At 34.5% G+C, this 115,343-nt stretch carries 105 protein-coding genes and 1 other RNA gene (2 of these 106 only partly in view); 83 read left to right on the top strand and 23 right to left on the bottom strand.

From position 1 onward, the window contains the following. Positions 1–384: the 5' portion of a M17 family metallopeptidase gene (locus K0U91_RS13535; RefSeq protein WP_220179126.1), read on the bottom strand. The gene continues 1,032 nt to the left of window position 1, outside the view; the window shows 384 of its 1,416 coding nt (coding positions 1–384); it begins with the start codon at positions 382–384; its stop codon lies beyond the left edge, outside the window. Between the two features lie 4 nt (positions 385–388). Beyond that, entirely contained in the window at positions 389–1,510 is a 1,122-nt protein-coding gene (locus K0U91_RS13540) for an alpha/beta hydrolase (RefSeq protein ID WP_219969220.1), read from the bottom strand. Positions 1,511–1,725: 215 nt separating this feature from the next. Between K0U91_RS13540 and glgB the strand changes: the two genes are divergently transcribed. The 8 genes from glgB to apaG all read left to right on the top strand — a co-directional run bounded on the left by glgB (position 1,726) and on the right by apaG (position 12,652). Continuing rightward, the gene (gene glgB / locus K0U91_RS13545) at positions 1,726–3,672 is read left to right on the top strand and encodes a 1,4-alpha-glucan branching protein GlgB (protein ID WP_220179535.1); all 1,947 of its coding nucleotides are present in this window, start codon (positions 1,726–1,728) and stop codon (positions 3,670–3,672) included. A gap of 1 nt (position 3,673) precedes the next feature. Continuing rightward, positions 3,674–5,080: a glycogen synthase gene (locus K0U91_RS13550; protein WP_220179127.1), complete on the top strand. Its 1,407-nt coding sequence runs from the start codon at positions 3,674–3,676 to the stop codon at positions 5,078–5,080. An 8-nt stretch (positions 5,081–5,088) separates the two neighbouring features. Continuing rightward, positions 5,089–5,523, top strand: a complete 435-nt coding sequence (locus K0U91_RS13555) for a hypothetical protein (RefSeq protein WP_220179128.1) — start codon at positions 5,089–5,091, stop codon at positions 5,521–5,523. Between the two features lie 51 nt (positions 5,524–5,574). Then, positions 5,575–6,843 (top strand): glucose-1-phosphate adenylyltransferase, encoded by a 1,269-nt coding sequence (locus K0U91_RS13560; protein ID WP_219969217.1) that lies wholly within the window; start codon positions 5,575–5,577, stop codon positions 6,841–6,843. 72 nt (positions 6,844–6,915) lie between these two features. Next, entirely contained in the window at positions 6,916–7,956 is a 1,041-nt protein-coding gene (locus K0U91_RS13565) for an SRPBCC domain-containing protein (RefSeq protein ID WP_220179129.1), read from the top strand. Positions 7,957–8,079: 123 nt separating this feature from the next. Continuing rightward, complete coding sequence (locus K0U91_RS13570; protein WP_220179130.1) at positions 8,080–10,899, top strand: 2-oxoglutarate dehydrogenase E1 component; 2,820 nt, start codon at positions 8,080–8,082, stop codon at positions 10,897–10,899. A 39-nt stretch (positions 10,900–10,938) separates the two neighbouring features. Beyond that, positions 10,939–12,186 carry a 2-oxoglutarate dehydrogenase complex dihydrolipoyllysine-residue succinyltransferase gene (odhB, locus tag K0U91_RS13575; RefSeq protein ID WP_219969214.1) on the top strand — a complete coding sequence of 416 codons (1,248 nt, stop codon included), beginning with the start codon at positions 10,939–10,941 and terminating at the stop codon, positions 12,184–12,186. 79 nt (positions 12,187–12,265) lie between these two features. Then, complete coding sequence (apaG, locus tag K0U91_RS13580) at positions 12,266–12,652, top strand: Co2+/Mg2+ efflux protein ApaG (RefSeq protein ID WP_219969213.1); 387 nt, start codon at positions 12,266–12,268, stop codon at positions 12,650–12,652. Between the two features lie 30 nt (positions 12,653–12,682). On the opposite strand, the gene K0U91_RS13585 is transcribed toward apaG, so the two are convergent. From K0U91_RS13585 to K0U91_RS13595, 3 genes are read right to left on the bottom strand one after another with little or no spacing between them, the layout of a single operon-like run. Further along, a complete protein-coding gene (locus K0U91_RS13585; protein WP_219969212.1) occupies positions 12,683–13,237 on the bottom strand; it encodes a 3'-5' exonuclease in 555 nt (184 codons plus the stop codon). Between the two features lie 25 nt (positions 13,238–13,262). Then, the gene (locus K0U91_RS13590) at positions 13,263–14,246 is read right to left on the bottom strand and encodes a glycosyltransferase family 2 protein (protein ID WP_220179131.1); all 984 of its coding nucleotides are present in this window, start codon (positions 14,244–14,246) and stop codon (positions 13,263–13,265) included. A gap of 6 nt (positions 14,247–14,252) precedes the next feature. Further along, positions 14,253–15,137 (bottom strand): lysophospholipid acyltransferase family protein, encoded by an 885-nt coding sequence (locus K0U91_RS13595; protein WP_220179132.1) that lies wholly within the window; start codon positions 15,135–15,137, stop codon positions 14,253–14,255. Positions 15,138–15,322: 185 nt separating this feature from the next. Between K0U91_RS13595 and K0U91_RS13600 the strand changes: the two genes are divergently transcribed. Continuing rightward, a complete protein-coding gene (locus K0U91_RS13600) occupies positions 15,323–15,907 on the top strand; it encodes a thioredoxin family protein (protein WP_220179133.1) in 585 nt (194 codons plus the stop codon). Between the two features lie 32 nt (positions 15,908–15,939). Here the strand turns inward: K0U91_RS13600 and K0U91_RS13605 are convergent, their stop codons facing one another. The 7 genes from K0U91_RS13605 to K0U91_RS13635 form a co-directional block, all read right to left on the bottom strand. Continuing rightward, positions 15,940–17,301 (bottom strand): aldehyde dehydrogenase, encoded by a 1,362-nt coding sequence (locus tag K0U91_RS13605; RefSeq protein WP_220179134.1) that lies wholly within the window; start codon positions 17,299–17,301, stop codon positions 15,940–15,942. 111 nt (positions 17,302–17,412) lie between these two features. Next, entirely contained in the window at positions 17,413–17,931 is a 519-nt protein-coding gene (rplI, locus tag K0U91_RS13610; protein WP_219969207.1) for a 50S ribosomal protein L9, read from the bottom strand. A 180-nt stretch (positions 17,932–18,111) separates the two neighbouring features. Further along, positions 18,112–18,414 (bottom strand): 30S ribosomal protein S18, encoded by a 303-nt coding sequence (rpsR, locus tag K0U91_RS13615; protein ID WP_034757623.1) that lies wholly within the window; start codon positions 18,412–18,414, stop codon positions 18,112–18,114. Positions 18,415–18,446: 32 nt separating this feature from the next. Next, positions 18,447–18,788, bottom strand: a complete 342-nt coding sequence (gene rpsF, locus K0U91_RS13620) for a 30S ribosomal protein S6 (RefSeq protein WP_219969206.1) — start codon at positions 18,786–18,788, stop codon at positions 18,447–18,449. A 128-nt stretch (positions 18,789–18,916) separates the two neighbouring features. Continuing rightward, positions 18,917–20,281: a chloride channel protein gene (locus K0U91_RS13625; protein ID WP_220179135.1), complete on the bottom strand. Its 1,365-nt coding sequence runs from the start codon at positions 20,279–20,281 to the stop codon at positions 18,917–18,919. Positions 20,282–20,463: 182 nt separating this feature from the next. Beyond that, positions 20,464–21,783, bottom strand: coding sequence for a dihydrolipoamide acetyltransferase family protein (locus K0U91_RS13630; protein WP_220179136.1), 1,320 nt, complete (start codon positions 21,781–21,783; stop codon positions 20,464–20,466). 63 nt (positions 21,784–21,846) lie between these two features. Beyond that, on the bottom strand, positions 21,847–22,674 hold the full coding sequence (locus K0U91_RS13635; RefSeq protein ID WP_219969203.1) for an SAM hydrolase/SAM-dependent halogenase family protein: 828 nt from the start codon (positions 22,672–22,674) through the stop codon (positions 21,847–21,849). 124 nt (positions 22,675–22,798) lie between these two features. Here K0U91_RS13635 and K0U91_RS13640 point away from each other — a divergent pair, with 124 nt between their 5' ends. The 6 genes from K0U91_RS13640 (at position 22,799) to K0U91_RS13665 (ending at position 27,872) form a co-directional block, all read left to right on the top strand. Continuing rightward, complete coding sequence (locus K0U91_RS13640) at positions 22,799–23,755, top strand: PhoH family protein (protein WP_219969202.1); 957 nt, start codon at positions 22,799–22,801, stop codon at positions 23,753–23,755. Positions 23,756–23,852: 97 nt separating this feature from the next. Continuing rightward, positions 23,853–24,521, top strand: a complete 669-nt coding sequence (locus tag K0U91_RS13645; RefSeq protein WP_219969201.1) for a porin family protein — start codon at positions 23,853–23,855, stop codon at positions 24,519–24,521. A gap of 131 nt (positions 24,522–24,652) precedes the next feature. Continuing rightward, positions 24,653–25,174 (top strand): hypothetical protein, encoded by a 522-nt coding sequence (locus K0U91_RS13650; protein WP_220179137.1) that lies wholly within the window; start codon positions 24,653–24,655, stop codon positions 25,172–25,174. 208 nt (positions 25,175–25,382) lie between these two features. Further along, positions 25,383–25,997, top strand: a complete 615-nt coding sequence (locus K0U91_RS13655; protein ID WP_220179138.1) for an outer membrane beta-barrel protein — start codon at positions 25,383–25,385, stop codon at positions 25,995–25,997. Between the two features lie 131 nt (positions 25,998–26,128). Continuing rightward, positions 26,129–27,199, top strand: a complete 1,071-nt coding sequence (locus K0U91_RS13660; RefSeq protein WP_220179139.1) for a sensor histidine kinase — start codon at positions 26,129–26,131, stop codon at positions 27,197–27,199. Continuing rightward, positions 27,192–27,872 carry a response regulator gene (locus K0U91_RS13665; RefSeq protein WP_220179140.1) on the top strand — a complete coding sequence of 227 codons (681 nt, stop codon included), beginning with the start codon at positions 27,192–27,194 and terminating at the stop codon, positions 27,870–27,872. Before K0U91_RS13660 ends, K0U91_RS13665 begins: the two co-directional genes overlap by 8 nt. 19 nt (positions 27,873–27,891) lie before the next feature. Here the strand turns inward: K0U91_RS13665 and K0U91_RS13670 are convergent, their stop codons facing one another. Continuing rightward, entirely contained in the window at positions 27,892–30,000 is a 2,109-nt protein-coding gene (locus K0U91_RS13670) for a tetratricopeptide repeat protein (protein WP_220179141.1), read from the bottom strand. 285 nt (positions 30,001–30,285) lie between these two features. Here K0U91_RS13670 and K0U91_RS13675 point away from each other — a divergent pair, with 285 nt between their 5' ends. Together K0U91_RS13675 and K0U91_RS13680 are read left to right on the top strand one after the other, a co-directional pair. Continuing rightward, positions 30,286–32,229, top strand: a complete 1,944-nt coding sequence (locus K0U91_RS13675) for a KUP/HAK/KT family potassium transporter (RefSeq protein WP_309491495.1) — start codon at positions 30,286–30,288, stop codon at positions 32,227–32,229. 95 nt (positions 32,230–32,324) lie between these two features. After that, positions 32,325–33,662 (top strand): outer membrane beta-barrel protein, encoded by a 1,338-nt coding sequence (locus K0U91_RS13680; protein WP_220179142.1) that lies wholly within the window; start codon positions 32,325–32,327, stop codon positions 33,660–33,662. Between the two features lie 121 nt (positions 33,663–33,783). Here the strand turns inward: K0U91_RS13680 and ffh are convergent, their stop codons facing one another. Then, on the bottom strand, positions 33,784–35,145 hold the full coding sequence (ffh, locus tag K0U91_RS13685; protein WP_219969193.1) for a signal recognition particle protein: 1,362 nt from the start codon (positions 35,143–35,145) through the stop codon (positions 33,784–33,786). A gap of 459 nt (positions 35,146–35,604) precedes the next feature. On the opposite strand from ffh, the gene atpB reads away from it, so the two are divergent. The 32 genes from atpB to K0U91_RS13845 all read left to right on the top strand — a co-directional run bounded on the left by atpB (position 35,605) and on the right by K0U91_RS13845 (position 65,101). Beyond that, positions 35,605–36,756 carry a F0F1 ATP synthase subunit A gene (atpB, locus tag K0U91_RS13690; RefSeq protein ID WP_220179143.1) on the top strand — a complete coding sequence of 384 codons (1,152 nt, stop codon included), beginning with the start codon at positions 35,605–35,607 and terminating at the stop codon, positions 36,754–36,756. A gap of 37 nt (positions 36,757–36,793) precedes the next feature. After that, on the top strand, positions 36,794–37,012 hold the full coding sequence (locus K0U91_RS13695) for an ATP synthase F0 subunit C (protein ID WP_056014715.1): 219 nt from the start codon (positions 36,794–36,796) through the stop codon (positions 37,010–37,012). Positions 37,013–37,116: 104 nt separating this feature from the next. Beyond that, positions 37,117–37,611: a F0F1 ATP synthase subunit B gene (locus tag K0U91_RS13700; protein WP_219969191.1), complete on the top strand. Its 495-nt coding sequence runs from the start codon at positions 37,117–37,119 to the stop codon at positions 37,609–37,611. Positions 37,612–37,613: 2 nt separating this feature from the next. After that, a complete protein-coding gene (atpH, locus tag K0U91_RS13705) occupies positions 37,614–38,153 on the top strand; it encodes an ATP synthase F1 subunit delta (protein WP_220179144.1) in 540 nt (179 codons plus the stop codon). Positions 38,154–38,163: 10 nt separating this feature from the next. Then, the gene (locus tag K0U91_RS13710) at positions 38,164–38,703 is read left to right on the top strand and encodes a hypothetical protein (RefSeq protein ID WP_219969189.1); all 540 of its coding nucleotides are present in this window, start codon (positions 38,164–38,166) and stop codon (positions 38,701–38,703) included. A 31-nt stretch (positions 38,704–38,734) separates the two neighbouring features. After that, positions 38,735–40,312, top strand: coding sequence for a F0F1 ATP synthase subunit alpha (atpA, locus tag K0U91_RS13715; RefSeq protein ID WP_219969188.1), 1,578 nt, complete (start codon positions 38,735–38,737; stop codon positions 40,310–40,312). Between the two features lie 84 nt (positions 40,313–40,396). Beyond that, positions 40,397–41,266 (top strand): ATP synthase F1 subunit gamma, encoded by an 870-nt coding sequence (gene atpG, locus K0U91_RS13720; RefSeq protein WP_220179145.1) that lies wholly within the window; start codon positions 40,397–40,399, stop codon positions 41,264–41,266. A gap of 97 nt (positions 41,267–41,363) precedes the next feature. Continuing rightward, the gene (locus K0U91_RS13725; RefSeq protein WP_220179146.1) at positions 41,364–42,722 is read left to right on the top strand and encodes a hemolysin family protein; all 1,359 of its coding nucleotides are present in this window, start codon (positions 41,364–41,366) and stop codon (positions 42,720–42,722) included. An 11-nt stretch (positions 42,723–42,733) separates the two neighbouring features. After that, complete coding sequence (locus K0U91_RS13730; protein ID WP_220179147.1) at positions 42,734–43,039, top strand: ATP-dependent Clp protease adaptor ClpS; 306 nt, start codon at positions 42,734–42,736, stop codon at positions 43,037–43,039. A gap of 110 nt (positions 43,040–43,149) precedes the next feature. Beyond that, positions 43,150–43,764, top strand: coding sequence for a uridine kinase (gene udk, locus K0U91_RS13735; RefSeq protein ID WP_050380023.1), 615 nt, complete (start codon positions 43,150–43,152; stop codon positions 43,762–43,764). Between the two features lie 4 nt (positions 43,765–43,768). Then, entirely contained in the window at positions 43,769–44,125 is a 357-nt protein-coding gene (locus tag K0U91_RS13740; RefSeq protein ID WP_219969184.1) for an FtsB family cell division protein, read from the top strand. An 89-nt stretch (positions 44,126–44,214) separates the two neighbouring features. Beyond that, positions 44,215–45,375 (top strand): methylmalonyl-CoA mutase family protein, encoded by a 1,161-nt coding sequence (locus K0U91_RS13745; protein ID WP_220179148.1) that lies wholly within the window; start codon positions 44,215–44,217, stop codon positions 45,373–45,375. A gap of 130 nt (positions 45,376–45,505) precedes the next feature. Further along, positions 45,506–45,946, top strand: a complete 441-nt coding sequence (locus tag K0U91_RS13750; RefSeq protein WP_219969182.1) for a DinB family protein — start codon at positions 45,506–45,508, stop codon at positions 45,944–45,946. A 5-nt stretch (positions 45,947–45,951) separates the two neighbouring features. Next, positions 45,952–47,100 carry a class I SAM-dependent methyltransferase gene (locus K0U91_RS13755; protein ID WP_220179149.1) on the top strand — a complete coding sequence of 383 codons (1,149 nt, stop codon included), beginning with the start codon at positions 45,952–45,954 and terminating at the stop codon, positions 47,098–47,100. Positions 47,101–47,225: 125 nt separating this feature from the next. Continuing rightward, positions 47,226–47,510, top strand: coding sequence for a hypothetical protein (locus K0U91_RS13760; protein WP_219969180.1), 285 nt, complete (start codon positions 47,226–47,228; stop codon positions 47,508–47,510). A 152-nt stretch (positions 47,511–47,662) separates the two neighbouring features. Then, on the top strand, positions 47,663–49,042 hold the full coding sequence (locus tag K0U91_RS13765; RefSeq protein WP_220179150.1) for a dipeptidase: 1,380 nt from the start codon (positions 47,663–47,665) through the stop codon (positions 49,040–49,042). Positions 49,043–49,156: 114 nt separating this feature from the next. Then, positions 49,157–50,707 carry a T9SS-dependent choice-of-anchor J family protein gene (locus K0U91_RS13770; RefSeq protein WP_220179151.1) on the top strand — a complete coding sequence of 517 codons (1,551 nt, stop codon included), beginning with the start codon at positions 49,157–49,159 and terminating at the stop codon, positions 50,705–50,707. Between the two features lie 77 nt (positions 50,708–50,784). Beyond that, the gene (locus tag K0U91_RS13775) at positions 50,785–51,492 is read left to right on the top strand and encodes an SDR family oxidoreductase (RefSeq protein WP_220179152.1); all 708 of its coding nucleotides are present in this window, start codon (positions 50,785–50,787) and stop codon (positions 51,490–51,492) included. 142 nt (positions 51,493–51,634) lie between these two features. Further along, a complete protein-coding gene (locus K0U91_RS13780; protein WP_129536897.1) occupies positions 51,635–52,381 on the top strand; it encodes an electron transfer flavoprotein subunit beta/FixA family protein in 747 nt (248 codons plus the stop codon). 41 nt (positions 52,382–52,422) lie between these two features. Then, positions 52,423–53,370, top strand: a complete 948-nt coding sequence (locus K0U91_RS13785) for an electron transfer flavoprotein subunit alpha/FixB family protein (protein ID WP_220179153.1) — start codon at positions 52,423–52,425, stop codon at positions 53,368–53,370. Positions 53,371–53,546: 176 nt separating this feature from the next. Then, positions 53,547–54,146, top strand: coding sequence for a bifunctional nuclease family protein (locus K0U91_RS13790; RefSeq protein WP_219969175.1), 600 nt, complete (start codon positions 53,547–53,549; stop codon positions 54,144–54,146). Positions 54,147–54,164: 18 nt separating this feature from the next. Continuing rightward, positions 54,165–55,424 carry a nucleoside permease gene (locus tag K0U91_RS13795; RefSeq protein WP_220179154.1) on the top strand — a complete coding sequence of 420 codons (1,260 nt, stop codon included), beginning with the start codon at positions 54,165–54,167 and terminating at the stop codon, positions 55,422–55,424. A 114-nt stretch (positions 55,425–55,538) separates the two neighbouring features. Next, on the top strand, positions 55,539–56,090 hold the full coding sequence (locus tag K0U91_RS13800; RefSeq protein ID WP_219969173.1) for an RNA polymerase sigma factor: 552 nt from the start codon (positions 55,539–55,541) through the stop codon (positions 56,088–56,090). Beyond that, entirely contained in the window at positions 56,056–56,748 is a 693-nt protein-coding gene (locus K0U91_RS13805) for a hypothetical protein (RefSeq protein WP_220179155.1), read from the top strand. Before K0U91_RS13800 ends, K0U91_RS13805 begins: the two co-directional genes overlap by 35 nt. A gap of 77 nt (positions 56,749–56,825) precedes the next feature. Then, the gene (locus tag K0U91_RS13810; protein ID WP_220179156.1) at positions 56,826–57,932 is read left to right on the top strand and encodes a hypothetical protein; all 1,107 of its coding nucleotides are present in this window, start codon (positions 56,826–56,828) and stop codon (positions 57,930–57,932) included. Between the two features lie 159 nt (positions 57,933–58,091). Then, positions 58,092–58,475 (top strand): hypothetical protein, encoded by a 384-nt coding sequence (locus tag K0U91_RS13815; protein ID WP_220179157.1) that lies wholly within the window; start codon positions 58,092–58,094, stop codon positions 58,473–58,475. A 47-nt stretch (positions 58,476–58,522) separates the two neighbouring features. Next, on the top strand, positions 58,523–58,876 hold the full coding sequence (locus K0U91_RS13820; RefSeq protein WP_220179158.1) for a hypothetical protein: 354 nt from the start codon (positions 58,523–58,525) through the stop codon (positions 58,874–58,876). Between the two features lie 18 nt (positions 58,877–58,894). Continuing rightward, on the top strand, positions 58,895–60,073 hold the full coding sequence (locus K0U91_RS13825; RefSeq protein ID WP_220179159.1) for an acetyl-CoA C-acyltransferase: 1,179 nt from the start codon (positions 58,895–58,897) through the stop codon (positions 60,071–60,073). A gap of 373 nt (positions 60,074–60,446) precedes the next feature. Then, positions 60,447–61,940: an MFS transporter gene (locus K0U91_RS13830; RefSeq protein ID WP_220179160.1), complete on the top strand. Its 1,494-nt coding sequence runs from the start codon at positions 60,447–60,449 to the stop codon at positions 61,938–61,940. Between the two features lie 64 nt (positions 61,941–62,004). After that, entirely contained in the window at positions 62,005–62,931 is a 927-nt protein-coding gene (locus tag K0U91_RS13835; protein WP_220179161.1) for a mevalonate kinase family protein, read from the top strand. A 10-nt stretch (positions 62,932–62,941) separates the two neighbouring features. Further along, positions 62,942–63,871, top strand: coding sequence for a UbiA family prenyltransferase (locus K0U91_RS13840; RefSeq protein ID WP_220179162.1), 930 nt, complete (start codon positions 62,942–62,944; stop codon positions 63,869–63,871). 63 nt (positions 63,872–63,934) lie between these two features. Then, positions 63,935–65,101, top strand: a complete 1,167-nt coding sequence (locus K0U91_RS13845) for a proline dehydrogenase family protein (protein ID WP_220179163.1) — start codon at positions 63,935–63,937, stop codon at positions 65,099–65,101. Positions 65,102–65,153: 52 nt separating this feature from the next. Here the strand turns inward: K0U91_RS13845 and K0U91_RS13850 are convergent, their stop codons facing one another. Beyond that, complete coding sequence (locus K0U91_RS13850) at positions 65,154–65,690, bottom strand: helix-turn-helix transcriptional regulator (RefSeq protein ID WP_220179164.1); 537 nt, start codon at positions 65,688–65,690, stop codon at positions 65,154–65,156. An 801-nt stretch (positions 65,691–66,491) separates the two neighbouring features. Between K0U91_RS13850 and K0U91_RS13855 the strand changes: the two genes are divergently transcribed. Continuing rightward, positions 66,492–67,601, top strand: a complete 1,110-nt coding sequence (locus K0U91_RS13855) for a M14 family zinc carboxypeptidase (protein ID WP_220179165.1) — start codon at positions 66,492–66,494, stop codon at positions 67,599–67,601. A 47-nt stretch (positions 67,602–67,648) separates the two neighbouring features. Here K0U91_RS13855 and K0U91_RS13860 read toward each other — a convergent pair whose 3' ends face one another. Continuing rightward, on the bottom strand, positions 67,649–68,155 hold the full coding sequence (locus K0U91_RS13860) for a DUF4920 domain-containing protein (protein WP_220179166.1): 507 nt from the start codon (positions 68,153–68,155) through the stop codon (positions 67,649–67,651). A 142-nt stretch (positions 68,156–68,297) separates the two neighbouring features. Here K0U91_RS13860 and K0U91_RS13865 point away from each other — a divergent pair, with 142 nt between their 5' ends. The 7 genes from K0U91_RS13865 to K0U91_RS13895 all read left to right on the top strand — a co-directional run bounded on the left by K0U91_RS13865 (position 68,298) and on the right by K0U91_RS13895 (position 77,119). Beyond that, positions 68,298–69,713: an APC family permease gene (locus tag K0U91_RS13865; RefSeq protein WP_220179167.1), complete on the top strand. Its 1,416-nt coding sequence runs from the start codon at positions 68,298–68,300 to the stop codon at positions 69,711–69,713. A 454-nt stretch (positions 69,714–70,167) separates the two neighbouring features. Continuing rightward, entirely contained in the window at positions 70,168–70,608 is a 441-nt protein-coding gene (locus K0U91_RS13870) for a GPW/gp25 family protein (protein WP_220179168.1), read from the top strand. Between the two features lie 18 nt (positions 70,609–70,626). After that, positions 70,627–72,510, top strand: coding sequence for a type VI secretion system baseplate subunit TssF (locus K0U91_RS13875; protein ID WP_220179169.1), 1,884 nt, complete (start codon positions 70,627–70,629; stop codon positions 72,508–72,510). Between the two features lie 201 nt (positions 72,511–72,711). After that, the gene (gene uvrA, locus K0U91_RS13880; protein WP_220179170.1) at positions 72,712–75,540 is read left to right on the top strand and encodes an excinuclease ABC subunit UvrA; all 2,829 of its coding nucleotides are present in this window, start codon (positions 72,712–72,714) and stop codon (positions 75,538–75,540) included. Between the two features lie 244 nt (positions 75,541–75,784). Further along, entirely contained in the window at positions 75,785–76,183 is a 399-nt protein-coding gene (locus K0U91_RS13885) for a hypothetical protein (RefSeq protein WP_220179171.1), read from the top strand. A gap of 106 nt (positions 76,184–76,289) precedes the next feature. Then, positions 76,290–76,784 carry a GNAT family N-acetyltransferase gene (locus K0U91_RS13890; RefSeq protein WP_220179172.1) on the top strand — a complete coding sequence of 165 codons (495 nt, stop codon included), beginning with the start codon at positions 76,290–76,292 and terminating at the stop codon, positions 76,782–76,784. A gap of 104 nt (positions 76,785–76,888) precedes the next feature. Further along, positions 76,889–77,119 (top strand): hypothetical protein, encoded by a 231-nt coding sequence (locus tag K0U91_RS13895; RefSeq protein WP_220179173.1) that lies wholly within the window; start codon positions 76,889–76,891, stop codon positions 77,117–77,119. 50 nt (positions 77,120–77,169) lie between these two features. On the opposite strand, the gene K0U91_RS13900 is transcribed toward K0U91_RS13895, so the two are convergent. Next, complete coding sequence (locus K0U91_RS13900; protein WP_219969153.1) at positions 77,170–77,484, bottom strand: DUF4286 family protein; 315 nt, start codon at positions 77,482–77,484, stop codon at positions 77,170–77,172. Between the two features lie 148 nt (positions 77,485–77,632). On the opposite strand from K0U91_RS13900, the gene gyrA reads away from it, so the two are divergent. The 8 genes from gyrA (at position 77,633) to K0U91_RS13940 (ending at position 86,889) form a co-directional block, all read left to right on the top strand. Continuing rightward, complete coding sequence (gyrA, locus tag K0U91_RS13905) at positions 77,633–80,227, top strand: DNA gyrase subunit A (protein WP_220179174.1); 2,595 nt, start codon at positions 77,633–77,635, stop codon at positions 80,225–80,227. 26 nt (positions 80,228–80,253) lie between these two features. After that, positions 80,254–81,309: a tetratricopeptide repeat protein gene (locus K0U91_RS13910; protein WP_220179175.1), complete on the top strand. Its 1,056-nt coding sequence runs from the start codon at positions 80,254–80,256 to the stop codon at positions 81,307–81,309. Between the two features lie 173 nt (positions 81,310–81,482). Beyond that, positions 81,483–82,319 (top strand): 1,4-dihydroxy-2-naphthoyl-CoA synthase, encoded by an 837-nt coding sequence (locus tag K0U91_RS13915; RefSeq protein WP_220179176.1) that lies wholly within the window; start codon positions 81,483–81,485, stop codon positions 82,317–82,319. Between the two features lie 138 nt (positions 82,320–82,457). Beyond that, positions 82,458–83,003: a PH domain-containing protein gene (locus K0U91_RS13920; protein WP_220179177.1), complete on the top strand. Its 546-nt coding sequence runs from the start codon at positions 82,458–82,460 to the stop codon at positions 83,001–83,003. Next, on the top strand, positions 82,987–84,489 hold the full coding sequence (locus K0U91_RS13925; RefSeq protein ID WP_220179178.1) for a PH domain-containing protein: 1,503 nt from the start codon (positions 82,987–82,989) through the stop codon (positions 84,487–84,489). Before K0U91_RS13920 ends, K0U91_RS13925 begins: the two co-directional genes overlap by 17 nt. A gap of 11 nt (positions 84,490–84,500) precedes the next feature. Beyond that, a complete protein-coding gene (gene menA, locus K0U91_RS13930; protein WP_220179179.1) occupies positions 84,501–85,430 on the top strand; it encodes a 1,4-dihydroxy-2-naphthoate octaprenyltransferase in 930 nt (309 codons plus the stop codon). 14 nt (positions 85,431–85,444) lie between these two features. After that, the gene (locus K0U91_RS13935; protein ID WP_220179180.1) at positions 85,445–85,894 is read left to right on the top strand and encodes an SRPBCC family protein; all 450 of its coding nucleotides are present in this window, start codon (positions 85,445–85,447) and stop codon (positions 85,892–85,894) included. A gap of 308 nt (positions 85,895–86,202) precedes the next feature. Further along, a complete protein-coding gene (locus K0U91_RS13940; protein ID WP_220179181.1) occupies positions 86,203–86,889 on the top strand; it encodes a metal-dependent hydrolase in 687 nt (228 codons plus the stop codon). Positions 86,890–86,951: 62 nt separating this feature from the next. On the opposite strand, the gene ffs is transcribed toward K0U91_RS13940, so the two are convergent. Continuing rightward, positions 86,952–87,049, bottom strand: an RNA gene (gene ffs / locus K0U91_RS13945) — signal recognition particle sRNA small type. A gap of 132 nt (positions 87,050–87,181) precedes the next feature. On the opposite strand from ffs, the gene K0U91_RS13950 reads away from it, so the two are divergent. The 9 genes from K0U91_RS13950 to K0U91_RS13990 all read left to right on the top strand — a co-directional run bounded on the left by K0U91_RS13950 (position 87,182) and on the right by K0U91_RS13990 (position 95,544). Further along, a complete protein-coding gene (locus K0U91_RS13950) occupies positions 87,182–87,760 on the top strand; it encodes a DUF4199 domain-containing protein (RefSeq protein WP_219969144.1) in 579 nt (192 codons plus the stop codon). Positions 87,761–87,778: 18 nt separating this feature from the next. Further along, positions 87,779–88,729 (top strand): glycosyltransferase family 2 protein, encoded by a 951-nt coding sequence (locus K0U91_RS13955; protein ID WP_219969143.1) that lies wholly within the window; start codon positions 87,779–87,781, stop codon positions 88,727–88,729. Position 88,730: 1 nt separating this feature from the next. Continuing rightward, positions 88,731–89,432, top strand: a complete 702-nt coding sequence (locus K0U91_RS13960) for a GIN domain-containing protein (RefSeq protein WP_220179182.1) — start codon at positions 88,731–88,733, stop codon at positions 89,430–89,432. Positions 89,433–89,504: 72 nt separating this feature from the next. Continuing rightward, on the top strand, positions 89,505–91,220 hold the full coding sequence (locus tag K0U91_RS13965) for a phospho-sugar mutase (protein ID WP_220179183.1): 1,716 nt from the start codon (positions 89,505–89,507) through the stop codon (positions 91,218–91,220). 243 nt (positions 91,221–91,463) lie between these two features. Next, positions 91,464–92,717: a pyridoxal phosphate-dependent aminotransferase gene (locus K0U91_RS13970; protein WP_220179184.1), complete on the top strand. Its 1,254-nt coding sequence runs from the start codon at positions 91,464–91,466 to the stop codon at positions 92,715–92,717. Between the two features lie 80 nt (positions 92,718–92,797). Then, on the top strand, positions 92,798–93,388 hold the full coding sequence (locus tag K0U91_RS13975) for a hypothetical protein (RefSeq protein WP_219969139.1): 591 nt from the start codon (positions 92,798–92,800) through the stop codon (positions 93,386–93,388). Positions 93,389–93,419: 31 nt separating this feature from the next. After that, positions 93,420–94,142 (top strand): 3-deoxy-manno-octulosonate cytidylyltransferase, encoded by a 723-nt coding sequence (gene kdsB, locus K0U91_RS13980; protein WP_219969138.1) that lies wholly within the window; start codon positions 93,420–93,422, stop codon positions 94,140–94,142. 115 nt (positions 94,143–94,257) lie between these two features. Then, on the top strand, positions 94,258–94,920 hold the full coding sequence (locus K0U91_RS13985; RefSeq protein WP_219969137.1) for an outer membrane lipoprotein-sorting protein: 663 nt from the start codon (positions 94,258–94,260) through the stop codon (positions 94,918–94,920). 45 nt (positions 94,921–94,965) lie between these two features. Further along, positions 94,966–95,544 (top strand): glutathione peroxidase, encoded by a 579-nt coding sequence (locus tag K0U91_RS13990; protein WP_220179185.1) that lies wholly within the window; start codon positions 94,966–94,968, stop codon positions 95,542–95,544. A gap of 103 nt (positions 95,545–95,647) precedes the next feature. Here the strand turns inward: K0U91_RS13990 and K0U91_RS13995 are convergent, their stop codons facing one another. Next, positions 95,648–96,304, bottom strand: coding sequence for an NAD(P)H-binding protein (locus K0U91_RS13995; protein ID WP_219969135.1), 657 nt, complete (start codon positions 96,302–96,304; stop codon positions 95,648–95,650). Positions 96,305–96,423: 119 nt separating this feature from the next. Here K0U91_RS13995 and K0U91_RS14000 point away from each other — a divergent pair, with 119 nt between their 5' ends. The 4 genes from K0U91_RS14000 to K0U91_RS14015 all read left to right on the top strand — a co-directional run bounded on the left by K0U91_RS14000 (position 96,424) and on the right by K0U91_RS14015 (position 101,816). Then, the gene (locus K0U91_RS14000) at positions 96,424–96,777 is read left to right on the top strand and encodes an MmcQ/YjbR family DNA-binding protein (protein ID WP_219969134.1); all 354 of its coding nucleotides are present in this window, start codon (positions 96,424–96,426) and stop codon (positions 96,775–96,777) included. A 16-nt stretch (positions 96,778–96,793) separates the two neighbouring features. Beyond that, positions 96,794–100,543 carry a DUF3857 domain-containing protein gene (locus tag K0U91_RS14005; protein ID WP_220179186.1) on the top strand — a complete coding sequence of 1,250 codons (3,750 nt, stop codon included), beginning with the start codon at positions 96,794–96,796 and terminating at the stop codon, positions 100,541–100,543. Between the two features lie 146 nt (positions 100,544–100,689). Continuing rightward, entirely contained in the window at positions 100,690–100,893 is a 204-nt protein-coding gene (locus K0U91_RS14010) for a bacteriocin-like protein (RefSeq protein WP_219969132.1), read from the top strand. A gap of 62 nt (positions 100,894–100,955) precedes the next feature. Next, on the top strand, positions 100,956–101,816 hold the full coding sequence (locus tag K0U91_RS14015; RefSeq protein ID WP_220179187.1) for a GLPGLI family protein: 861 nt from the start codon (positions 100,956–100,958) through the stop codon (positions 101,814–101,816). A 36-nt stretch (positions 101,817–101,852) separates the two neighbouring features. Here the strand turns inward: K0U91_RS14015 and K0U91_RS14020 are convergent, their stop codons facing one another. Further along, the gene (locus K0U91_RS14020) at positions 101,853–102,773 is read right to left on the bottom strand and encodes a bifunctional riboflavin kinase/FAD synthetase (RefSeq protein WP_220179188.1); all 921 of its coding nucleotides are present in this window, start codon (positions 102,771–102,773) and stop codon (positions 101,853–101,855) included. Between the two features lie 204 nt (positions 102,774–102,977). Here K0U91_RS14020 and atpD point away from each other — a divergent pair, with 204 nt between their 5' ends. From atpD to K0U91_RS14035, 3 genes are all read left to right on the top strand, one after another. Further along, positions 102,978–104,486, top strand: a complete 1,509-nt coding sequence (atpD, locus tag K0U91_RS14025; RefSeq protein WP_219969129.1) for a F0F1 ATP synthase subunit beta — start codon at positions 102,978–102,980, stop codon at positions 104,484–104,486. A 57-nt stretch (positions 104,487–104,543) separates the two neighbouring features. Further along, positions 104,544–104,825: a FoF1 ATP synthase subunit delta/epsilon gene (locus K0U91_RS14030; RefSeq protein ID WP_219969128.1), complete on the top strand. Its 282-nt coding sequence runs from the start codon at positions 104,544–104,546 to the stop codon at positions 104,823–104,825. Between the two features lie 78 nt (positions 104,826–104,903). Continuing rightward, entirely contained in the window at positions 104,904–105,734 is an 831-nt protein-coding gene (locus K0U91_RS14035) for a hypothetical protein (RefSeq protein ID WP_219969127.1), read from the top strand. A gap of 58 nt (positions 105,735–105,792) precedes the next feature. Here K0U91_RS14035 and K0U91_RS14040 read toward each other — a convergent pair whose 3' ends face one another. The 3 genes from K0U91_RS14040 to K0U91_RS14050 form a co-directional block, all read right to left on the bottom strand. Continuing rightward, a complete protein-coding gene (locus K0U91_RS14040; protein WP_220179189.1) occupies positions 105,793–107,988 on the bottom strand; it encodes a B12-binding domain-containing radical SAM protein in 2,196 nt (731 codons plus the stop codon). 213 nt (positions 107,989–108,201) lie between these two features. Beyond that, the gene (locus K0U91_RS14045) at positions 108,202–109,464 is read right to left on the bottom strand and encodes an aminotransferase class I/II-fold pyridoxal phosphate-dependent enzyme (protein WP_220179190.1); all 1,263 of its coding nucleotides are present in this window, start codon (positions 109,462–109,464) and stop codon (positions 108,202–108,204) included. A gap of 114 nt (positions 109,465–109,578) precedes the next feature. Next, complete coding sequence (locus K0U91_RS14050; protein ID WP_219969124.1) at positions 109,579–110,616, bottom strand: PLP-dependent cysteine synthase family protein; 1,038 nt, start codon at positions 110,614–110,616, stop codon at positions 109,579–109,581. Positions 110,617–110,839: 223 nt separating this feature from the next. Between K0U91_RS14050 and K0U91_RS14055 the strand changes: the two genes are divergently transcribed. Further along, on the top strand, positions 110,840–114,325 hold the full coding sequence (locus K0U91_RS14055; protein ID WP_220179191.1) for a glycosyltransferase family 117 protein: 3,486 nt from the start codon (positions 110,840–110,842) through the stop codon (positions 114,323–114,325). 103 nt (positions 114,326–114,428) lie between these two features. Beyond that, a protein-coding gene (locus tag K0U91_RS14060; protein WP_220179192.1) for an LTA synthase family protein crosses the window boundary here: on the top strand, positions 114,429–115,343 show its 5' portion. The gene runs 576 nt beyond the window's last position; only the first 915 of its 1,491 coding nucleotides appear in the window; its start codon is at positions 114,429–114,431; its stop codon lies beyond the right edge, outside the window.

Raw genomic sequence — 115,343 nt, forward strand, 5'->3', positions numbered from 1 at the left:
TTTATCGCTCCAGAAAATGTGGCTCTTCTCAAACGGATAATAATATGTTCCCAACACAAGCCCTTTTACAAATTCTTCAAACTGTTTTTCATTAATAAAATCTGCTAAAAGCAGAGTGGGAACAGCGAGAAAATTCTTCTTGTGAGCCTGAGAAAATTTTACTGCAACCTGCTGAAATTCAAAATTCTGAAGATCAGATTTTCCAAGACCGATAAAATAAGTGATGGTTTCTTCTTTTGCTTCAACAAAAATCTCATTTTTCTTCCCTGAAAATAGAAGAGATATATTTTTATTGTAGTTTTTGTAGTTTTTGGTCCAGGATTCTTCTGTGAACAATTCAAAAACCTGTGTGTAATTTTTATTTCTTTTATTTAATAGTTTCATAATATTAGTTTTCTATTGTATCCTGATGCGGTGTAACTTCCACCGGATTTTCTGTGTTATTGTAAAATAACCATTCAATGGCTCTCGGGAATTCCTGTGACCAGTAAAATTCGTTGTGAGAACCTTCGGGATTGATATTGGTTTTAAATTCAAAATCAAAAAGATTTTTCTTTTCCCATTTTTTTAAATAGTTTTCAAAAACTTGTATCCTTTTAACCATTTTGGAGCCTTCCTGTTCGCCACCATACAGATATATCTTAGTTTTAAAAGGAACTCTGAAGCTCATCATCGGAAAATTGTTATTTGGTTCAACCCAAAGTGATGGAGAAAAAATTAAAAGTTTTGAGTATACTTCAGGATACAAAAATCCACTGTAAATACTAATCAAAGCACCTAAAGAGCTTCCCCCAATTCCGGTATGATCACGGTCTTTTTTCGTTCGGTAATGCTCATCTACAAAAGGTTTTAAAGTATCTGTAATGAAGCGGATGTACTTTTTTCCTTCAGAGCCATTGGCAACATTATCATTGTCAAAAATATATTCTTTTATCCTTTCTTCGCTTCCGTGTTCCACAGCGATGATAATAACATCGCCACGACCATATTCAGCCAGAATAGACAGTTTTTTATCTATTTCCCAGTTTCCATACGGGCTTCCTTCATTGAACAGATTTTGTGCATCCTGGAGGTAAAGAACAGGGTATTTTTTGTCTGAAACGTAATAATCGTAAGGTAGAAGTGCCCAAACTTTGCGGTGTCTGTCAAGCTGAGGAATGTAAAATTCTTCGGAAATTATCTCAACAATTGGAAAAAACTCTTCTTTGAAAGGTCCCCAGTTAAACCTCCATTTTTCGACGGTGTGAGAGACGTCTCCTGAAGATTTGAGAACTTTTTTATTAGGCGTTATGCTTCCATATTGATCGAGCTCTACATTTTCCCATCCGCCTTTTGTAAACTTAAATTCGATAATATCAGAGAGAAAATCATCAAAAATCTCGATGTAATAATTGTGAGGATCTATTTGTGTCAATTGGTAGCGTGAATCTTTTGGATTCCAGGTATTGAAATTCCCGGTTATGAATATCGGTCTTTCATCTGCTTCACCTGTGTAAAGTGTAAACTTCATGTGCTTTAAAAAGTAGAAATTAAATTAAACCGCTAAAAGTATAAAAAATCTTTTTATATAAGTTACTTAAAATTAATAAAAAACACACTTTTTCAAAGTAAAAATGTATATATTTGATAGTCGTCGCAATTTATAAACAAACTACTTAACATAATGTGTTCTTTGGTTTTTGGTAATGAAGATGAATGATATTGTCTGGTTAAAAAAACACTATGATGAACTCGGTAAAAACCTATACACTTTTCACGGATCATGATGTTTATCTTTTTAAGGAAGGTAAGCATTATAAACTTTATGAAAAATTTGGAGCACATTCTGTTGAAAAAGACGGCATCAAAGGTGTTTATTTTTCTGTCTGGGCTCCTAATGCAAAAAAAGTTTCCGTCATTGGAAATTTTAATAACTGGAATCATAAAGATCATATTCTTTTCCCTAGATGGGATGGTTCCGGTATATGGGAAGGCTTTATAGCAGGACTAACCTGGGGAACTTTATATAAATATGCCATAGAGAATTTAGGTAAGATTTTAGAAAAAAGTGATCCGTATGCATTGAGCTGGGAACAAAATCTTCAGGCGGCATCATTGGTGTCAACAACTTGGTATGAGTGGTCAGACAAAGAATGGCTGGAAAAAAGGTGGAAAAATAACTCCCTGAACTCTCCAATTTCTGTGTACGAATTACACCTTGGTTCATGGTTTAGAAAAGCAGATGTACCGGATAAATTTTTAAATTACAGAGATATTGGAGAAAAGCTGGTTCCTTATATCAAATATATGGGATTCACTCATGTGGAATTCATGCCTTTGATGGAGTTCCCGTATGATCCCAGCTGGGGATACCAGATTACCGGGTTTTTTGCAGCAACATCGCGTTTCGGTTCGCCTCAGGATTTGATGTTTTTGATTAATGAGTTGCATAAAAACGAGATCGGCGTTATTTTAGACTGGGTTCCTTCGCATTTTCCGGGTGATGCCAATGGTTTGCACCGTTTCGACGGAAGTTATCTCTACGAACCTGAAGATCAGAGAAGGGGCTTTCATCCCGAATGGAAATCCTATATTTTCAATTACGGAAGAAATGAGGTTAAATCTTTTCTGATTTCAAATGCGATGTTTTGGCTCGATCGTTACCATGCAGACGGACTACGTGTAGATGCCGTGACTTCGATGCTGCATTTAGATTATTCAAGAAACGAAGGCGAATGGGAACCGAATATTTACGGTGAAAATGTCAATCTCGAAGCTAAATTATTTTTGCAGGAATTCAATACCGCAGTATATAAAGAGTTTGGTGAAAGCATTATTACGATTGCAGAAGAAAGTTCAGATTTTCCTTTGCTCACCAAACCTGTGCATGATGGCGGAGTAGGTTTCGGAATGAAGTGGATGATGGGCTGGATGCATGATACCTTAGATTACTTTAAAGAAGAATACGAAAATAGAAAATATAAGCATCATAAATTAACGTTTGCATCAATGTATATGTATAATGAAAATTACATGATGCCTTTATCCCATGATGAAGTCGTACACGGAAAAGCAAGTCTTATCTATAAAATGAAAGGTGATGAATGGCAGAAATTTGCCAATCTCAGAGCTTTATTTGTGTATATGTTTACGCATCCGGGAGCAAAACTACTCTTCATGGGAGATGAGTTTGGACAGACCAGTGAGTGGAATTTTAAACAGAGTTTGGATTGGCATTTATTGGATTTTCCTATTCATAAAGGACTTCAGAATTTAGTTAAAGATTTAAATCATTTATATACAACTGAAACAGCTTTTTACGAAAATCAATTTAATCCAAATGGTTTTGAATGGGTAGAAGCTGATGATACAGATAATTCCGTTTTAATTTATTTAAGAAAAGGAAATAAGAAAGATGATGTATTGATGGTTATTTTAAATCTGACTCCTCAAGCCTTTGATTACAAAGTTGGCGTGAATGCCGCAACGCATTGGGAAGTAATTTTTAATTCAGACGATAAAAAATATGATGGAAGCGGAGTAGAACCAACCGTTTTTAAAGAAGAAAAGGACGAGTGGATGAACCGTCCACAATCGATTTCACTAAAACTTCCGCCACTTGCCGGGCTTGTTTTGAAAATGAAAAAAGAAAAAAAATATAAAATTCAAAGAATAAAACAACACAAAAAATAAAATGACAATTTATCACCTTAGTACAGAATGTTATCCCGTGGCCAAAGTCGGAGGTTTGGCAGATGTTGTGGGAGCACTTCCAAAATATCAGAACAAAATAAAGGATGTTGATGCCAAAGTAGTGATGCCTTGGTATAACAAATCTTTTGTGTACGATCACGATTTTGAAGTGGTTTTTGATGGCTTTATTCATCAAGGGCAAAATATGCTTCAGGTTCAGGTAATGAGAGAAAAGACTAACACTTTGGGTTTTGAATTGTTTTTAGTTAAAATTCCGGGATTGTTAGACCGTGAAAATCCTTACGGATATCAGGACGAAAGTTTTCAGTTTTTGGCATTTCAGCACGGAGTTTTACACTGGCTGACTGCGATGCAGATTCGTCCAGATGTTTTGCATTGTCATGATTATCACACAGGATTGGTTCCTTTTATGGTAGAACATTGTCCGGAGTTCAGCTTTTTAAAAGATGTTAAAACAATTGGTACAATCCATAACGGCGAATATCAGGGGATGATGCGTTGGGATATGATTCATTTTATGCCTTCATTCGATCATTATAAATGGGGAATTCTCGATTGGAACGGGTTTATCAATCCGCTGGCAAGCATGATTAAATGTTCTCACGCTTTTACAACAGTTTCCGAAGGTTATCTGGAAGAGCTTTTTGTGAGTTTTAAAGGTCTGGAAAGTCTCGTGCGGGATGAATTTGGTAAAGCTTACGGAATCATCAACGGCATAGATACCGATGTTTGGAATCCTGAGACTGATCCTATGCTAGATTTTAATTTTAATAAAAAAAATGTTCTTAAAATCAAAAAGAAAAATAAGCAGAAGCTTTGCAAAGAATATGGTTTGAATCCCGATTTGCCGCTTTTTGCATTCATTGGAAGATTTGCGACAGAAAAAGGTGCAGATCTACTTCCGGAAGTTGTCTGGCGAAGCATTAAACAAACTTACGGGTCTTTAAATATCATTATTTTAGGTTCCGGAAATACATATATAGAAGATAAATTAAAAGAATTAAATTATGTATATGCTAATTTTGCTACAGATATCGGTTATAAAGAACATTTATCTCATAAAATATACGCTTCGGCAGATTTTTTGTTGATGCCTTCCCGTGTTGAGCCGTGTGGTCTCAATCAGATGTACGCAATGAGATACGGAACGGTTCCTGTGGTAAGTTATACAGGCGGATTAAGAGATACCGTAAAAGATATTTCTACTGGGGGTTCGGGTTTAAATTTCACCTATCCCGGAGTTGATGATATTATTCATGCGATGGTTCGCGGACTGGCAATTTATAATCAGAGAAAAGCAATGGATGATCTGGTGCTTTCAAATATGAATTTTGATTTTGCATGGGAAAAGTCTGCAGAAAAATATTTAGCTTTATATAAAAACTAATTTTACTATTGAAAAATATTACATCTTTTTTATCAATTGCACTATTGATGATCTCAGCATATGGTTTTGCTCAAAATAGTTATCAATCAATGAACAACACCTTGTTACTGCAACGTCAACAAACGTCCGCAGCCCTACAATCACAAAGATTTGGCATGTCATTGATGTCAAATCACAGCAAATTTATTGCTCCAAAGCAGAAAGAACTTGATCTCTTCAACAAACTTCTGAGCAAAAATGAGAAAAGAATCTCAGAACTTGAAGCTGAAATTGCAGAAAAGACAAGCTCTTTAGACAATAGTAAAAACAGAGAAAAAATTGAAAATCAGATCAAAAGAAAAGAATTTTGGCTAAAAATTGCAAGAAAAGAAAAAATAAAATTTGAGAAAGCAATAAGTGCGCTCGAAGCTGAAATTGCAGTTACAAACACTGATCAAAAATAAATTAAAAAGTCAAAAAATATACTAATAAGAAAATAAACCACAAATAAATTTATGAATCCAAATGTTATTTCAATAGTTTTAGGAGGAGGAAGAGGGACAAGGCTGTTTCCATTAACGTATTCCAGATCAAAGCCTGCTGTGCCAATCGCCGGAAAATACAGATTAGTCGATATTCCTATTTCAAACTGTCTAAATTCAGGTTTAAACAAGATCCTTGTTTTAACACAGTTTAATTCAGCATCATTGAATGCGCACATCAAAAACTCGTACCATTTTGATATTTTCAGTAGAGGTTTTGTCGATATTTTGGCTGCAGAACAAAATGTAGAAAACGAAAGTTGGTTTCAGGGAACTGCAGATGCGGTGAGACAATCAATGAAGCACTTAGAAAAATATGATTACGAATATATCTTGATTCTTTCCGGTGATCAGCTGTATCAGATGGATTTTAATGCCATGCTTGATTTCCATATCGAAAATGGAGGAGATGTCACCATTGCTACAATTCCTGTCAATGCAAAAGATGCCACTGGTTTCGGAATTTTAAAATCTGATGACGAAGGAAATATTACTTCTTTCATCGAAAAACCAGACTACGAACTTTTAGATGGTTTAAAATCTGAAGTTTCTGATAAAAACAAAGCAGAAGGAAAAGAATATCTTGCTTCGATGGGAATTTATATTTTTACCAAAACAATTCTGAAGAAAATGTTTGAAGACGGTGCCGGAGACGACTTCGGAAAAGATATTATTCCTAGTTCTATAGGCAAATACAGTACTTTAAGCTATCAATACGAAGGCTACTGGACGGATATCGGGACCATTGAGTCTTTCTACGAAGCCAATCTGGATCTTTGTCAGGATTTCCCGCAATTTAACCTATTCTCATCTTCACCAATTTATACAAGAGCGAGAATGCTTCCTCCGTCAAAAATAAATGGCTCTTATGTAAGTAAGGCAGTTTTTGGTGACGGATGTATCATTATGGCAGATAAGATTGAAAATTCTGTTATTGGTAACCGAACACGAGTTGATAAAGGCAGTACGATTGTGAATTCTTATGTAATGGGAGCAGATTTTTATCAAAATACAAAAGAGATAGTAATAAACGACAGACAGGGTAAACCCAACATGGGAATCGGAAAATACTGTTATATTGAAAAAGCAATTCTCGATAAAAACTGTTATATCGGTGATAATGTGAGAATTATCGGTGGAAAACATCTGGATGACGGTGATTATGGCACATATTCTGTACAAGACGGTATTGTTTGTGTGAAAAAAGGCGCTATTCTGCAGCCCGGAACCCATATCGGATAACATTTTGAAAAGCATTATAAACTCAAGTGATCATATATTGGTCACTTTTTTTATTTGTATTACTTTTGTGTGATGCGTTTTTTCAGAATTATAGCCTTATTTATTGTTTTGCTGATTGGAGCTTATGCTGCTGCCATGTATTTTTTCGTTGACGAAAGCAAAAGTTTTAAAGTAGAAAAAGAAATTGATTATCCTTTAGATAAAGTGTTTAATCAGTTTAATAATCTTCAGAATTTCACAAGATGGAATAATTTTTTCATCCATTCAAAATCAATCACGATCGATTACTATACTCCTTACGAAGGACAGGGCAGTGCCATCAGCTACCATGATCCTAAAAGTGAAGATGGTGGAGAGATGTTCATCCGATATGCCAATCCAAATAAAACACTGAGATATCAGCTTTTTGAAGATGAGGATGAAAACCCGACCTTAATAGACGTAAAATTTACAAAGATTTCTGCAGCAAAAACAAAAATCACATGGTTTGTACATACACCCAAACTATCTGTTTTAACGAGAGCCCAGAATTTCTGGACCGAAGATAAATTCACTGAGAATATTGAGAAAAGTATGGTGAATCTCAAAAATGTTTTAGGGAATAAGGTTTCAAAAGACAATCAGCTGGCATCCATAAAATATGACAGTCTGATGGTTGAAAAAGAAGAGGCGAGAATGATTCTGGGGATCAGTGTAAGTGCCTCCAACAAAAAAGATGCTTTGTACAGAAATATTGTGATGAATTATAACAAAGTCTACAATTTTGTCACGATGGATCTGGGGAAAAAAGACGATGAATTTGGTTATCCGGTGCTGATTACGGATGCTGATAATTTTAAAGACAATGAAGTTTCTTATTATTTCGGTATTCCACTATCCAAAAAAATTGGAGTTAATGATAATAATTTTAATTTCAGATCGGTAAGTCCTACTCAAAATTATGTGATTTATTATAAAGGAACCTATGCCGGACGAGTAAAGGCCATTCAGGAACTGATTCAAAAAGCAAAGACCGATGAGATGCGGTATGGCGACATTTATCAGACATTTATAGAGCAGCCAGTAGAAGATCAGGATGTCAATATGAAGCTTTCGCTATCTGTTTATAAATAAATATGATACAAATCAGTTCGCGATATTTTTTTTAATAGTTTGGGACTGCCTAAAGTCGGTTTTTTTTATTAAATTTGAAGATTAATATTACTAACAAAATTTAATAATAGATAAACTGTAATAATGGACAGATTTTCATTCCTAAACGCAGCTCATTCTCAGTTAATTGAGGATTTATACCAACAATACTTAAAATTTCCGGATTCTCTAGAACCATCATGGAAAGCCTTTTTTCAAGGCTTTGATTTTGCGTTGGAGAACTACAGCGATGACGACAGCACTCAGATCATACAAAATTCTGTGAATTCTGCACCTGCTGCAGTACAGCAGATTTCTCAGGCAGCAGCTAATGGTGAAGTTCCTGAACACATCAAAAAAGAATTTAAGGTAGTAAATCTTATCGAAGCTTACAGAACGAGAGGTCACTTGTTTACAAAAACCAATCCTGTTCGCGAAAGAAGGCACTATACGCCGACTTTAGATATAGAAAATTTTGGTCTTGATCAGTCAGACTTAAATACGAAATTCAACTGTGCTACAGAAACAGGAATGAAAGGTCCTGCAACTCTGCAAGAATTGATTACTCACCTCGAAAATATCTACTGTGACTCAATCGGGGTAGAATATACTTATATCAACAATGTTCAGGAAAAAGATTACATTAAGCAGTGGCTTCAGGTAAACGAAAATCATCCGAGCCTTAGTGCCAATGAAAAAACTGAGATTTTATTAAAATTAAATCAGGCTGTAGCGTTTGAAAATTATCTTCATACTAAATTTGTTGGGCAAAAAAGATTTTCATTAGAAGGAGGTGAGACTTTGATTCCCGCTTTGGATCAGCTAATTTCCAGATCTTCTCAATTGGGAGTTGATGAGGTTGTTTTAGGGATGGCTCACAGAGGAAGATTAAATGTTTTATCTAATATTTTCGGGAAATCTTATAAGCAGATTTTCTCAGAATTTGAAGGAAAAGAATTTGAAGAGGATGTATTTTCAGGTGATGTTAAATATCACTTAGGTTCATCTAAAAAAGTAAAAACGGCATCAGGAGAAGAAGTTTCTATCAACTTAACTCCGAACCCGTCTCATTTAGAAACTGTTTCTGCTTTGGTCGAAGGTATTTGCCGTGCAAAAGTAGATGACCGTTACAAAGGTGATTTTTCTAAGATATTACCGATCGTTATCCACGGTGATGGAGCACTTGCCGGACAGGGAATTGCCTATGAAGTTGCTCAGATGATGACTTTAGAGGGTTATAAAACAGGAGGTACCGTTCATATCGTTGTGAATAACCAGGTTTCGTTTACGACAAACTATGCCGATGCTAGATCATCTACCTATTGTACAGATATTGCAAAAGTGACAGAATCTCCAGTGATGCACGTAAATGCTGATGATGCAGAAGCTGTCGTTCATGCCATGCATTTTGCTGCTGATTTCAGGGCTAAATTTGGTAAAGATGTATACATCGATTTATTGGGGTACAGAAAATATGGTCATAATGAAGGTGATGAGCCAAGATTTACACAGCCAAATTTATATAAATTAATCTCTAAACATCCAAATCCTAGAGAAATTTACAAAGATAAATTGATCAAAGACAGCGTTATTTCTGACGAGGTTCTTAAAACCATGGAAACTGATTTCAAAACTCTTTTAGATAAAGACTTTGACGCTTCCAAAGAAATTGAGAAAAACGTAATGGATTTATTCATGTCAGAAGACTGGACTAATTTCCCGATTGCAAAAAGAGGAGCAGTTCAGAATGCTGTTGATACGAAATATGATTTAGCTAAATTGAAAGAATTGGCAATCAAAATGTCAACACTTCCCGCAGAAAAAAAATTCATCAATAAAATCACAAGACTTTTTGACAACCGTCTGAAAGCAATTGATGTCAATTCATTAGATTGGGCATTAGGAGAGTGGCTCGCTTATGCTACTTTGCTTACCGAAGGTCACAACATCAGAATTTCTGGTGAAGATGTAGAAAGAGGAACGTTCTCACACAGACATGCGGTAATTAAAACTGAAGATACAGAAGAAGAATTTATCCCGTTAAGACACATTTCTGAAAACAGATTTGATATATATAACTCTCACCTTTCAGAGTATGGAGTTTTAGGTTTCGATTACGGATATGCGATGGCATCACCGAATACATTAACGATCTGGGAAGCTCAGTTCGGAGATTTTGTGAATGGAGCGCAAATTATTGTAGATCAATATTTGGCTGCCGCTGAAGAAAAATGGAAAATCCAAGATGGTTTGGTAATGTTATTACCTCACGGATCTGAAGGACAAGGAGCAGAACATTCTTCAGCAAGATTAGAAAGATTTTTGACCCTTTGTGCTAATGAAAATATGGTTGTGGCGAATATCACTTCACCTGCTAACTACTTCCACTTGTTGAGAAGACAGCTGAAGTGGTCTTTTAGAAAACCATTAATTGTGATGAGCCCGAAATCTTTATTGAGACATCCAAAAGTTGTTTCTCCCCTTGAAGATTTTTCAGAAAAAGGATTTCAGCCTATATTAGATGATCCTACTGCAGATCCTACAAAGGTTGAGAAATTAGTCTTCTGTTCGGGTAAATTGTACTTCGAATTATTGGCTAAAAAAGAAGAATTAAATTGTGAAAATGTTGCACTGGTAAGATTTGAACAGTTATATCCTCTTCAGACTGACGCTATCGAAGCTGTATTTGCTAAATATGAAAATAGAACATCAATCGTCTGGGCTCAGGAAGAACCGGAAAACATGGGAGCTTGGTCCTATATTTTAAGAAACTTCAGAGATACAGGAATTCAGGTAATCTCTCCGGTTGCGAGTGGTGCACCGGCTCCTGGAAGTCACAAAATGTTTGAGAAAAACCAAAATTCGGTCATCAACAGAGTTTTTGACAGAGATGATGCTCCGGCTAAAAGACCTGTTACCGCTTAATTTAAATAATATTCAATTAAAAAATAAAAAATACTCAATATGTCAATTTTAGAAATGAAAGTTCCTTCACCGGGCGAATCAATTACAGAAGTTGAAATTGCAACTTGGCTTGTAAAAGATGGTGATTACGTAGAAAAAGATCAACCTATCGCTGAAGTAGATTCAGACAAAGCAACTCTTGAATTGCCTGCAGAACAAAGTGGTGTCATCACTTTAAAAGCTGAAGAAGGTGATGTGGTACAAGTAGGTCAGGTAGTTTGTTTAATTGATGTGGATGCTGCTAAACCAGAAGGTAGCGCTCCTGCTGCTGAAGCTCCAAAACAGGAAGAAGCACCTAAAGCTGCTGAACCTGCAAAACAGGAAGCTCCAAAACCTGCTCCTGCTGCTCCTCAATCTTATGCTACAGGTTCTCCATCTCCGGCTGCAAAGAAAATTCTTGACGAAAAAGGAATTGATGCTGATCAGGTTTCAGGATCAGGAAGAGACGGAAGAATTTCTAAATCTGACGCTGAGTTAGCTGCTGTTCCGGCAATGGGTGGAAGCTCATTAACGGCTACGGGTGCAAGATCTACAACGACGACAAAACTTTCAGTTCTTAGAAGAAAAATTGCTCAAAGATTGGTTTCTGTGAAGAACGAAACCGCGATGCTGACGACTTTCAACGAAGTTGATATGTCTGAAATTTTCAGATTGAGAAAGCAATATAAAGAAGAATTTGCTCAGAAACACGGAGTAGGACTTGGTTTCATGTCTTTCTTTACAAAAGCGGTTACAAGAGCTCTTAAACTATATCCGGATGTGAATGCATCAATCGACGGAGATTTTAAAATCAATTACGATTTTTGTGATATTTCAATAGCGGTTTCTGGTCCTAAAGGATTGATGGTCCCTGTATTGAGAAATGCTGAAAATATGTCTTTTGCAAACGTCGAAGGTAATATCAAAGATCTTGCAGTTAAAGTAAGAGACGGTAAAATTACTGTTGATGAGATGACCGGTGGTACATTCACGATTACAAACGGTGGTACTTTTGGATCAATGTTGTCTACACCAATAATCAACCCGCCACAATCTGCGATCTTAGGAATGCACAACATCATTCAGAGACCGGTTGCGGTTGAAGGGCAAGTTGTTATTCGTCCGATGATGTATGTTGCAATGTCTTACGACCACAGAATTATCGACGGAAAAGAATCTGTAGGATTTCTGGTTGCGGTAAAAGAAGGTATCGACAATCCTGTAGAAATTCTATTGGGTGGTGATGAAAAGAGAGGTCTTGGGTTATAAATAATTTTTTTATAATATAACATACAATCTCGCCTTCAAAAAAGGCGAGATTTTTGTATCAGATAATAAAACGAGCAAAATGTTTTCTAAAATTACTTCGAATATAAAGGTGTCTGTAACGCCTGAGTATGATAGCAAGAACAGTTATCCTTCCGAAAATCGATTTGTTTTTAAATATAATATCCTCATAGAAAATGAAGGTGATTTCCCGATAAAAATTTTAAAGAGAAAATGGCTTATCTTTGATGTAGGATTCGGATTCACTGAAGTGGTAGGCGATGGTGTGATTGGTCTTACACCAGATGTACAGCCCAATGATCAGTTTGCCTATTTTTCAAACGTAATGCTGCGATCAGGAGTGGGAAATATGAGCGGAAAGTATTTGGTGAGAAATGAAGAAACTAAAGAGGATTTTGAGGTTGATATTCCAAAATTTAATCTAGTTTCTGCAGTATTGGTCAACTGATTATCTTTCATATTATTGGAAAACTATTTTTTATAATTTCTTTAGTTTAGCTTTAAAGCTTTCGTGAATTTCCTCATTTCTTGTAATAAATAATCTCTCGAAGCCCAACAAGGCAATTCTTGCACAGGCTTCGGCATCATCACCGGCTCTATGATGGTTAAATTTAATCTGATGGTGCTCTGCCAGATGCTTCAAACCATATCTAGGAAGATAATTCCAGGATTTTTTTGCAACCTGAATGCTGCATAAATAATTTAGGTTAGGTTTAAACATTCCATAATAATCGAGACAGCTTCTTAAAACGCCGGCATCAAAGCTTGCGTTATGGGCAATCATTAATGTTCCGTACATCATTTGCTCTACTTCATACCATATATCATCGAAAGTAGGAGAATCTTTTACATCACCAGGTAAAATCCCATGAACATCAATATTCCTCTGACTAAAATATGGAAAACTCGGAGGTTTGATCAGCCAGGTTTTGGTAGATACAATCTCTGAATTTTCGACCACGCAAATTCCTAGTTCGCAGGCAGAATGTCTTTCGTGAGTGGCCGTTTCAAAGTCTATTGCGCAGAAATCCATGAGATTTTTATAGTTGTTAAATAATTTATTTTTTTTTATTTCCCAAGAAATGTTTAAATATTAACCATTCAGTTTGATAATATTTTCTAATCTGATTTTTTTGTCGAAGTCTCAAAGTTCCAGAAATATGTGAATAAAATCCAAGGTGTCCCCGCAAAACAGCCCAGAGATGAGAAATACCATTTTTATAAGCAAAATAAAAAGCTGCTGCGCCATCGAAAATCATTCTTAAAAATAATACCCATATCAAATTCGGAAATGGTAAATTTTTCAGCATCATTGAAAGATTATTTCTGATGTTCAAAAACGTTTTTTGTGGACTTTGTTTGTTTAAAGTTCCACCCCCTACATGATAAACTTTTGATTTTCCTGTGTAATATATTTTTTTACCGGAATTTTTTAATCTCCAGCACAAATCGATTTCTTCCTGATGCGCAAAAAATCTTGCATCAAAGCCATTCTGTTCCCAAAAATTTTTAGATCTTACAAAAAAACAACATCCGGAAGCCCAGAAAATTTCAGTTTCATCGTCATACTGGCCTTTATCTTCTTCTACACTATCAAAGACACGGCCTCTGCAGTAAGGATAGCCTAAATTATCAATTAAACCACCACCGGCTCCTGCAAATTCAAAATAATTCTTACGACTATAAGACAAAATCTTAGGCTGAATGGCTGCAATTTGAGTGTCTTTCTTAAATAGGTTTAAAACAGGTTCAATCCAGTTTTCTGTTACTTCTGCATCAGAATTCAGAAGACAGTAATAGTCTGCATCAATTTTCTTTAAACCTTCATTATAACCACCTGCAAAACCATAGTTTTTGTCATTTAAAACGATATGCACTGAGGGAAATTCAGATTGTAAAAAATGTACCGAATCATCATCAGAAAAATTATCAATGACGTAGATTTCAGCATTCTGAGAATGATGAATGACACCGGGAAGAAATTTTTCTAACCAGCTTTTACCGTTCCAGTTAAGAATAACTATGGCTAAATTTTCTGACATTGATCGTTAAAGTTTTTCGGAATCAAAAGTTTTGATAGAATCCTGATATTTCCATTTTCTATGAGACCACAGATAATTATCCGGTCTTTTTTTGATCGTGTTTTCTAATAATTGATGAAATTTTTTTACTACCTCATTCGTCACAAATTTATCACCATCAGGCTCCATTCTGTAATAATTAATCTGATAATGGCCGCGTTTTACTTTTTTCATATCAGAATAAATAAATGCCAAATCCATTCTTGTCGCTAGTTTATCATATCCGATAAAAGCAGGTGTTCTTTGATTGAGAAATTCTAATCCATAGTTCACATGAGAGGAGTGTGGAGTTTGATCAGCAACAAAAAGATAAATAGAACCTCCATTATTTTTATTCCTTAAAATATGCATAATCACTTCGTTGGCTTCTAACGCAGTATTTCCGAATTTACTTCTCACTTTTTTCATCTGGTCTTCCCAGAAGGTACTGTTTACCTTTCTATAAACAGGATGACAACTACTTTGCGGAACAATTGTAGCCAATGTATTCATCCACTCCCAATTGAATACATGACCGGCAAGCAATATGATGTTTTTCCCTTCCTCTTTTGCCTCTCGGAACACATGCTGATTAATATGCTGCATCCTTACTTTCGTTTCGGTTTCAGACATGGTGAAAGATTTTATTGTTTCCACAAGATAATCAGAAAAATTCTGGTAAAACTTTTTTCTGATGGCTGCAATCTCTTTTGGTGTTTTTTCAGGGAAAGAATTTTTAAGATTCTGAGTGATTATTTTTTTCCGATACCCTACAATATTATAGTTTAAGAAGAAGATGATGTCCGAAAAAACATACAATATTTTTAGCGGCATTTTTGAAATAAGGTAAAGTATTTTTATCAGAAAATTCATAAAGTCTACAAATTTAGTAATAATAAAATTATAGTTTTATTGTTGCTACAAATAAGTATAATTTTTTTAATTTTATAGTATGAAATCGACATGATTGAGAAGCAAAAATATTAATCAAATTATGCGATTGAATAACCCATCCTGACTAATTTAGGATAAACATTAAAAACAATTACAATCTACATATGAAAAAGATCACAAAAAGCATGGCTATACTTGCCCTTCTTACATCTGGAAGTTTAGCTTTTGCTCAAAATATCAAAAACATTCCGGAAGTAAAAAATTCTGATGATAAAGCCCTGATTGTAAAAGCAGATCATCAAGAACTTGAAGCCAAGAAAAAGGCTGCTGAAGAAAAAACTAAGCTTCCTAAGCCTTACGATCCAAAAGCCGATGCTGAAAAAGATATTGAGAAGATGATAGCACAGGCAAAGAAAGAAGGGAAGAATGTCATCATACAGGCAGGAGGAAACTGGTGTATCTGGTGTCTTCGTTTTAATCAGTATGTACAGACTACACCCGAACTTAAAAAATTAGTAGATGATAATTATGTATATTATCATCTGAATTATTCTCCGGATAATAAAAACGAAAAGGTTTTTACCGAATATGGGAATCCCGGAGATAAATTTGGTTATCCAGTTTTCATTGTTTTAGATCAAAATGGAAAAATGATTCATGTACAGCAAAGCGATGTTCTGGAAGAAGGTAAAAGTTACAGCCTTGAAAAAGTAAAGGAGTTCTTCAAAACATGGACTACAAAATCCTAAAATAAAACCCGGAAATTTCCCGGGTTTTTATTTTAAAGAAGTTTTTTGATCCACTTTATTTTATTTTCCGAATAGGGAGGATATTTCAAATCTGGTTCGCCCCAAGTTGCACGGTCTAAAATTGCTTTTTGATGCGAAAAAGTTTCAAAACCAAATTTACCGTGGTAACTTCCCATTCCTGAATTTCCGACTCCGCCAAACGGAAGATTGTCATTCCCTAAATGCATCACTACATCGTTGATACAGCCGCCTCCGAAAGACAATCTTTGTGTAAATAAATCTTTTTCTTCATCATTATTCGTGAAAATATAAGCCGATAAAGGTTTTTCCAGCTCTAAAACTGAATTCAGTGCCTGATGAAAATTGGTAAAAGAAATTACCGGAAGAATAGGCCCGAAAATTTCTTCCTGCATCACAGGATCTTCCCAACTAACGTTGCTTAAAATAGTTGGCTCGATATAAAAATTTTCCTCGTTATAATTTCCTCCAAAATATACTTTTTTAGGATTAATTAACTGAACAAGACGTTCAAAATTTTTCTTGTTGATGATTCTTGTATACTGCTGAGAATCTGGTTCATATTTAAATTCGTTAATATATTTTCTCAGCAGCTCTAAAAACTGCTCCTTCACAGATTCTTCCACTAAAATATAATCTGGAGCAACGCAGGTTTGTCCGGCATTCAGAAACTTTCCCCATACAATTCTTTTAGCGGCAACTTCTATATTGGCATCTTTTGTAACGATTACTGGCGATTTTCCACCTAATTCTAATGTAACAGGAGTCAGATGCTCTGCAGCTGCCTTATAAACTATCTTTCCAACATTTGTGCTTCCTGTGAAAAATATTTTGTCAAATTTTAATTTTAAAATTTCGGTCGTTTCATCTATTCCTCCTTCAAAAACATAAATATATTCCGGCGGGAAATTTTCATTGATGATTTTTGCCATTATTTTCATGGTATTTTCAGCAATTTCACTGGGCTTGAGAATACAACAGTTTCCGGCAGCAATAGATGCGATTAAAGGTGATAAAGAAAGCTGATAAGGGTAATTCCATGCACCGATAACTAAAGTGCAGCCAAGTGGCTCAGAATGAATTTTACTTGTGGCAATCTGATTCGATAAATTGGTGGTGACTTTCTTTGGTTTTGAAAGTGAATTTAAATTTTTTAAATAATAATCAATATCTTTCAATATAAATGAAATTTCTGTTACATACGTTTCAAACTTAGATTTACCAAAATCTTTATTAATCGCTTCATAGAGCAAATCTTCATTCTGGACAATTAAATCTCTCAGTTTTTCAAGATAAATTTTTCTGAATTTTACATTTTTCGTTTTGTGGGTATTGAAGAAATCTCTTTGTGATGAAAGTATGTTTTGATAATTCATTTTCTATAATTTAAAGACAAAGGAAGACGGTAAAAAATATGCCAAAGTAACTGCACAAAAAAACCACTTCTTGCGAAGTGGTTCATATATTTGAGAAAATCTCTAGAAATCTTAAGCTTCTTCAGCTGGAGTTTCTTCAACTTTTACAGGCTTAGGAGCAGCTGGTTTAGGAGCTTCTACCGGAGCATCAGATACTACATCAAACTCGAAGTTGTACTCTACATTTCTGTGAAGTCTAACCACTGCAGTTACCTTACCGGTTCTTTTAATAGTATTCCCTGGAATTTTGATGTATTTTTTTTCAACTTGTACACCAGCTTTAGCCAATGCTGCAGAAAGATCTGCATTGTTAATCGATCCGAATAATCTGTCACCAGAACCTACTTTTGTAGGGATTGTGATAGAAGTTTTCTTCAATTGATCAACTACTGCGTTTGCAGCGGCGATTAATTTTGCTTCTTCTTCTTTTCTAGCTTCCAACGTAGCTTCTAAAGTCGCTTTGTTTTTTGGTGTAGCTAAAAGAGCAATTCCTTGAGGTAACAAGAAGTTTCTTGCATAACCTGGTTTTACATTTACTGTATCGAATTCAAGACCTAAATTTTCTACGTCTTTTTTAAGGATAATTTCCATTGTTGTTGTCCGTTTTTTAGTTTTAGAGAAAAGAATAAAGAAAAAAGAAGAAAGACTGTTGTCTTAAAAATTATTTCTTTTCTTCAATCTAAAAATCGTTAGAATTAATTATTGATTCAGCAACTTAAAAAAAGAGAAAAAGACCAAGATCTTTTCTCTTTTCTCTTGTTTCTTTTTGTCTTATTTTAATAAGTCAGCTACGTAAGGCATCATTGCAAGGTGTCTTGCTCTTTTGATCGCCGAAGAAACTTTTCTTTGATATTTTAAAGAAGTACCGGTGTATCTTCTTGGTAAAATTTTACCTTGTTCGTTAACGAATTGTAATAAGAAATCAGCGTCTTTGTAATCAACGTGCTTGATTCCGAATTTTTTGAATCTACAGTACTTTTTATCAGTTTTTGTATTGATATCAAGTGGAGTAAGAAATTTTACTTCAGATTCACCTCCAGCAGAGGCTTGTTTAGCCATATCATCTATTGCCATGTCTTTGTCTTTTTTAAATTTTGGGTTAGTAATTAAGCTCTTGAAGCTTTAAGTTTAGTTCTTCTAGTTACAGCATAGTCAATAGCATGCTTGTCTAGTTTTGTAGTCAGGTAACGAATTACTCTTTCGTCACGTTTGAATGCCAATTCTAAGTCAGCAACTACAGTTCCTTCACCTTTAAACTCGATCAAAGTATAGAATCCGTTCTTTTTTAATTGAATCGGATAAGCTAATTTCTTCAATCCCCAATTTTCTCTAGTGACAATCTCACAGTTTTTTTCTTTGATAAGATCTTCAAATTTTTTCACTGCTTCCTCCACCTGAGCATCAGATAGAACGGGAGTTAAAATGAAAACAGTTTCGTAATTGTTCATAATGTAAATGAATTTGTTAATTATTTCGAGGTGCAAAAATATGAATTTTATTTATAATACACAATAAACCAGTAGTGATATGAAGAAATTAATTTGATAATTTGTGGAAATCCAGTTTAAAATTGAATCTAAGCTGTTTCATCTTCTTTACTTCTGATTTCCGCAAGAAAATTCATTTTCAAAACATCATAAAGAGAATGCCTGCTGACTAAAATGGATAATATAGAAGAAACCATTCCGGCCAACATCAAATGGAAGATCAATGAATGGCGGTCGGTCATTTCTAAAACAATAATGGCTGACGTAAATGGTGCTCTCGTAATTCCGGTAAGAAAGGCAACCATTCCTGCAAGAATGACAACATTGGTTTCATTTGGAGTTAAATGAATAGCCCCCGAAATGACAGAACCGATACTTGCACCCGCCGTTAATGCCGGAGCGAAAATTCCGCCTGCACCTCCGGAAGTGAATGATAGGGCAGGACCCAACATTCTCAGAACAGGAACATACCAATCTTCATGCTTATCCTGAGTGAAAAGTACACGCTCCATGATTTCTTTTCCTGAACCTAAAATTTCACGACTTATAAAGAAAGAAATGCATGCAATAATTAAAGCGCAACCCATTAGAAATAAAACATTTGATTTGTCGGTTTTCAGTGTTCTTTTTTTCCAGTCATTCATTTTCAACATAATTACAGAAAGCTGGCTTGCTAAGATTCCTGCAACTCCTCCTACCAAGATAATAGGAAACATCACCATCAGTGAAACGTCATTGGTTTTTGGATACCCTAAATAAAGATATGAGCCTGCCAATGTCTGCGCCGTTAAACCTGCAATAATAACTGCAGTGAAAAGTGCAGTTTTAAAATAATTGATATGCGTTTTTGAAAGTTCTTCTACGGCAAATACAATTCCGCCGAGTGGAGTGTTAAAAGCTGCTGCCAATCCTGCTGCGGCTCCGGTCATGATCATGTTTTTCTTCGAAATTTTAGGCCACCATTCCGGAAGATATTCATTAACTTTTCTGAAAATAGAACCTGCTATCTGAATGGTAGGACCTTCTCGTCCGACTGCGCCACCACCGATTACTAAAACAACGGAAGAAATGATTTTAAAAACGATAATCTTTAAGCTTAAAAGGCTTCGTATTTTTTTATGCTCTTTAGGATTTGCCAGTTCTACTGCTGCCATCACCTGCGGAATACCGCTGCCTTTCGCATACGGTGCAAATTCTTTTACCAGCCACCAGGAAAGTACAAAACCAACCGGAGCAATCAGGAAAATCATCCAGTCTTGCCAGTTGAGAATAAAGTGCAGAAGATTTTCACCCCAGGCAAATACTTTTGCGTACATCACGGCAAAAAAACCTGTAATCACCGAACCGATCCAAAATGGAATTGCCTGAAGCAGATTTTGTTTCAGGTGTTCGTTTCGGATGTTGTCAAAAGATTTTTTAAGACTTGTTCGGAAGTAGATGAATATTCTACGCATACTTCAAATTTAGTTTAATTTTTATTAAATCAAAAAATAAAGTAGTTATAATCTTATTAAAATTTACAAATTCGTAATCTTTTAATAGATGTTTAGAAGCAGTTATACTCATTCATAAAAAAACCTTCGAAAAAATTCGAAGGTTATATTTAACAACTTTAGCAATTACTACTACTAATTATTTATATCTCGGTGTTCAAATCCCAGTTTTGAAGGTAATCATGAACATGTTTCAGCATCATTCCACCCAAAGAACCGTCTACTACTCTGTGATCGTAAGAGTGAGACATAAACATCAACTGACGGATCGCGATTACATCACCATCCTTAGTTTCAAGAACAGCAGGTTTTTTCACAATGGCTCCGATTGCCATAATTGCAACCTGCGGTTGAGGAATAATTGGAGTTCCCATCAAGTTTCCAAAGCTGCCAACGTTAGATATCGTGTATGTTGCTCCTTGAGTATCTTCGGGTCTTAATTTTTTATTTCTTGCTCTGTAAGCCAAATCGTTGATTGCTTTCGCTAATCCAGAAAGTGATAACTGATCAGCATTTTTGATTACAGGAACGATAAGGTTTCCATCTGGTAAAGCAGTTGCCATACCGATGTTGATGTTTTTCTTTTTGATGATATTGTCACCGTTAATCGAAACATTGATCATTGGGAAATCCTGAATTGCCTTTACAATTGCTTTCACGAAAATCGGCATGAAAGTCAGTTTTTCTCCTTCACGCTTTTCGAACATATCTTTGTTTTTCGCTCTCCATTTTACAACGTTGGTTACGTCAGTTTCAATGAAAGAGGTAACGTGAGGAGCGATGTGTTTTGCTTTCACCATGTTTTCAGCGATGATTTTTCTCATTCTGTCCATCGGAATGATTTCGTCACCTGCAGCTACAGAAATTGTAGAAGCCGGAGCTGAAGTTACCGATTGTGGAGTAGACGCTGCCTGAACCGGAGCCGCTTGTTGCTGAACCGCCTGTTGAGGCTGGTTTCCTCTGTTGGAAACGTGTGATAAAATATCTTCTTTGGTAATTCTTCCTTCTAAACCACTTCCTTTGATGGTTTTCAGTTCAGCTTCAGAAATATTTTCCTGCTGAGCAATAGATTTTACAAGAGGTGATAAATAAAGATCTCCGGAGAATTCTACGTGGGAAGTAGCTGTTGGGTTTAAAGGCTCTTCAATTGCTTTAATAGTTTCTGCATCGGGAGCAGTGGTCTCAGTTTTTATTTCTTCAGAAGCTGTACTTCCGCCTTCTCCTTCAATTTCTAAAATGGCGATGGCTTCACCTACTTTTGCAACTTCGTCTTTCTGCTTCAGGATCTTTACGATTTTCCCCGAAACAGGTGTCGGTACATCAGAATCTACCTTGTCTGTTGCAATTTCTACTACCGAGTCATCTTCTTTTACCTGATCACCTTCATTGAATAACCAAGTGATTACCGTAGCTTCCATCACGCCTTCACCCATAGAAGGAAGCAATAATTTATATTCTGCCATTTTCTAATTTTAGATTTTGACAAATATATAAAAAAAATCGGTTTTTTTATGAAATAGATAATGCTAGAAAAATTCGATGTAAATATTTTCGCCGACATTTAATCCGAAAAGGGTTTTGGCGCCGTTCTTTTTACTGCCTTTGTAAATGGTTAATTCGAGTTGCTGACTGTCATTGAAAATAGCTGCAGACTGCCCATGGTATTCGGTTTCTCTGTCCCAGTCTGCAACTACCTCGGTATGACTATAGTAGATTTTCGATAAACTTAAGTTTCTGAACTTTATTGTGAATTTTTCGAAACCTTTTGCCAAAGTTTCAAAGAATTCTCTACTGATATTTGATATTATATTTCCGAAATTATCAATGTACATTACTTCGCCGATAATCATTTTTTCTGCCTCGTTATAAACAGGTTTTGGAAATAAAAGCTGCTTTACATCTTCTATTTTTCTTCCAATGACTTCCGGAAGTCCACCATTTGCTAAATGTACCGCAACGGGAACGAAAACATCCGTAGAAGTAAAATTGACGATATCATCAAATCTGTTGTTCAGCGTAATTTCGTAGATCGCTTCAGGTTTAATATCGAAAAAAATCAAGCTTAATAAACCGTTGTCCGAAGCCAAAAAATACGAGCCGTCTGCTTTGTACACAATATTTCTCCTTGACTTGTGAAAAAAGCTGTCGACTGCTACGATATGAATAGTTCCTTTTGGAAAATAAGGATAGGCATTTCTTACAATATAAGAAGTCTGAATAAGATTATATGCCTGAATATCATGACTGATGTCGATGCTGTTTACCTGAGGATTCAAAGACAGGATTTTCCCTTTCATAGCCGAAACTCTGTAATCTAAACGTCCGAAATCTGAAGTAAGGGTAATAATTGACATGAATAATCTGATAGAACTGCAAATTTATCTAAAATAAAAGAAAAGAATTAAATAATGTGGATAAGAATTTGATTTAAATCCGAAAAAAAACTTTTAAATTTAAAATCTAAAATAAAATGTTTGCATGTTTGAATTAACGTATGATTTAGAAGATATTGATTCGAAAAACTTCTACGGAGTTAATAACCAATATTTCAATTTAATAAAATCCAGCTTTCCAACGCTTAAAATTACCGGCAGAGATCACCACATTTTTGCTATGGGAAATCAGGAAGCATTAGATATATTTAAACAGAAACTCGATGATATTGTGAGTTTCATTTCAAAAAACAATTCTATAGGGCTCAAAGATGTAGAAAACTTTCTGAATCTTAAAGATGAGAACGAAAAACATTTAGTTTTCGATCAGGATATCATTGTAAAAGGCGTTAACGGAAAAATAATTAAAGCAAAAACAACCAACCTCAAACGACTGGTTAAAGAAACCGAAAAAAAAGATATGGTTTTTGCGATAGGCCCTGCAGGAACAGGGAAAACATATACGAGTGTTGCTTTAGCTGCAAGGGCATTAAGAGATAAGGAAGTAAAGAGGATCGTTTTGACGAGACCAGCAGTAGAAGCCGGTGAAAGCCTCGGATTTTTACCCGGAGATCTGAAGGAAAAGCTTGATCCGTATTTACAGCCATTATATGATGCACTTCGCGACATGATTCCGCATGAAAAACTGGAAGGTTTTATGGAGAAGAAAATCATCGAGGTTGCTCCGCTGGCTTTCATGAGAGGGCGTACTCTTGATGATGCTTTTGTAATTTTGGATGAAGCTCAGAATACAACCCACGCTCAAATGAAAATGTTTCTGACGAGAATGGGGATGAATGCTAAATTTATTATCACGGGCGATCCGACACAAATCGATTTACCGCCAAAACAGCATTCCGGCTTAAAAGAAGCTATGAGAATTCTGAAAGATGTTAAAGAAATTGGTTTTGTATATCTGACAGAGGAAGATGTAGTACGTCATCCTGTGGTGAAAAAAATTATTTTGGCTTACAACGAAGAAGATAAAAAGACGAGGGAATAAAGTATATATGATATTTTCCATAAATGCTTAAAAATATTTTGCGAATCCATAAAAAGTGATATATTTGCGATCATAAAATTTGTTAAAACTTTAAACTATGAAAAAATTATTATTGGTTGCTGCTTTTGCTTTTTTAGGTAACGTAGCGGTGAAAGCTCAAGAAGTAAGATTCGGCGCAAAAGCAGGATATTCTATGTCTACAATTAAATATGAAAGCGATTTGGGATCTGAAAGTTCTGATCCTGTTCATACTTTTTATGTTGGAGGTTTAGTAGAATATAAATTAAGTGATAAATTTGGTATTCAGGGAGAAGTATTATATTCACCACTAGGAGGTAAATACGTAATTAAAGAAGAGGATGAAGACGATCCAGATACCTTTTTTAACTTGAAAACAAAAACTACTTTAGGTACTTTATTGATTCCGGTTTCTGCAAAATATTTTATAACTGAAAATCTTTCAGTTTCTGCAGGTGCAAGTTTTGGGGTAATTCTTTCAGCTAAGCAAGAAACAGTATTTGATGGAGGTTTTAATATTCCTGGTGTCGAGATTGGTACAGATAATGAAATGGATATTAAAGATCAGACAAACACATTAAATATTGCTCCTTTCATCGGTGCAGAATATATGTTGGAAAATGGATTATTCTTTGATGCAAGATATAACTTAGGTGTTTCTAATCTTGCTAAAAATCCAGAATTTAATGAAACAGCTAAGAACAGCTTTTTACAAGTTGGTGTAGGTTTCAAATTCGGAGGAAACTAGATTTAAAATAACATACAGATTATTAAGCAGAACAATTTTTGTTCTGCTTTTTTTGTGGTGTGGTACCTTGCGGCATCTGTTTTGCTATTATGTGAATCATAATGTTAATAACAAATTTTTAATTAATAACTATGAAAAAACTATTATTACTGGGTGCATTTGCTTTCTTTGGCAGTGCAGCTCATGCACAGGAAGGTTTAAAACTGGGGGGTCATATCGGGGCTCCGGTAGGTGATGCAAGCAAATATGCGTCTTTCACATTTGGTGTGGATGGTGCTTATATGTGGAATATTGCTAAAAACTTTGATCTTGGTGTAGCGACAGGATATTCGCATTTTGTTGGTAAAGATTATGATTTTAAAGGTAACAGATATAAATCGGATGACTTTGGTTTTATACCTGTTGCAGTAGCCGGAAAGTACAGATTTGCTAAAGCTCCTATTTTTGTTGCATTAGATTTAGGATATGCTGTTTCTGTAAAAGATGGGGTAGACGGTGGATTGTACGCACAACCAAAATTTGGTTATAAGACGACTAAGTTAGAATTGTATGTAGGTTATCAGACTATTGGAAGCAGGAGAGATTTTGACAGAGAAAGGATAGAGAATAATTTTGGAGCCATTAACTTTGGAGTCAATTTCTTTTTAAAGTAAAATATTTAAATATAGATCATAATAAACTCCAATTGAAGAATTGGAGTTTTTTTGTTAATATTTTTAAATTGTATGTATTTAATTCTCAGATATGCGAGTTTTCTCCAAAAAAGTCAATGTTGATGGGTGATTTTTATCATGTTAACAAATTTTAATATTACATTTTGACATTATACATTTGCACCCAGAAAGTATAAAATTATTCAAAATGAAAAAATTATTAATTGCTAGTGCTGTTGCACTTTTCGGTTTATCAAACGCTCAAATCGCTAAAGGAGCTACTTATTTATCTGGAACTGTTAGTTATTCTTCTACAGAAGATAACAATGAGGATACAAAAATCGAAGACTTCAGAATCGTACCTACTGTAGGTTATTTTGTTGCACCTAACTTAGCTATTGGAGCAGGACTTGGATATGCTTCAAGCAGCGAAAAAGTTACTTACAATGATGGTTTTGAAAAAGGTACTCTTTCTGCATTTGTAGTTGAGCCTTTTGTAAGAAAATACTGGACTTTAGGAGATAAATTATACATTTTCGGTCAGCTTTCAGTTCCTATGGAATTTGGTAATGCTAAATATGAAGAAACTGAAAATAACAACTCATTCTCTGAAAAAGTAAACTACAATTCATTCGGTGTTTCTGTAAAACCAGGTTTAGATTATTTCTTAAACAAAAACTGGACTATTGAAGCAACAATCGGAGAATTTGGTTACAACACCACAAAATGGGATGTTGAAGGTGCTCAGAACACCAATAATTTCAACTTCGGTTTGAACCTTGCTAATGTAGGTATCGGTGTAAAATATGTTTTCGCTAAGTAATTGGTAAAATATAAATTAATATAAATCCTGAGATTTTTCTCAGGATTTTTTTTGTTCAAATATCTTCCAACTTAAAATTTTATAAAATCTTTATGCTTAAATAGTTATTTTTACCCCACATTTTAATTTCATTGATCACATCACTAAAAGCTCAATATAGTCAATATTTTTCAAGCGTATTATCCATATTGCTTGTTTCTGTGCTTTGTTTCGTAGTGCGAGATGAAATCAATTACCGGGTTGCTGCACTTATTCTTTTGCTTACAGTTTCAGTAGTTGCCATGCTTTTTGATATTCTTCCTGTACTTTTATCGGCCTTTTTAAGCGCAGTAATTTGGAATTACTTTTTTATTCCCCCACAATTTACTTTGCATATCAGCAGTACAGAAGATCTTTTGATGTTTCTCTCATATTTTTTTGTGGCATTACTCAATGCAGTTTTGACCTTCAAAATAAGACAGGCAGAGCGAAAAGCCAGGGACAAAGAAGAAAAAGAACAGACAATAAAATTGTATAATACGCTGCTGAATTCTTTATCGCACGAATTGAGAACCCCAATTGCAACTATTTTAGGAACTGTTGATACATTGAAAGATTCAAATCATAAATTAAATACGCTGCAACAGATGGATTTGCTGAATGATATTGATATCGCAACCGTGCGTCTCAACCGACAGGTAGAAAATATCCTGAACATGAGCCGTATAGAAAGTGGTATTCTGAAACCAAAATCAGACTGGTGCGACGTCAATGAGCTGGTCAATGCCGTAATCCAAAAAATAGATTTAACGGAAGGTCATAAAATAGTATTTGCAGAAAACGAAAATCTGCCATTTTTTAAACTAGATATCGGTTTTACCGAGCAGATTTTACTAAACATTTTGCACAATGCAGTTCATTATACACCAGCTAACTCATGGATTGAAGTTCTTGTTATTCATGATTCTGAAAACTGTAAAATTGTAATTTCGGACAACGGAAAAGGCATTCCTGAAAGCGAACATATTTTAATCTTTGATAAATTCCGTAGACTTCCGGAGAGCAAAACTGGCGGCAGCGGGCTTGGTTTATCGATCGTAAAAGGATTTACAGAAGCACAAGGTGGAAAAATACAGCTGCAGAATAACATTCCGAACGGTGCGGTTTTTATCATCGAAATTCCCGCAGAAACATCTTACATAAATAGTCTGAAAAATGAATAAACATGAGATTTTAGTAGCTGACGATGAAGCTCAGATCAGAAAACTTCTTCAGATTACATTAGAAAGCAATGATTATAAAGTTCGTCTGGCAACGACAGGAAAAGAAGCGCAGATTCTGGCTGCCAATCATCCGCCGGAGCTTATCATTCTTGATCTTGGATTACCGGATAAAAGCGGCCATATCGTTTTAAAAGAGCTTCGCGAATGGTACAATAAAGCTATTCTTATTTTATCTGTAATTGATAACGAAGAAGACATCGTTTCTGCCTTAGACAACGGTGCTACAGATTATCTGACCAAACCTTTTCGCACGGCGGAACTCATGGCGCGGATTCGTGCTGCTATCCGCAGAAATAATGTAGAAAATGATGATTCTAATATGAAGATCGGAGAACTTGAAATTGATATTATCTCCCGTACAGCCAAAAAAAGCGGTGAAGTCTTAAAAGTGACTTCCACAGAGTTCAATTTACTTTCACTTTTTGCAAGAAATGAAGGAAGAGTTTTAACCCACCAATTCATTTTAAAAGAAATCTGGGGCGTAGGATTTCAGACTGAAACTCAATATTTGCGAGTGTTTGTTGGTACCTTACGCAAGAAAATCGAAGATAATCCCAATCAGCCGAAGTATATTGTGACGGAAAGTGGAGTGGGTTATAGATTTGGGAAGTGATGTTTACATTAAATCAATTTTACTTTTCGTAGGCAAAAGTAATAGGCTGATTATGTCTATTTTTTATATATTTATTTACATTTAAATAATTCATCCAAGAATTAGCGCTGTCTCGAGCACTGCACGCGTACATGTTGTCTGAACTGCAATATTTTTTTGGATAGCCTAAAGAAGTTTTAAATTTTAATTCTAATAATTTTATAACTGCATATACGCCATTATCATTTTCGCTGCCGCCACCTCCGGCAAATGCGATATTAATGTCGTATTTTAAAATTTCATAAATTTTGTCAAAATCTAAATCTTCTTTTGTGCCTAGAAAATCAACTTTAGATTTTACTAAATAATATTTGTAAAGATCATATTCACTTAATTTTAAATAGTTATCCAAAAAGTCCTGTCTAGTTTCAGCCTTTTCAAAGTTTCCAATAAAAGAAAGTCCAAAATCTCTATTCATAAATGAATATAAATGTCTTGGATTCATTTCTACTGTTTTAATTGCATTTAAAGCATCACCAATTTGGCTATAGTTAATTTGAGAGAGAAGAAAAGACATTTCATCTTCAAATTTCTTTTTGTCATCAGCTTTTGCCATTACTTTTTTGAAATCAATTTTGAAATTTTTTACTTTGCTATCGATATTTCCGTACCAATCTTTTTTTTCGGGTTCTTTATATACAATTTGAATTTTTGCAAATTCTATTGCTTTAACTATTTGAAGTTTTACTTTGTCATTTTCTGTCTGTAAAGATTCTAAAGACGCAATGATATCATCTGAGCTGCCCTTGAATTTTATTACGTAATTATGACAAAGCCCAATAATTCCTAAATCTTCAAAAAGTTTTGACTTTAGTAGGTAAGATTCCAGATGTTTTTTATTTGAAATCGTTTTGTTCCAATTTTTAGAATAAAATTTATCAATTATTCTACCTGCGGAATAAGTAAGTTGCCAGTCTTTTTCATAAATCAGACACCAATACTCAAAAGCAGTTATTTCATCCAGAGTCAAGCTATATATTAATGAGTTTTCTAACTTTCTTCTTTCAGCAAATGTTAAATCTGTTTTTAAAACATTGATGGAATTCTGTAAATCAGTATTTCCTATAAAATCAATATTGTTTTTTTTACAATAATCTGTAAGATAAACCAATTGCTTAAGAAATCTATACGGAAAAGTTGGAAGTGCATAATTAAAATCAATATCATCTTTATCAAATTGCTCAGCCAAAGCAATAACTTTTTCAGGATTAGATCGGGTAAGTTTAATAAAAGAATTCAAAGCAATAGAGTCATCTTCATTTGAAAGCGAATCAAAAAGATCATTTTCTATATCGTTTTTTACTTGTTTAAGTTGAGAATTTTCAAAAGAGTTTTTTGATTCGTTCCACTTATAATTCTTGTAATGATTGGCAAAAAATATTACTAAGTTCAATTTTGAAATCTCATAAAAATCTTCTTCAATATGATAATTCATCTGTCCGGATTCGTCGGGAACTGCAATGTTAGATTTTGTAAGGAGTCTTATTAAATTGATAATTTCTGCATTGTTATTTTTATGCTCATTAAACCTGTATCTGTTTTTTAAAAATAATGATGACAAAACCAATAATACTCTAGAGTCTTTTTGATTAATAAGATTATCAATATTATTAGTTTTCAACCAATTTGAATTGAAGATTTCACTTCTTTTAGACTCAAGGAAATCAAGTTTAGTTTGGGTAAGTTCTTGTATTTGAAAATCTGTTTTCCGGTCTTCAAAAGGTGTTAATAAAAATGCGTCTGCCAAATCCGAAAATGCAATTTTATTTTGGTTCTTTATTAAAAATTCCCTGTACTTTTTTACTGAAATTGTAGAATCAAATTTAAATTCGTTTTGAAGAAAGAAAGAATTTTCAGAGATAATTCTTTTAGCTACGTTGGCTTCATTTGTATGAATGATGTGATAACCTAAATATTCTGTCAAAGGATCATCGCTTTCTAAATAATTTCCAATTTCTAAGAATGATGTAAAATCACCTTTTCTAATTTTCTGATCAAGTTCATAAATTTTATCGTTTTTACGAAAAGCTATGTTCTGGCCGAAAAAATTCCCCGAAATTAAAATGAATAAAAAGATTATGTTTTTCAATTATTTTAAATTAAAATTATCAATATAAATCTATAAATGTTTACAGAGATAAAAATAATAAAATTCTTGTACAGAAAGATAAACTTATTTCCACTTTACAGGTAGTTCAGTTTTCAATAGTATTGATAAATAATTATATGTTTTTCCAGCAAATTTCTCATGAAAAGTAGTGCGAGTTTTTTTAATCTTAATCTTTATAAAATCTTTACACAACTCACCCAAAAATTTACATTTTACCAATAGTTTTCAGCGCAATTTTGTACTTGAAAATTAAATGTAAAATCTGTGAAAAACGAAATTAAAAAAAAGGTCACCTTAGCATCGCTCATCGTAGCAATGGGAATTATTTACGGTGACATCGGTACAAGCCCGCTCTATACTTTCAAAGCAATCATTGGCGAACGGAATATCAGTGAAATATTAGTTTTAGGCGGTATTTCGTGTATATTCTGGACTTTAGTTCTCCAAACCACCGTGAAATATGTATGGTTAACCTTAAAAGCCGATAACCAAGGTGAAGGCGGTATTTTTTCTCTATATTCCTTAGTCAGAAGATACGGAAAAAAAATAGTGATTCCCACGATGATTGGTGCGGCAGCACTTTTGGCAGATGGTATCATCACACCGGCAGTTTCTGTAACCTCCGCAATAGAAGGTCTGGAAATGATTAAAGGAATCGGTCGTGTTCCTATTGTTCCTATTGTAATTATCGTGATTTCTTTAGTGTTTTTTTTACAGAGGTTTGGTACTCAGAAAGTAGGAAGGGCTTTTGGACCCGTCATGGTCATTTGGTTTAGTGTATTACTCATTTTAGGATTGAGCCAGATTATCCATTATCCTTCCGTAATCAAAGCACTGAATCCTTATTATGCTTACGAGCTTTTAGCTCAATATCCTAAAGGTTTTTGGCTATTGGGCGCAGTTTTTCTCTGTACAACAGGAGCCGAGGCTTTGTACTCGGATCTCGGACATTGCGGAAGAGAAAACATCAGAATTACCTGGGGTTTTGTAAAGGTTTGCTTAGTTGTAAATTATCTCGGACAGGCTTCGTGGTTGCTTCATCAGGGAAATCCTTTGCTGGAAGGTAGAAATCCGTTTTTTGAAATGATGCCTGAATGGTTTTTAATTCCGGGAGTAATAATTTCAACACTTGCTGCAATTGTAGCTTCACAAGCTTTGATCAGCGGATCTTTTACTTTGATCAATGAGGCTATTAACCTCAATTTCTGGCACAGAGTTGCGATCAAACAACCTACAGAAACCAAAGGTCAAATCTATATTCCGAGTGTGAATAATATGTTGTGGATAGGTTGTGTGCTCGTTGTTTTGTACTTTCAAAATTCATCAAGAATGGAAGCAGCCTATGGTTTGGCAATCACTTTGGCGATGATGATGACGACTTTCTTATTGTCGTATTTCTTACTATACAAATTAAAATGGAACAAAATTTTGGTATTTTCTTTATTGCTTGTTTTTGCAATCATAGAAATCTCTTTTTTCATTGCCAATTTGGTTAAATTTCAGGAAGGCGGCTACATTACGGTTTTCGTAGGTGGAGTATTCTTTATGGTCATGTATATCAGTTATTTTGGAAGGAAAATCAACAACAGATACACCAAATTTACTGATCTGGGTAAGTTTTCAAGCCAGATCGTGAATTTGAGTAATGACGAAGAAATCCCAAAATATACGACACATCTTATATATTTAACCAAAGCAGATCGAAGAGATCAGATCGAAGAGAAAATAATCAATTCTATTTTTGATAAAAAACCAAAAAGAGCTGATGTTTATTGGTTTTTCCATATCAACAGAACCAATCATCCGTACACGTTAGATTATGAAGTTTCTGAACTTGTAGATGATAAGGTGATCAAAATAGTCCTGAATATTGGTTTTAGAATCAAGCCGAGAACCGAATTGTATTTTGAGAAAATAATTGACGACCTGATTGCCAATAAAGAACTGAATCTGCATCTGAGAAATAACGGCACAACTAAATACAATCCTACCATCGATTTCAAATTTATCATTATGGAAAAATATCTTTCGGTGGAGAATGAATTTGCATTAAAAGAAGGGATTATTCTCAATTCTTATTTCTTCCTGAAACGTTGGGGGCAAAGAGATGAAGATGCTTTCGGATTAGACCGGAATGATGTTCTGGTGGAGCATATGCCATTAGTTTTTGAGCCTTTGAAGATCCTGAATCTTGAACGTAAATTATAAATGACTAAGTAAATCATTAAAAACTATAAATATTTATATCAATTCCAAGCCATTGGAGGGTAAAATACTACCTAAATTAACTCAATTTTAAATAAATGAAAGCAAAATTTTTAATAGCTATCACTGCAATCTGCACTATACAGTCAATTTTCTTACATGCTCAGGAAAAGTCAACAGATTCTTCCGCTACGGTCAGAATCCCGTTTGAAGGATATGATTTGACTTGGATCAACGGTCAAAACCGGCAAACTGATTTCCCTTTAACCTTAAAAGATAAAAATGATGAAACCGTAATTACAGGAGTTGCTTATGTAGATTCTTATTACAATTATGATTTTAATCGTCCGAAAGATAATACGCACACGATTTCTTCTGCAATTGGCCGGTCCAATGAGTTTACAATCAATATGGCAAGTATTGGTCTTGAAACCAATTATAAAAATATCATCGGAAGATTATGGTTACAATTCGGCCAGATGGGCTCAATCATTCAGGATCTTGACGGCACTGTGAATCATGGAAAAAACACAAGTGTAGGCAACTTAAAATATATACGGGAAGCCTCTGCCGGTTATCATTTTGATGTGATGCACGGATTAAATTTTGAAGCCGGAATTTTTATGAGTTATATCGGCTTAGAAAGTTATGTTTTGGGTGAAAACTGGAATTATCAGCGGAGTTTGGTCTGCGATTTTACACCGTTTTATTTTCAGGGCGCAAGAATTCAGGCTTATCCGAGTAAGAAATTTAAAACTGAAGTATGGGTGATGAATGGATGGCAGACCTACAATTCCTGGAATAGCGGTTTAGGTTTAGGAATTTCAAATTATTACCGGCCAAACGAAAATTTACAGCTGGTTGCCAATTTTTACCTGAACGGAAAAGATACCAGAAACAATCCTGAAATACGTCGCTTTCATCACGATCACAGCGTTGTTGCGAGATATTATAAAAATAAGGAAAGTAAGGGTTTGTCTCAGGCGGCTTTCAGCATCAACAATCACTATGGTTTTCAAAGTGGAGGTGGTTTAAAGGCAAAAGAAAACTTTATGATAGGAACTTCAATTGCCAACAGATTGTGGTTTAATCAAAATAAATTGGCGCTCTCACTTCGTGCAGATGCGATTACAAATCCCGGAGCATATCTTGCATTTTCGCCGTCACCTGTTGCTGATAATGATTTTAATGAAGCAATCTCAGAAGGTGAAGATCTCAAAATGTTTCAGGGAACGGCTACTTTAGATTTTATGCCCAATCAGTTTATCACATTCAGATTAGAATATGGCTTTCGAAAAAGCAACATTCCGTATTTTGCAGGGAGCGGAGGAACGACAAGTCCTGATGGCTGGATCGACACACCTATTGAAAATTGGCGTCCCGATCTGAGAAAATCCGACAGCAGAATTACTTTTGCAGTGATGTTTAGACTGTAGTTAAAATTACAATCCTGAAGGGATGATTTAACAAAGGATGAGATAAGATCCTATCAATTAATAATAAAAAAAACTCTCGGAACACATCTGAGAGTTTTTATTTTTTGAAAATTTTGTTAAATTATTTCCCAAACATTCCGCCCATTCCAGGCATATTTGGCATTTTGCTCATCATCTGCATCATTTGTTTTCCTTGAGGACCCTGCATCATCTTCATCATTTTTCCCATCTGGTCAAATTGTTTCATTAATGCATTGACGTCTTCAATTTTTCTTCCTGCACCTTTAGCAATTCTGCTTTTTCTCTGAGTATTGATGATAGAAGGCCTTCTTCTTTCTTCAGGCGTCATCGAATAAATAATGGCTTCAATGTGTTTAAATGCATCATCACTAATTTCTACATCTTTAATGGCTTTTCCAACTCCCGGAATCATTCCCATCAAGTCTTTCATATTACCCATTTTTTTGATCTGATTGATCTGCTTTAAAAAATCATCAAAACCAAATTCGTTTTTAGCAATTTTCTTGTGAAGTTTTTTTGCTTCTTCTTCATCAAATTGTTCCTGAGCTCTTTCAACTAAAGAAACAACGTCTCCCATTCCTAAGATTCTGTCGGCCATCCTTTCGGGGTAAAAAAGGTCTAAAGCTTCCATTTTTTCTCCGGTAGAGATAAATTTGATTGGCTTTTCTACAACCGAACGAATCGTTAAAGCCGCCCCACCTCGTGTATCGCCGTCTAATTTAGTTAAAACAACTCCGTCAAAATTTAAAGCTTCGTTAAAAGCTTTTGCCGTATTCACAGCATCCTGACCGGTCATTGCATCTACAACGAATAATGTTTCGCTTGGTTTAATGAAATAATGTACAGATTTAATTTCGCTCATCATCTGCTCATCAATCGCAAGACGACCAGCCGTATCGACAATTACCACATCGTGGCCATTCTGCTTTGCAAAATTGATCCCGTTTTCAGCAATCGTAGAAGGATTTGTTGCGCCTTCTTCTGTATAAACCGGGACACCGATTTGTCCGCCAAGAACTTTCAGCTGATCGATCGCTGCAGGACGGTAAACGTCGCAGGCAATCAATAGAGGTTTTTTATTCTTTTTAGTTTTTAAATAATTAGCAAGCTTTCCTGAAAAAGTTGTTTTACCAGAACCCTGAAGTCCGGCGATCAAAATCACAGAAGGTTTTCCTGAAAGATTGATGCCCTCCTGAGAACCTCCCATCAAATCTACCAGCTCGTCATGAACAATCTTTGTCATTAATTGTCCCGGAGTAAGCGATGTAAGAACGTTTTCTCCTAAAGCTTTATCCTGAACTCTCTTTGTAAGATCTTTCGCTACTTTATAATTAACGTCGGCATCCACCAATGCTCTGCGGATCTCTTTTACGGTTTCCGCCACGTTGATCTCGGTAATCTTTCCACGTCCGGAAAGATTGTGAAGCGCTTTGTCTAATTTATCCTGTAAACTATTGAACATATTGATTGTAAATTATAGTGTGCAAAAATAAGTAATTTTTAATAATTTATCATATATAGTATCAAGAGATTTGTTTTGAATATCAATTATAATCTTATTTTTGCAAAATGAATTTTTCAGACAGCCTGATCGTTATTCTTTTAATAGCATTTTTAAATATTGCTGTATTTATACTGTTTAAAAAGTATCTACACAGTAAAGAAAATGCAGGGATGAAATTTCTCACGCTGAATATTGCTAAAGATTTGATTTGGTTGGTGATTTCATTAATGATATTAGAAAAGACAAGGGCTAATTTTTTACTCATCATAATTTGCTTTATTGTTGCTTCTATAACGATATATATACCGGTAATAAAGCAGATTAACAAATCATGATTTTTTTGATGATAAATATCAATTTTTAATATTGGTAAAGTTTAATAAAATCAATATATTTGCACACGATTAAAAAAGAGATATGAATAGAAAAGTTTCTTCATTATTTTTCGCATTTTTATTTGTGTTAATAAGCGGTTTTGCTGCTGCACAACACGAGTCTGAGGGAGAAAAATCAGCTGAAAAGGTAGAGCACGCAGAGGAAGGGAAGCCTTTCAATGCTACCAAAATGATTATGGAACACATCAGTGATTCTAATGAATGGCATTTATGGACTACTAAAGATGAAAATGGAAAAGAAGATCATTTTTCTATCCCTTTACCTATTATTATTAAAGATAACGCAGGATGGCACACTTTCTTGTCTAATGATATTGCTCACGGTCACGAACACGACGGCTACACTTTGCACGAAGGGCAAGTAGTATCAACTAAAGGAATCGAAAAAGCAACTCTTTTTGCGGTGATTTCAGGAAAACAAAAAGCAAGCGATGTATTTTTTGATATGTCAATCACAAAGAATACCGCATCGATGTTCTTGTCTGTAATTTTTATGTTGATCATTTTTATTGGTATGGCAAGAAATTATAAGAAATCTCAGCTACCAAAAGGAGCAGGGAAATTATTAGAGCCAGTAATTGTATTCATAAGAGACGAAGTGGCTATTCCAAATATCGGTTCTGTAAAGTATAAAAGATATATGCCTTATTTATTGACTGCATTTTTCTTTATCTGGTTCAACAACTTATTCGGATTGATTCCTTTCTTTCCTGGTGGAGCAAACCTTACAGGAAATATAGCAATCACTTCAGTTTTGGCAATCATTACATTATTAATTACATTGTTCAGCGCCAATAAGGATTACTGGAAACACATCTTTATGCCGCCGGTTCCGTTATTGTTATATCCGATTATGGTTCCAATCGAGATCATCGGGATCTTTACAAAACCTTTCGCTTTAATGATGCGACTTTTCGCAAACATTACTGCAGGTCACATTATGATCTTAGCGATTATCTCTTTGATCTTTATCTTTCAATCACCATTCTTAGGATTTGCATCTGTACCATTAGCATTATTTGTTTCTGTATTGGAACTTTTAGTTGCGGCATTACAGGCATATATCTTCACAGTATTATCAGCATTGTTTATAGGTATCGCAGTTGCAGAACACGATCATGATCATGCACACAACGATGATGACAGTGTAGGTCACGACACAATGGTAGCTTAATTAAACGAAAATAATTTTAACTAAATATTTATTTATTATGGACATCACAACTGGAACAGGATTAATTTACGTAGGTATCGGTTTAGCAGTATTAGGAGTAGGTCTTGGTATTGGTAAAATCGGTGGGCACGCTATGGATGCTATCGCTAGACAGCCAGAACAAGCTGGTAAGATTCAGGGAGCAATGCTTATTGCTGCAGGTCTTATCGAAGGTGCTGGTCTTATCGCGATTATCTTTGGTGCTTTCATCAAGTAATTATCCTCAGAAAAAATATTCTTAGCAGTGAAGCGGTTGGCTGCTGCTAAGGATTTTTAAAAAAGAGATCCATAAATTATTACATTAAAAAAAGAATTACAGATATGGGAATTATAGAACCTGGAATTGGACTTTTGTTTTGGATGACGCTTACATTCGCTATCCTATTATTTATCCTTGCTAAATTTGCTTGGAAACCAATTGTAAATGCAGTAAATGACAGAGAATCTTCTATCGTTGATGCTTTGAATCAGGCTAAATTGGCTAAAAAAGAAATGGAAGATCTTAAATCTGATAACGAAAGAATCATTCGTGAAGCTAAGATTGAAAGAGATTCTATCCTTAAAGAAGCAAGAGAAATTAAAGACAGAATTGTAGGAGAAGCTAAAGATGTTGCAAAGGCGGAAGGTGATAAAATGATCGAAGCTGCTAAACAGACTATCCAGACTGAAAAAAATGCTGCCATGTCAGAAATCAGAACTCAGATCGGTGCTTTATCTGTAAATATTGCAGAATCTATCTTGCAGAAAAATTTAGAGAAAACTGAAGCTCAGGACGAGTTGGTTCAAAATTATTTAAACAAATCTAATCTTAACTAAGAATGCTTACATCTAAGGTAGCTAAGAGATACGCGCAAGGTTTGCTGGATTTCACAAACGAATCCGGACAGACTGCTGCTGTATTTTCTGAAATGAAAGATGTTAAGAAACTGATGTCTGAATCTGAGGATTTAAACAAATTTTTCAAGACGCCTTACATCGATGCAAAAAAGAAAGAGGACGTTGCAAAAGAGATTTTTAAAGCTTTTTCACCGGTTTCTCAGAATTTGATTACTTTAGTGATCAGACAGGGTCGTGAGAGTCATTTGAAGAATATTGCTCAACAATTCATCAACAAAGTTGAAGATATCAATGGAGTACAGAGAATTACACTTACCACTGCGACTCAGCTTTCAAAAGAAAATGTTGATCAGATTTTAAAATCAACAGATTTAGTAAAGGCAGGTTCAAACTTTGACTTAAATCTTACCATCAATCCTGATATTTTGGGAGGATATATTTTAAGAGTAGGAGATCAGCAGATCGATGCATCTGTAAAATCTAAGCTTAATAATATCAAAAAAGATTTTCATTTAAACTAACACACTTAAGATGAAGAAATTTATATTAGGGTCTATGCTTATCATTTCTTGTTTGGCTTTTGGACAAAAAGTGAAAATTAAAAAGGATATTGCTTATGTTGATGGTAAAGAATATGTAAAAGTACTTCCAGATCCCGCGGCAAGAGTTTGTTATAATATAACTTCTTTAAACGGAAATGATTTATTTTATTTAAAGTATAATACATATAATGACCCGATGCAGGTAGATTATAAAACTAATCCTGATGGTTCAGTTGGGTATTTTGAAGTTTTATCAGCAGATTTAGATACAGTTTATTTTGAAACTTTTCTTACTGGATGTTTAATGGGTTGTGATCGAAGAGAAAATATTGTCAAAATGCTGTTCGCTTCAAAAGCAGTTAAAGATGATGGCACAATTGATTTAGCTAAATTAGAAATTTTATCTAAAAAAGTTGGTTTCGAATATTCAAGAAAAAGGGATGAAGTAAAAGGTACTTCAAATTCAAATACTGTTATAATAAAAGAATCAAGACCTAGAAGTGGTTTTAATATCAGTTTAGGAAGATAAAAATTATTTAAAAAAGAAAAACAACCATATAATGGCAGAAATAAATCCGGCAGAAGTATCTGCGATCTTAAAACAACAGTTGGCCAACTTCGACACTCAATCAAATGTTGAGGAAGTAGGTACAGTTTTGACCATCGGTGATGGTATTGCTCGTGTATACGGGTTAGAAAATGTACAGTACGGTGAGTTGGTAAAATTTGCTAGCGATGTAGAAGGTATCGTACTAAACTTAGAAGAAGACAACGTAGGGGTGGCTCTTTTAGGTGAAAGTAAATTGGTAAGAGAAGGAGATACAGTAAGAAGAACAAACAGAATCTCTTCTATCAAAGTAGGAGAAGGAATGTTGGGTAGAGTAGTTGATACTCTTGGTAATCCTATCGATGGTAAAGGACCTATCGCAGGTGAATTATACGAAATGCCATTGGAAAGAAAAGCTCCGGGTGTTATCTATAGACAGCCGGTAACCGAGCCTTTACAAACAGGTATCGTTGCAATCGACTCAATGATTCCAGTAGGAAGAGGTCAGAGAGAGTTGATCATTGGTGACAGACAGACAGGTAAAACTACTGTTGCTATCGATACGATCATCAACCAAAAAGAATTTTTTGATGCTGGTAACCCAGTATATTGTATATATGTTGCAATTGGACAAAAAGCTTCTACAGTAGCTCAAATTGTTAAAACACTTTCTGATAAAGGAGCTTTAGCATATACTGTAATCGTTGCTGCAAATGCTTCAGATCCGGTTCCGATGCAAGTTTATTCTGCAATGGCAGGTGCTTCTATCGGTGAATTCTTCAGAGACACTGGTAGACCGGCTTTAATCATTTATGATGATTTATCTAAACAAGCGGTAGCTTACCGTGAGCTCTCTCTTCTATTGAGAAGACCACCGGGCCGTGAAGCTTACCCTGGAGACGTTTTCTATCTTCACTCAAGATTATTGGAAAGAGCTGCAAAAGTAATCGCTGATGATACCATTGCAAGCCAGATGAATGATTTACCAGAGTCTTTAAGACCAATCGTAAAAGGTGGTGGATCATTGACTGCACTTCCTATTATCGAAACTCAGGCAGGTGACGTTTCTGCATATATCCCGACCAACGTAATCTCTATTACAGACGGTCAGATTTTCTTAGAAACTGACTTGTTTAACTCAGGGGTTCGTCCGGCAATCAACGTAGGTATTTCTGTATCGAGAGTTGGTGGTAATGCTCAGATCAAATCTATGAAGAAAGTTTCTGGTACTCTTAAATTAGACCAGGCTCAGTATAAAGAATTGGAGGCGTTTGCTAAATTCGGTTCAGACCTTGATGCTTCTACTTTAGCTGTTATCTCTAAAGGTGAAAGAAACGTAGAATTGTTGAAGCAGCCGGTAAATTCTCCACTTCCTGTAGATACTCAGGTGGCAATGATTTATGCTGGTACAGAGAACCTGATGAGAAATGTTCCTGTGAAAAAAGTAAAAGAATTTCAGGTAGAATATATCGCTTTCCTAAGATCTAAGCATCCTGAAACGATGGCTGCAATCAAAGCCGGGAAAATCGATAACGATATCACAGGTGTTCTTAAGCAGGCAGCTAATGATTTAGCTTCAAAATATAACTAAAATTAGTTGATGATTGTTGGTTGATAGTTGACAGAATTTTCTAAAACTAGCAACCAACAACCGACAACCAACAACTAACCCAATATGGCAAACTTAAAAGAAATACGAGGAAGAATCAGTTCAATTTCATCTACGATGCAGATTACACGTGCTATGAAAATGGTTTCGGCAGCGAAACTGAAAAAAGCACAGGATGCCATCGTAATGTTGAGACCGTATTCTGAAAAACTGCAGGAAATCATCCAGAATGTAAATTCTAGCTCAGATCCTGATCAGGTTTCTATTTATGCTCAAAAAAGAGAGGTTAAAAAAGTGCTTTTTATTGCTGTAACTTCAAACAGAGGTTTGGCAGGGGCATTTAACTCTAATGTTGTGAAAGAGCTGAATATTCAGTTTCAAAACAATTCTCAGTACGAAATCGAAGTTCTTACCATTGGTAAAAAGGCTTATGATGCAGTAAGAAGAGGCCGTACTGTGTTTTCAAACGAAAGCAGTGTTTTTGATAAATTAAGTTTTGATGTAGTTTCAAACGTTACCGAAACGGTAATGAGCAATTTCAGAGAAGGTAAATTTGATGAAGTGTATGTGATTTACAATAAATTTATCAATGCTGCTACACAAGAAGTAATGACAGAAAAAGTTCTTCCGATTTCTATGGTAGAAACTGACATTGCAGAAACTCAGGTGGAAACAGATTATATCTTTGAACCGAACAGAAATGAAATTTTAGATAATTTAATTCCAAAATCTATCAAAACTCAGGTTTTCAAAGCGGTTTTAGATTCCGTAGCTTCAGAGCACGGTGCAAGAATGACAGCGATGCACAAAGCAACAGACAATGCACAGGAACTGAAAAACGATTTGGTTATCTTCTACAACAAAGCTAGACAGGCTGCAATTACAAACGAGATCTTAGAAATCGTTTCCGGAGCAGAAGCTTTGAAAAACTCTTAAGAATATATTCGAAAAATAGTAAAGCATCGATATCTTCGGTGCTTTTTTTGTTAGTTTTATTTTATATATCTTTGTAAAATAAATTATAATTTTCTACATGGACTCTGACATAGTCAGGCTTTTGTTAGCCTTGTTTCTTGTTTTACTAAATGGCTTTTTCGTAGCCGCAGAATTTTCAATTGTTAAAGTTCGTTATTCTCAAATTCAGATCAAAGCTGCAGAAGGTGATTCGATGGCAAAACAAGCTGAGCATATCATCAAGCATCTTGATGAGTATCTTTCTGCAACACAGTTAGGTATTACATTAGCTTCATTGGCATTAGGTTGGGTAGGAGAGAGTGCAATGCACCATGTGATTGACAACCTTTTTCATTCTTTAAATATCAATTTTAGCGAATCTACGGTTACTACAATTTCTGTGGTGATCAGTTTCCTAATTATTACGGTAATGCATATTGTTTTTGGTGAATTGATTCCCAAATCTATTGCAATCCGTAAAGCAGAAGCTACAACGATGGCAACGGCTGTTCCGTTAAGGGTTTTTTATACCATCTTCAAACCATTTATCTGGTTGATGAATCTCATGTCAAACGGAGTTTTAAGATTAATGAAAATTCACCCGGCCTCTGAACAGGAAATCCACTCTACGGAAGAACTTCAGCTTTTGGTAAAACAAAGCGCAGACAGCGGAGAAATTGAAGAAGAAAACTACGAGATCATTAAAAATGCATTTGATTTTACGGATCATTCTGCGAAACAGATCATGGTTCCGAGGCAAAATATCACGTCAATTGACTTTGCAGATGATTTAAATGAGATCATTACCAAAATTATGGATAGTGGATATTCTAGAATTCCTGTGTACGAAAATTCGATTGATAACATTATTGGGGTATTTTATACCAAAGAAATCATCAGAGAATTCGTTAAAAGAAAAGGAGTTCTGAGTCATGAAGATTTGAGTGAACTGATGCGAGAGTCTTTCTTTGTGGTGGGAAGTAAGAAAATTTCGGATTTACTGAAGATTTTCCAGCAGAAAAAGCAGCATTTAGCAATTGTGATTGATGAATTTGGTGGAACTGAAGGAATCATTACACTAGAAGATATATTAGAAGAATTGGTGGGTGAAATTCAGGATGAAGAAGATGATGAAGAGAAACTGGTTGATAAAGTGGGTCCGAATACATTTTGGGTAAAAGCGACACAGCCTTTAGACGAGATCAACGAATCCTTACCTAAAAAACTGACCGTTTCTGAAGAAAGTGAGTACAATACTTTGGCAGGATTTATTCTACACGCCTTAGAAGATATTCCTGAAGAAAATCAGGAGTTTGATTTGGAAAATTATCATTTCAAGATCTTAAAAATGAATAATAAGAGTGTGGAAATGGTAGAATTGATTTATAATGAACCCAATATCGTAGACGATATTTTAGATAAGTTAGGAGACGATTAAAATTTAGAAAGATGATTTTTTATAATAGCATAAAAGATTACGGAGATCCGAAACGTCAGTATCAAGAGGAAGTTCTTGTTTTGGATGAAACCGATGAAGTATACAAATTAATTTTGCATAACGATGACATTCACACATTTGATGACGTCATCGAAGCCTTAATAGAAATTTGCAAACATGACCTTTTACAAGCCGAGCAATGTACAATGCTCGTACACTACAAAGGAAAATGCACAGTAAAAACAGGATCTATGGATGTTTTGAAACCCATGCATGAGAAACTAATTTCACGAAGCTTAACAAGTGAGATCGTATAGTACAAGCTCTGACAATTGTCGGAGCTTTTTTATTTTTAACAGTTAAATAATTTAATCTTTCAATTCTTTAATCTTTTAATTATTTTATATTTGTACAAACTATATAGAAAATGCTTGTAATAGGAATTGCGGGAGGAACAGGATCCGGCAAAACTACGGTTGTTGATAAAATCATTCAGCAGCTAGATATTGAAGGAATGAATATTTTGTCTCAAGACAATTATTATCACGATAATCATAATCTTACACTGACGGAAAGAGAAGCGTTAAATTATGATCATCCCAAGTCTATAGATTTTGAACTGATGCTGAAACACGTAAAAGCATTAAAGAATAACGAATCAATCGAGCAACCGGTCTATAGTTTTGTGACACACTCAAGAACCGGCGACCACGTTACCGTTGAACCGAAAAATGTTCTGGTTGTAGAAGGTATTTTGGTTTTAACGAATAAAGAACTGCTTAAAGAATTTGATTTAAAAGTCTTTGTGCACGCAGATTCAGACGAAAGACTGATCAGGAGGATCAGAAGAGATACCCAGGAAAGAGGGAGAGATCTGAACGAAGTACTGCACCGTTATCAAACGACTTTGAAGCCCATGCACCAGGAATTTATCGAACCGTCAAAAAATGATGCCGATTTAATAATTCCAAACATGAAGCAGAATTCTGTAGCGATTGATTTTTTAACGACCGTTATTAAAAATTCACTGAGAAAACACTAATAATATGCCTGAAAAAGAACTAATTAAGGACATTAAACCCAAATCGGAAACCATTAAATTTCTGCAGAGTTATGTTCTGAATAAATATGTGATTGCAATATGTCTCTTTCTGGTCTGGATGATTTTCTTTGACAAAACTTCCTTTTTGGTTATCAATGAGCTCAACGGTGAAATCAATAAGTATGAAGAGCAACTTGAATATTATAAAACAGAATACGAAAAGAACGATAAATTCTACAAAAAGCTGATGAATAATAAATCTGAAAAAGAAAAATACGCCAGAGAAAATTATTTTATGAAGAAGCCAAATGAAGAAATTTTTATTTTAGTTGTCGACAGTACAAAAATCGCTAAAAAATAAAGTGAATTGTAATTAGTCATTAGTTTCGCTGTCAATTTTATAATAAATATGCGAATCATAATTGTATATTACCCCATTACTCCTTACCTATGTCTAGAGATACATTTGAAAGCTGGGAAAATCTTGTTAAAAAACAGCTGAAAACCGAAGATATTTACACGATTCTAAAAAAAGAAAATTTAGAGGGAATTGCTGTAAAGCCTTTTTATGATTCCTTTAAGAAACCTATGGTCAATCTTCCGAGAGTGGAAGAAAGCACTCATCTGGTTGCAACTTATCACGAGACTCTCGAAGATGATGTTTTTGCATTTTTACTCAATGAAAATGTTGAAAATCTTACTGAGAAAACGATATTCATCAACAATAAAGATTTGGCAGAACATATTAGTCCTGCAGATGAAGATGAGTATTTTTCATTGATTGATGTTTTTGATGAAAATAATCTTACGATTGATGATCAGTTGGTTAAGGAATTGTTGGCAAAAAGTTTCAGGCGCAATATCTGTGTTGATATTTCGCTCCATCAGAATGCAGGCGCATCTATCGTACAGCAGCTGGGAATCGCTTTGGCAAAAACGAAAGAATTAATTGAAGTTTATGGTGCTGAAATTTTAAATAAAATACTATTCAGATTAGCTGTAGGAGCAAATTATTTCTTCGAAATGGCTAAAATCCGTGCATTTAAACTGGTTTTTAATCAGCTTACAAAAGAATATAGTTTAGATGATATTCCTTATATTTTTGCGGAAACTTCTTTAAGAAACAAATCGGTCTCAGACAGTGAAAATAATCTGATTCGTTCCACTTTAGAATTAGCCGCAGCAATGATTGGAGGTGCAGATGCAGTTTTCAGCATCAATTACCAGATCGCAAACAATACAGAAAATTCCGAAGAAATTTCATTCAAACAGCAGATCGTCCTCGCCTACGAAAGCATTATCAATGTTTTTGAAGACGCATCCAATGGAAGTTATTACATTGAAGACATTACGCAGCAGATCGCAGAAAAATCATGGCAATTTTTTATTGATATTGAAGAAACCGGCGGATATTTAGATACTTTAAAGCAAGGAATTCTTCAGAAAAAAATTTACGATCAGGCTGTCGAAGAACAAAGATGGATTCAAGAAGGCAGAATAAAACTGATTGGTGTGAATTTATATCCAAAATTGGAGATTAAAAAGTCTGTAGAAGAACTTTATGATGCACAAAAAGTCAAAGCTGTTCGTTGGGCTGAAATGTTTGAGTGATTTAATATTAAAAATCTTTGTAATCTACGCTAGGTGATACGCCGTTGCAAGCTTAAAAACAAATTAGAAGGAAATAATCTTTGCGAACTTTGCATTAAAAAATTACTTGTTATTAATTACAAATTAAGGGATGAAAGAAAAACTCACCGATTTATTCGAATATACCTACCATTTTAACAACGAAATGATAAAGATTATCTCTGAAAATATCTCAAAAATTGACGAAAAAACAATCAGTTTAATCAATCATACTTTAAATGCTCAACAGGTATGGAACTCAAGAATTTTACATGAAAAATCTTTCGAAGTCTGGCAGATCAATCCATTTGAAAATTTACAAGACATCAATAACCAAAACTTTCAGAAGAGCATTCAAATTGTCAAAAATTCAGATTTAGATCAGAGAATGAGTTATCATAATTCAAAAGGTGCTGAGTTTGAGAATACGATTTTCGAAATGTTGTTTCAGGCAATTAATCATTCCACTTATCATAGAGGGCAAATCAATTCTCAATTAAAACTGAATGGAATCGAGCCGGTTTTGACAGATTATATTTTCTACAAAAGATAAATTCTTTGGAAATTCAAATTTTAAATAAAGATATTCAAAATTACATCAATGCAAACCTCAAAGCGGATCTGCATTCTTTATTATTAAAAAAATCACCATTTCCTGAAGTTTCGATGCAGGAAATCGTTCAACAAATTAAAGGAAAGCTGGTTGCACAGAAAAAATTTCCATTTCTACTTAAAGATGGAATTATTTTCCCGCCACAGCTTAGTTTAGAGCAGTCTTCATCACAAAAAACAGCAGTTTATAAAGCACAGCTTTTAAATGGAAAGAAATTTATTGACCTTACAAGCGGCTTTGGAATCGATGCTTACCATCTTTCTGAAAATTTTGATGAAATCACTTTAGTGGAACAGAATCCTGAACTTTTACAGATAGTAAAACACAATTGGACTATTTTAGATAAAAAAGGAAATTTTATCAATAATAAGTTAGAAGATTTTCTTAATCAAAACCAGGAGATTTTTGATGTTATCTACCTTGATCCTGCCAGAAGAAACTACGATAAAAATAAAGTTTTCCTTTTAGAAGATCTCTCCCCGAATATTCTTGAAATTCAGGACAGTCTGCTTTCAATTTCCAAGCAAGTTGTGATCAAGCTTTCCCCTTTGATTGATTTAAAATATCTCGTCTCTGTTTTAAAAAATATTTCCAGAATTGATGTTATTGCGGTAAAAAATGATGTAAAAGAAGTAGTTGTCTTTCTATCTCAGGAAGAAGCAGAATCTATTCAATGTCACTGTATTAATCTGGAAAGTGAAGAATCTGACTTCATGTTTTGGTTCGGAGATGAAGAAAACGCTCATGCACAGTATTCCGAACCTGAGAAATTCATCTACATTCCGAATAATACGGTATTAAAAGCAGGGATTTTTAATTTGATTTCGGAAAAATTTAATCTGAAAAAACTGCATCCTAATACTCATATTTATACTTCGGAAATCGAGATGAAAGGTTTTCCGGGTAGAATTATGGAGATCGAAGTAATTGATAGTAAGTTGATTAAAAAGAAAAGCCAGTTTAATTTAATTTCAAAAAATTATCCTCTTAAACCTGAAGAAATTAAAAAGAAATATAACCTGAAGGATGGTGGTAATGAGTATCTTATTTTTACACAATCCAAAAAAGGTAAATTAATATTAAAATCAGTCTGAAAATGTTGCCGAAAAATGCAATATTTCTTACTTTTGGGCAATCAAAATTTTGAATTGAATTGCAGCGCATATCATAAACGAAGATTTAGCAATGCAGATGACTTTATAAAAATTAAATAAATCATATGAAAAAATTAATTATATGTTTAGCCGTTGCAACAATTGCAGTTAGCTGCAAAAAAATTCAGGCAGGTGGTAATAAAGGTACTTTAAAGCTGGAAGAAGGGGTTGAAAGATATTCTGATGATGAGCAGACAAGCGGTCATGAGGAAGATCTTAATGCTAAGCATGTGGGTGCAGACCATGGAGAGCACGAGGCTGAAACTCCCAAAACTGACAGTACAAGAGCTCAGAAATCACCTGAGGTTACGACTTCGGGCTTGGAGAAACCTTCTGCTGAACAACATTAGTAAATCAACATCTAAAATATATTATCCTGCACCTTTTGTGTGGGATTTTTTAGTGGTCATCTTTTAAATTACTACCGGAACGAATAAAAAATTTGTTTTGCTTGTTCAGCCAATTCTATTTTTTTAATTTTATCGAAATATTAAAATCAACAATGCAAGAGACCTTAAATTATATCAACGAAAACAAACTTCGTTTCGTTGATGAATTGTTTGAATTATTAAGAATAGCATCAATTTCCGCAGATCCGGCGTATAAAAATGAAGTTTTAGCTTGCGCAGATAAGGTAGCAGAACATCTTAAAAATGCTGGTGCAGACCAGGTGGAAGTTTGCCAGACTAAAGGATATCCCATTGTTTTTGGAGAAAAAATAATAGATAGTAACCTACCGACAATTTTGGTGTATGGTCATTATGATGTACAGCCACCGGATCCGTTAGAATTATGGAGAAAGCCACCTTTTGAACCTTACATCGAAAAAACAGATCTGCATCCCGACGGAGCAATATTTGCAAGAGGTTCCGCCGATGACAAGGGACAGTTTTTTATGCAGATTAAAGCATTTGAGGCGATGATGAAGACCAATACTTTACCATGTAATATAAAATTTATTTTTGAAGGAGAAGAAGAAATAGGTTCTGTAAGCCTAGGAGATTGGGTAAAGGAAAATACCGAAAAATTGACTTGCGATTGCATATTGATCTCAGATACACACATCTACAGCAATGAGCAACCTACTGTAACTACAGGGTTACGAGGTCTAAGTTATGTAGAAGTAGAAGTGGAAGGTCCAAACAGAGATTTGCATTCCGGTCTTTATGGTGGTGCTGTTCCCAATCCGATTCATGTGCTCTCAAGAATGATTGCCAAATTGATTGATGAAGACGGACAAATTACTATTGACGGATTTTATGACAATGTGGAAGATGTTTCTGATGAAGAAAGAGGGGAAATGAATAAACTGAAGGATAATCCTGAAGAATTTAAAAAATCTATCGGCCTTAAGGGAGTGGAAGGTGAGACAGGGTACACGACTTTAGAGAGAACCTCAATTCGTCCTACATTAGACTGCAATGGGATTTGGGGAGGTTACACTGGCGAAGGTGCTAAAACGGTTATTCCTTCAAAAGCCTCAGCAAAAATTTCCATGCGTTTAGTTCCTTACCAGACACCGGAAGAAATTACAGAAAAATTCACAAAGTATTTTGAAAAAATTGCTCCTGAAAATGTGAAGGTGACAGTGACTCCGCATCATGGCGGCATGCCTTACGTTTTGCCAAGTGATACAAAAGAATTTTTAGCTGCAAAAAAAGCGATGGAAACAGCTTTTGGCAAAGAAGTCTTACCTTATAGAAGTGGCGGAAGCATACCAATTACGGCAATGTTTGAGCAAGTTTTAGGAGCAAAATCAGTGTTGATGGGCTTTGGACTAGATTCAGATGCTATCCATTCTCCCAACGAGCATTACGGGTTATTTAATTTCTACAAAGGAATTGAGAGTATTCCTTTGTTCTTTGAAAATTATTCTAAATAACGATTATGAGTCCTCAAGAAGTTTTTCTTGAGGATTTTTTAATTTTAACATTTTTTTTTAATTCACTATGTAAAACTTTATTATATTTACATTAAATAATTTAAAATTAATTTTATGAAAAAAGTTTTATCTTCTTTATTGCTTACAGCATCTGCTATAGCATTTGGGCAAGTTTTTAGTGCAGGTTTTGAAACTAATTATGGACCATTAACTAATTGGACATTATATAATGTTGATGGACTTACTCCGAATTCGAGTGTTAGTTATGTTAATGCAGCATGGATTCCTTCTGTAGAAGAAGCTGGTAATAGTATTGCTATGTCTACATCATGGTATACACCCGCTGGAACCTCAAATGATTGGATGGTTTCACCGGCAATTACTCTTCCAGCAGGTACTAATACTTTGTACTGGCACGCAAAATCATATGATCCTACTTACAAAGAATCATACAAAGTTTATATCTCTACCACTGGAAATGCGGTTGCGAATTTTACTACACCTGCTCTTACTGTAAATCTTGAAGAAGCTACATGGCAAAATAAAAGTATCGATCTAAGCTCTTATGCAGGGCAAACCATCTATATAGCTTTTCAAAATTTTTCCAATGATGCATTCTTAGGGGGAATTGATAATGTTCATGTTATTAATGGAGTTTCTCCTCAACCGGGACGAGTAATGACCACATCTAATATCACGCAAACAAGTGGTCGTATTAATTGGACGGCAGCAACTGGTGTAACGGGATATGATTATTCTAGAGGAGCAGTTGGGCATACTCCTACTGTAGTTGGTAGTGTTACTGGTGCAACAACTAATTTTGCAGATATTACTACTGGTCTTGCAGCAAATTCTGTTTACGAATATTATGTTAGAAGTAAAAATAATACTGTAAATGGAGCATGGATAGGGCCTTATAGATTGTTTACTGCACAGCCTCTTGGTACGGGAACACCTTATTCTTACGGTTTTGATAATACTACTGCTGCTTTTTATCAAAATGATGGATGGACTGGAGCTTGGTCTACAAATGCTACTGCTGGAAATCCACAAGCGGGAGCGCAAATGGTATTTTCAAATAATAGTACAACAGCTGCAACTAATAGATGGTTATATTCAAAGCCATTTACTTTATCAACAGGTAATGCATATACGGTGACTTTTTATTTGAGAAATTTCGGTGGAACAAATCCTCAAAGTATAAAATTAACTGTTGGAAATGAGGCTACAACAACAGCACAGAGTACTACATTATGGAGTTCAACAACTGTAGCAAATGCAGCATGGACACAATATACCGCGACATTTACTCCTACAACGAGTGGAACATATTATTTTGGGTTTAATCATTTCTCACCGATCCAAGCAGGTACTGCAGTATCTTTGGGATTGGATACATTTAACATAAATGGAGTTTTAGGTACTATTGATACTGAAGTGAAGAAAAATCAAATATCTATATATCCTAATCCGGCTACTGATTTTGTGTCTATTAAGTCAGATTCAAAAATTAATAATGTAGAAATATTTGATGCAAGCGGACGAAAAGTTTCTAGCAACTTGAATGATAATAAGGTTGATGTAAGAAACCTAACTCCTGGAGGGTATATTATTAACATCGAAACTAAAGAAGGGAAAACTACAGAAAAATTTATCAAAAAATAAATACTGATAAATCTTAGTATATAAAAACGCTCCAATCGGAGCGTTTTTATTATTTTAGAGAATAAATTTTATAGATTATGATTGAAAGTAAAGTAGCTTATATTACAGGAGGCACAAAAGGAATCGGTTTTGGTGTTGCTAAAACTTTATTGGAACACGGAATTGCAGTTGCGTTTTCGGGAAGAAAAAAAGAAGATGTTGAAAAAGCTGAAACAGAGCTGCAGAAATATTCTGCACAGGTTTTTGGGATCGAGTCTGATGTAAGAAGTTTAGAAAGCGAAGAAACAGCTGTAAAAAAAATCATTGAAAAATTTGGGCGATTAGATTTTGTAATTGCTAATGCAGGGCTTGGAATTTTTAAGCCTGTTGACGAGTTAACTTCAGAAGAATGGAATTCTATGATAGAAACAAATTTGACAGGCGTTTTTCATACCTTAAAAGCATCTGTAGGAGAACTAAAAAAGACAGAAGGATATTACATTACCATTTCGAGTTTGGCCGGAGCCAATTTCTTTGAAAACGGAACAGGTTACAACGCTTCAAAATTTGGTGTTGTTGGCTTTACCCAGGCTGCAATGATTGATTTAAGAAAATATAATATTAAATCGACCGTAATCATGCCGGGCTCTGTTGCTACCAATTTTAATGGAAATATTCCTTCAGAAAAAGATGAGTGGAAAATTCAACCGGAAGATATGGGAAATTTAATCTTAGATATATTAAAAATGAATCAGAGAGTTTTACCCAGTAAAATAGAATTTAGGGCATCAAAACCAAACAGTTAAAAACTTATAATGCGCTGAATAATAATTAAATAAGTATTATGCATGCATAATATATTTTTTATTTATATTTACATCACTTAAAAACAAAAACTGCTTATTAAATTTTAGTTAATAAAGCAAAAAAGAAAAATATATAATAGATATGAAAATATTAGTTTGTATCAGCAGTGTTCCGGACACTACTTCTAAAATTAATTTCACAGCAGATAAATCTGCTTTCGACAAAAATGGAATTCAGTGGGTCATTAACCCCTTAGACGAATTTGCTTTAACTAAAGCGATCAAATTACAGGAATCTCAGGGAGCAACTGTAACAGTAATGAATGTTGGTGACGCTGCTACAGAACCTGTCATCAGAAAGGCATTAGCAATTGGTGCAAACGATGCAGTAAGAGTTAATCTTGATCCTAAAGACAGCTATTCTACCGCAAAAGAAATTGCCTCTGTGGCACAGAATGGCGGTTATGACTTAGTTCTTTGCGGTAAAGAATCAATCGATTATAACGGTGGTTCTGTTCCTGGGATGGTTGCCCAATTATTAAATCAGCCATTCGTAAATGCTTCTGTTGGTTTGGATGTAAACGGAAGTGAAGCGACAGCGGTAAGAGAAATTGAAGGCGGTAAAGAAACTATTTCAGTTAAACTGCCTGCAGTAATTGCCGGACAAAAAGGCTTGGTTGACGAGAAAGATTTGATTATTCCAAATATGAGAGGGATTATGTCTGCTAGAACAAAGCCTTTACAGGTTGTAGAGCCTACTTCTTCCGAAGTAAAAGTTCAGGGAGTTTCTTACGATAGTGTTCCGCCAAGAGCGGCGGTGAAAATCGTTTCTCCGGATAATTTGGATGAATTGGTAAGGTTACTTCACGAAGAAGCTAAAGTTATCTAATCTTTTAATTATTAAATTTTTTAATCTTAAATTCAAGAAAAATGGCAGTATTCGTATACGCAGAAAATATAAACGGAGTTTACAAAAAAGCAGCTTTTGAAGCAGTTTCTTATGCAAAAGCAGTTGCAGATCAGGCGGGAGATACCGTTACGGCAATCTCTGTAAACCCAACAGATTCTTCAGATTTATTATATAAATATGGAGCAACCAACGTAATCAATATCAAGGACGAAGGTTTGAAAAATTTCTCAGCTAAGGCTTATGCTCAGGCAGTAAGTGAGGTAGCTGACGGAAATGTTCTTGTTTTTCCTCACACAACAGATGCTTCGTCTGTAGCGCCAATGCTGGCTGTGATGAAGAATTTTTCTTTAATTACCAATGTTTTGGAAGCACCGGAAAGCCAAGCTCCATTGCAGGTAAAAAGAAAAGCATTCTCAGGAAAAGGATTTATGCATGCAAAAGCTGAGGCGGAAGGAGTAATTCTTACCGTTTCTCAAAATGCTTTTGGAGTAAAAGAAAATGCAGTTTCTGGTTCTGAAGAGGTAAGAAATCTTTCAGTAGCCAATGAAGATACCAAAGTGATTTCTCATGAGCAAAGTTCAGGGAAATTAGACCTAAAAGAGGCTGAAGTGGTAGTTTCTGCAGGTAGAGGAATGAAAGGTCCTGAAAACTGGGGGATGGTAGAAGAATTAGCAAACGTTTTAGGTGCTGCTACAGCTTGTTCAAAACCGGTTTCAGATATTGGTTGGAGACCTCATACAGAGCACGTTGGACAAACCGGTAAGGCAATTTCACCCAATCTTTATATCGCAATCGGTATTTCCGGGGCTATTCAACATTTAGCGGGGGTGAACTCTTCTAAAACAATTGTTGTAATCAACAGTGATGCTGAAGCACCGTTCTTCAAATCAGCTGATTATGGGGTTGTAGGTGATGCTTTCCAGATTCTTCCGGCACTTACTGAGAAAATTAAAGCAATCAAAGGATAGATGTTGTGAATTGGCAGCAGTCAATTCGTTTTGCTTGTCAATCTTGAAATTCATCTGCGAGCGAAGCAAAATTGACAATCAAGTTAATTTACAATTCGTATATAAAAGCCCTCTTTGGGCTTTTTTTTGTCTAAAAGTAAAACCTACAATAAAAAATTTAATTTATATTTGTAGCCATGGATTATAAACAGCTAATCATTCGCGGAATATCGTATAGCCAGACACAATCTGGGGCATACGCTTTGTTATTGGAACATGAAGAAACACACATAAAATTACCCGTAGTGATCGGGAATTTCGAAGCACAATCCATTTCATTAGGCTTAGAAAAAGATATTCATCCGCCACGGCCGCTTACCCACGATTTATTTACAAAATTTATAGTTTCTGCCAATTTTGAATTGGTGTCTGTCATCATTTATCAGATCGTTGACGGAGTATTTTTTTCAAACATCAATTTTAAAAATTCTGCGACAGAGGAAGAGTTGATTTTAGATGCAAGAACTTCTGATGCTGTTGCAATGGCGGTACGATTTGATGCGCCCATTTTTACAACCCAACAAGTCCTGAATGAAGCCGGAATTTTATTAGAGCTTGAAGATACTGGAAAAGAAGAAGATACTTTCTCAGAAAGGCTTACTAATGAAGACAGCTTAGGCAGTGTTTCTATGGAAGAATTGCAAAAGTTGCTGGAAGATGCCGTGAAAGAAGAAGATTTTGATACCGCTCTTGAAATTCAGGAAGAAATCAAAAAAAGAAAAAAGAAAATCGATTAAGATATTATAAAATACACAATGAGTTTAAAATTACGATTAACCATACTCAGCTTTCTGCAGTTTTTTGTTTGGGGAGCCTGGCTTATTACCTTTGCAAATTACTGGTTTGGAACGAAACAATGGGGCGGAGAACAATTCGGAATTGTTTTTATGACCTTAGGAATTGCGTCCATCATCATGCCTGCAATTACAGGGATCATTGCTGACAGATGGATGAATGCCGAAAAACTCTACGGAATTCTGCATTTGGGATATGCCATTGCATTGCTTTATTTACCTCAGGTAGATGATCCCAATACTTTTTTTTGGGTAATGCTTATTGCAATGTTTTTTTATATGCCTACAATTTCGCTGTCTAATTCTATTGCGTATTATATCTTAAAAAATAATAATTTTGATGTGGTAAAAGTGTTTCCGCCAATACGCGTTTGGGGAACTTTAGGTTTTATTGCGGCTATGTGGATCACGAATTTAACTGACAACAAAGCTTCTGCCAATCAGTTTTACATCGCAGCGGCTTTTGCTGTGGTTTTGGCAATTTATTCATTCACATTACCTCCTTGTAAACCTCAAAGTCTGATTCCCAAAGATGCGTCTCTTTCGGAAAAATTAGGATTTAATGCTTTCAAGCTGTTCGGAAATTCTAAATTGGCATTGTTTTTTATTTTCTCAATGTTTTTGGGAGCCGCATTGCAGTTAACCAATATGTACGGAGATGTATTTTTATCAGATTTCGGTAAAAATCCTGCTTATGCAGACAGCTTTGTAGTAAAACGTTCTACGCTTATTATGTCTATTTCACAGTTTTCAGAAACCGCGTTTATATTGGCAATTCCATTTTTCTTAAAAAGATTTGGAATCAAAAAAGTGATGTTGATCTCTATGTTTGCTTGGGTTTTACGTTTTGCATTTTTTGCTTTCGGTGATCCGTATGGGTTTGGATTAGGATTGATTATTTTATCTTGTATCGTCTACGGAATGGCGTTTGATTTTTTTAATGTTTCAGGTTCTCTTTTTGTAGAAACAACTACAGATTACAAGATTCGTTCTTCTGCTCAGGGTTTGTTTATGATGATGACCAATGGTTTTGGGGCCATTGTAGGAAGTTTCGGAAGCGGATGGATCATTTCAAAATTCTTTACTTTAGCAAATGGTGATAAAATGTGGCAAGAAATATGGTTGCTTTTCGCTGGTTATGCACTCATCATAACAATTTTATTTGCGATTTTCTTTAAACATAAACATGATCCGAACGAAATTGCCAATGTGAATCATTAAATTTATAGAGGAGTTTTTTAAAATATTAGATTGCACTTTGAATAAAAGTGCAATTTTTTTTATTTTCGGGCAACTATTTCAAACTTTTGCAGTCTTAAAGATAGAAACTGATACATGAAGAATTTAGAAGAGAATTTTAACCTTGCCAAAAAACAGGATCGGAGAGCCCAAAAAGCTCTTTACGATTTTTTTTCAGCTAAAATGCTGGCGGTTGCAAATTCTTATACAAATAACATTCATGATGCTGAAGATATTTTGCTAAATGCCTTTCTAAAGTGTTTTAATAAAATAGAAGATTGTAAAGAATGGAAAAGCTTTCCTTTTTGGTTGAGGAAAATTGTCGTCAACGACTCGATAAGTTTTGTCAGGAAAAGCAAAAATATTTTGTATTCAGATATTGAAATTCCAGATTATCCGGATGATGACATCGATGAGAGACTTTACGATATTAATGTAGAAGAAATATTTTCTCAGATGCCGGTAGGTTATCGATTGATCTTCAATCTCTACATATTTGAAGACAAAAAGCATCAGGAAATCGCTGAAATTATGAAAATTTCTGAAGGAACCAGCAAAAGCCAATTGAGCAAAGCCAAAAAATGGATTGCAGATTATTTAAAAGCAAAAGAAAATGGACGACAAAATAAAGAAACGGTTAAGATCTGAATACGAAGAACTCGAAATACAACCTTCTGCAGATCTTTGGAATCAGATAGATGCAACGATGGAAAAACAGCCACAAGCTATTTTGAGACCTGCTTCACCTTTTCAATGGTGGAAATATGCAGCCGTTGCTGTACTAATACTTTCTCTAGCAACTTTAATTTATTATAATCGTGATTTTGATGCACAGGAAACAGATCATATCGTTAAAAATAATATTAAAAAAGCGGTATTAGAGTCTGAGAATAATCCTAAAATTATCCCTCAAAAAGAAGATCCTATTAAAAAAGAAGAACACATAATTGTGATAAAATCTGATCAAGAAACAAGAGAAAATAATTTTAAGAGCTTACAACCGAAAAAAGAAATAAATCAGCCTCAATTTTCAGAACCTGAAGAAAAAATTGTAATTCACCATACTGAAAGCAATCTCCATATACAGGAAAATATAGAAGATAACAGTCAGCCCCTTATTAGAGATGCAAAAAAAATAAGCTACATCACTGCAAATGACCTTTTAATAGGGAGGGAACTTGATAAATCCCGCGAAAAATCTACAATCAACACAAAAAAATTCGGAGTAATTCATATGGATAATGTAATTCCGAAAGTAGGAAACGTTACCGTTTTGGGAGTTACTGTTTACATCGATCCTAAATAATTGTATACTTTTTTTAATAATAATTAACTGTTCCGTAGGTACAGCAGTAAAATAATGCCTAAAATAATCAACTAAATATGAAAACAACAATTGCGTCATTAACCTTTATTCTGTTCTTTTCTTGTATGTATTCTCAGGAAAGACCGGAAATGGATTCTAAAATGAAAGTTTATGCCAGTAAAATTGACAGTATCATGCTTTCTGAAAAATCAAAAATGAATAGAGAGCTTGATGATATAGACAAGAATTTCAGAGACAATAAAATCACATCTGAAGAAAAGCAAAAACAACGCACGGAAATTGCTTCAAAATATGAGCAGTCTATTAATGAAAAAATTGATACCCAAAAAGATGCTTTACAGGATGTAACAAAAGAAATAGTGAAAAATTCTGTCTTTTATCCTCACGACACATTAAAAACTAAAAAAGATCCAAATAATCAGGTTAGTATCGGTCTGAATGGATTGTGGATGAAACTAAGCCAGGAAAATAAGAAAACACCTAAAGATTATCTCCGTACTATAGATCTTTCTGTGAGTTTTGTAAGTGCAAATCTTACCTCAAAAGATGAACCATTCAGATTTTTCAGTAAAGATTCTGATGTGCGAAATACAGTTTATAATTCAACAAATTTTGCATTGAGATATGAAAATCAGGTAGGAGGGTTTGAAAGCCCGGTATTTTACCGCTTTGGTTTAGGCGTAAGATCAGATAATTTTGTCCCAAAGTATGGTAAAGTATTCAGCCAAGAGCAAAATGTACTAAAAACAGACGATTTTACAAAAGGGAATTTAAGAAAAACAAACTTTGCTAATACGTACTTATTCATCCCTTTGGATATAAGATTTGTCTTAAATCCAAAATATACAACTTATGATGGCATCCGTTATTTAGATAATAAAAAAAGTCAGATTAATATCGTTGCGGGTGTGTACGGCGGTTTGAAGGTGGGGAGTGTTATTTATAACAAATATTCTAACGATTATTCAAAAAGAATCGTTGAAAGAGAAAGGGTAATGCATGGTGTAAATGATTTTGTTTTTGGTGGTAAACTGGGTGTCGGTATCGGAGGATTTAATATTTATATCCAAAAAGATTTTACTCCCGCATTTAATAACAATGCCGATCTGAAGAAGAAATATGGATTGCAGATTGGTGTAGAGTTAGCAAATATTAATTTTTAATTATTTATGTAAATCTTACTTTTGTTAAATTATTATTAATTTTTAGTTAAATATTTTATCGATCTTAAACATTAATATTCGAATAATTGATTTTAAAAACACACCCTAAATAAGTGTGTTTTTTTTTGTACTTTGGCCTTCTGAGAATGTAACTTTAACATGAAAAATTTACAGTTAATTGGTGTAATATTAGTGGTGGCCGGAAGCTTTTTGCCACTTGTGCATGTTCCGATTATCGGGAACTGGAACTTTTGGAAGCTAGATCAGCGGTTAGCAATGATGTGTTATTTATTAGCTGCTATGGCACTGGGCGGAATCGCCACTAATCACAGAAAATTTGTAAAAATCATTGGCGGAATATTGCTTATCTTATTTTTATTTACTGTTTTGGCTACAAAATATCAGGCATTCAGTTATTTCAGTTTCCTGCCTTTTAAATCATGGACAGAAACTTTAGCTGCAACTGTAACACTAAAATGGGGATGGGCTGTCGAATTTTTAGGGGCTGTAACCATGCTATTTGCACCAAAGAAGAAAATATGAAAATGCGTTTCTTTTTCCTGATTATTTGTCTGATTTGTAGTTCTAAAATGAAATCTCAGGAGCACTTTTTGTTACCGGATGAGCCTGCAAAATGTCATCTGATCAGAAAAGGAAAGTTTGTTAAGGAAGGCACCTCTGCAAAAAAATGGCATTTGGTAATTAAAAATGATTCTCAAAGAGAATATACAAACAACGGTAAAGATTACATCAAATATAAAATTGAATTTCTTGAAAACTGTACGTATAAGACGACGGTTACAGGGAAATCAAATGGTAAAAATACAATGAGATTAGGTGATGTTATAATCAATAAAATTATGGAAACAGATCATCAGTTTATTAAAATTTCATCTCAGTATTTTAATAAAACTGATGAATTTGTACTTGAAAAAATAGAATAAATTAAAATTAAAAAAAATATGAAAGAAGTATTCATAGTTTCCGCAGTAAGAACTCCAATGGGAAGTTTTATGGGAAGCTTATCAACAGTTCCTGCCACAAAATTGGGAGTAGCAGCAGTAAAAGGAGCATTAGATAAAATTAATCTTGACCCTAAAAATGTTGACGAAGTTTATATGGGTAATGTGTTACAGGCAGGTGAGGGGCAATCACCGGCTCGTCAGGTAGCATTAGGAGCAGGGCTTTCAAATGAAACGATTGCTACAACTATCAATAAGGTTTGTGCCTCAGGAATGAAGGCCGTGACGATGGCTGCACAGGCAATCAAAGCTGGAGACGCAGAAGTTATCGTTGCCGGAGGTATGGAAAATATGTCTATGGTGCCACATTATTACAATGCAAGAAATGCAACCAAATTAGGTGATGTGAAAATGCAGGACGGAATGGTTTTAGATGGTCTTACAGACGTTTACAACAAAGTTCATATGGGAGTTTGCGCAGAAAAATGTGCGACAGATTATAATTTCTCAAGAGAAGATCAGGATAATTTTGCTGTAGAATCTTACAAAAGATCTGCAAAAGCGTGGAGTGAAGGTAAATTTGCTGAAGAAGTAGTCCCTGTATCTATTCCACAAAGAAAAGGAGATCCTGTACTATTCGCTGAAGATGAGGAGTACAAAGCGGTTAATTTCGACAGACTTCCAACGCTTCCTACAGTTTTCAAAAAAGAAGAAGGAACAGTAACGGCTGCAAACGCATCTACTTTAAATGATGGTGCTTCTGCATTGATTCTTGTTTCTAAAGAGAAAATGGAAGAATTAGGATTGAAACCTTTAGCAAAAATTATTTCTTACGCCGATGCAGGTCAGGAGCCTGAAAACTTTACCACATCACCATCAAAAGCATTACCGATTGCTCTCAAAAAAGCAGGTTTAGAGATTTCAGATATTGATTTCTTCGAATTCAACGAAGCATTTTCTGTGGTTGGTTTGGCAAATAACAAAATCTTAGGACTAGATGCCGCTAAAGTAAATGTAAACGGTGGCGCAGTATCTCTCGGCCATCCACTGGGAAGTTCAGGTTCTAGAATTATCGTTACTCTGATCAATGTCTTAAAGCAAAACAACGCTAAATATGGTGCTGCAGCTATTTGTAACGGCGGCGGCGGAGCTACTGCAATCGTGATTGAAAATATGTAATTTTTATGAAATTTAAATTTGGTATCATTATTTTACTGATTGGATTTTTAATAACTCTGGTAGGTGCGTGGCTAAAAATCACTCACATCTCATTAGGGCCTTTCAATGGCAATATAATTCTGACAGCAGGTACGATAGTGCAAGTAGCAGGGATTATAGTACTTATAATTCAAATAATGACGAGTAAAAAGACTCTTTAAACAAATAAAATTTCAATCATAAATTTTAAAAACCAAAAGCATTCATGTTTTTGGTTTTTTTAATTTTAATCTTACCCTCATTTTAACAAATCAATAAAATTTAACCTTATAAAAATAAAAACCACCGAATGTTCAGCGGTTTTTCTATTTTTGTGCAACTAATTCATTTGAAAATGTCTGAAACTGAAATTCAACCTGCACAAAATATAAAGAATAACCCAAAGATTATGAAAGCCTGGGCGGTCTATGACTGGGCAAATTCTGTGTATTCTTTGGTAATAACATCCACTATTTTTCCTATTTATTATTCTATTCTCACAACAAAATTTGAGCAAAAAGAATACGTAGAAGAAACAGGTAAATATATTGATGTTCCGGTAAGACATCTTATAAGAATTTTTGGTACAGAATATCAACCAGATGCCGTATACGGTTATTCTCTTACTATTTCGTTTTTAATTGTTGTTTTGCTTTCTCCATTTTTGTCTTCTTTAGCAGATACCATTGGAAACAAAAAGTCTTTTTTACAGTTTTTCTGTTACTTAGGTGCAACTTCTTGTATGGGATTGGCAATGTTCACTGGGATGCATAATGTCTTTTTAGGATTGCTTTTTAGTATAACAGCCAGTGTAGGATTTTGGGGAAGTCTTGTATTTTACAATTCTTTCTTACCGGATATTGCAACTCGCGACAAACAGGATGCACTTTCTGCAAAAGGATATGTATACGGGTATATTGGTTCTGTAGTATTGGTAGTGATTTGTTTGATTTTAATTCAGGTTTTGGGTAAAGGTAATCCAGAAAAGCAATTAATATTTACTAGAATCAGTTTTCTTCTGACAGGAGCTTGGTGGTTTGGTTTTTCACAGTATACTTTTAAGCATTTACCTCAATTTGGTGATGTTAAGGAAAAACTACCTAAAGATTTGGTATTATTAAATTATAAAAACATCTTTAAGGGCCATGAAGCTCAAGGTGGTTTTTTTGAGGTTTTTAAAGATAATATCAGCTTTTATAAAGATATCGCAAAAGAAAGTTTTAATGAATTATTTAAAGTTGGAAACGAATTATTTAAAGATAAAAACCTGAAATTTTTTCTGTCGAGCTTTTTCTTTTACAGTGTAGGAATGCAGACTATTTTCCTAATGGCAACATTATTTGGAAAAAGCGAAATAAATCTTGCACAGGATAAATTGATCGGAACGCTTTTGATTATACAGATTGAGGCAATTATTGGCGCGGTTTTATTTTCGAGACTATCAAGAAAAATCGGTAATAAAAACGTTATTTCAATTGCAATAGTTTTATGGATTGTTGCTTGTACGTGGGCGTATTTCTTGAATAAGGAAAATCCTAATGTAGAATATCAATTTTATGGTGTTGCTGCGGTTGTTGGTTTGGTGATGGGTGGTCTTCAGGCAATGTCACGATCAACTTATTCTAAACTTCTTCCGGAGAATTCTATGGAAAATACAACCTATTTTAGTTTTTATGACGTATTAGAAAAACTGGCAATTATCATTGGGACATTTATTTTTGCAACATTGATAGAGCACTTCAACAATATGCGTTATGCAGCATTATCTATGACACTTTTCTTTGCAGTGGGACTGATTTTGATTAGGTTTCTGAATGTAAAGGCGATTAAGAGCACAGACACAGTGTAAATGGCTCAAAATTTGCTAATATTCAGCAAAATACGTTAACTTTGAACAAAAGATTTATTACAAGATGACAAACCCTCTTTTTTACGCAAAAATTCTTCTCTTTGGAGAATACGGAATCATTGAAGATTCTCAGGGTTTAACGCTTCCTTACAGCTTTTATAAGGGTACTTTAAAATTCTCTTCACTTGACTCAGAATTTGAAAAAAAGTCTAACGGTCATCTTATCAAATATGCAGAATATTTACAAAATTTAGAACTTCCTGCAGGTTTTCAATTAAATGTTTCTGATTTTCACGAAGAAATTTCAAAAGGTTTATTTTTTGACAGCAATATTCCGCAAGGATACGGCATCGGTAGCTCAGGAGCTTTAGTTGCTGCGATTTTCGAACGTTATTCTATCACCAAATATATTCCGGAAAATGTTTCTAAAGACCAGTTAAAAAATCTAAAGATGGTTTTTGGTTTAATGGAAAGTTATTTTCATGGAAAAAGTTCGGGCATTGATCCTTTGATTTGTTATATGAATCTGCCAATTCTTATCGAAAATAAAGATAACGTAGGCAAAGTCTTAATCCCCGAAAGTGAGGCAGGAAAAGGGGCCATTTTCTTAATTGATTCAGGAATGACGGGTGAAACCGGACCAATGGTACAGATTTTCTTTGAAAAAATGAAGACCGAAGGTTTCCGTAAAACATTGAAAGAAGAATTTATCCGTTATAATAATGCCTGCATCGATTCGTTTCTTAAAAAAGACATGAATCCTTTCTTTAGAAATCTTAAAAAATTGTCGCATTGGGCGTACGAGCATTTCCGGCCAATGATTCCAGAAAGTATTTTTAATGTGTGGAAAAAAGGATTGGATTCTAATGCATACTATTTAAAACTTTGCGGAAGCGGAGGTGGCGGTTATATTCTGGGATTTACAAAAGATTACGAAAAAGCTGAAAAAATGCTTGATGGTTTTCATAAAGAAGTGATTTACAGATTTTAAAAAATCCGGAATGAATTCTGAAAAAGAAACTTTCCAGGACAATAATTTTATATCCAAATCTCTGTTTTACAGACTTTCACAATTTGTCGGCTTTCTTTTGGGAGCGAGGTTTTTTGTAGCCGCCTTACTCACGTTTGCCCTTTACGTTTCCACATTTTTCCTTTTTAATCAGGATGAATCTTTCAGAAGTTTTGTCTTCGATTTTAAAGTTCACGGCATTATTTTCTGTACCGTTCTCTCTATTCTGTCCGGTGGTATCATCAATCAGTTTTATGATTTTGAAAAAGACCATATTGTAAAACCTTTCCGAACGAGAATTCAGAGTTTTATCAAACAAAGATATTTTCTGTATGCTTATTTGGCGTTAAGTATCATCTCTTTGGGCGTAGCGAGTTTTATATCTTATCGCGTATTTATTTTTTTTATTGTTTATCAGTTTTTTATGTGGTTTTACAGCCATAAATTGAGCCGGATCTTAATTTTAAATAACCTCACCTTCGTGAGTCTCACCTTATATCCTTTCTTCGGTATGATGGTCTATTACGAGACTTTTTCAAAGAAAGTCTTATTAATGGCAGTGTTTTTATTTTTAATCCTTTTATGTATTGATATTGTAAAGGATACCTTAACAAAAAGTGTAGATAAAACCTTTGGTTATGTCACAATTCCCAATTATTTTAAAAGTAGAATAACCAACACAATTATAATTTCATTATTAATGGTTACGATGGTTGTTTCAATGAAACTCATAGCAAAAACAGGAATTTCAGGCTTTATGGCCTATTATTTTGCAGCAGGATTATTTATTATGATTTCATGCATTTATTTACTTTTAAATTCTTCTAAAAAATCTAAGTTTTTCACACTCAATATTTTGCGATTCTGGGTTTTCGTGGGAATTATTGCAATGCTACTCAACGGAATTGAAGGTAAATTATAGAAAATATATTTTAAAAGCTTTCAGGTTATTCTTACATTTGCCAAAATTAAATCTAAAAAAAGAATGCCCATTTTTAACGATACAAAAGTCGCATTTGCCGATAAAACAGATGCACAGTTGAGAAAAGCATACTGGATGTTTAAGATGATTGAACAGCCTGCTTTAACCAATATCGGAACTTCTCTGCTTAATTTTACCGTTCATAATAACTTCCCATTCGTCAACGGAATTGTAAAAAATACATTGTTTGAGCAATTCGTAGGGGGTGAAACGCGGGAAGAAAGTATGAAAGCGGTGAAACAGCTTTTCAAAAGAGGAGTTGGAAGTATTTTTGACTATTCGATTGAAGGGAAAGAAGATGAGAAGACTTTTGATGCAGTGTGTCAGGAAATTAAAGATATCATTAAATTTTCTGTAGGAAATTCTGCCATACCTTTTATTGTTTTTAAGCCTACCGCTTTCGGAAGAATTGATTTGTATGAAACTGTAGGTAAAAAGTTAGAGTTGACATCAAGCCAAACAGAAGAATGGGCGAGAGTGGTAAAAAGATTTGATGAAGTATGCAAACTTTGCTATGAGAACGACAAAAAAGTAATGATTGATGCAGAAGAATCTTGGATGCAGGATGCTGCAGATCAGCTTTGCGAAGAAATGATGGAAAAATACAATCAACAAAAGCCAATTGTCTGGAATACAATTCAAATGTATAGAACTCACCGTCTGGAATACATGGAAGCAAATCTTCACCGAGCAAGAGAAAAAAACTATTTCATCGGTTACAAAATCGTCCGTGGTGCTTATATGGAAAAAGAAAGAGCAAGGGCTGCTGAAAAAGGCTATCCTGACCCAATACAACCCAATAAAGATGCTTCAGACACAAATTACAATGCAGGTATTGATTTTGTAATGAATCATTTAGATAAAGTTTCAGCATTTTTCGGAACACATAACGAGGTTTCTTCTGAATTGGTAATGGATAAAATGAAGGCAAAAAATCTTGAAAATGGTCATCCAAACATCTATTTCGGGCAGCTGTACGGAATGAGCGATAACATCAGCTTCTACTTGTCAGATAAAGGCTATAACGTAGCTAAATATTTGCCGTACGGACCTGTAAAAGATGTTGTTCCGTATCTGACAAGAAGAGCAAGGGAAAATACATCTGTTGCCGGCCAAACCGGTAGAGAATTGGGTTTGATCAAAAAAGAGCTGGATCGAAGAAGGAAATAATTTTTAAAATATAAATTGAAGTCTGATCAGAAAAATGATCAGACTTTTATTTTTATGGCTCAAAACTTTCAAATTTTCCATTATCATAGAACAAAACTATTCGTTTAATCTTATTGGTTTGATTTTCAATAACTTGATTGATTATTTGTTCACTAGATTTTTCTAATGGCTGAGAATTGGATATTTTTTCTTCAGCTTTACTTTGATGTGAAATAGCAGATTCTCGCACGACCGTGATTTCTTCTATATTTTCTTCCTCGCTGCCAAAATCTTCATCATCATTTATCATCGTGAATAAATCGGGAAGTGAAGTCGGTTTAGTTTTCTCTTCTAAATTTTCACTTTCAGGAATATCCCCGATTTCTGGTAAATCAGATTTCAGCATTTCCCCATCGCCATTTACCAGCCAGTCCCATAAAATCTCCGGAAACCTGGATTTTATTTTAATGATAAATTCCAGTGAAGGTTTATTTCGCCCGGAAGTAATATGTGAAATGGAAGAGCGCTGTACATCGATCTCATCTGCAAATTCAGATGAACTCAATTTTGAGTATTCTATAACCTTTGAAATTCTTTCATTTAAACTCATAAAATAAGTTTTTAACCTTGTTACAAATGTAAAAATAATGTTTACAATTGCAAAATACAAATGTAAATAAAGTTCCTGAATTCAAATATACAAAAGTAAATCACATAACAGTCTAATTATCATTTAATTATATAATTATTGTTGATAACATTCAAATTTCCACAATATTTAAATATAGGCATATTCCAATATTTTATTTAAAGTAAACCTCGAGATAAGATTTTAATGTAAAATTTTAATTAAAATTTTCGTGAATTTTATTATTCATATTGATGGCATAAGCCTTCCAGCAGTATTTTGCACGAATAAATCATTATGGAGTGGGAGAGAGGCTATAAAGCTGATTTGTTGGTTATTACTAATACGTATGATAATATTTAACTTAATAATTATCCAGAAAATCGTATTTTAAGTACTATAACAAGATTTTAAGATTTAAAGTCCTTCTTATTCTTTTTAAGATTCAAAAGATGAACAGATAGTTACAAAAAATAACCTGTTTACATCCGTGTAAAACAATTTTGTCCGAATGTATTCGATACCTTACACGTTTAGCAAAATAACACTCATTTTCAGATATTTACACTTATCCACACTTAAAGTATATCTATTGCAACTGTTGAATTGAAATTTATAAACTACTGATTTTAAATATTTTACATATAATGCGTTAAATTATTATCAATCCACAATTTAACTAACAGACTTTTTGGCAATTCAGCTTGTTTAATGAAATTACAAATGTGAATTTTATGTTATCATTAAAAAACATTATTTTTGACTCTTGTAAATTAAGTTTTGATGAGTTTTGAACATTTGTATATCCAAAATCCCGATTTCCAAAATCGCTATATTTTCCCAGAAAAATTATTTTCTTACCTACAGACAAATCTCAGCGATCATATTATTGAGATAGGAAGATCTTATTTAGATAAACCTATTTATAAATTAACTGTAGGAAATGGAGATATAAAAGTTTTAGCATGGTCACAAATGCATGGTAATGAATCGAACGCTACTCTTGCAATGCTTGATCTTATAGCAACGCTGGATAACGCTCCTAAAATGAAGAACGAACTTTTCAGTCAGATAAGTTTAGATTTTATCTTTATGTTAAATCCTGATGGTTCGGAAAGATGGACAAGACTCACTGCCGCCGAAATTGATTTGAATAGAGATTTCCATAATGAAGCTAGTGTAGAAATTAAGTTTCTTAAAAAAATAGCTTCTGAGAAAAAATATGATTACGCTTTGAATCTTCATGAGCAGCGCACCATTTTCACCACAGACGGAATACATCCTGCGACACTCTCCTTTTTAGCGCCATCGGAAAACGAAGAAAGAACGATTACTGAAAATAGAAAAAAATGCATGGCAGTAATTGCCCAAACTTATAAAAATTTAAAAAAACTGATTCCTAATCAGATCGGAAGATATACAGATGAGTTCTATCCCACTTCTACAGGTGATAATTTCATCAAAGCGGGAATGGCGACAATCTTATTTGAAGGTGGACATTTCATCGGTGATTATACAAGAAAAGGAACAAGAAAATATTATACAATTGCTTTATATTACGCGTTAAAAGCAATCAGCGAATTAAAATCTGATACAACGGACTGGGAAAAATATCTAGAAATTCCGGAAAATCAGGAAACGCATTATGATATTGTGTACAGAAATGTAAAGTTGAATACGGATCATGAATGCATTTTGGATATCGCCGTACAATACAGAGAAGTTATAGAGGAAGGAAAAGATGAAATATCTTTTATTCCTTTTGTAATGGAAGTCGGGGATGTAAATAAAAGAAAAGGTTGGTTCGAAATTGACTGTACAGGTAAAAGATTTGTAAGTGACACAAAATATCCGAAACTGGATGCTGAAGTCAGTTTTAAAATAGAAGAATAAAAAAAAGCGGAACAATTTTGCTCCGCTTTTTTTTAATTTTATTGAGATTAATTAACGACTTTAATTCCGTTGGCTACAAATCTGATCTCCTCTTTTGGTTTAGTGATTGCATCGATTTCAGCCTGAGGTTTTTTAGCATCTTCTGCGTAATGCTTTTGTTCGTCAATAGAAGTTACCTTTCTTTCGGCGTTTCCTTCCAGAACTACATTTTTACCCTTCAGAGCAGTCGGTACGAAAAAGCCATAATCTTTCATTTTTACGAAAAACTGGGTATCATCTTCTGTCTGGATTGTCAACCAGCAGCCTTTCTTATCACAAACGTCAGTTACTTTACCTTTTATAGTAACGTTTTCTACTTTTGTGTTGTCTTTTTTCAACTTTTTAGCCAATTTTTCAACGGTTATTGCTTTAGATTCTGTAGAAGTAATTACAGAGCCATAGGTATCACCTACGATTGCATTTCCTGCAGGAGGGCCAGATTTTTTCTGTTCTTGAGAAAATACTAAAGTTGAAGCGCTTACTGCAACTAAAAATAATATGGATTTAAATTTCATTATTGATATTTTTCCCAAAATTAATAATAAAAATTGAATTGAGTATAAATAAAAGCCGATTACGATATGTTGAATACTAATTTCAAAACAAAAATTAAAAACAATTGCATATTTATCTATATTTGAGGGGAATAATTTGGATATGCAAAAAAAACTAAAACTTTGGGATGCTACCATGCTCGTGATGGGCTCTATGATCGGTAGCGGAATCTTTATTGTAAGCGCAGATATGATGCGGAATTTAGGATCAGGATACTGGATGATTGTTGTCTGGATCATCACCGGAATCATGACCGTAGCTGCAGCAATCAGTTACGGTGAACTGTCTGCATTGTTTCCTAAAGCAGGCGGACAATATACCTATCTTACAGAAATTTTTGGAAAAAGAATGGGTTTTCTATATGGTTGGGGCCTGTTTACTGTAATTCAGACCGGTACCATTGCTGCAGTAGCAATGGCGTTCGGAAAGTTTACGGCATATCTTGTTCCTTCTCTAAATGATGCGGCTCCGATCTTTCAGAGCGGCGAATTTCAAATTACATGGATTCAGGTTCTCGCCATAGCCATTATTCTACTGCTTACTTACATTAATACAAGAGGAGTCGAAAGCGGAAAACTACTTCAGAATGTATTCACAGGCTCAAAAATATTAGCTTTATTAGGGTTAATCGCTGCAGGATTTATTTTCGTAGATTTTTCACATCTTGCAGAAAATTTCAGTTTTGGAACTGATGCTTTTAATAATACATATAAAGACTCACAAGGCAACTTCCTGAAAAACGGTTGGGAATCTATCGATGGAATGACTTTAATGGGTGGAATTGCCGCTGCAATGGTTGGTTCGGTATTTAGCTCTGTTGCTTGGGAAAATGTAACCTTTGTTTCGGGTGAAATAGAAAATCCAAAGAAAAATGTTGTGAAAGCAATGATATTAGGGACTTCTGCAGTAATGCTTTTATATATTGCGGTGAATTTTGTTTATTTAAATGCCATCGATCGTGATTCCATCGCATTTGCGGCCAATGACAGAGTAGCGGTTGCAGCTTCACAGAATATTTTCGGAAGTGCGGGAACCGTAATTATTGCAGTTCTTGTCCTGGTTTCTACCTTCGGATGCAATAACGGATTGATTTTAGCAGGTTCAAGAGTTTTTCAGACCATGGCAAAAGACGGTTTATTCTTCAAATCTGCTGTCAAAAACAATAAAAATGATGTTCCTTCAAACGCCTTATGGATGCAGGGAATCTGGGCTTCCGTTTTATGCCTTAGTGGGCAGTACGGAAATCTTTTAGATATGATTTCGTTCGTCATCGTTCTCTTTTATATGATTACCGTTTTTGGAGTGATTTACTTAAGATTTAAGCAGCCCAATCTCGAAAGACCCTACAAAACATGGTTATATCCGATAACACCTATCATTTATTTGGTGATTGGAACTGTTTTCTGCGTTCTTCTTCTGATCTATAAGCAGCAATATACCTGGCCTGGATTTTTGATTGTCTTACTCGGACTTCCCGTTTATTATTTGATTAATCGGAATAAAAGTACGGAGTCTTAATTTTTCAGGAGCTTAGTCCCGCTTTCACTACTCGCTTTTTCCAGATTTCGGCGGCGGCAAAGCCGCCGCCGAAATCTGGAAAAGAGCTCAAACACGCCGTTCAATCGGGGCTAAAATTTTCGTTATTTAATCGAATATAGTCATTGCGAGGAGCGTAGTGACGAATTTAATCTTTAAATAAAATAGAAATCATTTTAAATAGAATATCATTTCGTCAAACTAAACGATTTTAAGTAACGAAAACTTTATAATCTTTTGTAAGTGGAACGGTTTTGTGTAACTTAAAAGAGGTTAGTTGTCAACAATCTTTGTGGAAATTTGCATTTAAATTAATTTTAGCTAAGAAGTTGAACAAACGATTATATTTCACAGATTTTCACACATTATTTCCCGAAAATGATTAATTTGGTATTTCATTTTCATATGACACCAAATTTAAGATAGAATAAGATATATGGACACACCCAATTACAGAATGCCATTCGTTCCAGCTACACTGATGTCTGAAGGAGGAAGTATAGACACCTGCGATATGGGAGAAAGCATAGCTCACAATATCATGCTCCTCATTACTACAAAAAAAGGTGAAAACAGGTATGACGAAAGTTACGGAAATGAAGTCTGGAACCTGGAATTTGACAATGGAGTAACACCTGCAGTATGGGAAAATGTTTTTATTAAAAGCCTCAAAAAACAGATTCATGATTTTGAGCCCCGGATTATCCAGCCACAGATAGATGCTCACATAGAAGTTGTGGAACACAGCTACGATACCAAAGAACATACGGAAATCAAGAAAAAAGTAAGAATCGCCATCAATGCAAAAATGGAAGCCACGGGAGAACGTTTTAGTTTCTCTACTGAAATATTTTTAAGCCCGATGTCAATTGATTAACCACCATCTTATCACAAAATGAATTTAGATCAGAATATATATTCCAAAGAATCTGTAAAAGCAAGAATGCTGCAGAATGCAACCAAAGTGTGGGGATTAAAAAGCCCGCAATCTCTGGATCCTTTTGTAAAACTTTTAATTGATGCTTTCAGTACCGAAGTTTTCAAGGCTAATAACGAAATTCAGACCGTCAATGCAAGAATTCTCGAAAAGCTGGCAAAACTTTTAACGCCTTCAATTTATACCCATCCGATTCCGGCGCATGCTGTTGCCTTTACGGCACCTTTTGAATCTTCAGAGATACTATTGGAGCACACCGAGTTTTTTTTCAGAAAACAAATGAATTCAACAGTAAAATCAGAATCAGATAAACAGCTGAATATACCTTTTACGCCAATTGCAGGAATTCGTACGATAAAAGCACAGACGGCAATCATGTTCGTTGGTAACACATGCTATAGCATCGATGAAAGATTAAATAAAATCCCAATATCTAGATTTCAGGGAAGACCTTCTGACTACAGAAAAGTAACAATAGGAATTGACGTTTCAAAATATTCAGATGAAAAATTCCCTCGATCTTTTGGGTTGTACTGTTCAAATCCTGCTTTTGAGCATTTAGACTTTGTATATAAATTACTTCCGTACATAACGGTTTCCAGTAACGGAAATCCCTTATTTGTAAAAGAAGGTTTATCATATCTTAAAAAAGAGCAGGCGGAAGGTTATGAGCAGCTTTTTCATGAACAATCGATTCAAACAAAGATTATTGAAGATATCAAAAGCATTTATCATCACAAATTTATTGAAATAGCCGGACTTTCCAGGGATTTGTTTTCTGATACAGGTGTTTTACCTCAGGATTTAGATTTTCTTAACGGAAGAGAAGAAATTCATAAGTACATCGACGGGAAAAGCTTTTTATGGCTCACCTTTGAATTCCCGCCGCAGTTTTCAGCTGAAATTTTGGATAATTTCACATTTGTATTAAATGCATTCCCCATCTACAACCGAGGCTGGAAAAAAACGGAATACAGTTTAGACATCATGGGAAACAATATCCCGTTGATCACTGAAGAAGGCGAACATTTTCTCTACGTTGACGAAGTTCAGGACGGTGAAGGGAGAAAGTACACAGAAATTCCTTTTACACCCTCCGATGATCTGAAAAAAGGTCTGTACACCGTAAGAAAAGGCGGAATGGAAAGATTCAACAATAGAAATGCAGTCGATATGATTTCTAATGTTCTCGAACTGACAAGAGATGAGATTGCTGCCTTCTCACTATTAAACCGTGATAATGTGAAAGGCATGCTCAGCGAAATGTCTGATAAAATGAAATCGATGGTTCAGAAAGTAAATAATGCCAGAAGAAGCATTAGACAAGAATTGAATTATGTGATTATGGAGCCGGTAGAAAAAACCGACCACACCTACGCCGCATTTTGGATTACGCACTGTACTTTTGCCAATCACATGCGCCCTGGGACAGAGCTTTCCAATCAATTAAAATCCCAATCTTTGATCCTTTTAACAGAAACGATTGGCGGCGCCGAAGAACAAAAAGGTTCAGACAGCATCCAGGCGTACAAATATGCTCTGACAACTAGAGATAAAATTATTTCTCTCGAAGACGTGAAAAACTATTGCAGAATGGTTTTGAAAGACGAACTCAAGGATGTCCGGGTAAAAAGAGGAACCATGATCAGTAACAAACCGAAAGAAGGTTTCGTCCGTACTGTTGAAGTAGAAGTGATCCCTCAAAATTATTCATTCTATGGAAGAGTCTATTGGGAAAATATGGCCAATATTCTAAGAAATCAAATCGTTTCTAAAGCTATTGACGGAATAGAATATCGGGTAATGATCACTAATGAAGATGTAGATTTTTTTGAGAATTAATCTGAAATAACCAAAGAAAACATTCTGAAAAAATTTTAAATAAACGATGGTTTTTCCGAAATGTTTAAGTTAAATAATTAAAGTTATCAAAATGATTTCCCGGCTTTTCAGCATAGGAATATTCTTTGTTTTAAATCTATAATTTCCATAAAATTCCGTAATTTTGCCAATCGTGATTTTCATGTAAGATCACCCCAAATTATGAGTGAATCAAAAGAATATATAGAAGTTTACGGAGCCAGAGAACACAATCTTAAAAACATTGATGTTAAAATTCCGCGTAATGAACTTGTTGTAATCACCGGACTTTCCGGAAGCGGAAAATCGTCATTGGCTTTTGATACTATTTTTGCAGAAGGTCAGCGCCGATATATCGAAACATTTTCAGCATATGCACGTCAGTTTTTAGGTGGCTTAGAACGTCCCGATGTTGATAAAATCGAAGGACTCTCTCCCGTAATTGCTATTGAGCAGAAAACAACCAACAAAAACCCACGTTCCACAGTGGGAACAGTGACTGAGCTCTATGATTATCTGAGACTTTTGTTTGCAAGGGTTTCTGATGCATATTCACTCTCTTCAGGTAAAAAATTGGTGAGCTATACTGAAGATCAGATTCTGGATACCATCAAAGAAAATTACAAAGGTGAAAAACTAATGTTGATGGCACCTGTTGTGCGTTCAAGAAAAGGTCATTACCACGAACTTTTTGTTCAGATGGCGAAGAAAGGGTACGGACAGGCGAGAATTGACGGAGAATTGCAGGATATTGAGTATGACTTAAAGCTAGACCGTTACAAAACCCACGACATTGACATTGTAATCGATCGTTGGATTATTGGTGAATCTGCCTCTGAAACCAGAATGGAGAAATCTCTGCGCACAGCAATGGAAATGGGTGAAGGTATAATCGGAATTCAAAAGCTGGGAAGTACAGAAATTGAATACTTTTCAAAAAATTTAATGGATGCCGAGACAGGTCATTCATTGGCTTTGCCGGAACCAAACACGTTTTCATTTAACTCTCCGAAAGGAAGTTGCCCAAGCTGTAAAGGTTTAGGAACTATCAAGAAAATCAATACTGATTATTTTGTTGAAAATCCTAAATTATCGATCAACCAGGGAGGTTTACTGCCTTTGGAAGATATTAAATCGAATAAATGGATTTTAGCACAGATCAAAAATATACTTGAAATTTTCGGGTTAGGATTGACGACTCCATTTAAAGATATTCCGTCAGAAGCTTTGGATTACATGTACAACGGCTGTCACAAAGAGTTTAATAAAGACCTGAAATACGCAGGAATTACCAAAAAAATAAAGATCAGTTTTGATGGCTTGATTCCTTTTATGGAAGAAATTATTGACGAAAAAGAATCTTATGAAGGTGTATTGCTCGAAAGACATTTCACAACAGAAGAAACCTGTCCTGACTGTAAGGGAACCCGTCTTCAACCGGGAAGTTTAAGTTTTAAAATCGACGGAAAAAATATCGCTGAAATCAACGGTCTAAGCTTATCGGACTTAAAAGATTGGTTAAGGGATGTAAAAGATAAATTTTCGCCGAAAAACGCAATCATCGCTCACGAAATTTTAAAGGAAATCGAAACCAGACTTCAGTTTTTATTGGATGTCGGTTTAGAATATTTAAGTCTGAGTAGAAGTTCAAAAACGCTTTCCGGTGGAGAATCTCAGAGAATCCGCCTCGCAACACAAATTGGTTCACAGTTGGTGAATGTGCTGTATATTTTGGATGAACCAAGTATCGGTTTGCACCAGAGAGATAACGAAAGACTGATTAAATCATTAAAAAATCTTCGTGACATCGGAAATTCGGTTTTGGTTGTAGAACATGATAAAGATATGATCATGGAAGCCGATGAGGTTTTGGACATTGGTCCTAGGGCCGGAAAATTCGGGGGAGAAATACTTTGGCAGGGAAAACCGGAAGATTTACTGAAAGCAGATACAATTACTGCAGATTATATCAACGGAAAAAGAAAAATTGCCATTCCGGAAATCAGAAGAGAAGGAAATGGTAAAAGTATTCTTTTAAAAGGCGCTACAGGTAATAATCTTAAGAATGTAAACCTTGAGATTCCTTTAGGAAAATTGGTGGTGGTAACAGGAATTTCAGGAAGCGGAAAATCTTCTCTGATCAACGGAACTTTATATCCGATACTAAATAAACATTTCTACAGAGCTGTTCAGGAACCTTTACCTTACAAAAAAGTTGAGGGTCTCGACAATATCGATAAAATTGTAGATGTTGACCAGACACCAATTGGTAGAACACCACGGTCAAATCCTGCTACTTATACAGGAATGTTCACCGATATCAGGAATTTATTTTCAGAATTACCGGAATCTAAAATCCGTGGTTACAAGCCGGGAAGATTTTCTTTCAATGTAAAAGGCGGAAGATGCGAAACCTGTCAGGGAGGTGGTTTGAAAGTGATTGAAATGAACTTTTTACCCGATGTATACGTGCATTGCGAAACCTGCAACGGAAAACGTTTCAACAGAGAAACTTTGGAAGTTCGTTACAAGGGAAAATCGATTTCCGATGTTTTGGATATGACAATTGATGAAGCGGTAGATTTCTTCCAGCCGATCCCAAAGATTTTTGCAAGAGTAAAAACTTTGCAGGATGTTGGTTTAGGTTACATTACGATGGGACAGCAGTCGACCACCCTTTCCGGAGGCGAAGCGCAGCGTATCAAGTTAGCGACAGAATTAGCAAAAAGACAAACCGGAAACACGTTATATATTCTTGACGAACCCACAACCGGACTTCATTTTGAGGATGTAAAAATTCTGATGGATGCCATCAATAAATTGGTAGAATTAGGAAATTCATTCATCATCATCGAACATAATATGGATGTGATCAAATTAGCAGATCATATCATCGATGTAGGACCTGAAGGAGGAAAATATGGTGGTGAGATTATTGCGAAAGGTACTCCGGAAGAGATTATTAAGTCAAAGAAAAGTTTGACGGGGAAGTACTTGAAGAAGGAAATGTAATTTTTATCTTCAAAAAAACTCGATAATTATCATAGGCTAAACCTCAAGTTTAGTCTATTTTTTGGTTTAAAGAGATCTCTAATGTTAATAATTCAATTATTTTAGACATTTAATATATTGAATATCAGTTTTTTAAATTCTAATGTTAACTCAATGTTAACTCAATGTGAATTTCGTATGAATATTTTTTATATATTTGATATAGAATTAAAAATGTTTATTAAATAATTTAAATCAGATCAATATGAAAAATAAAATCCAAATATTTGTTGCTATTCTTTTCGCATTAGGATTAACAGCAATTGCTGGCAATGTGAAAGCTCAGACAACTTCCAATACCATTGAAGAAGTGCAGTTGAATAAAGATACATTTAAAGAAATCAAAAGCCTTCTGATTGATCAATTTGATTTTACGAATTCTGATTATAAAGAAGGAATTGTAAATTCTGAAGTTAGATTTGATGTTGCAGCCAACGGAAAAATAATTAATGTACGTTCAAAAGGTGACTGCAAGAATGTGAGTAAAGAAATTGAAAGTGTTTTGAGCCATCTTCAGTATAAAATAGATGCCAGTAAACTCAATGAAAATATGATTGCATCATCGTATGTTATGCCGGTAACGGTTGATATTAACAACAGATAATCAGAATTAGTCAAATACAGAACTTCTCTAAACTGCTTGAAAAAGCAGTTTTTTTTATTCTATGAATTGTATACATTTGAGGTGCTTTTAAATTTAATTATATAAAATGAACTACGAAATAAGAGAAATGCTTCCAAAGGATGAAACAAGGGTCATGGAAATTTTTCAGCAAGGCATAGATAGCGGGATTGCCACTTTTGATACTGAACTTCCCAACGCTGAGGTTTGGAATACCAGTTTCATCAATGAGTGCAGGTGGGTTTTGGAAAATGAAACCACTGAAGTAATCGGTTGGTGTGCCTTAAAGCCTGTAAGTAAAAGAGAATGTTTCAGAGGTGTAGCTGAAGTAAGCATTTATTTTGACCAAAATTCAGTAGGTAAAGGTTTAGGTACGCTTTTGTTAAAAAAACTCATTGTCGACAGCGAAAATCACGGATTCTGGACTTTACAATCCAATATTTTCCCTGAAAATGAAGCTTCAATTAAATTTCACTTAAAAAACGGTTTCCGCATGGTTGGAATCCGGGAGAAAGTTGGTAAGCTGCATGGTGAATGGAAAGATTTGGTAATGCTTGAAAAGAGAAGTGAGACAATAATTTGATAAGCAGTAATGCAGCGGTCATTTTTAAACTTAAATTCTTTACCTCCGTAATATTTGGCATTATCATTGTTCCATTTGAATTTAGATTTAAAAAAAGAAAGAACATGAAGTTTTTAATAAAATGTACAGGAGTACTTTTAATGGTAGTCATGTTGGCATCGTGCATTGCACCGCCACATCCAAGAAGCAGACCTATGCCGCCGGGTCACGCTAAAAAAATATACGGTGGAAGTGCAAGATATTATGCGCCAGGACAGGTAAAAAAGAGAGTGTACTATTACGACAATGGGCACGCAGGTCATAAAAGGCATAAAGGTCATAAAAGACATCATTAAGAATAAAGAATGGAAAAGCTCTGAAAATATAATTCAGAGCTTATTTTTTGTTAAAATCGTGTTTTTTTAGGATTTAGAGATGTGGTAAAAATCATAACCTCCTGTCCGAATTTTTTCTCAATAATTTCACTAATATTTTTCATCTCGCTTTCCATAAACTCGCCACGTTTTTCATGATCATCAAACATCAGCAAAAGATTGTAGTTTTTTCCATCTTCAATGTATTCACTGTATACTTCAGACAATATATATTTCTCAACATCCATTAAATTTTCTGTCATCAGAATTAAGGTTTCGTCAACGTAATTCTCCCATTCTTCGATATTGTTTTCTGTACAATGGAAAGTAATGCTTAATACGCTCATATTTTAAGAATTTTTAAGATTATTTGGATAAATACTTCAGCAAAAATCGGTAAAAATTTCGTAAATTAGCCCGTTATTAAATATTCAAAATAAATAGTTTTCAGCTTGTTTTTTAAACATCTGATTATCATTACAATAAAAGTTATATATGCAAAGAGAAGGAGAAAGATTGATTCCCATCAACATTGTTGACGAAATGAAATCATCTTATATTGATTATTCAATGTCCGTTATTGTTTCAAGAGCTTTACCGGATGTAAGAGATGGTTTGAAACCTGTTCATAGAAGAGTGTTGTATGGGATGTACGGATTAAACGTTTTTTCAAACAGAAAACATCTGAAATCCGCAAGAATCGTAGGAGATGTATTAGGTAAATACCACCCACACGGAGATTCATCTGTATATGATGCCATGGTAAGAATGGCCCAGACATGGAGTTTACGTTATCCCCAAGTTGATGGGCAGGGTAACTTTGGTTCGATGGACGGCGATCCTCCTGCAGCAATGCGATATACCGAAGCAAGATTAAAGAAAATTTCAGACGAAATACTTTCTGATCTTGATAAAGAAACGGTAGACTTTCAAAATAACTTTGATGACAGCTTAACGGAACCTACCGTAATGCCTACAAAAATCCCAAATCTTTTGGTAAATGGTACTTCAGGTATCGCAGTAGGTATGGCGACCAATATGGCACCTCACAACTTAACTGAAGCGGTGGATGCAATTACTGCATATATTGATAACAGAGAAATCACGATCGATGAGTTAATGCAGCACATCACTGCTCCGGATTTTCCTACAGGTGGAATTATCTATGGGTATGACGGGGTAAGAGATGCTTTCCATACCGGAAGAGGAAGAGTTGTTTTGAGAGCAAAAGTGAGCTTTGAGGAAGTACACAACAGAAATGCAATTATTGTAACTGAGATTCCTTATCAGGTTAACAAGGCTGAAATGATTGCGAGAACTGCTGAGTTGGTGAAGGATGAGAAAATTCCCGGCATCTACGAAATCAGAGACGAGTCAGACAGAAACGGGATGCGTATCGTTTATGAATTGAAAAACGATGCGATTCCTAATGTTGTACTCAACTTATTGTACAAATATACTTCGCTTCAGACTTCTTTCAGTGTCAACAATATTGCTTTGGTACATGGAAGACCGGAGCAGCTGAATTTAAAAGATATTATTCATCATTTTGTTGAGCACAGACATGTTGTGATCGTAAGAAGAACAGAGTACGAGCTTAGAAAAGCAAGAGAAAGAGCACATATTCTTGAAGGTTTCATGAAAGTGATCGGAACTCAGGATTCTTTAGATAAAGCCATTGCAATTATTCGTCACAGTGCAAATCCACAGGCTGCAAAAGAGGGAATTATTCAGGAATTTGATTTGTCTGAACTTCAGGCTCAGGCAATTCTAGACCTTCGTTTGGCCCGTTTGACAGGAATGGAGCTTGATAAAATTCGTGATGAATATGAGGCAATTATGAAAGAAATTAATAATTTAGAAGATATTTTGGCTAATGAGCCAAGAAGGTTCCAGATTATTAAGGACGAATTAATTGAAATTAAAGAAAAATACGGCGACGAAAGAAGAACAGAAATAGATTATTCAGGAGGTGAAATGTCTATTGAGGATATTATCCCGAACGAAGCGGTAGTTCTTACAATTTCTCATGCAGGATATGTGAAGAGAACGTTGCTTTCAGAATACAAAATTCAGAGCAGAGGCGGTGTAGGAAATAAAGCCGCGACAACGAGAGATTCAGATTTCTTAGAGTATATCGTATCTGCGACCAATCACCAGTACATGTTGTTCTTCACCGAAAAAGGTAAGTGTTACTGGCTAAGAGTATTTGAAATTCCTGAAGGATCTAAAACGGCTAAAGGAAGAGCTGTTCAAAATCTGATCAACATTGAGCCGGATGATAAGATTAAGGCATATATTAGAACCAATAACCTGAAGGATACGGAGTACGTGAACAAAATGAGCGTTGTGATGGTTACCAAAAACGGTACGATTAAGAAAACGTCTTTGGAAGCTTATTCACGTCCAAGAGTAAATGGGGTAAATGCAATAGAAATCAGAGATAATGATATGTTGTTAGGTGCTTACCTAACCAACGGATCTTCGGAAATCATGATTGCCACGAAAAATGGTAAATGTATCCGTTTCCCTGAAGCAAAAGTACGAGAAGTGGGTCGAGGTTCAATAGGAGTTCGCGGGATCAGTATGGAAGATAATGATGAAGCCATTGGTATGATTGTTGTCAACGATTTGGAGAACGATACAGTTCTTGTAGTATCTGAAAAAGGGTATGGTAAGAGAACGGCTGTAGAAGATTACAGAATTACCAACAGAGGTGGAAAAGGTGTTATCACCTTAAATATTACCGAGAAAACAGGTAATCTGATTGCAATTCAGAATGTAACAGACGAAGATGGTTTAATGATTATTAACAAGTCTGGCGTTGCTATCAGAATGAATATGAATGAGATGCGTGTAATGGGTAGAAATACTCAAGGTGTAAAAATGATCAATCTTAAAAAAAATGACGAAATTGCAGCCATTGCAAAAGTAGAAATGGATAAAGATGTAGTTGAAGAAGATGAACTTTTGGAAGGTTCTGAAACAGCGATTATTTTAGGAGAGGAAAGTGATCAACCGGAAGTAGAAAACAATTCGGAAAATGAAAATTCAGAAGACAAAACTGAAGATTCAGGCTCAGAAGATTAATTTATAAAAATATAAAAATTGTTATTATGAAAAAGCTAATTTTAGGTATAGCAATAATTTCATCAGCCTTTGTTTTCGGACAGAAGCAAGATGCAAAAGATGTAAATGCGCAATTGCAGGCTTCTAATAAAGCAGCGATGGATGCTTATCAGGCAAAAAATTATTCTGCTGCAGCGCCAAAGTTTTTAGAAGTTTATAACTTGATGAAAACAAGTGGACAAGACGATAAAATCTACATGTATTATGCTGGTTTGAGTTATGCATTGGCTAATAATGTAGATGAGGCTATCAAAATTTATACTGATTTAATTAATTCAGGATATACAGGAGTTCAAACTCAATATTCAGCAAAAGCAGTAAAAACTGGTGAAGTAACAACACTCGATAAAAACACTTGGGATTTACTGAAAAAATCTTCTTCAAAAGATTATACAGATTTTAAAACCGAGCAGACTAAAAGTGTCGAGCCAGACTTGTATGAAACTTTGTCTACTTTACTTCTCAATGCCAAGAAGAATGACGAAGCTTTAGCTTTAATAGAAAAGGGATTGGCAAAGTATCCTAATAATGCTAAACTGAAAGAATATCAAGGTTCTGCATTATACGCTACCGGAAATACAGATAAATTTCTTGCAAATTTAAAAGAGCAACTGGCAAAAAATCCTAATGATGCGACAAATTGGTATAACTTAGGTGTTCTGCAGGCAAAAACTCCCGCGACTGAATCTGACGCGATTACATCGTTTCAAAAAGCAATTGAACTTGCGGGAACTAACACAACACTGCTTAACAATTCTTATCAGAATTTAGTGTATACCTCACTTGGGGATGATTCAAAAGCGGTTGAAAACATTAATGCATTGAGAAAATCAAATCCCGATGAAGCTACGAAGTTAATTGAAGCAAGAAGAGAAAGATTCAATAAGGCATTGCCTTATGCAGAAAAATGGCACCAGACAAATCCTGAAAGTTTAGATGCTGTCACTACTTTAAGAGAAATCTATGGTATTACGAAAAATCAGGCAAAAGCTACTGAAATGAAAGCTAAAGAAGCTGCACTTCAGGCAAAACAGCCTAAATAAAATTAAATAATTTAATTAATATAAACCGAAGCATTTTGTTTCGGTTTTTTTGTTTATAAAATTTCTTAAAAGATATTTTTATTTTAAAATTCGAAGCTTATTTCAAATAATTATCATCAAAAAGCAATGTAAAAATTCTCTGCAATTCGTATATTTGGGAAAAATTTTACAGAATGATCGAGTGGAAAACTGTCAAAGAATACGAAGATATTACCTATAAAAAATGCAATGGCGTAGCAAGAATTGCCTTCAACAGACCGGAGGTCCGCAACGCTTTTAGACCCAAAACAACTTCAGAATTATATGATGCTTTCTATGATGCTTATGAAGACTCTTCCATAGGCGTTGTTTTGCTTTCAGGAGAAGGACCAAGTTCAAAAGACGGGGGCTGGGCTTTTTGCAGCGGAGGTGATCAGAATGCTCGAGGTCAGCAAGGTTATGTAGGAGATGACGGAAGACACCGTTTGAATATTTTAGAAGTTCAGCGTTTGATCCGATTTATGCCGAAAGCTGTGATTGCAATTGTTCCGGGTTGGGCTGTAGGTGGCGGTCATTCGCTTCATGTGGTTTGCGATTTGACTTTAGCAAGCAAAGAACACGCTATATTTAAACAAACAGATGCAGATGTAACGAGTTTTGACGGCGGTTATGGTTCGGCTTATCTGGCTAAAATGGTCGGACAGAAAAAAGCACGTGAAATTTTCTTTTTAGGAAGAAATTATTCTGCACAGGAAGCTCTGGAAATGGGAATGGTTAATGCCGTAATTCCTCACGAAGAACTTGAAGATACTGCTTATGAGTGGGCTCAGGAAATTTTAGCTAAATCTCCAACATCGATCAGGATGCTGAAATTTGCAATGAATCTGACAGACGACGGAATGGTTGGTCAGCAAATTTTTGCGGGTGAGGCTACACGTTTAGCATACATGACCGAAGAGGCAAAAGAAGGCAGAAACGCATTTTTAGAAAAAAGAAAACCAGATTTCGGTAAAGATCAATGGATCTCTTAAATAGGAATAATGAGTAATAGGTAATGAGCAATTCATTACCTATTATTTTGTACTGTATAAAGCTTTCGGATTTTACGATTTTTTTTAGATAACAAAAAGATCTGCCTTATCCGAAAAACCTGCTGAAAAAATTTAATTATGGAACAAAACTTTAAAAATCCTCAGATTTTTGATCTGGAAATTCCGGATTTCAGTGAGCTGGAGTTAGAAGCCGTTTCTCCAAAATATCTGAAAATTATTTTATTCAATCTCGCTATATTTTCAATTGCACTAGTCGGAGCACTTGCTGCTGCATTTTATTTCTTTTACCTTAATCTCAGCTTGTTACAGATTTCAGCAATTATAATTGTGCTTTTCCTTTTGATTGTTATTCTTTTTCTGAATGCTTTGATTGGTTTTAAATTCAGAAAATATGCAATACGCGAAAAAGATTTGGTGTATCAGCAAGGTTGGTTAAAGAGAACTTTAATTATTGTTCCTTTTAACAGGATTCAGCACATAAAAGTAGAACAGGGCTGGTTTTCAAAAATTTTGTATTTAAAATCAGTTTCGGTTTACACAGCAGGTATAAATGGTGGAGATATCTCCATCAATGGTTTGCCGCAAGATGTTGCAGAAGGAATTAATCACCTGATCCGTACCAATATTTCGAAAGAAAAAACAGAAGATGGAAGAGAAGCGTAATTCTTTTTTTCAACCTCAAAGACAGTCAAAAACAGGAATTGTTCTGCTTTTTTTGTATAACTCTGGGATGGTGATCAAAAACTTATGGGTTTTCGTGATCCTTTATTTTGTCAGAAAAGATAAATTGGAATCCTGGATCATTATTTCTGCCATCATTGCAGGTTTCTTAATATTAATTACTTCAGCAATTTTGCAATACTATCATTTTAAGTATTACATTGACGAAGAAAATGAAGAATTTGTCATTCATGAAGGAATTATCAATACATCGGTAATAAAGATTAAGAAAGATAACATCCAAGAGGTAAATATTACACAACCTTTCATCCATCGTTTTTTTAATATTTATAAACTGGAAATTGATACTCCGGGAAGTGCTGAAAAAGAAGTTAAAATTTCTGCATTATCAAAGCAAAATGCTATAGATCTGAAAAAGTATCTTTTAACAGTGAAAAGAATTGTGAAGAGTGCTGAGCAATATGATGAAATTTTAGAGAAAGAAAAAAGTCTTGAACTCCATTCAATCAACATTTCGACTTTCAGCATTTTAAAATATGGTATTACTGCAAATTATGTTCGAAGCTTTTTTGCATTGATCAGTTTGGTAATTTATGGTTTTTCTGAACTCACTAACTTCCTGAAAAAAGCTGAATTTGAGACATCGTTAAATTATGACATGATAGAATCTCGGTTTTTGGCATTTTCAGTTCCGGTTATTTTAGGAATTTTTTTAGCTGTAATACTTACCGGGATTTTGATTAATGCAATACGTACGATTATTAAATTTTTCAATTTTAAAATCACCGAAAATAGTCAGAGTTTTTCTTTTGAGTATGGTTTGTTTAATACCAGAAATTCGATTGTAAACAAATCGAAAGTGCAGGTTATTACCGAAACTCAAAACTGGATCCAGAAAAAAATGAATATTTCTTACCTGAAATTTCTTCAGATTGGAAAAAACGAGGAAGAAGAAAAAAATGTTGCCGCAGTCCCTGGTATCAGCAGAAGCGAAAAGGTAAAACTGATCTCAACAATTTGGAAAGAAAATCCGGTTTTTGAAAATTATTTAAAGCCAAATTTCAGATTAATTCTAATTAATTCTTTTCAATGGATTATTTTACCCCTGATTTTTGTTTTCCTGATAGGTAGAGATATATTGATAAACTATTTGTTTCTAGCCATAGTGTATGGTCTTTTGGCAGAATCTCTTATCTTAATTTCATTCCGTAATTTGAAATTATATTACAACAGAAGATTTATCAGATTAAAATCTGGAATCTGGGATATAAATCATAAAACTTTTGAGGTAGAAAAGCTTCAGACTGTAAAAATTTCTCAGTATTTTTGGCAAAGAAAAACAAACTTAGGAAGCATCACTTTTTACACGTCTGCAGGGCGGTTTAAAATAGTCGCTTTAGATTTTTTTAAACTCAAAAAATTGCTGAATTACTGTATTTATAAAATTGAAATTTCTAAGAATAATTAAATAAAAATTTAATGTCAGATTGGATAAAAGCTGCAAGGCTTAGAACATTACCGCTTTCCCTTAGCGGAATTATCATGGGCTCGTTCATTGCCAAATGGCGGCTTTGGGGCGAAGGCGGAACCTGGGACTGGAAAATATTTGCTTTGGCACTGTTGGTGACATTATTATATCAGGTATTATCAAACTATGCCAATGATTATGGTGATGGAGTAAAAGGAACCGATGCCAAAAGAATTGGTGAAGCAGAATCCAGGGCAGTTGCATCAGGAAAAATTTCTGCAAAACAAATGAAAAATGCAGTGATTTTACTATCTGTTTTATCATTTATAGCAACGATAATACTTTTATATCTGGCATTTTTTCCAAATTATATGAATGAATTTTATATTTTCATTGGATTGGGTGTTGCATGTATTCTGGCGGCAATTGGTTACACAATTGGCAAAAAACCTTATGGCTATATGGGTTTAGGGGATATTTTTGTATTTATATTCTTTGGGATGGTTTCGGTATGCGGAAGTTACTTTCTATTTACTAAAACATTCAGCTGGGATATGCTTTTGCCGGGAGCAGCTGTAGGGATGATGAGTATGGCGGTTCTTAACCTCAATAATATGCGAGATATCGAAAGCGACAGGTTATCCGGTAAAAATAGCTTTGCGCTGAGAATAGGCTTTAAAAACGCCATGATCTACGAAATGGTGCTGCTGCAGTTTCCTCTAATTTTGATTCTGGTCTTTTTAGCTTTAAACGGATTTTTACAGTCGCAGAATTACTATGTTTTTATTGTGATGATTTTGATTATTCCTTTTGCCAGACTTCGAAGAAAAATAATGTCTGTCAAAGAACCACGTCAACTTGATCCATTTTTAAAGCAGGTAGGAATTTTAACATTCATGATGGCGGTTATGACTGCAATCGGACTCAATTTTTTTAGATAAACAACTTTGATACCATGAGTTCCAATACTATTTACGTCGAAGCTCAGATGCTGATCAGAAAATCAGTTGAAGAGGTTTTCGAAGCATTCATCAATCCGGAAATTACTACGAATTTTTGGTTTACAAAATCTTCTGGAAAACTGGAAGAAGGAAACGCCATTACCTGGGAATGGGAAATGTACGGCGCAAAAACAGAAGTTATTGTTATTCAGATAATTCCAAATCAAATGATCAAAACAAGCTGGGGAAAACCTTCAACAAATGTAGATTACGAATTCAAAAAGATGGAAAAAGGAACCCTTGTTGTTATAAAAAGTTACGGTTATGAACAGACCGGTGAAGATCTTCTGAAGATGATCAATGACAATACTGGTGGCTTTACAACAGTTCTGGATGGCTGCAAAGCATATTTAGAACATGGGATCAATCTAGGATTGATTGAAGATAAATTTCCACAGAAATAAAAAGTAATGAATATAGCTTGTAAAATAACTTCTCTTTTATCAATTGTTTTAGCTTTATTTATTATATATAATTTTATAAAACAATTACATGCAAGTGCATATTCAGATATTGATTCGATCCCTTTTCTAATTCTAAGCATTTTGATTGTTAATGCTACTGTAGCTTTTTTCACATTAATTAATAAAGTAAAAGCAACGATAGAGCTGTTGATAATTCAAATGATAATTATAATACCAGTTTACATACTTATTATATCAAATCTTAAATTCAACAATTTCATATCATTAAAATAAGAAAATAAATTAAAATGAAAATACAATATTTAGGACAAAACTGCTTCCTGTTTACCTATAAAGACAAAACAATTCTGTGTGATCCTTTTTACAATTATAAAAAAGCAGAATCAGGATTTGATATTTCTGCACAGAAAATCGATTACATTCTACTAACTCACGCTCATGGCGATCATATTGCTGATGTAGAAGAAGTTTTACAGCATTATCCTGAAGCTACAATTATTGGCCAGCCTGAAATCTGTGCCTATTTCAAAAATGCTAAAAATACCGATGATGTGAATTTAGGAGGATCGGCAAAAGTTGACGGTCTAAAAATCTCTATGGTTCCGGCTCATCATACAAGCTCGTTTCCTGACGGAAGCTACGGTGGAGTTCCTGTAGGATATATCTTCAGACTTCCTGAAGGTAAAAACATTTATTTGGCAGGTGATACCGGAGTGATGGTAGATATGAAGCTGTTTCCACAGTTGTATGGTAAATTAGATTTGTCAATCCTTCCGATTGGCGGTCATTACACAATGTGTGCAAGAAAAGCGGCTTTCGCAGCTTCAGAATTATTGAATACTCCAAAAGTAATCGGATGTCATTTTGATACATTTCCTGCAATTGAGATTGATCATAACAATGCGATGAATCAATTTAAAGAAAAGAATGTAGAACTCATTCTTCCACAATTAGGCGAAACCTTCGATATATAACAAAAAATTAAGAGATTAAGTAATTTACATAAATCATCTTAATCTCTTAACTTATAAAATAAAAATGGCAAGCTACCTAAATCACACCGCTACGACCAATTACCTTTGCTGCGTTCCCACCCTGGAGGGTTCTCAGGAGCTGGTTGTTTAGGACTTGCCGTTGCAAAGATATGAATTAATTATAAATTTAAAAATAATATCAAAGAAAATTGATTTGAAAAAATGTTTAATGATGCTAAAACACTGACATCTAGAACAATATTTTTTAAAAATTTTTCTAAAAATAAAAAGTATGACAAAAAATCCCACAACATTAGGAATTTTATTATTTGGAGCTACAATGCTGATTTTCTTTGCAGTATACTGGTTTTTCTCCGGAATAACTTTTTTTGAGACTTCATTAAAAGCAAATGCTTTTGTGCTACCTGTTTTATATGTAGGAACAGCTTTTTGGTCTGTAAAATCACATTGGAATAATCACAAAATGGGCTTTAAAGAAGCATTTAGCAGAGCTTTCAAACCCATGTTTATCGGTGGTTTTTTATCTGTAGTAAGTATTTATTTATTTTTAAATTTCGTAGATACTGATGCAAAATCATTACTTAATTATCAGTTTGTAGAAAGAAATAAAAGTGAATTGGTAAAAACATATGAAGCCGAAAAATCCAGATTAAAATCTGAAAAAGAGATCCAGGAATTAGAAAAAGATTACCAGAAAAGCATTCAGAGTTTCAGCAAGGAGCAGGTAAAGGGAAAAGATATGCTTACAGCCAGCCATTTTTCAGGATATTTTGCAGCAATACTGTTATTTTACTTAGTTTTGTCATTATTTTTCGGGGCGTTTTTCAGAACTCGAAGCGTTCATCAATAATTTTATATCAGATTTTAAATGAATTTATCTATAGTTATTCCGTTGCTCAACGAAGAAGAATCTCTTGAAGAGCTTTTTACAAGAATTGATAATGTCTGTAAAACCAACAATTTATCTTACGAAGTTTGGTTTATTGACGATGGAAGCACAGATTTATCGTGGAGCATTATCGAGAATTTAAAAGTTCAGCATCCGCAGATCCACGGAATAAAATTTTCCAAAAATTACGGCAAATCTCAAGCTTTACACGCCGCTTTTGAAAGAACAAACGGTGATGTGATCATTACAATGGATGCCGATCTACAAGATTTTCCGGAAGAAATTCCTGAGCTGTACAGAATGGTAGTAGAAGATAATTATGACATCGTTTCCGGATGGAAAAAGAAGCGTTTTGATAATGTGATGACGAAAAATGTACCTTCAAAACTATTTAATGCTGCAGCGAGAAAAGTTTCCGGCGTGTATCTGCACGACTTCAACTGTGGTCTAAAGGCGTATAAAAAACAAGTTGTAAAAACAATTGATGTATATGGTGATATGCACCGTTACATTCCGGTTTTGGCGGCCAATGCTGGTTTCAGAAGAATTACCGAAAAAGAAGTTCCGCACCAGGCAAGACCTTACGGCACCTCGAAATTTGGGACTGAAAGATTTGTTCGCGGGTTTTTAGATTTGGTCACTCTTTGGTTTGTAAGTCGTTTTGGTGGGAGACCAATGCATTTCTTTGGCGCTGTAGGAACGTTAATGTTTATCATAGGATTTCTTTCGGCGCTTTGGCTGGGAGTTTCAAAATTAATAGATGTTGCACGAGGAATCTACGGGCATTTAATTACCAATAATCCTTGGTTTTTCATTGCTTTAACGATGATGCTTATGGGAACTCTGCTTTTTATTGCAGGATTTTTAGGCGAAATGATTATCCGTACCAACAGAGAGCACAAGAATTACAATATTGACGAAGTGATATAGGATGAAAAAGATTTTTTATATACTTCCATTTTTAGCTTTGATTTCCTGCGGAAAAATTTCTCCTAAAGGTAACTTAGAAAAAAAAGAAATTGACGTTGAAGAGTTTGTGAATTTAGACTTAGACGGAAAATTCCGTATTTTTTATGCACGAGGTCCGAAAAATTTTGTTGAAATTGAAACCTATCCCAATATTGCTGATAATCTTGATGTTGACGTGGATGATAAAACACTTTCCATCAAAGAAGGCAGAGAAACAAAAGGTGTAGATTTCTACAATGTGACCATTTATTCTAAATATAATTTAGAGAAAGTTTCACTTTCAGATTCTGTTGAAATGAATATTTCAAGCGAAATTAAAACGGATAATTTTAGGCTCAGTTTAAAAAATAATGCTACTTTTATGGGTTCGGTGAACACAAGAAGAGCAGAAGTGGAAATGCTGAACAGAAGCCGTGCAAATTTTTTGGGTGAAACGAAAGATGCAGTGATAAAAATCTCTGATACAGCAAGTTTGATTGCTCCGTATTGGAAAATTACAAATCTGAATGTAGATTCTCAAAACGGAAATTATGCAGAAGTAAATGTGAAAGATACACTGAAAGGAACAGTAAAAAATACAGCGAAATTTGTGTATTATAATGACCCAATCAGAGCTTTTAAAGTCGACAAGACAACAAAAGTGGAGAATAAAAAATTACAGTAAATACTTTGTCAGAGTTGAAATTTTTGATAAAGTTTAAGAATAAATTAAACTATAAAGACTACAAATACAAATATGACAACATTAGAGAAAGCACAGCTTTGGTTGAGTGATACATTCGATAAAGAAACTAAGGATGCTGTTCAAACATTAATAGACAGCAATTCTCCTGACTTAGAAGATTCTTTTTACAGAGAATTAGAATTTGGTACAGGAGGAATGCGTGGAATTATGGGTGTTGGAACCAATCGTTTAAATAAGTACACGTTAGGTCAAGCAACACAGGGACTTGCAAATTATATGTTGCAGCAATTTCCAGGCGAAGAAGTTAGTGTTGCCATAGCATATGATGTCAGAAATAACTCAAAAGAATTTGGGAAATTGGTTGCGGATGTTTTAACGGCAAACGGAATTAAAGTTCTTTTGTTTAAAAACCACAGACCGACTCCTGAATTGTCTTTCACCGTTCGTGACAGAAAATGCAACGGTGGAATTGTGTTGACGGCATCTCACAATCCGCCTGAATATAATGGCTACAAAGTATATTGGAATGACGGCGCGCAAATCGTTCCGCCACATGATGAAGCGATTATCAATGAAGTATATTCTGTGAAATTTGAAGAGATTAAATTTGAAGGAAATGACGATCTGATCGAATGGATCGGAGAGGAGCAGGATGAAGTATATATTGATGCTTGTATTGAAAACTCAACTTATCAGGATGTTGAAAAAGGAAATTTAAATATCGTTTTCACGTCAATCCATGGAACAACATACACGACAGTTCCTCAAGCTTTAGAAAAAGCAGGTTTCAAGAAAATTGATCTGGTAAAAGAACAAATGATCCCAAGCGGAAACTTCCCGACGGTAGAATCTCCCAATCCGGAAGAACCTGCAGCTTTGGAAATGGCAATGGATTTAGCTAAAATAACCAATGCCGATATCGTGATCGGAACAGATCCGGACGGTGATCGATTAGGGATTGCAGTCAGAAACTTAGAAGGAGAGATTCAATTATTAAATGGAAATCAGTGCAATACCATTTTAACGTATTATATTCTTGACCAATGGAAAAAACAGGGTAGAATTACCGGAAAAGAATTCATCGGTTCTACGATTGTAACTTCAGATATTTTCTTTGATATTGCCGAAAAATTCGGTGTTGACTGTAAAGTTGGTTTAACTGGTTTTAAATGGATCGGAAAAATGATCCGTGATTTCGAAGGTCAGGAAAAATTCATTTGCGGTGGCGAAGAGAGTTTCGGGTTTATGACCGGAGATTTCGTACGCGATAAAGATTCTTGCGGAAGTATTGTCTTAGCTTGTGAAATAGCAGCTTGGTGCAAAGCCAACGGAAAAACTATGTACGAATACCTGATTGAGATTTATCAGCAAACCGGAATGTATTATGAAGGCTTAATTAATGTGACAAAAAAAGGTAGAGACGGAGCAGAAGAAATTCAGAATATGATGAAGAACTTCCGTCAAAATACTCCCAAATCTTTAGCTGGATCACCGGTTGAAGAAGTAAAAGATTTTAAAGAGCAAACAAATTTTATTGTTTCTGAAAATAAAAAACATGTGATGGATGATATTCCAAAATCGAATGTTTTGATTTATTACACACAAGACGGAACGAAAGTTTGTGTAAGACCTTCAGGTACAGAACCAAAAATTAAATTTTATGTTTCTGTAAAACAAGATTTAAGCTCAAAAGAAGATTTTAAATCAACCCTAAAGGCTTTAGAACATAAAATTGAAGAAGTAAGAAAAGATCTTCAGTTAAACTAATATAGGTTAACAGAAATTAGGTTTTAGATAAATATTTTAAAGATGATCAGTAACCTCTTTAATTATTTAAAACTTCTTGTTCTTTGCTGAGTGAAACGCCTTTGCGAACTTAAAAACAATTAATTGTTAAAAAAGCTTGTAAACTTTGCGTTAAAGTTAAGCATCATGATAATGACGAAAAATCGGTATAATTTATAACCTAATTTCTGCCACCTAAATATAATATCTTAAAAGTAAATAAAAGTGAAAGTTTCAAAATTAGCGGCGAACCTGATCGGTTCTGAAATTGTAAAAATTGGTAACGAAGTAAATGATTTAAAGGCAAAAGGAGCAGAAATAGCCAACCTTACCATTGGCGACCTGAATTCTAATCTGTATCCGATTCCGGCACAGTTGAAGGAAGAAATTCAGAAAGCGTATCAGAATAATTTAACCAATTATCCGCCTGCAAACGGACTTTTATCTTTACGAAAAGAAGTTTCAAAAGACCTTAAAAGAAGATGGAACCTTGATTATGATGCTAATGATATTTTAATCACCGCAGGTTCCAGACCACTTATTTATGCTGTTTATAAAGTAATTGTGGACGAAGGCGATAAAGTGATTTACCCGACTCCTTCATGGAATAATAACCACTACTCATATCTGACTTCTGCAGAATCAATTGAAGTAAAAACTACGCCTGAAAATAATTTCCTTCCAACCGCTGCTGAATTACGCCCGCATTTGGATGGAGCCGTTTTACTAGCTTTGTGTTCACCGCTGAACCCTACAGGAACAATGTTTACAGAATCGCAGCTAAAAGAAATCTGTGAAATGGTTTTAGAAGAAAACAAAAAAAGAGGCGCAGACGAAAAGCCGTTGTATCTGATGTATGATCAGATTTACTCAAATCTTACTTTCGGAGCGAAACACGTTGATCCTGTTTCTCTTTTTCCGGAAATGAAAGATTATACAATTTACATTGACGGAATTTCCAAATGTCTTGCAGCAACAGGTGTTCGTGTTGGATGGGGATTTGGCCCTGCTCACATTATTGATAAAATGAAAGCACTTTTGACGCATGTAGGAGCTTGGGCGCCAAAACCGGAACAGGAAGCAACGGCAAAATTTTATGAAAATACAGAACGCGTAGACGAATTTGTAGAAGAATTTAAAGGAAAATTAGAAGCCAGTTTAAAAGTTCTTCATAGCGGAATTCAGGATTTGAAAAATAAAGGTCTGCAAGTAAACAGCATTGAACCGATGGGCGCGATGTATTTAACTATAAAGTTAGATTATATCGGAAAAACAAAACCGGACGGTTCTCTAATTGAAAATTCTTCAGATCTGGTATTTTATTTAATCAGTGATGCAGGAGTGGCTTTAGTTCCGTTCTCAGCTTTTGGTGAAGCTAAATCTGAGCCGTGGTTCAGAGCTTCAGTAGGAGGTCTGGATATCAGTGAAATTGAGGCGATGATGCCAAAATTGGAAAAAGCTTTGAATAATTTGAAATAAAAAAATATAGATGCTTCGACTCCGTTCGGCGTGGGCCGAAGCATTTACATTCAAAATATCGAGGACAGTTTTATTTTAAAATGAAAACTCCAAAAAAAAAATTTCTTGAAACAAAATGGTTATGCTATTCGACGTTAGCAGTTATCACTTTAGTTATTCTGAGTGTTTGGCTTTCCGGAACAAATTCTCACAGATCTTTATTTCAAAATTCTATATTATCAACTTCTATCTTAGGGACAACATTTTTTGTGTTTATTAGTTCAGGATTATATTTCGGTTTGAAACTGAAAGAGAATGTAGGACAAATTTTACACAGAGAAAGAATCAAAAAATATTCTGATCATATTTCTTTACCAGATGTTTCAGGATTTGATCCGCCTGCTGTAGGAGATAGTATAGGGGGAGTTATCCTTTCAATTATTCTATGGTTTTTTGTTTCAATTGTTTTTGCTTTTTTATTATATTTTTTAGGATTCTTCTTTTGGGCAGCAATTTTATTTTTTGCGGCAATGCTTTATTGGATTTTTTTCCGAGCTTTACGATTAGTATTTAAAAATTCGAAAAGCTGTAAAGACAATCTTCTAAGAAGTTTAGGATTCGGACTTTTTTATTCGTTTCTGTACATCTCGTGGATTTACGGAATCATCTTTTTAGTTAATTATTTAAACTAAAACTCACTTTTAATAATTTATATTTAAATAAATGAAAATCATCGCCGTCATTCCTGCACGCTATGAAGCCAGTCGTTTTCCCGGAAAGCTGATGCAGATTTTAGGAGAAAAAACTGTGATTACTACTACGTACCAAAATGTTATGGAAACCGGACTTTTCGATGAAGTTTTTGTTGCAACAGATTCTGAGTTGATCTTTAATGAAATTCAAAATCATGGCGGAAAAGCAGTAATGACCGGACAACACGAAACAGGAAGCGACCGAATCGCAGAAGCTGTGCAGAACATTGATTGTGATATTGTCATCAACGTTCAGGGAGACGAGCCTTTCTTAAAATTAGAACCTTTAAAACAGTTAATTGAAGTTTTTAGAAAAGACGATAATCAGGAAATTTCTTTAGCTTCATTAAAAATAAAGCTTCACGAAAAAGAAGAAATTAAAAATCCTAATAATGTAAAAGTAATTACCGACAATAATGGTTTTGCATTGTATTTCAGCCGTTCTGTAATTCCGTTTCACCGCGAAATTTCTTATGAAATTGATTATTTTAAACATATCGGTGTCTATGCATTCAGAAAGCATGCTCTGCTGCAGTTTTCAAAACTGGAAATGAAACCTTTGGAGATTTCAGAAAAAATAGAATGTATCCGTTATCTTGAATATGGAATGAGAATCAAACTGATAGAAACCAATTTTATTGGTGTAGGCATTGATACACCGGAAGATTTAGAAAAAGCAAGGAAATTAATTTGAAAATTTATTTAATTAGATAATTTGAAAATTATGTTATCGTTTCATTTTTAAATTGCCTCATTTTCAAATTTTCAAATTAAAAAAGCCCTATATTTGAATTGATAAAATTGATTGAATGAAGAAATTATTTTTAATATTCGTCCTTATATTTTCACAACTATCTTTCGCACAGACTGCTAAAGAAATTATAGATAAAAATATTGAATTATCAGGAGGATTAACAAGTTGGAAGCTTTTAAATTCTGTATTACTTCAAGGGAAAGTAATTTTAGGAGTAAAAGATGAATATCCGATCAAAATTTATCAGCAACGTCCCAATTTAACCAAAACGGTTCTGACAATAAACGGAAAAGAAACTGCTATTGAAGGATACGACGGAAATAAAGGCTATGCCATGAATTATGCAGCCAATAAACTTCAGGTGTATGGTGATTACATTCCGGAAAGTTTTGACAACGATTTTATCGATTGGGAAAATAAAGGTTTTGAAGCCAAATATCTCGGCAAAGAAAAAGTAGGAAATATCTATTGTCACAAGGTTGAGCTGACGAAAAATGTGAATAAGAACTATTATTTTTTTGATACCAAAAATTTTATGCTTTTAAAAGAAATAAAAAAAGATGAAACCTTAAATTATTCTGATTTTAAGAAAGTTGGGAATCTTTCGATGCCATTCAGAATCGAATCTTCAAGCTCGAAAAAAGATGGAGATTTTGTAATACTTTTGAATAAAGTAGACATCAATAAGGTATTTCCTGCCAATGTTTTTAAATTCTAATCCTTAATTATCAACTAACCGCAGCCAAGCTGTAAACTAAATAAAATGAAAAAAATCTTTTTAATACTACTTTCTTTCGCAGCATTTTTTAATAGCTGCGCCCAGAAAAAGACAGATGTTTCTAAAGCTAAAAGTAAAGAACTTATGGGAAAAACAATTTATGATTACAAAGTAGAAGCTCTTGAGGAAGGAAAAGAAATCAACTTTGCCGATTTTAAAGGAAAGAAAATCCTTATCGTCAACACCGCTTCAGAATGTGGTTTTACACCGCAGTATGCTGATCTAGAGAAGTTATCAAACGAATACAAAGGTCAATTGGTAGTTGTGGGATTTCCTGCGAACAATTTTGGAGGGCAAGAACCTGGTTCAAATGTAGAAATCGGAGCTTTTTGTCAAAAAAATTATGGGGTAACATTTCCATTAGCTGCAAAAGTTTCGGTGAAAGGAGATGATACCGCTCCAATTTTCAAATATTTGACCGAAAAAGATCTGAACGGGGTGAAAAACACAACCATTCTCTGGAATTTTACTAAGTTTTTGGTAGATGAAAACGGTAAGTTAGTAGATTCATTCATCAGTACTACAAAGCCGACGGATAAAGCGATAACGAAGCATTTACAGTAGAAAATGTTTCATATGTAAAATAACTTCGCTTAGAGATTTCTGAGCGGAGTTTTAATTTATTTATGTTGAAAATTCACTGTTTACCTTTCAAACTCAATAAAAATCAGTCATTAGTTTTCTCAGCGAAAGAAAAAATATTTCCCAGCTTGATGCTCGAATAACCGTTACTTTTTATTTTGGAAGAATTGATCATTGCTTTCGCCAGAATATCTGTCGGCAGGGGTTTTTGGCTTTCGAAAAGTCCGATTTTATTGGCAAATTTAATGATCCTGCTTCCCAGTACTTCACCACTTCTTTCAGAATCTTTTCTTTCCAACATTCCCGGTTTGAATATAGTGATTTTATTGAAATGAAGTTTTCTTACGGCATCTTCAAGTTCGCCTTTCATTTTAGAATAAAAAATTTTAGATTGCGGATTGGCTCCGTAAGCAGAAACTAAAATATAATCTTCAACATTATTTTCTTTGGCAGCTTTTGCAAACTGATATTGGTAGTGGTAATCAACTTTTCTTTGGGCTTCTTTGCTTCCTGCATCTTTCAAAGTAGTTCCCAAACACGAAAATGCAACATCACCTTTTACAGAGTCCTTCCATTCATCAGGTTTTTCAAAATCGACAACGTGCGTTTTTAGTTTGTCATTTTGAATGTTTAAAGGTTTTCTTACAAAAACATCTACTTGCTCAAAGTCTTTATCATTCAATAATTGTTTAACCAAATCTTTTCCTGTAGCGCCTGTTGCACCGATGACCAAAGCTTTCATAATAATTTTGATTAGATGATGTGAGATATTTAATTTTCTTTATTAAATTTACGAATTTTAGACCAAAGCCTAAAAAATTATTAATTAAACATTACCAATCATTTTTCACCAGATTTTTCATGGATGCAAACGAAATTTTAGATTATTGCCTGACCAAAAAAGGTGTAGCAGAAACTTTCCCCTTTGACCAGGAAACATTGGTCATGAAAGTAGGAACAAAGATGTTTCTGCTTATGTCATTGGAAAAACAACCATTAACAATCGCAGTAAAAACAGATCCCGAATGGAGTGCGGAATTGAGAGAGCAACATCCCCAAATTACAGGAGCATATCATATGAATAAAACCCATTGGAATTCTGTTTCTTTAGACGGGCTTAAAAAAGAACTCGTTCTAAAAATGATTGATCATTCTTATGATTTGGTTTTTAAATCTTTAACGAAAAATATTCAAAACACTATTGTTAATTCTTAAAAGAGAAACATTAAATATGAGGAAAATTTTTATTTCTGCAGTCTTCTTTTTGTCTGTTAATGCATTTGCACAGACCAAAGAGCAGACTAAAACATGGGAGCTTCTAATCGCAAATAAAAGACTTGACGCCAGAAATTTTTATGATAAAAATCTAAAGAAAGATCAACTAAAAGATTTTGAAAATCTTTTTTTGGATGCCATTATCGATGAAGAGATGGGTGAAATTGTCTTTGATGATTCATTTATAAAAAATATGATTGCGCTTAAACCCGACGAGGCATATTTTTACCCGATTTCACACAGAAAATTTGTTTTTGGCGAAAGTGATACGTCTTTCGACGACTATTCCTACTCTCGTACTGATCTTCTTGCAGATGCACCTGTTTATAAAGATATGACGACAGTTCTGGAAGTTAAGGCGACATTAGACAGAATACGAAACAGATACCAACAGGCCGATAATACCATCAAAAAAATTGGAAGGGTTGATAAATGGCAATTTGCCGGAGTTTTCGAAAACCTGAATGGCAGTGGTCTTTATAATGAGTACGAACCTGAGCGCTATGCTAAAAATGATAAACTTTTCAACGCAGACAGTTTTGGAAATGTAGGATGGTACAATAGAAAATTTCCGTCCAATGACGGTTTCGAATTCTTTACGAATGAAATGGAATACGGGCGAGGAATTGTTTATTCACAATCTTTTATCGAAAATCCTGTAGAAAGAAGAATGTTTCTGGAGGTTGACACAAACTCTGAATTTAGATTGTTTTTAAATGATACCGAAATTTTATCGAGTACCAGCGAAGGGTATACCAACCTGGGATCACATATTGTAGAAGTCAATATGCCAAAGGGAATGAACAGACTTTTGTTTAAATTTGATGCAAAGGATACAAAGAATGCATTTATGGTCGTCCCGATGGATACCCAATATCAAAAAATATCAGATCTAAAATATTTTGATGTTTATCAAGATTACCAAAAATCAACTTTAAGTCAGCTTCAACCCAAAGAATTACCGTTACGCTTTGAAGCTTTTCTTAAGGATAAAATAAAAACGAATCCTGAAAGTTTCTTTTATAAGTATCTTTTAGCTTCGGGATACTTAAACAACTTACAAAACGAACAGGCTAAAGAGCTGATCGATGGTTTTGTAAAAGCTTATCCCAAATCATCACTGGTTCAAGGTTTGCTTTCTAAGTACTATGATAATCTCGAAGATTCTGAAAAAGTTTCAGAAATTTTCAAAAATATTGAGCTTGATGATTCTGAATATTTCCTGATTCCTTTTCTTAAAATGATGGATCGGGATATGTATGAAAATACACCGATACAGGATATCGAAAAATATAAAGGAATTCTTGCCAAAACCAAGGCGAAAAAAATGGCAGAGTTCTTTGATGTCGTTATAGCGATGAGAAACAGAGATATGGTGACGGCACAAAAACACATCACAAATCTTAAAAAGAGTTTCGCCAATAACGATAAACTTTTTGCAGTATTTACTGCGTTGGAAGATTCGGAGAAAAAAGATCAGAGTTCAACAATTAAAAAATTCGAAGATGCTTTAGCTGTAAAAAACAGTCCGGAAGTGATGAATGTGCTTTATTCATACTACGAAAAAGCAAACAGAATTGAAGATCAGAAAAAAATTCTTAAGAAATATCTTGAGCTTTATCCGTCTATCAATTCCCTCAGAAGTCAATATGTTGCACTAATTGATGATGACGTTCAAAATCCTGAAGTGATGCAGGGGATCGATAATGCCTTAGGAAACTTTCCTTACTCATACACTTTGCTGGCTGCAAAAGCAGAAATTCTTGCCAAACAAAATAAGAAAGCAGAAGCTGTGAAATTTGCGAAACTGTCTCTCTCGCACAACACGCAAAACGATCAGATGCACCAGCTGATACGTGATCTTGATAATACACCCGATGCCATCGATCAGGTTGCAATTAAAGATTTATACAAGCTGATTGCTGAGCGCAGAAACAAAGACATCAAAGGTAAAAAGGGGGTAACTACTTTACTAGATGAATATATTGTAGATGTTTATCCAGAAGGAGGAATAAAAAAAAGAAGCACATACGTATATGAAATCACCTCTGAAAAAGGTATTGAAGAAATAAAAGAATATTATATTAATTATTACGACAAAATCCTGAAATCTGAAATCATTAAAGCAAACGGAAGTATCATTCCAGGAGAAAAGTCTGATGATCAAATTGTCTTTACCAATTTGGCGGTAGGTGACGTAGTACTTATCCAGAAAGAAAATATTGAGCGAAATAATGGCAGATTCAATAAAGATTTTAATGTAAGTTCCTATTTCAATTCAGAATACCCTGTAAAAGAATCAATCTTTACGATCATCACTCCTGAAGATATGGATTATCAGGTTAAAAGTATGAACCAGGAAGTTGCATCAACAAAAAAGAAAATAGGAAATAAATTATTTCAGACCTGGAAGCTTAATGATCTTGCCGAAGTTAATTTGGGTGAAAATTTCGGACCGAGCTTCTATGATACAACAATTTCTGTAACCGCAAATTCAATTAAAACATGGCAGGAAATCTCAAACTGGTATGCAGATGTTGCGAGAAAAAGTTTGGTTTCAGATAAAATTGTAGAAAAAGCTTTTAAAGAAATTTTTCCAAATGGTTTTTCCGGAATGAATGAATCAGATAAAGCCGAAAAAATCTACAACTATATTGAAAAAAATGTCTCGTACAGCTCTTTAGATTTCCGTCAAAGCGGTCATATTCCTCAGAAGCCATCAAAAACTTTGGTTACCAAACTAGGAGATTGCAAAGACTTGTCTGCACTTTTTGTTATTTTAGGAAATCAGGCAGGACTAAAATCAAATTTGGTTCTTGTACAAACCAATAACAATTCACCCCAAAGATTGCTTTTGCCAAATCTGAGCTTTAATCATTGCATTGTAAAAGTGAAGCTCGATGGAAAAGAAAGTTATCTGGAGATGACAGATAAATATTTGCCCTTCAACTCTGCAGTTCTGTCAAATTATAAAGCAAAAGCACTCCTTGTAGACATCGATAAATCTGGAGCGTCTAATAGAGAATTGATTGAAATTTCCACAGAAAATAATACTAGAAATCTGTTCAAGAGCATTAGTGAAGTAAATATCAATGGCGATGATCAGAATTTTTTCACAAAACAGTATGTGGTGGGCGAAACTAAAAGCTATTACAATAATTTTTTTCAGGATGAACAAACGGATGATTTCAGGAAAAAAAATGTGGAAGAAGAGTTTGGTTCCATCTTAGATAAAGTGATCAACGTAAAATCTGTAAAATTGATTGATGGTAAAGATCTTTCTATTAAGCCACTTGCTTATGAAGTTCAGTTTAACATCAATGATAAACCGCAATCTGTAGGAAGTTTAAAAATAATGAAAATTCCTTTTGTGACAAAGCCTTTCACAAAGAGCATCATTGCGACCGAAAATAGAGATACCGACATTTTATATACTAAATATGAGAAACAAAGTGAATATAATGAAGAAGTATTTCTTAATATTCCTGAGAATATGAAGTTTATTGAGATTCCTGAAAATAAATCTATAGCCTATCAAAATTTTAAATATTCTATCAATTATGATTTGCAGAAAAATAATAAACTGAAAATCACACGAACTGCGCAAACGCCTTGGGATAATATCAAAAAAGAACAGTATCCTGAATTTAAAAAATTTGTAGAAGAAGCAATAAATTCAGAAAATCAAATATTAGGATATAAATAAATTACAAACAGTATCTGGTTTTTCAGTTATTGATAAAGAAAGCGAAAGGAGAATTGAAAATTTTTAATATTAAAATAATTCATTTAAACCAAATGCGCACAAAAGTTTAAACACAAATTTATTATTTAATTAAAAATTTATTTACAATGAAAAATTTTAAGAAATTATCTCGAAATGAGCTTAAAACGGTAAATGGAGGTCAAAAATGGATTGCAGAAACATCTTGTGGTTTTACTGCAACAACAACTCAAGATTGGACACCAGAACAGGCAAATGAGTGGCTTCAAAAGCTTGAGACAAATTATTGTCCACCTCCGACTCACAGCGGTCCTAGTAATAATTTAGCTTAATTAATTTATGCACTTATAGCTGAATAATTTCAACTATAAGTGCAATTTTTGAATGAGAATCTATGAATTATTATAAAAAATCATTTCAACTATTCATATTATTTTATACTGCTTTATTATATGCTCAATCATATAATAAAGATAGTTTGCGTGCTGAATTTACTTATCAGTTTAAAGGTAAATTCAACACTCGAACTGACAATAGACATGAAGAATTGTTCTTATTACAAGTAGCCGATGATCGCGCATTTTTTGCCAGTACTATATCGCTAAAAGGTGATTCTGTAATGGCGGTTTCTGGAACGTCGATAAAAAATCCTAACGGGAGCATAACTTTTGGCTGGAAAGATGGAGTTATTCCGAAAACAGGTTTATCTTTTACCATCATACAATCCAATGAAAATACACAATATTTCAGATTGGCAGGTATGTCACTACTTACCTATAAAGAGCCGGTTAAAAAAAATTGGAAACTTGTGGATGAAACAATGGTAATCAATACGATTATTTGTAAAAAAGCAGAAATTACCTCTAAAGGGAGAAACTGGATTGCATGGTATTCACCCGAAATTCCGTTTCCGTATGGTCCGTATAAATTCAGCGGATTACCCGGATTAATTATCAAAATAACAGATGATAAAGAAGATTTTGATTTTGAATTGGTAAAATCTGTCCCTCAATCTCAATTAAAAGGGAAGTTAGTTAACATTAAAAAAAGCAGATATACTGAAGCAGTAGAAACAACACAGGCAAAACTTAAGCAAGCGGTAAGAAATGCGGATGCTAATGCAACAGCCTTACTTGCAAGCTATGGAACAACCATTATAAAAGGACAGGAAATGTTAAGACAGAAAGAAAAAGAAAGAGAAAAAGCAACAGAAGAAAACAAAAAATATGAAAATCCGATAGAGTTAGAAGATTAAAAATTAAAATAATAACCTATCATAACTTTACTTCTGTTAAAAAATAAAATTCTCGGTCAGTTTTTTATCTTCATCCAACCTTTCAATCAATTTGTCAAGTCCTTCAAACTTAATTTCCTCGTGCAGGAAATCTCTGAATTTTACTGTAATACTTTCATTATAAATATCACCTTCAAAATCAAGAATGTAAACTTCAACGGTTAGTTTTTCTCCGTTGACAGTTGGATTTGTTCCGACGCTCAACATTCCTTTATATTGTTGTCCTTTCACAACAACTTCAACAATGTAAGCACCTTTTTTTGGTAAAAGTTTAATCGATTCAGTCTCAATATTAGCAGTCGGGTAACCAATCGTTCTGCCTAATTTCTTTCCATGGACAACTGTTCCGGAAACAGAGTAGGGGTAACCCAACATTTCGTTGGCTGTTTTTATATTTCCTGCTAAAAGTGCATTTCTGATTTTTGTAGAACTGATGTTATTCTCATGAATATTGATAGCTTCCATTTGTTCGACCTCAAAATCTAATTCTGTCGATAGTTTTTGAAGCAATTCGAAATTACCGCTTTTATTTTTCCCGAAAGAATGATCGTAACCGATGATCAGATATTTTACATTTAATTGATCAATTAAAATCTGACGTACAAATTCTTCGCCCGTAAGGTTTCTGAATTCATCATCGAATTCTTTTACAAATAAATTATGGATGTCATATTTTTCCATCAAAAATTTCTTTTCCTCAATTGTATTAAGAAGCTTTAAATCTTCATCAGGATTAAAAACGAAGCGCGGATGCGGCCAGAAGGTAAGGATTGCCGTCTCTAGATAATTCTCAGAACCCACCTTTTTCAATTCGTCGATAATGTATTTGTGACCCAAATGTACGCCGTCAAACATACCTAAAGACAGGGCTAGAGGCTTTTTCGATTGATACTCTTTAAAATTCTTGAAGATATTCAAAACGGAAAAATTTTGACTGCAAATATAAACATAATGTAACAATGTATCGACATAACAATTTATCAATGTTTTAGCCACAAAATGATTGGTAAACTACTACATTGTTTTATTGCTAAATTCTTTAAAAGCATGATAAAAATCTTTTTTTTAACAATTGCGCATTTGTTAAGTTTCATTATATTTGCACCAAGAAAAAATTTAGCAATGGCAAACCAAATTAAAGGAAAAATTTCTCAAATTATTGGTCCTGTAATCGACGTAGTTTTTAATAATGTGGAAGCAATTCCAAGCATTTATGACGCGTTAGAGATTATCAAGGGGAACGGTGAAAAAGTAGTCTTAGAGGTAGAACAACATATTGGTGAAGATACAGTAAGATGTATCGCAATGGACGCTACAGATGGTCTTCAAAGAGGGCAGGAAGTTATAGGATATGGTAATCCTATCATGATGCCAATCGGAGAAGCTGTAAACGGAAGACTTTTCAACGTTGTTGGGGATGCTATCGACGGGCTTCAAAATATTTCTAAGGAAGGTGGTCTTCCTATTCATAGACCAGCTCCAAAATTTGATCAACTTTCAACTTCTGCAGAAGTTTTATTCACAGGTATTAAAGTAATCGACTTAGTTGAGCCTTACGCAAAAGGAGGTAAAATTGGATTGTTCGGTGGTGCCGGTGTTGGTAAAACAGTATTGATTCAGGAGTTGATTAACAATATTGCAAAAGGACACGGTGGTCTTTCTGTTTTTGCCGGAGTAGGTGAAAGAACGAGAGAAGGAAATGACCTTTTGAGAGAGATGCTAGAATCTGGTATTATTAAATATGGTGACGATTTCATGCACTCTATGGAAAACGGTGGTTGGGATCTTTCTAAAGTTGACCTTGAGGTGATGAAAGAATCTAAAGCTGCATTCGTTTTCGGACAAATGAATGAGCCACCGGGAGCAAGAGCTAGAGTAGCACTTTCTGGTCTTACATTAGCTGAATACTACAGAGACGGTGGTGAAAGCGGACAAGGTAGAGACGTATTATTCTTTGTAGACAACATCTTCCGTTTTACACAAGCTGGTTCTGAGGTATCTGCACTTTTGGGTCGTATGCCTTCAGCGGTAGGTTACCAACCGACATTGGCTTCTGAAATGGGTGCGATGCAGGAAAGAATTACTTCAACTAAAAATGGTTCAATTACTTCAGTACAGGCGGTTTACGTACCTGCGGATGATTTAACTGACCCTGCTCCTGCTACAACATTTGCTCACTTAGATGCAACAACTGTACTAGACAGAAAAATTGCTTCATTAGGTATTTATCCTGCAGTAGATCCGTTGGCTTCTACGTCAAGAATCTTGGCTCCGGAAATTATCGGTGAAGAGCATTATGACTGTGCTCAAAGAGTAAAAGAAATTCTTCAGAGATACAAAGCTCTTCAGGATATCATCGCAATCTTAGGTATGGAAGAACTTTCTGAAGAAGATAAATCTGTAGTTTACAGAGCTAGAAAAGTTCAGAGATTCTTGTCTCAGCCTTTCCACGTTGCAGAACAGTTTACAGGTATTAAAGGTTCATTGGTAGATATCAAAGATACGATTAAAGGATTCAACATGATTATGGATGGTGAATTGGATCACTTACCGGAAGCTGCTTTCAACTTGAAAGGAACTATCGAAGAAGCGATTGAAGCCGGACAAAAAATGTTAGCTGATAACGCATAATAATGCTAATTGCTGATAGCCAATAGCTATTAGCCAAAAGCCAAAAGCAATTTTAAAATGAATATAAAAATTTTAACACCAGAATATGTAGTTTTTGAAGGAGAAGTAAATTCTGTATTGTTGCCTGGAAAAAATGGTGAATTCCACATTATGAAAAACCACGCAGGAATCGTTTCTTCATTAGTTGGAGGTAAAGTAAAATTGTATGCAAATTCTATCAATGAAGCTTACGCAAAAAACTTTACCAAAGAAAATGAAAAAGACTCTGTTTTTTCTTATCCTATAAAAAGCGGTGTGATAGAATTTAATCACGATAAAGGAATTATCCTTTGCGAATAATTGAATTGAGAAGCTAAATATATTTTCAAGAAAGTGTAACTTTGTTACACTTTTTTTATGCCTTGTAAAATCTGATTCATGCAGAAAAGTTTAATCTTATTTTTTATAGTTCTGAGTTGTATTTTTAATGCTCAGATCATCAAGACAAAGAGAGGAATTGTAAGTCTTGACGGAACTCATGTAGCCAAAATTTCTAATAAATCCAATGAGTATACTTTTATGGATTTAAAGGAAAACCCGATTTTCACTGTTGAATTTGTTGATAAAAGTATTGTAGATTCTGTACGAGACAGTTACGTAAAAATTAACCGTGTTTATAATCGTGAGAAAACTTTAGATGTGGATTACATATCGCCTTCTGCATTTTCGGGTGAAGAAAAGTCAGCCGTATATACCTGTATAAAAGGTTTGAAAATCATTGATGATAGAGGAATCAATATCAAAAATTTGGATGATCTCTTTAAAAATATGCCTAAAAGAAAGCTTGATAATAAAACCAAAGAAGCTTACAGCATTAGGACAAAAATTGACAGGTTAAATCTTGAAGTCAATAACGTTGGTGAAATTTTAAGCAATGGTGTTCCGGTGGGATATTTCACCAATTTACCTGTAAGCTTTGGTTCAGATGATCGTGTTACGGACAAAACATTTATCGATATTGAGATCTATGATGCTAAAAGTAAATATATTGGAAAATATATTACAACAACAAAGCAAATAAAAACTGCCGGCGGAAAAACTTTTACTTTGTATAGAGAAATGTCTGGCAGAGCATCAATTTTAAAATTTCCTACTTATAAAGCTATCGCAGAAAGAATGGCAATTCTGGATCCGAATTTTATTAAAGTGAAGGAAAAAATAATCGTAGGGGATATTGTAAAAGATGGTGTTGAAAAAGACAAAAAGTAATTTTCATAACCCAACTTAATAAATGCTCCCTTAATTCATCAAAATCTCAAATTTAAATCTACAAACTTAAAATCACACCATTTTCCTTCAGCTGTTGCATCGGTTTCGAAAACCAGAATAGTTCAAAATCTTCAAAGTTACTTTCAAAATCAGTTTTCAGATGTTGTAAAGTAATCCGTTTAGGATTTTCAAAAGTACTTTCCTGAATGATTTTTATCAGCCATTCTGCTTTTTCCTTTTCAAATTCTACGTTAACAATATTGGTTTTTAAATGGAACGTAATCCTCGTATACGGCCACGAGTTTTGCTTTTTTGTTTTTATATAATTCTCAGCGATTACGTTTTTGCCAGGGAAAATAATTTTTGAATTCGGTTTAAAAATAAACTGATCATCCTCTAAAAGAGAATCGTGAATATAATCGGGATGAATACTTGTTTTTGGAATTCTAAAATCAAACCAATCCTGTAATGGCAATTCTAAATTGATTCCGTGCATAAAATTGAATAAAGATTTTTTTAAACCGAAACTAAACTGATTATGATCAATTCCTGTCTTATCGGTGAAATCAATATCGTTGTTGGCAAATAAAATTTCCTGTTTAATTGGGGTAACTCCAAATTCTTCAGGGTTTAATCCAACAGGTGAATGAGCCGTCATCGCAAATTGATGCCAAAACCCACTTTGTAAAATTCCCATTTCGAAAAGCTGACGAACCATTTCCAAAGAATCTACCGTTTCCTGAATAGTTTGGGTAGGATAGCCATACATCAAATAAGCGTGAATCATCACTCCGGCCTCGGTGAAATTTCTGGTTACTTGTGCAACTTGTTTTACAGAAATTCCTTTGTCGATTAGTTTTAGCAATCGATCACTTGCCACTTCAAGTCCGCCAGAAACTGCAACACAGCCTGAAAGTTTTAATAAAAAACATAGATCTTTGGTGAAACTTTTTTCAAATCTAATATTCGTCCACCAAGTTACAACCAAATTTCTCCGAAGAATTTCCAAAGCCACTTCCCTCATCAAAGCAGGTGGTGCTGCTTCATCTACAAAATGAAAACCTGTTTCTCCCGTGGTTTTGATAAGCTCTTCCATCCGGTCAACCAGAATTTTCGCAGAAACAGGTTCGTAAATCCTGATATAATCCAGAGAAATATCACAGAAAGTACATTTTCCCCAATAGCAACCATGCGCCATTGTCAGTTTGTTCCATCTTCCATCGCTCCATAAACTGTGCATCGGGTTGGCAATTTCAATAACAGAAATATATTGATCTAATTTTAAATCTGTATAATCGGGTGCTCCAACCTGTGCCTGCTTGTAGTCGTATTTTAAAGAATTATTTTTGTACGTAACTTCTTCATTTTCAATTAAAAAAGTTCGTTTAAATTGTGGTTCTCCATTGTGCTCGGAACGAAAAATATTTTCATACAGTAATTCAATTGGAAGTTCCCCATCATCTAAAGTGATGAAATCAAAAAACTCAAAAACTCTTTTGTCTTTTACTTCTCTCAGTTCCGTATTAGGAAAACCGCCACCCATTGCAATTTTAATGTTGGGATAATTTTCTTTTATAAATTTTGCACATCGAAAAGCAGAATATAAATTTCCTGGAAACGGAACCGAAAAACATACTAATTTTGGCTGAACCAATTCCAATTTTTCTTGAAGAATTTTTAAAGTAATGACATCAATAAAAGTTTGCTCTGAACTTAATTTCAGATATAAGTCATCAAAAGAATTGGCGCTTTTACCTAATCTTTCGGCGTATCTACTGAACCCAAAATCGGCATCGATCTGTTCAACCATATAATCAGATAGATCTTCTAAATATAATGTAGCCAGATGTTTAGCCTTATCTTGAAGACCCATATTACCAAAAGCAAATTCCATATCATCAAGCTGATTGAATCTGGAAGCTTCCGGTAGAAAATTCATCGAACAGATCTGTCTTGCTAACGTCGGATTTTTATTCTGCAAAAAAAGAATGACCTGATCAACGGTCTTGACATACTCATCCCGTAAAGCGAAAATGCGTTGTGAATTTTCGGAAGTATTCTTTAGATCTACGGGTATTGAAAAAATATTCTGAATGCTTTCTTTTGAAAATAATTCCAAAATCACTTCAATCCCCAAATCGATCTGATAGCTTGATATATTTTTGGTATTCAGGAAACCTTTGATATACGACGTTGCAGGATAAGGCGTGTTGAGCTGCGTGAAAGGCGGAGTAATAAGAAGAAGGTCTTTCAAAAGAAATTTTTTGCAAATTTATGGGTTTAAAAGGAAAAGAAAGAAAAGTTTTTGAATAAATAATATTCTAAGGCCTAGATTCCTACGAAATGGCAAAAGTAACGTAAAAAAGTATTATGCAAATAAAGATAAGTCTCTTCATTCTTCTGATAAAATGCTAAAAAACCGCTAGAAAAATTCTAACGGTTTTTTTTATATTTAAATGAATCAAAATTACATTTGTTTGTATTCGATGTTCATTTGTTTTTCCATTTCCGCGTAAGCTCCGGAATCTAATTTTTCTTTGATGCCTTCAAAAGCTGCTAATGTTTCATTGATTTCTGCATCAGTATGTGAAGCTGTAGGAATCAATCTCAACAAAATCATTCCTTTTGGAATTACAGGGTATACTACCACTGATGTGAATACACCATAATTTTCTCTTAGATCTTTTGCTAAAAGCGTCGCTTCAATTGTTGTCCCCTGAATGAAAACAGGTGTCACACAGGTATTGGTATTTCCAAGGTTGAATCCTCTTTCTTTCAGTCCGTTTTGAAGTTTATAAACGTTTTCCCACAATTTATCTTTAATTTCAGGACGTGTTCTTAGCAATTCCAATCTTTTCAAACCTCCAATTACCATTGGCATTGTTAGAGATTTCGCAAAAATCTGAGAACGAAGATTGTATTTTAAGAATCGGATAATCGTTTCATCACCTGCAAGAAAGGCTCCGAAACCAGCCATAGATTTTGCAAAGGTTGAAAAGTAAACATCAATCTGATCCTGGCAACCTTGTTCTTCACCAGCTCCGGCTCCGGTTTTACCTAAAGTTCCGAATCCATGTGCGTCATCTACTAAAAGTCTGAAATTAAATTTTGATTTTAAATCACAGATTTCTTTCAGTTTTCCCTGCATTCCTCTCATTCCGAAAACACCTTCTGTAATCACTAAGATTCCACCACCATTTTCTTCCGCAACTTTAGTCGCTCTGGCAAGGTTTTTTTCTAAACTCGCAATATCATTATGTTTGAAAGTAAAACTTTTTCCCATATGAAGACGAACTCCATCAACGATACAAGCATGAGAATCTGCATCGTAAACAATTACGTCATGTCTTGTCACCAATGCATCGATACAAGAAACCATTCCCTGATAACCGAAATTCAATAAATAAGCAGCATCTTTTTGAGTAAATTCAGCCAATTCCTTTTCCAATTGCTGATGTTGTGCAGTTTCGCCGGACATTGCTCTTGCGCCCATCGGATAAAACATTCCGAATTCCGCAGCAGCTTTTGCATCAGCTTCTAAAACTTCAGGATGGTTGCAAAGCCCAAGATAGTCATTGGCGCTCCAAAAAATAACTTCTTTACCTTGAAAAATCATTCTGGGACCAATAGGACCTTCAAGCTTAGGGAAAACAAAATATCCTTCGGCGTAGTCTGCAAACTGGCCTAGAGGACCAGGATTTTGCTTTATTCTTTCAAAAATATCTACCATTATTTATATTCAATATTTAAATGAGTTATAAGGCACAAAGTTAATTAAATTTAGGTTAATAAAAAAGCCTTTCATATTTCACAAAAGGCTTAATATATGATAGAAATCAGTTTTCTACTTTATGTATTCTGTCTTGAAAACTTCATCATAGTTGTGAACGCAATTGTTAACAAACCCTTGCTGTGCCATCCATTCGTCACTATATACTTTGGTAATATATCTTGAGCCGTGGTCAGGATAAATGAGTACAATAAAATCGTTCTCTGTCAATTCTTGAGACTGTGCATACTGAATCAATGCCTGTGTAACAGCTCCCGTTGTATAACCTCCCATAATTGCTTCTTTTAAAGCAATTTCACGGGTTCTGTAAGCAGACATTTCGTCATTTACTCTTATAAATTCATCAACTTTATCAAAAAGAAGTGCAGAGGGTATCAAATTTTTTCCCATCCCCTCAATCTGGTAAGGATGAACGTCTTCTTTATGAATTTCTCCGGTTTCATGGTAGCTTTTCAGAATAGATCCGTCTGCATCTACTCCGATGATTTTAATATCGGGATTTTTTTCTTTTAAAAACTTCGCAGATCCGGATAATGTTCCGCCGGTTCCTGTACATGCAAAAAGATGGGTAATTTTTCCTTCTGTCTGTTCCCAGATCTCAGGACCTGTTGTCTGATAATGAGCATCAACATTCAATTCATTAAAATATTGATTGATATATACAGAATTTGGGGTTTCTGCAGCAATTCTCTTTGCTACTTCATAATATGATCTCGGGTCATTCGCAGGTACATTCGCAGGACATATATAAACTGTAGCACCAAGGGCTTTCAGATAAGCGATCTTTTCAGCCTTTGTTTTATCACTTACGGCAAGAATACATTTGTATCCTTTGATGATACAAACCATTGCAAGTGAAAAACCAGTATTTCCGGAGGTGGTTTCTACAATTACAGAATCTTCCTTTAATAAACCTTTCTTCTCAGCGCTTTCGATGATATGAAGTGCGATTCTGTCTTTAGTGGAATGTCCAGGATTATATGATTCTAACTTGGCATAAACTTTCGCAGGAATCTCTTTAGTTACTGTATTAAGTTTTACTAAAGGGGTGTTCCCAATTAAGCCAAGAATATTATCGTAAACATTACTCATTATTTGTTATTTTTCAAATAAAAATCTGACCGCAAAAATACAAAAAAATAAATAATTTCTAAACTTTTCATAAATTATAAGTGCTGAAAGTAAAATTATCTGTTTAAATGGAATTATTACGATCCCGAAACGTTCACAAAAAGCACGCCAGCTTTTAAATTTTTGTTAAAATCTAAAGAAAATGAAGTAAAAACCTTATTTTCGCACTAATTGATTTTATACTATGAAAAACTGGACTTTTAGGCAATGGAATACCCTTATCGGATGGGTGACTTTCGTCATTGCATTTTTCACATACTTGTCAACAATAGAACCTAAATTTAGCTTCTGGGATTGCGGTGAGTATATTTCTTCAGCAGTAAAATTAGAGGTCACGCATGCGCCGGGAGCAGCTTTGTTCCAAATTGTGGGTGCAGTGGCAGCTATTTTTGCTTTTGGTAATGGTGAAAATTATTCTGTTGTAATAAATGCCATGTCTGCATTATTCAGCGCATTTACGATTTTGTTTTTGTTCTGGACGATTACTCATTTTGTAAGAAGACTTCTCAATAAAAATTTTGAAGAAGTTACCCAGCATCAGGAAATTGCTATTCTTTTTGCAGGGGTCATTGGATCTCTTTGTTTTACATGGTCAGACACTTTTTGGTTTTCGGCGGTAGAAGGAGAAGTTTACTCGATGGCATCCCTATTTATAGCTATTTTGGTCTGGCTGATTACGAAATGGGAGAATGAGTACAAAGAGTCTGACAATGAACGGTGGATTATTTTAATATTCTTTATTGTAGGTCTTTCTGTGGGTGTTCATATGATGTGTATGTTGGCAATTCCTGCGGTTTGCTTAGTATATTATGCAAGAAATTATGAGTTTACCTGGAAGAACTTTCTCTGGGCAAATGCAATCACGCTTGGAATTTTAATTATTGTTTTCAAAATTATATTCCCGGTGATTATGTCATTATTTGGCAAGCTTGAAATATTCTTTGTAAATGGTGTTGGACTTCCTTTCCACTCAGGAACGATTGCAGGTTTTGTTATTTTGGTTGCGATCTGCTATTTTATTTTAAAATATGCAAGACAGGCAAAGAAAAACCTTTATCAAACAATTGCTTTATCCGTTGTGTATATGATGATTGGTTTCTCTTGCTGGATGGTTATTCCGATCAGAGCCAATGCAAATCCGCCAATGAACTTAAATGATCCCGATACTGCCATCGGTATGCTTGATTATTACAATAGAGAGCAATACGGCGACTGGCCTACAATTTACGGTCAAAATTATACTGCATTTTTAGATAACAGCGGGATTGAAAAGAATGAGGATGGCAGTTTCAAAACGACCAAAACAGGTGAAATCTACGAAAAAGACGAAAAATTAGGAACTTACAGAAAAACCGGCGACCGTTTCAATTACGTTTTTAATCCGGCGCACGTTAGTTTTATGCCAAGAATGTTCAATGAAGATAAGGAAGTCATGGCAAACTATATGTCGATGTATGGTGCACCAGATTTTCAGTTTAATTATGCCAACGAAAATACGGCAGACGATACGCAGGCGAAAGAAATTTTCGATGAATTGAGGGCTAAGTATGAAGACGGATCAATTACTCCGGCAGATTATTTAAAGGTAAAACCTTACGAGCTAATTACCGTTCAGAGGCCTTCTTTTGCTCAGAATATGAATTATTTCATCACGTTTCAAAACGGTTATTACTTCATAAGATATCTATTATGGAACTTTGCTGGAAGGCAGAATGATCTGGAAGGAAACAGCGAAAACACAAGAGGAAACTGGATTTCAGGTTTCTCTTTCATAGATAATTCATTACTGGGGAGCCAGGACGCAATGCCCGCAAAATTTAAAAATGAAAGTACAGTAGCATTTTTCTTTTTACCATTATTACTGGGGATTTTCGGATGTTATTTCCAATTTATGAGAGATTTTGGGAGATTTTACGCCATATTATCTTTATTTGTACTAACAAGTATGGGAATCGTTTTCTACACAGGGATGAAACCTTTCGAACCAAGAGAAAGAGATTACGCAGTAGTCGGTTCCTTTTATGCTTTTGCGATTTGGATTGGTCTCGGAGCCGGTGCCATTCTCTGGTATCTGCAGTCTAAAGTCAAATCAAATGCTGCTAATATTGGTTTTGGAGTTGTTTTGATGGCAATTCCTTTAATGATGGGCTTTCAGAACTACAATGTGCATGACAGAAGCGGAAGATATACAGCCTACGATTATTCATATTCAGTTTTAAAATCTTTACCAAAAAACGATATTCTTTTTGTATATGGTGATAATGATACCTACCCGGTTTGGGCAATGCAGGAGACAGAAAGATTCCGTGATGATGTGAAAGTGGTGAATTTTACCCTTCTTTCAACACCTTGGAATATTGACCAGGTGAAAAGAAAAACCTACAATGCCGGTGCAATCCCAAGTCAGTTAACTCACGATGATTACAGAGATGGAGTAAATGACCAGATTTATCTGATGAAAAAAGATGACTGGAAGAATGTTTTATCCAATCTGAAAGAAGCCGGAGCTCCTGACAATCTCTTGCAGCCCTTCCAAAAATATATGGTTCAGGATTCAATGACATTGAAAGAGGCGGTGAATTTTCTTAAAGTAAAATCTCCTGAAAAAGATGAAATTTTAAAAATGATCTTCGGTGAAGAACGTTATGAGAAATACAATTTTCTGCCTGTCAGTAAGTTTATTTTACCTGTAAATAAGGAAAATGCATTAAGGGCCGGAATCATTAACGCTTCTGATCTTCCAAACACAGCCAATCAGATTATGATCGATTACAAATCTGGTACTTTGTACAAAAATAATCTGATGATGTTTGATATTTTGGCAAATTTTGATTGGAAACGCCCTATCAACTTCTCTTCTGGCGGAGTATATGACAGCGAAAATATTTTCTTTTTAGATGACTTTCTTCAGTTTGATGGTTTCAGTTACCGATTGGTTCCCATTCAGACTCCTAGAAGCAGCGATGGTGAAATGGGTCGAGTAGATGCCAATTCTTTATATAATGTTGTTAAAAACTTCAGATGGGGTAATTTCAAAGATCTGAATGTTCATTTTGATGAAACTGCAACTTCAAACATCATCAGCTATAGAAGTTCTGCAAGTAGAGCAGCAGCAGCATTAGCATTAAACGGACAAAAAGCTAAAGCTTTAGAAATCTTAGATCTTGCTGCAAAAGAGATTCCTGCAGAGAAATACAATGATCCACGTTCTCTAAGCTCAATGGTTTACGGTTACATCGTTGCCGGTCAGGAGCAAAAAGCATTAAAGTTAGCTGAGATTTTAAAGAAAGGGATTTTTGAAGAATATGATTATTATTTAACTTTAAGCAAAGCCGACCAAAGATTTGTAGGAAGACAGATGAGATCAAAACCGATGGAGTATTCACTTGTGGTAACAGCAGTTACAGATGCTTATAAAAAGATCGGTCAGGATGAAAAAGCATATGCTTATCTGGTAAAATCTATTGAACCTATTGACAAAAAATTCAATGGTTTTATTCAGAATCTTCAGAAAATGGGCAAAGAAAAAGCAAGAAAAGAATCTGAGAATGTACAGCGAATTACACCATTCTATCAGTATCTATTTGATATCATGGAGCCTTTTGATTCTACCTACTCAAAAGAAAAAGAAGATCAAATAACTTCTGCAATAATTAAAGCAACACAATAATAATTATAATACACTGCATATTTAAAACGGAACTTCGGTTCCGTTTTTTTTATAGTTGATATTCAAGAATATTAGAATTATATTTGTGCATCAAAAAAACGCAATGTCCGAAAACACCAACAAGAATCTTCCATTGTATGCTGTGATCTTTGCAGTAATTGCAAAACTATATTTCTTATTAACACATCACATTCAGGAAGATGCTTTTATCACTTGGCGCGTTGCTCAGAATTTATTGGATTATGGGGTGATCGGTTTTAATGGTGACACTAAAATTTCGGCTTCTACAACGCATTTATACGTTTTTGTCTCTTATTTTTTTAATTTAATTTTCGGAAAAGAAAACTTCATAGAACCGCTCTTGATTCTGAATACTGTTCTTTTTACAATTGGGACTTTATTTCTTTCACATTTATTACTGAAAAATCCTTGGCAAAAAGCAATTTTTATTTTTCTATTCGGGCTTTTGCCGCCTTCCATAAAGATTTCAATCCTCGGAATGGAGTACGGAATTCTCTTTTTCCTTGAAATGGCCTTGCTGTATTATGGCTTTAAAAAAGAGAAAAAATGGGCACTTATTGTCTTTCCGGTCTTAATATTATTTACAAGAATTGATACCATTATTTTCCTCGGAATTATATTTTTGGTCGATGCTTTCTGGAATAAAAAAATACGATGGAATTACATTGTAGGCGGAATTTTGGCAGTTTTTACATCTCTGGCTTTTAATTGGTTTTATTTTGGCGAAATCGTCAACAATACGATAATTGCCAAAAAACTCGCATATGACAGACTCTACACTTTAAGTCAGGACTTTGAATATTTCAGATTAAATTATGGTAATTTTTGGGGAATGCTAAAACTTCCGGGAGATTTTAATCCTGTGACAATTGTGATCGCATTATTTGAATTGTTGTGTTTTATTTATTTGGTCAGACAAAAAGAAAATCGAAACTTCTTTTTGTGGATTATTTTTCTTTTTGCATGGACGAAACAGATTATTTTTCTTTCCCAGAAA

The organism is Chryseobacterium sp. LJ668, assembly GCF_019613955.1.
Classification (GTDB): Bacteria; Bacteroidota; Bacteroidia; order Flavobacteriales; family Weeksellaceae; genus Chryseobacterium.

What these genes read in the sequence shown, in the direction of transcription:
- K0U91_RS14030 (WP_219969128.1), top strand. Translation starts at nt 104,544, where the DNA reads ATGAATATAAAAATTTTAACACCAGAATATGTAGTTTTTGAAGGAGAA.
- K0U91_RS13840 (WP_220179162.1), top strand. Translation starts at nt 62,942, where the DNA reads ATGAATTCTGAAAAAGAAACTTTCCAGGACAATAATTTTATATCCAAA.
- K0U91_RS13560 (WP_219969217.1), top strand. Translation starts at nt 5,575, where the DNA reads ATGAATCCAAATGTTATTTCAATAGTTTTAGGAGGAGGAAGAGGGACA.
- K0U91_RS14015 (WP_220179187.1), top strand. Translation starts at nt 100,956, where the DNA reads ATGAATTATTATAAAAAATCATTTCAACTATTCATATTATTTTATACT.
- K0U91_RS13800 (WP_219969173.1), top strand. Translation starts at nt 55,539, where the DNA reads ATGAAGAATTTAGAAGAGAATTTTAACCTTGCCAAAAAACAGGATCGG.
- K0U91_RS13895 (WP_220179173.1), top strand. Translation starts at nt 76,889, where the DNA reads ATGAAGTTTTTAATAAAATGTACAGGAGTACTTTTAATGGTAGTCATG.
- K0U91_RS13540 (WP_219969220.1), bottom strand. Translation starts at nt 1,510, where the DNA reads ATGAAGTTTACACTTTACACAGGTGAAGCAGATGAAAGACCGATATTC.
- K0U91_RS13810 (WP_220179156.1), top strand. Translation starts at nt 56,826, where the DNA reads ATGAAAACAACAATTGCGTCATTAACCTTTATTCTGTTCTTTTCTTGT.
- udk (WP_050380023.1), top strand. Translation starts at nt 43,150, where the DNA reads ATGCTTGTAATAGGAATTGCGGGAGGAACAGGATCCGGCAAAACTACG.
- K0U91_RS13995 (WP_219969135.1), bottom strand. Translation starts at nt 96,304, where the DNA reads ATGAAAGCTTTGGTCATCGGTGCAACAGGCGCTACAGGAAAAGATTTG.
- K0U91_RS13935 (WP_220179180.1), top strand. Translation starts at nt 85,445, where the DNA reads ATGAGTTCCAATACTATTTACGTCGAAGCTCAGATGCTGATCAGAAAA.
- K0U91_RS13775 (WP_220179152.1), top strand. Translation starts at nt 50,785, where the DNA reads ATGATTGAAAGTAAAGTAGCTTATATTACAGGAGGCACAAAAGGAATC.
- K0U91_RS13725 (WP_220179146.1), top strand. Translation starts at nt 41,364, where the DNA reads ATGGACTCTGACATAGTCAGGCTTTTGTTAGCCTTGTTTCTTGTTTTA.
- K0U91_RS13890 (WP_220179172.1), top strand. Translation starts at nt 76,290, where the DNA reads ATGAACTACGAAATAAGAGAAATGCTTCCAAAGGATGAAACAAGGGTC.
- K0U91_RS13710 (WP_219969189.1), top strand. Translation starts at nt 38,164, where the DNA reads ATGAAGAAATTTATATTAGGGTCTATGCTTATCATTTCTTGTTTGGCT.
- K0U91_RS13885 (WP_220179171.1), top strand. Translation starts at nt 75,785, where the DNA reads ATGAAAAATAAAATCCAAATATTTGTTGCTATTCTTTTCGCATTAGGA.
- K0U91_RS13635 (WP_219969203.1), bottom strand. Translation starts at nt 22,674, where the DNA reads ATGTCAATTATTACCCTTACTTCAGATTTCGGACGTTTAGATTACAGA.
- K0U91_RS13655 (WP_220179138.1), top strand. Translation starts at nt 25,383, where the DNA reads ATGAAAAAATTATTAATTGCTAGTGCTGTTGCACTTTTCGGTTTATCA.
- K0U91_RS13955 (WP_219969143.1), top strand. Translation starts at nt 87,779, where the DNA reads ATGAATTTATCTATAGTTATTCCGTTGCTCAACGAAGAAGAATCTCTT.
- K0U91_RS13760 (WP_219969180.1), top strand. Translation starts at nt 47,226, where the DNA reads ATGAAAAAATTAATTATATGTTTAGCCGTTGCAACAATTGCAGTTAGC.
- K0U91_RS13570 (WP_220179130.1), top strand. Translation starts at nt 8,080, where the DNA reads ATGGACAGATTTTCATTCCTAAACGCAGCTCATTCTCAGTTAATTGAG.
- rpsR (WP_034757623.1), bottom strand. Translation starts at nt 18,414, where the DNA reads ATGGCAATAGATGATATGGCTAAACAAGCCTCTGCTGGAGGTGAATCT.
- K0U91_RS13815 (WP_220179157.1), top strand. Translation starts at nt 58,092, where the DNA reads ATGAAAAATTTACAGTTAATTGGTGTAATATTAGTGGTGGCCGGAAGC.
- K0U91_RS14005 (WP_220179186.1), top strand. Translation starts at nt 96,794, where the DNA reads ATGAGGAAAATTTTTATTTCTGCAGTCTTCTTTTTGTCTGTTAATGCA.
- K0U91_RS13700 (WP_219969191.1), top strand. Translation starts at nt 37,117, where the DNA reads ATGGGAATTATAGAACCTGGAATTGGACTTTTGTTTTGGATGACGCTT.
- uvrA (WP_220179170.1), top strand. Translation starts at nt 72,712, where the DNA reads ATGAGTGAATCAAAAGAATATATAGAAGTTTACGGAGCCAGAGAACAC.
- K0U91_RS13855 (WP_220179165.1), top strand. Translation starts at nt 66,492, where the DNA reads ATGAGTTTTGAACATTTGTATATCCAAAATCCCGATTTCCAAAATCGC.
- K0U91_RS13780 (WP_129536897.1), top strand. Translation starts at nt 51,635, where the DNA reads ATGAAAATATTAGTTTGTATCAGCAGTGTTCCGGACACTACTTCTAAA.
- K0U91_RS13940 (WP_220179181.1), top strand. Translation starts at nt 86,203, where the DNA reads ATGAAAATACAATATTTAGGACAAAACTGCTTCCTGTTTACCTATAAA.
- K0U91_RS14055 (WP_220179191.1), top strand. Translation starts at nt 110,840, where the DNA reads ATGAAAAACTGGACTTTTAGGCAATGGAATACCCTTATCGGATGGGTG.
- K0U91_RS13730 (WP_220179147.1), top strand. Translation starts at nt 42,734, where the DNA reads ATGATTTTTTATAATAGCATAAAAGATTACGGAGATCCGAAACGTCAG.
- K0U91_RS13745 (WP_220179148.1), top strand. Translation starts at nt 44,215, where the DNA reads ATGTCTAGAGATACATTTGAAAGCTGGGAAAATCTTGTTAAAAAACAG.
- K0U91_RS14045 (WP_220179190.1), bottom strand. Translation starts at nt 109,464, where the DNA reads ATGGTAGATATTTTTGAAAGAATAAAGCAAAATCCTGGTCCTCTAGGC.
- ffh (WP_219969193.1), bottom strand. Translation starts at nt 35,145, where the DNA reads ATGTTCAATAGTTTACAGGATAAATTAGACAAAGCGCTTCACAATCTT.
- K0U91_RS13820 (WP_220179158.1), top strand. Translation starts at nt 58,523, where the DNA reads ATGAAATCTCAGGAGCACTTTTTGTTACCGGATGAGCCTGCAAAATGT.
- rpsF (WP_219969206.1), bottom strand. Translation starts at nt 18,788, where the DNA reads ATGAACAATTACGAAACTGTTTTCATTTTAACTCCCGTTCTATCTGAT.
- K0U91_RS13650 (WP_220179137.1), top strand. Translation starts at nt 24,653, where the DNA reads ATGAAAAAACTATTATTACTGGGTGCATTTGCTTTCTTTGGCAGTGCA.
- rplI (WP_219969207.1), bottom strand. Translation starts at nt 17,931, where the DNA reads ATGGAAATTATCCTTAAAAAAGACGTAGAAAATTTAGGTCTTGAATTC.
- K0U91_RS13795 (WP_220179154.1), top strand. Translation starts at nt 54,165, where the DNA reads ATGAGTTTAAAATTACGATTAACCATACTCAGCTTTCTGCAGTTTTTT.
- K0U91_RS13645 (WP_219969201.1), top strand. Translation starts at nt 23,853, where the DNA reads ATGAAAAAATTATTATTGGTTGCTGCTTTTGCTTTTTTAGGTAACGTA.
- K0U91_RS13900 (WP_219969153.1), bottom strand. Translation starts at nt 77,484, where the DNA reads ATGAGCGTATTAAGCATTACTTTCCATTGTACAGAAAACAATATCGAA.
- K0U91_RS14035 (WP_219969127.1), top strand. Translation starts at nt 104,904, where the DNA reads ATGCAGAAAAGTTTAATCTTATTTTTTATAGTTCTGAGTTGTATTTTT.
- glgB (WP_220179535.1), top strand. Translation starts at nt 1,726, where the DNA reads ATGAACTCGGTAAAAACCTATACACTTTTCACGGATCATGATGTTTAT.
- K0U91_RS13630 (WP_220179136.1), bottom strand. Translation starts at nt 21,783, where the DNA reads ATGGCAGAATATAAATTATTGCTTCCTTCTATGGGTGAAGGCGTGATG.
- K0U91_RS13695 (WP_056014715.1), top strand. Translation starts at nt 36,794, where the DNA reads ATGGACATCACAACTGGAACAGGATTAATTTACGTAGGTATCGGTTTA.
- K0U91_RS13960 (WP_220179182.1), top strand. Translation starts at nt 88,731, where the DNA reads ATGAAAAAGATTTTTTATATACTTCCATTTTTAGCTTTGATTTCCTGC.
- K0U91_RS13600 (WP_220179133.1), top strand. Translation starts at nt 15,323, where the DNA reads ATGAAAAAGATCACAAAAAGCATGGCTATACTTGCCCTTCTTACATCT.
- K0U91_RS13765 (WP_220179150.1), top strand. Translation starts at nt 47,663, where the DNA reads ATGCAAGAGACCTTAAATTATATCAACGAAAACAAACTTCGTTTCGTT.
- kdsB (WP_219969138.1), top strand. Translation starts at nt 93,420, where the DNA reads ATGAAAATCATCGCCGTCATTCCTGCACGCTATGAAGCCAGTCGTTTT.
- K0U91_RS13990 (WP_220179185.1), top strand. Translation starts at nt 94,966, where the DNA reads ATGAAAAAAATCTTTTTAATACTACTTTCTTTCGCAGCATTTTTTAAT.
- K0U91_RS13975 (WP_219969139.1), top strand. Translation starts at nt 92,798, where the DNA reads ATGAAAACTCCAAAAAAAAAATTTCTTGAAACAAAATGGTTATGCTAT.
- K0U91_RS13825 (WP_220179159.1), top strand. Translation starts at nt 58,895, where the DNA reads ATGAAAGAAGTATTCATAGTTTCCGCAGTAAGAACTCCAATGGGAAGT.
- menA (WP_220179179.1), top strand. Translation starts at nt 84,501, where the DNA reads ATGTCAGATTGGATAAAAGCTGCAAGGCTTAGAACATTACCGCTTTCC.
- K0U91_RS13920 (WP_220179177.1), top strand. Translation starts at nt 82,458, where the DNA reads ATGGAACAAAACTTTAAAAATCCTCAGATTTTTGATCTGGAAATTCCG.
- gyrA (WP_220179174.1), top strand. Translation starts at nt 77,633, where the DNA reads ATGCAAAGAGAAGGAGAAAGATTGATTCCCATCAACATTGTTGACGAA.
- K0U91_RS13750 (WP_219969182.1), top strand. Translation starts at nt 45,506, where the DNA reads ATGAAAGAAAAACTCACCGATTTATTCGAATATACCTACCATTTTAAC.
- K0U91_RS13845 (WP_220179163.1), top strand. Translation starts at nt 63,935, where the DNA reads ATGCCCATTTTTAACGATACAAAAGTCGCATTTGCCGATAAAACAGAT.
- K0U91_RS13835 (WP_220179161.1), top strand. Translation starts at nt 62,005, where the DNA reads ATGACAAACCCTCTTTTTTACGCAAAAATTCTTCTCTTTGGAGAATAC.
- K0U91_RS13665 (WP_220179140.1), top strand. Translation starts at nt 27,192, where the DNA reads ATGAATAAACATGAGATTTTAGTAGCTGACGATGAAGCTCAGATCAGA.
- K0U91_RS13640 (WP_219969202.1), top strand. Translation starts at nt 22,799, where the DNA reads ATGTTTGAATTAACGTATGATTTAGAAGATATTGATTCGAAAAACTTC.
- K0U91_RS13625 (WP_220179135.1), bottom strand. Translation starts at nt 20,281, where the DNA reads ATGCGTAGAATATTCATCTACTTCCGAACAAGTCTTAAAAAATCTTTT.
- atpG (WP_220179145.1), top strand. Translation starts at nt 40,397, where the DNA reads ATGGCAAACTTAAAAGAAATACGAGGAAGAATCAGTTCAATTTCATCT.
- K0U91_RS13770 (WP_220179151.1), top strand. Translation starts at nt 49,157, where the DNA reads ATGAAAAAAGTTTTATCTTCTTTATTGCTTACAGCATCTGCTATAGCA.
- K0U91_RS13870 (WP_220179168.1), top strand. Translation starts at nt 70,168, where the DNA reads ATGGACACACCCAATTACAGAATGCCATTCGTTCCAGCTACACTGATG.
- K0U91_RS14010 (WP_219969132.1), top strand. Translation starts at nt 100,690, where the DNA reads ATGAAAAATTTTAAGAAATTATCTCGAAATGAGCTTAAAACGGTAAAT.
- atpB (WP_220179143.1), top strand. Translation starts at nt 35,605, where the DNA reads ATGAATAGAAAAGTTTCTTCATTATTTTTCGCATTTTTATTTGTGTTA.
- K0U91_RS14050 (WP_219969124.1), bottom strand. Translation starts at nt 110,616, where the DNA reads ATGAGTAATGTTTACGATAATATTCTTGGCTTAATTGGGAACACCCCT.
- odhB (WP_219969214.1), top strand. Translation starts at nt 10,939, where the DNA reads ATGTCAATTTTAGAAATGAAAGTTCCTTCACCGGGCGAATCAATTACA.
- K0U91_RS13585 (WP_219969212.1), bottom strand. Translation starts at nt 13,237, where the DNA reads ATGGATTTCTGCGCAATAGACTTTGAAACGGCCACTCACGAAAGACAT.
- K0U91_RS13790 (WP_219969175.1), top strand. Translation starts at nt 53,547, where the DNA reads ATGGATTATAAACAGCTAATCATTCGCGGAATATCGTATAGCCAGACA.
- K0U91_RS13950 (WP_219969144.1), top strand. Translation starts at nt 87,182, where the DNA reads ATGACAAAAAATCCCACAACATTAGGAATTTTATTATTTGGAGCTACA.
- atpH (WP_220179144.1), top strand. Translation starts at nt 37,614, where the DNA reads ATGCTTACATCTAAGGTAGCTAAGAGATACGCGCAAGGTTTGCTGGAT.
- K0U91_RS13875 (WP_220179169.1), top strand. Translation starts at nt 70,627, where the DNA reads ATGAATTTAGATCAGAATATATATTCCAAAGAATCTGTAAAAGCAAGA.
- atpA (WP_219969188.1), top strand. Translation starts at nt 38,735, where the DNA reads ATGGCAGAAATAAATCCGGCAGAAGTATCTGCGATCTTAAAACAACAG.
- K0U91_RS13860 (WP_220179166.1), bottom strand. Translation starts at nt 68,155, where the DNA reads ATGAAATTTAAATCCATATTATTTTTAGTTGCAGTAAGCGCTTCAACT.
- K0U91_RS13605 (WP_220179134.1), bottom strand. Translation starts at nt 17,301, where the DNA reads ATGAATTATCAAAACATACTTTCATCACAAAGAGATTTCTTCAATACC.
- K0U91_RS13785 (WP_220179153.1), top strand. Translation starts at nt 52,423, where the DNA reads ATGGCAGTATTCGTATACGCAGAAAATATAAACGGAGTTTACAAAAAA.
- K0U91_RS13850 (WP_220179164.1), bottom strand. Translation starts at nt 65,690, where the DNA reads ATGAGTTTAAATGAAAGAATTTCAAAGGTTATAGAATACTCAAAATTG.
- K0U91_RS13830 (WP_220179160.1), top strand. Translation starts at nt 60,447, where the DNA reads ATGTCTGAAACTGAAATTCAACCTGCACAAAATATAAAGAATAACCCA.
- K0U91_RS13550 (WP_220179127.1), top strand. Translation starts at nt 3,674, where the DNA reads ATGACAATTTATCACCTTAGTACAGAATGTTATCCCGTGGCCAAAGTC.
- K0U91_RS14000 (WP_219969134.1), top strand. Translation starts at nt 96,424, where the DNA reads ATGGATGCAAACGAAATTTTAGATTATTGCCTGACCAAAAAAGGTGTA.
- K0U91_RS13565 (WP_220179129.1), top strand. Translation starts at nt 6,916, where the DNA reads ATGCGTTTTTTCAGAATTATAGCCTTATTTATTGTTTTGCTGATTGGA.
- apaG (WP_219969213.1), top strand. Translation starts at nt 12,266, where the DNA reads ATGTTTTCTAAAATTACTTCGAATATAAAGGTGTCTGTAACGCCTGAG.
- K0U91_RS13740 (WP_219969184.1), top strand. Translation starts at nt 43,769, where the DNA reads ATGCCTGAAAAAGAACTAATTAAGGACATTAAACCCAAATCGGAAACC.
- K0U91_RS13965 (WP_220179183.1), top strand. Translation starts at nt 89,505, where the DNA reads ATGACAACATTAGAGAAAGCACAGCTTTGGTTGAGTGATACATTCGAT.
- K0U91_RS13590 (WP_220179131.1), bottom strand. Translation starts at nt 14,246, where the DNA reads ATGTCAGAAAATTTAGCCATAGTTATTCTTAACTGGAACGGTAAAAGC.
- K0U91_RS13595 (WP_220179132.1), bottom strand. Translation starts at nt 15,137, where the DNA reads ATGAATTTTCTGATAAAAATACTTTACCTTATTTCAAAAATGCCGCTA.
- atpD (WP_219969129.1), top strand. Translation starts at nt 102,978, where the DNA reads ATGGCAAACCAAATTAAAGGAAAAATTTCTCAAATTATTGGTCCTGTA.
- K0U91_RS13985 (WP_219969137.1), top strand. Translation starts at nt 94,258, where the DNA reads ATGAAGAAATTATTTTTAATATTCGTCCTTATATTTTCACAACTATCT.
- K0U91_RS13805 (WP_220179155.1), top strand. Translation starts at nt 56,056, where the DNA reads ATGGACGACAAAATAAAGAAACGGTTAAGATCTGAATACGAAGAACTC.
- K0U91_RS13925 (WP_220179178.1), top strand. Translation starts at nt 82,987, where the DNA reads ATGGAAGAGAAGCGTAATTCTTTTTTTCAACCTCAAAGACAGTCAAAA.
- K0U91_RS13680 (WP_220179142.1), top strand. Translation starts at nt 32,325, where the DNA reads ATGAAAGCAAAATTTTTAATAGCTATCACTGCAATCTGCACTATACAG.
- K0U91_RS13915 (WP_220179176.1), top strand. Translation starts at nt 81,483, where the DNA reads ATGATCGAGTGGAAAACTGTCAAAGAATACGAAGATATTACCTATAAA.
- K0U91_RS13910 (WP_220179175.1), top strand. Translation starts at nt 80,254, where the DNA reads ATGAAAAAGCTAATTTTAGGTATAGCAATAATTTCATCAGCCTTTGTT.
- K0U91_RS13865 (WP_220179167.1), top strand. Translation starts at nt 68,298, where the DNA reads ATGCAAAAAAAACTAAAACTTTGGGATGCTACCATGCTCGTGATGGGC.